The sequence below is a fragment of the Verrucomicrobiia bacterium genome (genome assembly GCA_035765895.1).
Taxonomy (GTDB): Bacteria; Verrucomicrobiota; Verrucomicrobiia; order Limisphaerales; family DSYF01; genus DSYF01.
The window spans coordinates 1-105564 of record DASTWL010000091.1; the positions used below are offsets into that span (position 1 = coordinate 1).

Annotated in this window: 85 protein-coding genes, 2 tRNA genes and 2 pseudogenes; 39 read left to right on the forward strand and 50 right to left on the reverse strand. The window is 63.3% G+C overall.

Going from position 1 to position 105564, the window contains the following annotated elements; all coding sequences use genetic code 11:
* From VFV96_17920 to VFV96_17935, 4 genes are all read right to left on the reverse strand, one after another.
* On the reverse strand, window positions 1-502 hold a 502-nt coding region (locus VFV96_17920; protein HEU5072284.1), incomplete at its 3' end, for a hypothetical protein.
* A 42-nt stretch (window positions 503-544) separates the two neighbouring features.
* Entirely contained in the window at window positions 545-2803 is a 2259-nt protein-coding gene (locus tag VFV96_17925; GenBank protein ID HEU5072285.1) for a glycosyltransferase, read from the reverse strand.
* A 299-nt stretch (window positions 2804-3102) separates the two neighbouring features.
* Entirely contained in the window at window positions 3103-5388 is a 2286-nt protein-coding gene (locus VFV96_17930; GenBank protein ID HEU5072286.1) for a Wzz/FepE/Etk N-terminal domain-containing protein, read from the reverse strand.
* A gap of 42 nt (window positions 5389-5430) precedes the next feature.
* Complete coding sequence (locus VFV96_17935; GenBank protein ID HEU5072287.1) at window positions 5431-6564, reverse strand: GNAT family N-acetyltransferase; 1134 nt, start codon at window positions 6562-6564, stop codon at window positions 5431-5433.
* Between the two features lie 215 nt (window positions 6565-6779).
* On the opposite strand from VFV96_17935, the gene VFV96_17940 reads away from it, so the two are divergent.
* A complete protein-coding gene (locus VFV96_17940) occupies window positions 6780-8060 on the forward strand; it encodes an outer membrane beta-barrel protein (protein ID HEU5072288.1) in 1281 nt (426 codons plus the stop codon).
* A 21-nt stretch (window positions 8061-8081) separates the two neighbouring features.
* Here VFV96_17940 and VFV96_17945 read toward each other — a convergent pair whose 3' ends face one another.
* The 5 genes from VFV96_17945 to VFV96_17965 all read right to left on the reverse strand — a co-directional run bounded on the left by VFV96_17945 (window position 8082) and on the right by VFV96_17965 (window position 12312).
* Window positions 8082-8816, reverse strand: coding sequence for a polysaccharide biosynthesis/export family protein (locus tag VFV96_17945; GenBank protein HEU5072289.1), 735 nt, complete (start codon window positions 8814-8816; stop codon window positions 8082-8084).
* A gap of 366 nt (window positions 8817-9182) precedes the next feature.
* A complete protein-coding gene (locus VFV96_17950) occupies window positions 9183-9698 on the reverse strand; it encodes an acyltransferase (protein HEU5072290.1) in 516 nt (171 codons plus the stop codon).
* Window positions 9695-10813 carry a Gfo/Idh/MocA family oxidoreductase gene (locus tag VFV96_17955; GenBank protein HEU5072291.1) on the reverse strand — a complete coding sequence of 373 codons (1119 nt, stop codon included), beginning with the start codon at window positions 10811-10813 and terminating at the stop codon, window positions 9695-9697. The genes VFV96_17950 and VFV96_17955 overlap by 4 nt, the downstream gene beginning before the upstream one ends.
* Before the next feature lie 2 nt (window positions 10814-10815).
* Window positions 10816-11625, reverse strand: coding sequence for a sugar transferase (locus tag VFV96_17960; protein ID HEU5072292.1), 810 nt, complete (start codon window positions 11623-11625; stop codon window positions 10816-10818).
* A 219-nt stretch (window positions 11626-11844) separates the two neighbouring features.
* Window positions 11845-12312, reverse strand: a complete 468-nt coding sequence (locus VFV96_17965) for a transcription termination/antitermination NusG family protein (protein HEU5072293.1) — start codon at window positions 12310-12312, stop codon at window positions 11845-11847.
* A gap of 361 nt (window positions 12313-12673) precedes the next feature.
* On the opposite strand from VFV96_17965, the gene VFV96_17970 reads away from it, so the two are divergent.
* Entirely contained in the window at window positions 12674-13354 is a 681-nt protein-coding gene (locus tag VFV96_17970) for a response regulator transcription factor (GenBank protein HEU5072294.1), read from the forward strand.
* On the opposite strand, the gene nagB (VFV96_17975) is transcribed toward VFV96_17970, so the two are convergent.
* Window positions 13326-14135 (reverse strand): glucosamine-6-phosphate deaminase, encoded by an 810-nt coding sequence (nagB, locus tag VFV96_17975; protein ID HEU5072295.1) that lies wholly within the window; start codon window positions 14133-14135, stop codon window positions 13326-13328. The two genes, VFV96_17970 and nagB (VFV96_17975), sit on opposite strands and share 29 nt — an antisense overlap.
* A gap of 231 nt (window positions 14136-14366) precedes the next feature.
* Between nagB (VFV96_17975) and VFV96_17980 the strand changes: the two genes are divergently transcribed.
* The 10 genes from VFV96_17980 to VFV96_18025 all read left to right on the forward strand — a co-directional run bounded on the left by VFV96_17980 (window position 14367) and on the right by VFV96_18025 (window position 27329).
* A complete protein-coding gene (locus VFV96_17980) occupies window positions 14367-15233 on the forward strand; it encodes a PIG-L family deacetylase (GenBank protein ID HEU5072296.1) in 867 nt (288 codons plus the stop codon).
* Between the two features lie 66 nt (window positions 15234-15299).
* A complete protein-coding gene (locus VFV96_17985) occupies window positions 15300-16301 on the forward strand; it encodes a LacI family DNA-binding transcriptional regulator (GenBank protein ID HEU5072297.1) in 1002 nt (333 codons plus the stop codon).
* A gap of 229 nt (window positions 16302-16530) precedes the next feature.
* Window positions 16531-18330 (forward strand): MFS transporter, encoded by a 1800-nt coding sequence (locus VFV96_17990; GenBank protein ID HEU5072298.1) that lies wholly within the window; start codon window positions 16531-16533, stop codon window positions 18328-18330.
* Between the two features lie 212 nt (window positions 18331-18542).
* Entirely contained in the window at window positions 18543-19982 is a 1440-nt protein-coding gene (locus VFV96_17995; GenBank protein HEU5072299.1) for a Gfo/Idh/MocA family oxidoreductase, read from the forward strand.
* Window positions 19983-19989: 7 nt separating this feature from the next.
* On the forward strand, window positions 19990-21966 hold the full coding sequence (locus VFV96_18000) for a beta-N-acetylhexosaminidase (GenBank protein ID HEU5072300.1): 1977 nt from the start codon (window positions 19990-19992) through the stop codon (window positions 21964-21966).
* 8 nt (window positions 21967-21974) lie between these two features.
* Window positions 21975-23363, forward strand: coding sequence for an ROK family protein (locus tag VFV96_18005; GenBank protein ID HEU5072301.1), 1389 nt, complete (start codon window positions 21975-21977; stop codon window positions 23361-23363).
* 22 nt (window positions 23364-23385) lie between these two features.
* Window positions 23386-24120 carry a hypothetical protein gene (locus VFV96_18010; protein HEU5072302.1) on the forward strand — a complete coding sequence of 245 codons (735 nt, stop codon included), beginning with the start codon at window positions 23386-23388 and terminating at the stop codon, window positions 24118-24120.
* Entirely contained in the window at window positions 24117-25208 is a 1092-nt protein-coding gene (locus VFV96_18015) for an aminoglycoside phosphotransferase family protein (GenBank protein HEU5072303.1), read from the forward strand. The genes VFV96_18010 and VFV96_18015 overlap by 4 nt, the downstream gene beginning before the upstream one ends.
* Window positions 25205-26128 carry an NAD-dependent epimerase/dehydratase family protein gene (locus VFV96_18020; protein ID HEU5072304.1) on the forward strand — a complete coding sequence of 308 codons (924 nt, stop codon included), beginning with the start codon at window positions 25205-25207 and terminating at the stop codon, window positions 26126-26128. The genes VFV96_18015 and VFV96_18020 overlap by 4 nt, the downstream gene beginning before the upstream one ends.
* A 160-nt stretch (window positions 26129-26288) precedes the next feature.
* Complete coding sequence (locus tag VFV96_18025) at window positions 26289-27329, forward strand: dipeptide epimerase (GenBank protein ID HEU5072305.1); 1041 nt, start codon at window positions 26289-26291, stop codon at window positions 27327-27329.
* 1 nt (window position 27330) lies between these two features.
* Here VFV96_18025 and VFV96_18030 read toward each other — a convergent pair whose 3' ends face one another.
* Complete coding sequence (locus VFV96_18030; protein HEU5072306.1) at window positions 27331-28311, reverse strand: LD-carboxypeptidase; 981 nt, start codon at window positions 28309-28311, stop codon at window positions 27331-27333.
* Between the two features lie 13 nt (window positions 28312-28324).
* Window positions 28325-29746 (reverse strand): serine hydrolase, encoded by a 1422-nt coding sequence (locus VFV96_18035; GenBank protein HEU5072307.1) that lies wholly within the window; start codon window positions 29744-29746, stop codon window positions 28325-28327.
* A 105-nt stretch (window positions 29747-29851) separates the two neighbouring features.
* Here VFV96_18035 and VFV96_18040 point away from each other — a divergent pair, with 105 nt between their 5' ends.
* Window positions 29852-31162, forward strand: coding sequence for a heparan-alpha-glucosaminide N-acetyltransferase domain-containing protein (locus VFV96_18040; GenBank protein HEU5072308.1), 1311 nt, complete (start codon window positions 29852-29854; stop codon window positions 31160-31162).
* Window positions 31163-31177: 15 nt separating this feature from the next.
* Here VFV96_18040 and VFV96_18045 read toward each other — a convergent pair whose 3' ends face one another.
* Window positions 31178-32275 (reverse strand): pyridoxal phosphate-dependent aminotransferase family protein, encoded by a 1098-nt coding sequence (locus VFV96_18045; GenBank protein ID HEU5072309.1) that lies wholly within the window; start codon window positions 32273-32275, stop codon window positions 31178-31180.
* A gap of 117 nt (window positions 32276-32392) precedes the next feature.
* Between VFV96_18045 and dacB the strand changes: the two genes are divergently transcribed.
* From dacB to VFV96_18060, 3 genes are all read left to right on the forward strand, one after another.
* Window positions 32393-34762, forward strand: coding sequence for a D-alanyl-D-alanine carboxypeptidase/D-alanyl-D-alanine-endopeptidase (gene dacB / locus VFV96_18050; protein HEU5072310.1), 2370 nt, complete (start codon window positions 32393-32395; stop codon window positions 34760-34762).
* A gap of 62 nt (window positions 34763-34824) precedes the next feature.
* Complete coding sequence (locus VFV96_18055; GenBank protein ID HEU5072311.1) at window positions 34825-36075, forward strand: DUF1343 domain-containing protein; 1251 nt, start codon at window positions 34825-34827, stop codon at window positions 36073-36075.
* On the forward strand, window positions 36072-37301 hold the full coding sequence (locus tag VFV96_18060) for a serine hydrolase domain-containing protein (protein HEU5072312.1): 1230 nt from the start codon (window positions 36072-36074) through the stop codon (window positions 37299-37301). Before VFV96_18055 ends, VFV96_18060 begins: the two co-directional genes overlap by 4 nt.
* Window positions 37302-37324: 23 nt before the next feature.
* Here VFV96_18060 and VFV96_18065 read toward each other — a convergent pair whose 3' ends face one another.
* A complete protein-coding gene (locus VFV96_18065; protein HEU5072313.1) occupies window positions 37325-38887 on the reverse strand; it encodes a hypothetical protein in 1563 nt (520 codons plus the stop codon).
* 150 nt (window positions 38888-39037) lie between these two features.
* Here VFV96_18065 and VFV96_18070 point away from each other — a divergent pair, with 150 nt between their 5' ends.
* The 5 genes from VFV96_18070 to VFV96_18090 all read left to right on the forward strand — a co-directional run bounded on the left by VFV96_18070 (window position 39038) and on the right by VFV96_18090 (window position 48246).
* Window positions 39038-40378, forward strand: coding sequence for an aminotransferase class III-fold pyridoxal phosphate-dependent enzyme (locus VFV96_18070; protein ID HEU5072314.1), 1341 nt, complete (start codon window positions 39038-39040; stop codon window positions 40376-40378).
* A 314-nt stretch (window positions 40379-40692) separates the two neighbouring features.
* Window positions 40693-43902, forward strand: a complete 3210-nt coding sequence (locus VFV96_18075; protein ID HEU5072315.1) for a Calx-beta domain-containing protein — start codon at window positions 40693-40695, stop codon at window positions 43900-43902.
* Between the two features lie 51 nt (window positions 43903-43953).
* On the forward strand, window positions 43954-44808 hold the full coding sequence (locus VFV96_18080) for a prepilin-type N-terminal cleavage/methylation domain-containing protein (protein ID HEU5072316.1): 855 nt from the start codon (window positions 43954-43956) through the stop codon (window positions 44806-44808).
* Window positions 44809-44896: 88 nt separating this feature from the next.
* A complete protein-coding gene (locus tag VFV96_18085; protein HEU5072317.1) occupies window positions 44897-47185 on the forward strand; it encodes a GH25 family lysozyme in 2289 nt (762 codons plus the stop codon).
* Window positions 47182-48246: a C39 family peptidase gene (locus tag VFV96_18090; GenBank protein ID HEU5072318.1), complete on the forward strand. Its 1065-nt coding sequence runs from the start codon at window positions 47182-47184 to the stop codon at window positions 48244-48246. Before VFV96_18085 ends, VFV96_18090 begins: the two co-directional genes overlap by 4 nt.
* 34 nt (window positions 48247-48280) lie before the next feature.
* On the opposite strand, the gene VFV96_18095 is transcribed toward VFV96_18090, so the two are convergent.
* From VFV96_18095 to VFV96_18120, 6 genes and pseudogenes are all read right to left on the reverse strand, one after another.
* Window positions 48281-50089 (reverse strand): FAD-dependent oxidoreductase, encoded by a 1809-nt coding sequence (locus VFV96_18095; GenBank protein HEU5072319.1) that lies wholly within the window; start codon window positions 50087-50089, stop codon window positions 48281-48283.
* A 17-nt stretch (window positions 50090-50106) separates the two neighbouring features.
* Window positions 50107-51000: pseudogene (locus VFV96_18100) on the reverse strand (FAD-dependent oxidoreductase).
* A gap of 38 nt (window positions 51001-51038) precedes the next feature.
* On the reverse strand, window positions 51039-52757 hold the full coding sequence (locus VFV96_18105) for an FAD-dependent oxidoreductase (protein HEU5072320.1): 1719 nt from the start codon (window positions 52755-52757) through the stop codon (window positions 51039-51041).
* A gap of 124 nt (window positions 52758-52881) precedes the next feature.
* Complete coding sequence (locus tag VFV96_18110) at window positions 52882-53745, reverse strand: sugar phosphate isomerase/epimerase (GenBank protein ID HEU5072321.1); 864 nt, start codon at window positions 53743-53745, stop codon at window positions 52882-52884.
* Between the two features lie 32 nt (window positions 53746-53777).
* The gene (locus VFV96_18115) at window positions 53778-55100 is read right to left on the reverse strand and encodes a Gfo/Idh/MocA family oxidoreductase (protein HEU5072322.1); all 1323 of its coding nucleotides are present in this window, start codon (window positions 55098-55100) and stop codon (window positions 53778-53780) included.
* Window positions 55101-55195: 95 nt separating this feature from the next.
* Window positions 55196-55990: a prepilin-type cleavage/methylation domain-containing protein gene (locus VFV96_18120; protein ID HEU5072323.1), complete on the reverse strand. Its 795-nt coding sequence runs from the start codon at window positions 55988-55990 to the stop codon at window positions 55196-55198.
* A 283-nt stretch (window positions 55991-56273) separates the two neighbouring features.
* Between VFV96_18120 and VFV96_18125 the strand changes: the two genes are divergently transcribed.
* A complete protein-coding gene (locus tag VFV96_18125) occupies window positions 56274-57314 on the forward strand; it encodes a family 20 glycosylhydrolase (GenBank protein ID HEU5072324.1) in 1041 nt (346 codons plus the stop codon).
* Window positions 57315-57332: 18 nt separating this feature from the next.
* Here the strand turns inward: VFV96_18125 and VFV96_18130 are convergent, their stop codons facing one another.
* The 9 genes from VFV96_18130 to nagB (VFV96_18170) all read right to left on the reverse strand — a co-directional run bounded on the left by VFV96_18130 (window position 57333) and on the right by nagB (VFV96_18170) (window position 69267).
* A complete protein-coding gene (locus VFV96_18130; GenBank protein HEU5072325.1) occupies window positions 57333-58058 on the reverse strand; it encodes a prepilin-type N-terminal cleavage/methylation domain-containing protein in 726 nt (241 codons plus the stop codon).
* A 27-nt stretch (window positions 58059-58085) separates the two neighbouring features.
* Window positions 58086-61040 carry a family 10 glycosylhydrolase gene (locus VFV96_18135; GenBank protein HEU5072326.1) on the reverse strand — a complete coding sequence of 985 codons (2955 nt, stop codon included), beginning with the start codon at window positions 61038-61040 and terminating at the stop codon, window positions 58086-58088.
* Window positions 61041-61057: 17 nt separating this feature from the next.
* Complete coding sequence (locus tag VFV96_18140) at window positions 61058-63484, reverse strand: hypothetical protein (GenBank protein ID HEU5072327.1); 2427 nt, start codon at window positions 63482-63484, stop codon at window positions 61058-61060.
* Between the two features lie 388 nt (window positions 63485-63872).
* Complete coding sequence (locus tag VFV96_18145) at window positions 63873-64922, reverse strand: Gfo/Idh/MocA family oxidoreductase (GenBank protein ID HEU5072328.1); 1050 nt, start codon at window positions 64920-64922, stop codon at window positions 63873-63875.
* 8 nt (window positions 64923-64930) lie between these two features.
* On the reverse strand, window positions 64931-65767 hold the full coding sequence (locus tag VFV96_18150) for a sugar phosphate isomerase/epimerase family protein (protein ID HEU5072329.1): 837 nt from the start codon (window positions 65765-65767) through the stop codon (window positions 64931-64933).
* 128 nt (window positions 65768-65895) lie between these two features.
* Window positions 65896-66207, reverse strand: a complete 312-nt coding sequence (locus VFV96_18155; GenBank protein HEU5072330.1) for a fructose PTS transporter subunit IIB — start codon at window positions 66205-66207, stop codon at window positions 65896-65898.
* A gap of 196 nt (window positions 66208-66403) precedes the next feature.
* On the reverse strand, window positions 66404-67456 hold the full coding sequence (locus VFV96_18160; GenBank protein ID HEU5072331.1) for a peptidoglycan recognition family protein: 1053 nt from the start codon (window positions 67454-67456) through the stop codon (window positions 66404-66406).
* Between the two features lie 4 nt (window positions 67457-67460).
* Window positions 67461-68528 (reverse strand): alpha/beta hydrolase-fold protein, encoded by a 1068-nt coding sequence (locus tag VFV96_18165; protein ID HEU5072332.1) that lies wholly within the window; start codon window positions 68526-68528, stop codon window positions 67461-67463.
* Window positions 68497-69267, reverse strand: a complete 771-nt coding sequence (gene nagB, locus VFV96_18170; GenBank protein ID HEU5072333.1) for a glucosamine-6-phosphate deaminase — start codon at window positions 69265-69267, stop codon at window positions 68497-68499. The genes VFV96_18165 and nagB (VFV96_18170) overlap by 32 nt, the downstream gene beginning before the upstream one ends.
* A gap of 193 nt (window positions 69268-69460) precedes the next feature.
* On the opposite strand from nagB (VFV96_18170), the gene VFV96_18175 reads away from it, so the two are divergent.
* Complete coding sequence (locus VFV96_18175; protein ID HEU5072334.1) at window positions 69461-70321, forward strand: helix-turn-helix transcriptional regulator; 861 nt, start codon at window positions 69461-69463, stop codon at window positions 70319-70321.
* 49 nt (window positions 70322-70370) lie between these two features.
* On the opposite strand, the gene VFV96_18180 is transcribed toward VFV96_18175, so the two are convergent.
* Window positions 70371-70456 (reverse strand) — tRNA-Tyr (locus VFV96_18180).
* 71 nt (window positions 70457-70527) lie between these two features.
* Here VFV96_18180 and ffh point away from each other — a divergent pair.
* Window positions 70528-71874 carry a signal recognition particle protein gene (ffh, locus tag VFV96_18185; GenBank protein ID HEU5072335.1) on the forward strand — a complete coding sequence of 449 codons (1347 nt, stop codon included), beginning with the start codon at window positions 70528-70530 and terminating at the stop codon, window positions 71872-71874.
* A 4-nt stretch (window positions 71875-71878) separates the two neighbouring features.
* Window positions 71879-73456, forward strand: a complete 1578-nt coding sequence (locus tag VFV96_18190) for a D-aminoacylase (protein ID HEU5072336.1) — start codon at window positions 71879-71881, stop codon at window positions 73454-73456.
* A gap of 18 nt (window positions 73457-73474) precedes the next feature.
* On the opposite strand, the gene VFV96_18195 is transcribed toward VFV96_18190, so the two are convergent.
* Window positions 73475-74029 (reverse strand): gamma carbonic anhydrase family protein, encoded by a 555-nt coding sequence (locus VFV96_18195; GenBank protein ID HEU5072337.1) that lies wholly within the window; start codon window positions 74027-74029, stop codon window positions 73475-73477.
* Window positions 74030-74123: 94 nt separating this feature from the next.
* Window positions 74124-74510 carry a hypothetical protein gene (locus VFV96_18200; GenBank protein HEU5072338.1) on the reverse strand — a complete coding sequence of 129 codons (387 nt, stop codon included), beginning with the start codon at window positions 74508-74510 and terminating at the stop codon, window positions 74124-74126.
* A 98-nt stretch (window positions 74511-74608) separates the two neighbouring features.
* Here VFV96_18200 and VFV96_18205 point away from each other — a divergent pair, with 98 nt between their 5' ends.
* The 9 genes from VFV96_18205 to VFV96_18245 all read left to right on the forward strand — a co-directional run bounded on the left by VFV96_18205 (window position 74609) and on the right by VFV96_18245 (window position 81711).
* Window positions 74609-75550 carry an MBL fold metallo-hydrolase gene (locus tag VFV96_18205; GenBank protein ID HEU5072339.1) on the forward strand — a complete coding sequence of 314 codons (942 nt, stop codon included), beginning with the start codon at window positions 74609-74611 and terminating at the stop codon, window positions 75548-75550.
* A gap of 259 nt (window positions 75551-75809) precedes the next feature.
* Window positions 75810-76265, forward strand: coding sequence for a transcriptional regulator NrdR (nrdR, locus tag VFV96_18210; protein ID HEU5072340.1), 456 nt, complete (start codon window positions 75810-75812; stop codon window positions 76263-76265).
* Window positions 76262-76819 (forward strand): hypothetical protein, encoded by a 558-nt coding sequence (locus VFV96_18215; protein HEU5072341.1) that lies wholly within the window; start codon window positions 76262-76264, stop codon window positions 76817-76819. Before nrdR ends, VFV96_18215 begins: the two co-directional genes overlap by 4 nt.
* A gap of 55 nt (window positions 76820-76874) precedes the next feature.
* Entirely contained in the window at window positions 76875-77219 is a 345-nt protein-coding gene (locus VFV96_18220) for a histidine triad nucleotide-binding protein (protein ID HEU5072342.1), read from the forward strand.
* 57 nt (window positions 77220-77276) lie between these two features.
* Window positions 77277-78426, forward strand: a protein-coding gene (gene prfB / locus VFV96_18225) for a peptide chain release factor 2 (protein ID HEU5072343.1) whose coding sequence is annotated in 2 segments (ribosomal slippage) — window positions 77277-77345 and window positions 77347-78426 — 1149 coding nt in all. Because the reading frame shifts where the segments join, the coding sequence is not laid out codon by codon here.
* Between the two features lie 30 nt (window positions 78427-78456).
* Window positions 78457-78843 carry a GxxExxY protein gene (locus tag VFV96_18230; protein ID HEU5072344.1) on the forward strand — a complete coding sequence of 129 codons (387 nt, stop codon included), beginning with the start codon at window positions 78457-78459 and terminating at the stop codon, window positions 78841-78843.
* A 21-nt stretch (window positions 78844-78864) separates the two neighbouring features.
* Window positions 78865-79716 carry an indole-3-glycerol phosphate synthase TrpC gene (gene trpC, locus VFV96_18235; GenBank protein HEU5072345.1) on the forward strand — a complete coding sequence of 284 codons (852 nt, stop codon included), beginning with the start codon at window positions 78865-78867 and terminating at the stop codon, window positions 79714-79716.
* A 288-nt stretch (window positions 79717-80004) separates the two neighbouring features.
* Window positions 80005-81195, forward strand: coding sequence for a Gfo/Idh/MocA family oxidoreductase (locus VFV96_18240; GenBank protein HEU5072346.1), 1191 nt, complete (start codon window positions 80005-80007; stop codon window positions 81193-81195).
* Window positions 81196-81243: 48 nt separating this feature from the next.
* Complete coding sequence (locus VFV96_18245) at window positions 81244-81711, forward strand: zinc ribbon domain-containing protein (protein ID HEU5072347.1); 468 nt, start codon at window positions 81244-81246, stop codon at window positions 81709-81711.
* On the opposite strand, the gene VFV96_18250 is transcribed toward VFV96_18245, so the two are convergent.
* Window positions 81708-82145, reverse strand: coding sequence for a nucleoside deaminase (locus tag VFV96_18250; protein ID HEU5072348.1), 438 nt, complete (start codon window positions 82143-82145; stop codon window positions 81708-81710). The two genes, VFV96_18245 and VFV96_18250, sit on opposite strands and share 4 nt — an antisense overlap.
* Before the next feature lie 230 nt (window positions 82146-82375).
* Here VFV96_18250 and VFV96_18255 point away from each other — a divergent pair, with 230 nt between their 5' ends.
* On the forward strand, window positions 82376-83890 hold the full coding sequence (locus VFV96_18255; GenBank protein HEU5072349.1) for an AAA family ATPase: 1515 nt from the start codon (window positions 82376-82378) through the stop codon (window positions 83888-83890).
* Window positions 83891-83905: 15 nt separating this feature from the next.
* On the opposite strand, the gene VFV96_18260 is transcribed toward VFV96_18255, so the two are convergent.
* Together VFV96_18260 and leuB are read right to left on the reverse strand one after the other, a co-directional pair.
* On the reverse strand, window positions 83906-84505 hold the full coding sequence (locus VFV96_18260; protein ID HEU5072350.1) for a MarR family winged helix-turn-helix transcriptional regulator: 600 nt from the start codon (window positions 84503-84505) through the stop codon (window positions 83906-83908).
* Between the two features lie 160 nt (window positions 84506-84665).
* Complete coding sequence (leuB, locus tag VFV96_18265; protein HEU5072351.1) at window positions 84666-85769, reverse strand: 3-isopropylmalate dehydrogenase; 1104 nt, start codon at window positions 85767-85769, stop codon at window positions 84666-84668.
* 176 nt (window positions 85770-85945) lie between these two features.
* On the opposite strand from leuB, the gene VFV96_18270 reads away from it, so the two are divergent.
* Window positions 85946-86461, forward strand: coding sequence for an NUDIX domain-containing protein (locus VFV96_18270; protein HEU5072352.1), 516 nt, complete (start codon window positions 85946-85948; stop codon window positions 86459-86461).
* Between the two features lie 32 nt (window positions 86462-86493).
* Here the strand turns inward: VFV96_18270 and VFV96_18275 are convergent, their stop codons facing one another.
* The gene (locus VFV96_18275; GenBank protein ID HEU5072353.1) at window positions 86494-88224 is read right to left on the reverse strand and encodes a GAF domain-containing protein; all 1731 of its coding nucleotides are present in this window, start codon (window positions 88222-88224) and stop codon (window positions 86494-86496) included.
* Window positions 88225-88230: 6 nt separating this feature from the next.
* The gene (locus VFV96_18280; protein ID HEU5072354.1) at window positions 88231-89355 is read right to left on the reverse strand and encodes an LptF/LptG family permease; all 1125 of its coding nucleotides are present in this window, start codon (window positions 89353-89355) and stop codon (window positions 88231-88233) included.
* Between the two features lie 251 nt (window positions 89356-89606).
* Here VFV96_18280 and VFV96_18285 point away from each other — a divergent pair, with 251 nt between their 5' ends.
* Entirely contained in the window at window positions 89607-90224 is a 618-nt protein-coding gene (locus tag VFV96_18285; GenBank protein HEU5072355.1) for a hypothetical protein, read from the forward strand.
* Between the two features lie 121 nt (window positions 90225-90345).
* Here the strand turns inward: VFV96_18285 and sufC are convergent, their stop codons facing one another.
* From sufC to guaA, 9 genes and pseudogenes are all read right to left on the reverse strand, one after another.
* Window positions 90346-91119 (reverse strand): Fe-S cluster assembly ATPase SufC, encoded by a 774-nt coding sequence (gene sufC, locus VFV96_18290; GenBank protein ID HEU5072356.1) that lies wholly within the window; start codon window positions 91117-91119, stop codon window positions 90346-90348.
* A 76-nt stretch (window positions 91120-91195) separates the two neighbouring features.
* Window positions 91196-91570, reverse strand: coding sequence for a GxxExxY protein (locus VFV96_18295; GenBank protein HEU5072357.1), 375 nt, complete (start codon window positions 91568-91570; stop codon window positions 91196-91198).
* Window positions 91571-91608: 38 nt separating this feature from the next.
* Window positions 91609-93057: pseudogene (gene sufB / locus VFV96_18300) on the reverse strand (Fe-S cluster assembly protein SufB).
* Between the two features lie 25 nt (window positions 93058-93082).
* Window positions 93083-93535, reverse strand: coding sequence for a transcriptional repressor (locus tag VFV96_18305; protein HEU5072358.1), 453 nt, complete (start codon window positions 93533-93535; stop codon window positions 93083-93085).
* A 103-nt stretch (window positions 93536-93638) separates the two neighbouring features.
* Complete coding sequence (locus VFV96_18310) at window positions 93639-94205, reverse strand: methyltransferase domain-containing protein (GenBank protein ID HEU5072359.1); 567 nt, start codon at window positions 94203-94205, stop codon at window positions 93639-93641.
* A gap of 11 nt (window positions 94206-94216) precedes the next feature.
* A complete protein-coding gene (locus VFV96_18315; protein HEU5072360.1) occupies window positions 94217-95161 on the reverse strand; it encodes an aspartate carbamoyltransferase catalytic subunit in 945 nt (314 codons plus the stop codon).
* A 64-nt stretch (window positions 95162-95225) separates the two neighbouring features.
* Window positions 95226-95759 (reverse strand): bifunctional pyr operon transcriptional regulator/uracil phosphoribosyltransferase PyrR, encoded by a 534-nt coding sequence (gene pyrR / locus VFV96_18320; GenBank protein ID HEU5072361.1) that lies wholly within the window; start codon window positions 95757-95759, stop codon window positions 95226-95228.
* Window positions 95760-95846: 87 nt separating this feature from the next.
* On the reverse strand, window positions 95847-96092 hold the full coding sequence (locus VFV96_18325; protein HEU5072362.1) for a DUF4032 domain-containing protein: 246 nt from the start codon (window positions 96090-96092) through the stop codon (window positions 95847-95849).
* 122 nt (window positions 96093-96214) lie between these two features.
* Window positions 96215-97756 carry a glutamine-hydrolyzing GMP synthase gene (gene guaA / locus VFV96_18330; protein HEU5072363.1) on the reverse strand — a complete coding sequence of 514 codons (1542 nt, stop codon included), beginning with the start codon at window positions 97754-97756 and terminating at the stop codon, window positions 96215-96217.
* Between the two features lie 363 nt (window positions 97757-98119).
* Between guaA and tig the strand changes: the two genes are divergently transcribed.
* Entirely contained in the window at window positions 98120-99448 is a 1329-nt protein-coding gene (tig, locus tag VFV96_18335) for a trigger factor (GenBank protein HEU5072364.1), read from the forward strand.
* Window positions 99449-99514: 66 nt separating this feature from the next.
* On the opposite strand, the gene mutL is transcribed toward tig, so the two are convergent.
* Together mutL and VFV96_18345 are read right to left on the reverse strand one after the other, a co-directional pair.
* Window positions 99515-101467 (reverse strand): DNA mismatch repair endonuclease MutL, encoded by a 1953-nt coding sequence (gene mutL, locus VFV96_18340; protein ID HEU5072365.1) that lies wholly within the window; start codon window positions 101465-101467, stop codon window positions 99515-99517.
* A 31-nt stretch (window positions 101468-101498) separates the two neighbouring features.
* On the reverse strand, window positions 101499-102599 hold the full coding sequence (locus VFV96_18345) for an ATP-binding protein (GenBank protein HEU5072366.1): 1101 nt from the start codon (window positions 102597-102599) through the stop codon (window positions 101499-101501).
* 113 nt (window positions 102600-102712) lie between these two features.
* Here VFV96_18345 and VFV96_18350 point away from each other — a divergent pair.
* Window positions 102713-102787: transfer RNA gene (locus tag VFV96_18350), tRNA-His, on the forward strand.
* 809 nt (window positions 102788-103596) lie between these two features.
* Here VFV96_18350 and VFV96_18355 read toward each other — a convergent pair.
* Entirely contained in the window at window positions 103597-104502 is a 906-nt protein-coding gene (locus tag VFV96_18355) for a carbohydrate kinase (GenBank protein HEU5072367.1), read from the reverse strand.
* Between the two features lie 9 nt (window positions 104503-104511).
* On the reverse strand, window positions 104512-105564 hold a 1053-nt coding region (locus VFV96_18360), incomplete at its 5' end, for a sugar porter family MFS transporter (GenBank protein HEU5072368.1).

Consider the following 105564-nt stretch of genomic DNA (forward strand, 5'->3'; position numbering starts at 1 on the left):
CACCGGCCGCTTCCATCAACCAGCGCCAGCGGGGTCCGAACGGCGCGGCCGGCTGGTCCGGCTCGACGTGGTTGATCTCCGCCGCGCGCAGCAGGGCGAACCCAAGGACGAGGGCCATCCCCAGCGACATGAGCCAGTGGACGCGCCAAAAGGCACCGTGACGCACCGCCGCCCACGTCATCACCCCGACGGCAACCAGCAGCAACACCGCGACGAACAATTTCTGGAGCAACCGCCGCTCGCCATACCAGCCTTCGGCCGACAACCCCGCGCGCCCCACCGTGATCAGCAGCGTTTGCAGATCGAGCTGTTTGTTGAGCCCAAACAAGCCCAGCACCCCGGCCAGCATCCGCCAGACGCCCGCGTCAGCGCCGGCGTTCCGCCGGCTCACGCGGGCCGCGCGGAGGCAAAGCCCCATCGCCACGAAATAGCCCACGGTGATGAGCCACGCCTGCGGCGTGGGATCACCGGCAGATTTCAGCCACTGGAGGAAAGGAGTCATGGGCAAAGGCGCGAGCCGCCTGCGCCGGCTTGACGGCGCCATTCACGGCGCCACCGAGGGTTCGGCCGGCAGGGGTTGCGGCGGAGTGGCCAGCGGACGGTCCCCGACCGACGACGGTGCGGCCCCGGCCCCGGCCGGAAAGCCAACCTGGCGGTCGCCCGCGATGAGCGCATCCACCAGGCCGAGGTAGCTGCCCTGACGTCGCGCCCAACTGTTTTGGTCCGCGTATTTCAAGGCATTCTCGATCAACTGGCGGCGCAGCGGTTCCTCCTGAAGCACCTGAAGACACGCCGCGGCCAGCGCGTCCGCGTTGCCGGACTCAAAAAACCGCACCACGGAGTCATTGAAATAAAACCGGTCGATCTTGGTGCTCGAAACCACCACGGGCACGCCCGAGGACATGAACTCCATGATCTTGGTGCTGTATGCCTCGTTGCCGAAACTGTCCGCCCGTTTGGGGACCACGCCCAGGTCCGCGTCAGCCATGATGCCCGCGATCTGTTGCACGCGCAGCGGTTCAAAGAACCGGACGCTCCCGTCCAGTCCCAGTTCCCGGGCCAGCGCCACCAACTGCGGCTTCATGTTGCCGTCGCCGTAAATGTGGAATTCCGCCTGCGGCAGTGACGCGCGAATGCGACGGAAGGCGCGGATGGCGATGTCCACGCCTTGATGCCATTGCAGGCCGCCGGGAAACAGAATGACGATCCGGCCATCCTGACGGGCGCGGGCGCGGGGCGCAAACAAGCCGGCGTCCACATGGTTGATGAAGGCGTTGCACTTGCCGCGGGTGCCGGTCCGCGCGGTGTAACGGTCGAGCCACAGGTCATTCGCCACGATGACGTGGGTGGCAAAGGCCGCGGAGAGCCGCTCCATGAGCCGGAGCATCGGCCCGACCAGCGCCCATTTGCCCGCCTTGAACTTGCTGCCAAAAAATTCCGGCACCAGATCGTGGATGTCGAGGAGGACGGGGGTTCCCACCAGGCGGGGCAGGAAGGCGGTGAAGACGAGAAAATCCGGAATGTTGTGGATGTGAAACGCATCGTAACGCTCACCCCGCAGCCACTGGCGATGAATCCGCCACGCGCATTTCGCGCCAAACCGGAGAATGGGCAGGAGCAGCGAGAGCGGCGTTTGTTCCGTCTTGCCATGGCGCGCCTGCACCCGCAATACGCGCACGCCATGGATGGTTTCAGCCACCGGCGTCGCCTCGCTGCGGCGCAGGGCCAGCACCTCCACCTGGTCACCCCGCGCGGCCAGCGCCTCGGCGTAACGGGTGACCCGCCCGTCGCTCTCGTAAAAAGAGTGGGTGACCATGCACACGCGCCGGGACGGATGCGGCGGCGCGAGCCGCAGCGGCGCCGCGAAGGCCGCCACCTCGCGCGGCAGGGCGGTCCAGGCTGCGTCGCGGTATTGGTCGCGGACATGCCGCAACAAGGCCGCGTAGTGTTCCACGGGAAAGGTGCGGGACGAGGAACGCTGGCCGTCAAACTGCACGTAATCGGGGTGGACGTTGACCATGGCCATGCCGCCGTGGCGCGCCACCCAATCCAGTTTTTGCCGCCAGATGGCCGGGCCCTTTTCCCGAAACAACAGAAATAGTGTGGAGTCCTGCGGCAAGGTGTAGGGCAGCTCGACGTAACCCGGCCGGTGACGGGCCGCCGCTTCCCGTTCCTCCGCCATCCCGCCGGCCAGCGCGGGATTGGCCACCCAGAACGGAAAGATGGTGCCCTGCCCCTGCGGCTGCGGCTCGAACGGATCCGTGTCGAAGGTGGAAGCATCATACAGCACTTCCAAATCATGCAGCCAGTTCAACCGGTGCAGCATGAAGCCCGCCCGGAAACCGGCGGCGTTCCATTCGCGCAGGTAGGTGTTGATGCGCCGCGCCTGGGTGGCGAATGCCGCGCGACTTTGAAACAACTTGCCGTCGTGCCGCAGATCATGCACGCCCACTTCGAATCCGTTGGCCACCAGCCAGGCCCGCAGTTCGGCCGGCACGGCATACTCGCCCTCGGGAACAAAGTTGAAGCTGGAGCGAAACCCCAGGCTCAGCTCCAGCTCGGCCAGCTGGCGGACCTTGCGCAGCCCTGCCACCCCCTCGACATCATGCGACAGGACGAAGGCAAATTGTTTTCCGGCCGGCCAGCCCGGCCAGCCTTCGGGGGGGCGTTCCGAACCCGGCTTGACCGGCCACACGCCGGTCGTGCGCCGGCGTTTGGGCACGGCCAGCCAGCGGCGCACACCCATGCGCATGGACCAGGGAAGCAGCGGCTTCAGCGAGTAATAGAGGCGGTTGCGAACCATGAGCCGACGTCAGAAAACCCGGTGAGGTGATTCAACGGACAGACTTCGTCCCCCTCCGTTCGCGATGGCGAAAGGCGTGGGCGACCCCATGCGTTGAAGGTGTTTCATCGAAATTCCGCATTGCGAGCCCGGTCGCATGCGGACCGGCTGTTGAGCGCCAGGTGCGGCCGTTCCCCGCACTTCTGAATGGCGCCGGGCGGCTGCACTGTTTCGCGGAAGGAAGCCTGGCCGAACCCGAAAAGGCCTGCGTTTTCTGCCCACCCGCCGGACCAACCCACATTGACCTGCCGGCGGTTGGTTCAAAGTTCCTGCGCCAGCTTGGGCGGAACGTAGGCGCGATGCTTGTTCAAAATGGCCGCCATGTTGGGCCGGGACTCGTTCAGCAAATCATGCGCCCGCTTGAGGATGCCCTGGCCGGTCTTTTCGGATTCCACCACCAGCAGCACCATGTCCATGTAGCCTGCCAGCCGCGCGGTGAAGCTGGTTTGCGTGACCGGCGGCATGTCGAAGATGATGTAATCGTAGTCGCTGGCCTTCATCTTCGGCACCAGGTGCATGAAACGCTTGGGCAACACGCTCGGCAATTGCTGGTTCCTGGGTTCGTGCACACTGACGAGATACAAATTGTCCTGCACCATGGCCGGGTCGCGGGTGGCGCTCTCCAGCGCATCCGAGAGGATGCCGCCGGGCTTGCCCTGGAAAAATGGATGCGCCGCCCCGTGCTCGAGGTTCATGTCCACGAGGAGCACGTTGCCATCGCCCGTTTCAGAAAGGGCCGCCGCCAGACCGGCCGCCATTGAGGTGACACCCGCGCCGTGCGCACAACTGGTGATGGCCACCATCTTCGGCTTGTGCCGCATGTTGCGGACCTCGAAAAAGGTGATCAACCGGTCGCGCAAGCCTTCGTAGTAGGGCCGCAGCTTGTGGGCCGGATCCCACGGGCCGACGGCCGCAGGCGACGGGTCACCGTTGGGACCGGGAGGTTTCACGGCCTCGGCATGCCCCGCCGCCGCGCCCTCACGGCCAAGGAATTTTTTCACCGAGCCACCGTTGCCCCACCCCAGGTCGGGCACCGAAACAAACAACGGAACCGGCAGCTGCCGTTCCACGTCCGCCACGCGATTGATGGTCGGGTTGAGCACCCGGTCGGAAACAAAGCCCCAGGCGAAACCGCCCACGCACCCAAAGACGAGGATCATCAGCAGCGGCTTCATGAGCTTCCGGCCGTCCGGCAGGGGCGGCGTCGGGGATTGCACGATGCTGATGTTGGTGAATTTGTCGGCCCCGAGTGATTCATCCGTGCGGGCCTGCTGCAACCGGATGGTGTAATAGCGGTAATTGGCCTCGTCCACGTCGCGGGCGCGTTCCAACTGCGCGATGGCCGGCTCGGCATCGGCCACCTTGGCGGCGCTGGCGCGGACCCGTTCGAGCTGCGCGCGCAGCACGTCAATCCGCGCCTGCAGCGTGTTCACCCGCAGCACTTCAGTGCCCAGATTCACCGTTTGGTTGGTGCCGGCCGCAACGGGCGGCGCCAGGGCGACCAGCGACGGATGGTCCGCCTCCAGTTTCGCCTTCGCGGCCTCGGCGGTGGCGATCTCATCCTTCACACTGCGCACCAGAAAATACTGGTCGGTGTAGCGGGCGCGCAGGTCGAAGAGCTGGTTGCGCAACGACTCCAGGCGGGTCGCATTGCGGCGATACTGTTCCAGCACATCGGGTGGCACACTGGCCGTGGCCGCCACGTTGGTCACCACCGGGCGGTTGGTCGGCAGCGCCTGCTGCAAGGCATCCAGCGCCGCGCGGCGTTCGGCCAGTTCGGCCTCGGCGGCCAGCAGCTCGCCCTGGATGCGCGTGGTTTCCTGGATGTAGGCGCGTTTGCTGTCGTCCACGGAAATGATCTGCGCGTCGCCCTTGAGCTTCTTCAGATCCTCCTCCGTCTGGGCCAGCCGCGTGCGCAACTGATCGGCCTGCCGCAGGAAGAAATCGTCCATCGCCCCGCCGCCCTGATGGATCTCGACGCTGCGTTTGAGATACGTATCCACCAGCGTGCTGAGCACCGGCTGGACGACCGCGGGATCCGGATGACGGAACCGGACGGTAAGCACGCTGCTGCGCATCGGCGCTTCGACCGTCAGGCCGGCATCAATCATATTGGCGGCCCGGATGATGTCCTGCCCGTCCCCCTTGGCGCCGCCGGCGCGGGCGAGGATTTTTTCCGGCCCCACTTTCTCGGCCACCTGCTTGGCCAGGTCGAGGCTGGTGAGAATTTGAATCTCCGAGTTGATGATGCTGTCACCGCGTTCGTCCGGCGACTTGACCACGGGACTGGCGGGGCCGGCATTGGGCTGGGTGACGGCGGTGGAGGGCGACTCCAATATGTAGCGAATCAAAATCTTGGTTTCCGACGCGTAGAAATGCGGCATCCACAGGTAAAGTCCGGCCGCCACGCCCCAGCTGGCGAGCAAGACCAGGATGATCTTCCATTTGTGGCGGAACAAAATGTAATAGACGTCGCCCAGGTTGAAACTCGGGGCCGCTCCGGGCGGTGGCGGCGCGGACGCGGTTCGTTGCGGGGAATGATTCATGTATGACCTTCGTTTTGCCTGTCGCTCACGAGCAGGCGGTATTCAAGACGAATGTGGATATATCATGCGGCCCAACCAGCGCAGCAGCGGCAGCGGCACGCAGCGGAAAACCGGGGTGACCCAGCTTTCCGCATGATCGACGGCCGGCACGAACCGGTTGCGCGTGAAATGGAAGCGGAAATAATCAATGCGTTCTTCGCGGGCGCCGAATTCCAGCTTGAACCGCCGCAGCCCCGACGCCGAGGGCGAGGTCCGGCCAAGATGCAACGTCGCGTGCCCGTTCTGCGCGTGCCATTTGATGGCCTCCCACATGAGCAGGTTGTTCGGCCGCAGCGCCTGGAAACGACGGTCGAAGGCGCCAAACTTGTAAATGGCCCGCCCGCGGTGCTGAAAGAACACGGCCGCCGCCACCACCACGCCGGATGCCTGCCGCGCCGAGAAAATGCAGCCCCGCCCCGTCGCGAACACGTGCCGGACGATGCTTTCAAAAAAGGAAAACGGCTGCGGCGGCACCCCGTGCCGCCGGCGGGTCAGGCAGTGCAGCGCGTAAAAGGCGCGCATCGCCTCCAGCGTGGCGCTCCGTTCAATTTTCAGACCGGCCCGTTCCGCCTTCCGCACGCCCCGCCGGATGGAATGGTGCAGGGCCGCATACAGCCTTTCCGGCCCCCGGCTCAGGTCCAGCGCATGGCCGTAGTAGGTGACCGAAGCCCGGGTTCCGGGGCGAACCCCTTCACCGCGGGTCTCCAAATATTTCCAACCCCGCTGGCGTCCCAACGCGACCGCCGCCTCGTGCAGGCGTCCCGCTCCATGCGTCACGCCCGCGCTCAACGCCGGACAATTATCCGTAAAGGGCAACGACACCCCCCGCCGCCCGGTCCACCGGCTGTCAACCTCCATGACGGGCAGCAGCTCCAGCATTCCGCCGGCTCCGCGGCGGCAAAAATAAAAGGGTTTGTGCCCGTAGGTTTCATGCAGAACCCGCGCCCAGGCCGCCGTGTGAAAAAACGATGCCTGCGGGTGGTTCGCCAACAATGCGTCCCACGCCGCCGGATCCTGCAACGGATCCAGCACCACCGGCTCATCCGGCATCCCGCCCGCAACAGCGCCGCCCGGCGAGCCCGTCAGGCGGGCCTGTTCAGGCACGAGTGCCATCATCAAGGAGAGCGGGAAGGCCATGATCATTCAACCCGCAACCGGGTGCCGCCACCGGCGAACCGGCGCCCGGAACGTCGGCGGCCGGCCGGCTGGTCCGGCACCGTGACATTTGCATGGTTCGCCAAAGAACGATTTCCTCGCATTCGACCCGCCGGCGGCTGCGTGGCGGCCAGCCCGGTTAAGATTGACAACGGCGCCAGCCTGCGCCTACTCATGCCTACCCAGCGAGGAATAGCTTGAAAACCAAACGATTGTTACCCGCGACCGGCTGGCAACTGGCCCCTGTTTTGGCCGGCCTCTTCACCGTTGTTCACCCCGGGCTGGCCCAGGACGCCCTTCGCACCGCCGTGGCCCAGGACCAGGCCTACGAGACGCGCACCGCGCCCGAATTCATGTCCGCCGCACAAGGACTGCACGCCGGACCGGTTAACTTTCAAGTCGGCGCCACCTACGAACTGGAATGGAACGACAACGTTTCGCTCCGCCCGACGGATGGCGACGATGACTTCATTCATCGGCCCAGCCTGAATGTCCAGGCCCTCTGGCCGATCACCGACGCCACCCGCCTCACGTTCGGCGCCGGCTTCGGTTACGAAGCCTACATGAACCATTCCGACCTGGGCGGCTTCACCCTCACGCCAACGTCGGTTTTTGCGTGGGACATCAAGGTGAAGGATTTTCTTTTCAGCCTCTCCGACAACTTCAGCTACTCGCGCGAAGTGGTGAGCCAGGCCACGATCGGCAGCGGCGTGGCGCAGTTCCCGCGCCTCGAAAACACCGCCGGACTCCGGGTGCGCTGGACGCCGTCGCGTTACGTGGTGGAGGCGGGTTACTCGCATTACAACTTTTTCTCCGAATCGGGAGGCACGACCAATTTTGACTACCTCGATCGCAACTCCGAACAATTCCTGGGCCGGGCCGGCATCCGGTTTGCCGAAGCCACCACCGCAGGCGTCGAGGTTAGCGCGAGCCTGACGGATTATCAGTCAGACGTGCAGCGGGACAACTCGAGCTACAGCGTGGGACCGTTTGTCGCCTGGCAGATCACGAAGGCCATTCAACTGAGTGCGCGTGGCGGTGCCAATTTCAATGCTTTCGACCCGAACCCCACGCATCCGACCAGCGAGAACCTGTCCTCCTACTATTTTGGATTCGACGCGCAACAGCGTTTGACCGACTACATCCGGCACGGGCTTTCCGTCCAACGCGACATCCAGCAAGGCTTCAACGCGGGCAGTGATTACATCCAGCAACTGACGGCCAGTTACTTTTTGAGCTGGAACTTTTACCGCACCGCGAGCGTGGACACCGACTTTTCCTACGGCAAGAGCGACGAGTTTCAGGGCGGCACGGGGACCAGTTACGACCTTTACGGGTTCGGCGTCGGTTTGACCTTTGAACCTCTGGACCATGTCCGGACGAGCGTGCGGTATCATCTGACCACCCGCGATTCCCAGCTGGCGAACAGCGGCTACACGCAAAACACGGTCACACTGGACCTGTCGTATCAATTCTAAACCGGCCACCGGCCGCGGTGTTTAGAAATTGAACGTCTTCACCGGCACATAAACGATGTCGAACGGTTGCAGCTGGAACGGCTGGGTGTCGCCTTCCTGCAACGCGGATTTCAAATTCACGCGGTAATGTTTCTGCTGGCCGTTCTCGATGCGCAACACGGAGACATTGCTCGGCTTGGCCCGCGTCAGATCGAATCCGCCCGCTTCCATGATGGCCTCCATCGCCGTAAGGGGCCGGTCCATCGAAATGCGGCCCGGCTTCAAGACCGCCCCCGACACGTAAACGCAGGCCACGGAGGAGACGAGCGTGACCCGCAACTCGCTGTTCTTGACCAGCCGGCCGTAGTCTTGCTGCAAATCGGCCTGCAAGGCAGACAGCGTTTTGCCGGCCGCCGGCCGGCTGCCCAGGAGCGGCAGCACCACGGACCCGTCGAGTTGAATTTTTGCGGTGGCGTTCAAATTGGTCTCCACATCGAAGGCCACCTGAATGACGTCGCCTTCGACCAGTTGCGTGGCGGGTGAAACCGGCACGGGCGGCACGGCGCCGAGCGCGGCGTTGGTCGGCGCAACGCTGGGCCCGGGCACGCTGGTCCAGCCCGGTTCAACCTGCTTGCACCCGGCCACCCAGCCGAGGCAGAGCAGCAACAACACACCGGCAAACCGGCGGACCATCCATTTCCGATCAGTGTCAGGTGTTGTAACAGTCGCACCCGAAGGACGCGCCGCGGTTGGAACCAGATTTGTATGAGCGTTCATGGGCATTGAGTTTTGGTTGCGTAAACGGCGTGGGCGTGGCGTCGGGTGGCAGCGAGGCGGTGGAAAAATCCGGGCAGACTTCGTCCCCGTCAATTCGCACGGGGTGCGATTGATTGGCACAAGATCCAACTCTGCATGTATTCAGCGCGAGCAACCCTCAACCACGAGCTGATCTGCTGCTCGGCGGCAAACCAGCCTAAGACGGGCGGGCGACGGCGGAGCCGCGGGAAACGATGACCTTGGGCGTGGGGCGCAAACCGGCATGCCCCGCGGACGACGGCAGGGACGCGGACGTCGCCCGGCGCATCCGGGCCCGCACCAAGACCAGGAGCGATGCTCCCTTGCTCTGCTGTTTGGCTGTGCGAATCATGACACACAGGCCGCTTCGGCCGCAGCTTCCACCCGGCGGAGCACCCGGGCCGGGTTCCCAGCAACGATGGTGCCAGCAGGCACATCGCGGGTGACCACGCTGCCGGCGCCCACAATGGCCCCCTCGCCAATCGTGACCCCGCACAAGATGGTGGCGCCGGACCCGATGGACGCGCCCCGCTGCACCCGCGTGGGCACACAGGCCCAGTCCGCCTCGCTTTGCAGCTTCCCGTCGCCGTTGGTGGCGCGCGGGAACAAGTCGTTCACGAAGGTGACACCGTGACCGATGAAGACTTCATCTTCAAGCGTAACCCCTTCGCAAACAAAGCTATGGCTTGAAATCTTGCAGCGCTGTCCAATTTTCGCGCCTTTTTGAATCTCGACGAACGTGCCGATGCGCGTTTCGTCTCCAATCTCGCAGCCATAGAGGTTCACGAACGCGAACAGGCGGACATTGCGGCCCAGCTTCACGTCCGGGGCCACTCGTATCGTGGCGGCATCGTTGGGATTCATGCGGTCACCAGATTTTTGGCCGCCGGTTCCGCCACGGGTTCATCGCCATTGCCGTTGCCCTGCCCGTTCAAGCCGTGGGCAATGGCCCGGCGCGGCTGCACGAGTGAAACAGCCGTTCCGTTCTGGCGCAGGGACTGGTCCGCCCCTTCCAGAATGCGCACCACCTCCATGCCCTCCGGTCCGCCGGTGATCGGCTGGATGCCTTCGCGGATGCACTCCACAAAATGGCGCATCTCCATCTTCAAGGGCTCGTCCTGCTTGATGTAAGGCACGTAAACGTCGCCGTGATGATACGAATAGGTGAATTCAGCGAACGTGTCGTAATGGGGCGGCGTCTCGACGCGGACATCGTAAATCCGGAGCTTCTCCAGCGGTTCCGTGTCGTCGTAAACAATCATCCGCCGCGAGCCCACCACCGTCATCTGCCGGACCTTCTTCGGGTCCAGCCAGCTGTTGCGCACCATGGCGCAGCACTGGTGTTTGAAGGTGAGATACATGGCCGACACATCCTCGATGCCGGGCGCCAGGTGGCAGCTGCCCTGGCAGGAAACCGCCAGCGGCGGCTGTTCGAGCAGGTGCAGGATAATGGACAAATCGTGCGGCGCCAGATCCCACGCCACGTTGATGTCCTTCTGGAACAGGCCGAGGTTCAGGCGCTGCGTGGAGATGTAACGAATCTTGCCGATGTCGCCCGAGTCGATGATTTCCTTCATGCGGTTCACCGCCGGCGAGAACATGAACGTGTGACCGACCATGAGCACCAGACCGCGGCTTTCGGACAACGCGATGAGCTCCTCGCATTCAGCCACGGTGCGGGCCATCGGTTTCTCGATGAACACGTGCTTGCCGGCCTGGAGACAGGCCTTGGCCATGGCGTGGTGAAACCGCACGGGCGTTGCGATCAGAACCGCGTCAACGTTGGGGTTGGCGAGCAACTCCTCGAAGCGCGTCGTGATCGCGGCTGCGGGATGGAGCCGCTTCATGTGGCGCAACCTCTGTTCCGAGGCATCGCACAGCACGGCCAGTTCACAGTCGGCCGTCTGCGAGATATTACGGGCCAGGTTCGGCCCCCAATAACCACATCCGGCAACACCAACTCTGATTTTTTTGTTCATGACTATTCTCCGCTTTGCGTTGAGACCGCAGTGGCTACTCCGGTCGGGATTTTTGACGCGGACTTCGGTGGGTTGCCCGCTCGTTTGGCGGCCCGCTTGGCGGCCCGCAGATCGCACACCTGCTGCACAATTGCCAGCGGCGTGCGTAAAAGTATCAACAGATCCAGCCCCGGGCTCATGCGCCGCGCGTATTCGATGTCCAGCTGGACCATCTGGGTGAACGTGGTGCGGTTCTTGCCGCTGACCTGCCACAGGCCGGTCAATCCGGGGGGCGCCGTGCAGCGCTGCCGCTGCCAGGGCTCATACATTTCGTATTCGTAGGGAATGCAGGGGCGTGGACCGACCAGGCTCATTTCGCCGCGCAGGATGTTGATGATTTGCGGCAATTCATCGAGCCCGCTCACCCGGATCCACGAGCCGCCGCGAATGAGCCGCCCGTCGCGTCCGGCATCCAGCTTGACCATCGGGGCCTGCGAACGAATCAAGGCCTTGACGTGGTCCTGATGCGACCCCTGTTCGGCGTTCACTTGCATGGTGCGAAACTTGAAGCAGGTGAAGGTGCGGCCGTTTTGACCGACGCGGGGCTGGCGGAAGAAAATCGGACCGCGCGACCCGAGGCGGACCACCAACGCCACGAGCAGCGCCAGCGGCAGCCAGACCGGGAGGGCAACCAGCAACACCAAGGCATCCAGCGTCCGCTTCCAGAGCGGCAGCCCCTGCCGCACCGCCGCCGCCGCGGCGCGCTCCGCCACCAGCGTCCCGGACGGGGAGGCAACCACTGTGGGTTCGTAATTTGTGTTCCCTGCGCTCATGTTGTGAATCGCACCCCGTTGCGCGGCGGACACTGGTGGGCCGGCCGCGCTGCCCGGGCGTCACGCCGTTCGTGACGCTCACAACAATGGACAAAGAGCCGTGAACTGCCTAGCCACACAAAAGTGGCAGGCCGCGGCTGACCGACGCCTCCGGAAGAAACCGCACGCAGGGAACAATTTTTACGGGGGCAGCCCGGGGGAAATCCGTGGAGCGAACGCTCAAGTGGGCTCCAAAATCTCCGCCCCCACGCGGACGGCGGCGGCCTGACTGATGAACTCCAATCGCAGCAGCACCGTATCCAGCCCGTAGCGCTTTTCGACCCAGCCCTCCACGCCGCGCAGGGGGCCGGACTTGATCCGCACCCGCATCCCTTCGCCGATGCTGGGCGCCAGGCGGACTTCCAGCCCGGCGGCGAGGGCCTGCAAGATTTCGTGCAACTGCCGTTCGAGGGTTTCCTGATCGTGCACCTCAAGCAGATTGGCCACGTAATCGTTCTGCCGCAGGAAATCCTTGCAGCGCGGCGGCACGTGCAGGAAGACGTAGCCGGGAAACAGCGGCTTCTGGAAGACAACCGTTTTGCCCCGGTATTTGTGGGCCGAGGGATGGCAGGGCAGCGTTGCGCTCAATCCTTCCCGCCCGCACGCGTCCACCAGCTTCTTTTCGCAGCGCGGCTTGGTGTGGGCCACAAACCAGCGCGGCGACGCGGATGGCGCATCGCCGGGGGTAACGGCACTGTGTTCAGGCTGGGTCACGGGTGATCGGGCAAGGGCGCCGGAAAGGTCGAGAATCACCGGCCCGCTTCCCGGAAGCTGCCCGGGAGGATTTTGATTGTATGTCCTTCATTTGTCCACCTTTGTCCCCCAAGAGCGGGCATAATCCACTTGCCCGGCTGACGCCTTTGCCCGAATGTTCAGCGGGCATACCTCGTCAAGGACGGAGCCGCGCCGGCGCACGGCGGGCAGTTGGTCCCGACGAGCCAGCGCAGGCCGAAGGCGGTCAACCGGCCGGGCGGACAACTCAACCATATCACTTGTGCAAGCGGAGAATTTGAAACAACCGAATTCCGAAATCGGTGTGGCGATTGTCGATGATGAGCCGGTCGTCCGGATTGGTTTGGAGGGTCTCCTGAAGCGCTCGCCCGGGTTTCGCTGTGGCGGGGTCTATTCCGATGCCGAATCGGCGCTGACAAATCTCCCCAAAAATCCGCCGGATGTGCTGCTGATGGACATTCAGCTTCCCGGCATGGATGGCATTTCCGCCATCCGCTCGCTGCGCGGGAAGCTGCCGGACACGGAAATCATCATGCTCACCTCGATGGAGGACCACGACCGGATTTTCGCGTCCTTCGCCGCCGGCGCCTCGGGTTACCTGCTCAAGCACACCGCACCCAACAAAATTCTGGAGGCCATCCGCGAGGTGCATGGCGGTGGTTCGCCGATGAGTGCGCCCATCGCCCGGCGCCTGGTGAAGTTCTTTGACGGTGACGGCCCGGCTCCCGCCCCGCCCACACCCGCCGTGCAGAATGTGGAAAACAACCCCAACCTGACGAACCGCGAACAGGAAGTGCTCAGCCTCATGGCCGAGGGCCTGTTGTATAAGGAAGCGGCTGATCGTCTCGGGTTGAGCGTGGACACGATCCGCGCGCACTTGCGAAACATCTACAAGAAGCTCCGTGTGCGCAATCGCACCGAAGCGATCCTCAAACTGTCCGAAGCGAAACCGGAGTGACTCCGCGCGACGGCGCAGTTCCTTCCGCCGGCATCCGCCGGTGCCGGTCGGGTTCGCGGAGCCGGCCCGCGACCGTTTCGTCCAACACCACGGTGCAATCGTGATGCAATTGCAGAGCCGTGGCCGTGACCCGGCTGGTGAGCGGCCCTTCGATCGCCTGCGCCACGATGTGGGCCTTTTCCGCGCCGGTGGCCAGCAGCACGCACCGCCGGCAATCCAGAATGGTGCCCACACCCATCGTGATGGCGCGACATGGCACTTCATCGGGCGGGGTGAACAACGGGCCGTTCTGCTCCCGCGTCACCGGTGACAGCGCCTCGACGCGCGTCCGCGACCGCAGTGCTGAGAGCGGTTCGTTGAACCCCAGATGGCCGTTCCGACCAATGCCGAGCAATTGCAGATCGATGCCGCCGCACTGCTGGATGAGCTGCTCGTAGCGCGCACATTCCGCCTCCAGATCGCGCGCCATGCCATCCGGCAGATGGGTGTTCCGCATGTCAATGTTCACCTGCTGGAACAGGTGATGATTCATGTAATGCCGGTAGGAGTTCCGGTGTGCGCCGGGCAGTCCCACGTATTCGTCGAGATTGAACGTCCGGCAGCCGGAGAAATCGAGACCCGCCTCCCGGTGCAATGCCACGAGCCGGGCGTAAACCGCCTCCATCGTGCGGCCCGTGGCCAGGCCCAAAACCAGTCGCGGGTTCGCCCGCAACGCTTCAGCGATGATTTGCGCCACCCAGTTGGTGGCCGCCGACACCGTCGGTTGAATGATGACGTCCATGAGATGTGCAACAGCCGGGCCGCGTCCGCACCCGGTCACTCATCCGACCACGGGCCCGATTTAAACGCCGCCACATCCGAACAACGTAACGAAAATTCGCCCACCCCAAAATCCCCCAAAAAGGGGGGATGGATTGTGTGGTGCGCGCGCGGCCTCTCTGGCAAAGTGCCGGCAAGCTGACAGACCAGTCCTGAAGACGTTGCCGGGCGCTGGCCGGCAGCCTAAACCAACATGGCCATGAATCCTTATCACGACTTCGTCAACTCCTTCGCCCGCCTCGTCACCGACGGCAAAAGGCTGCCCCTGGGTGGCATCGCGCCGCATCACCGGCCCGCGCCTCCCGCCAGCGCCCCTGCAGCCCTGATCTTTTCGCCCCATCCCGACGACGAATGCATCATCGGCGGACTCGCCCTGCGCCTGATGCGCGAAGCGGGATTGCGCGTCATCAACGTGGCCGTCACGCAGGGCAGCAACAAGGAACGCCAGCAGCCGCGCCTCGTGGAATTGCGCAACGCCTGCGGCTGGCTGGGCTTTGAGCTCGAGCAGACCGCGCCCAACGGCCTCGAAAAAATCAACCCCAAGACCCGCACTGGCGACCCGCAGCATTGGGCCGCCGCCGTCAAGGTCATCGCCGCCTCACTCGCGAAGCACCAGCCCCGCGTCATTTTCTTCCCGCATGAACTGGACTGGAACAGCACCCACATCGGCACGCATCTGCTGGTGATGGACGCGCTGAAAACCCTGCCGGCGAGCTTCACGTGCTTCCTGGTCGAGACCGAGTTCTGGGGCCAGATGGCATCGCCCAATCTCATGGTGGAATCCAGCGCGGAAGACGTGGGCGACCTGCTCGCGGCGCTTTCGTTTCACGTTGAGGAAGTGCGGCGCAACCCATATCACCTGCGGATGCCCGCGTGGCTGCAGGACAATGTCCGCCGCGGCGCGGAACTGGTCGGTGGCCAGGGTGGTGCCGCGCCCAATTTCATGTTTGCCACGCTCTATCACCTGCGGCGTTGGCGCCACGGCGCGGTGCAGGACGTGTATCCGGGCGGACGGCACCTGGGCGAAAAGGAGTCGCCTGCCGCCCTGTTTCAGGACTGACCGAGCCCGGCGGCAAGCGTCGTCTTGCGGCGGGCGACGGGTTTCCAGTATCAAGAGCGTCGTAAGATGGTCACACAGGAACAAATCGCGCGGAAACTGGGGATTTCCCGCCAGCTCGTGACCTTTGCCCTCGCCGGCTATCCGCAGGTGGCGGCCAAATCGCGCCAGCGCATCCTGGAGGCGGCCCGGGAGATGGGCTATCGCCCCAACCCGCACGCCCGCGCCCTCAAACGCGAACGCACCGGCATCGTGGCCCTCTGGGTGCCGGACCAAATTTCCACCCATTACACGCACGTCGCCCGGGAACTGAACCGCCTCGTCAAGCAGGGCCAGCACGAATTGATCATCAGCGAAGTGCGCTCCGCCGAGGCCGAGGCGGTGTTGTCCCACGTGCCGGTGGATGGAATTTTCGCCGTGGACGCGGCCGCGCTGGTGAAGGCGCACCTGCGTTCCCCGGGCACGCGTTCCATTCCCGTCATCAGCATCGGGGCCGATGTGTGCGAGCAGACCGATCACGTGCGCGTGGATTTGCGCGCCGGCACGGAGGAACTCATGGCCCACCTGCTTGAATCGGGTTATCGACGCATCGCCCACGCCACGTTCATCCGCCAGGAGCGCGCCCGCCCGGGCCGGCGCTATGGCTACGCCCAGGCCATGCGCAAGGCCGGCCGGCCCACCGAGTTCATTTACTATCCTCTATCCGAGCAGCAACGTCCCATCACCCGCCAGCTCATCCGCGATTACGTCGCGGCCCATGGACATCCCGAAGCCATTTTTTGCCATTCGGATGATGCTGCGCTGGGGATTTACCGCGGCTTGTGCGACCTCGGGCTGCGGGTGCCGGCGGACGTGGCGCTCGCGGCGTGCGACGGCATTCAGGACACGGAATACCTGGAATGTCCGCTGACGACCCTGGTGCAGCCCGTGGCCGAAATGTGCGAACAGGCCTGGCAATTTTTGGTGCGGCGCCTCGCGCAGCCGAAGGCCCCCCGCCAGCAGGTGGTGCTCAAGCCCACGCTGGCCATCCGGGCATCGTCCCGACGCACTGATTTTCCCCCGCCGTCGTGACCGGATGAGCGCGGTGCGCCCCGGCCGGCGGCCGCGAATTGAATCATACTTATCTCGTGATAATTAAGATTGGCAATCCAATTGTGCCGCGCTAAAGTCGCCCGCAACCTGCGCCATTCATGAATCCGCCGACCCAGTCCACGCTGGTCTGCCTCCCGGCCCGCCAAAGCCGGCTGATGGGCGGCGGCCTTCCTTCGGCGGCGGCCAGAATATTCCGGAGCATCCTCCCATGAGCAACCATCCCAACCCTGCCGGGGGCAACCCCAAAACCGGCTACAACCGTTTCCTGCTGCTGGTCGCCGGCCTCGGTGGACTGCTTTACGGCGTGGACGTCGGCATCATCGCCGGCGCGCTGCCGTATCTGGAGGCGACGTCCGGTCTGAGCGCCAACCAGCTTTCGGTCATCGTGGCGGCGGTGCTGCTGGGCAGCGTGATCTCAACGCTGTTCGCCGGCCTGCTCGCGGATTTGCTGGGCCGCAAGAAATTGATGGCCGTAAGCGGCATCCTGTTTGTCGCGAGCATTCCGATGATTGCTCTCGCGCACGGCTACGGCGCGTTGGTGTTTGGCCGCTTGCTGCAAGGCATCAGCGCCGGGCTCATTGGCGTGGTGGTTCCGTTGTATCTGGCGGAATGCCTCGGCGCCGCCCAACGCGGCAAGGGCACGGGCATGTTTCAATGGCTGCTGACCCTGGGCATCGTCGTCGCGGCGGTCATCGGCTACTGGTTCAGCCTGCGTGTGGCGACCATCGAGAAGCTGAACGATCCGGCGAAGCTTTTTGCGTTCAAGGACACCGCGTGGCGCAGCATTTTCTGGGTGTCGCTGCCGCCCGGACTGCTCTTCGTGCTGGGCAGCCTGTTCGTCGCAGAATCGCCGCGCTGGCTGTTCCGTCGCGGGCGCACCGACGCCGCGCGCGCCGCGTTGCTGCGCTCGCGCACCAACGCGCAGGCGGAGATGGAACTGAAAGAAATGGAAGAAGCCGCCGCCGCGGAAAAGGCGAAGTCAGATTCCGCCGGCCAAAAGGTCAAGGAATCGCTGCTGCACCGGAAATACGTCCTGCCGTTCGTGCTGGCGTGCATCATTCTCGCCTGCAACCAGGCCACCGGCGTCAACTCCATCATCGGCTACAACGCCACCATCCTGATTCAGGCCGGGCTGAGCGATGCGCACGCACACCTGGGCTACGTCATCCTCACGCTGGTCAACTTTCTCGTCACCATGATCGGCGTGGCGCTGGTGGACAAGAAGGGCCGCAAGTTCCTCCTGTCGCTCGGCAGCGCCGGCATCATCGCCTCGTTGATCTGCGCCGGCCTGGTGTTTCAACGCACCGAAAAACAGCGCGTGGACGTGAAGGACCAGGTGCAGGCAATGGTCACCACCAACCAGACGGCGACCATCGAATTCAACGCGGGAACGGCCGCCGCCTTGCTGGGCGGCCACGCCGGCTCCGAACCCGCCACGCTGGTGGTGATTTATTCCTATGGCGATTTCCACGCCGCCTCGAAGGTCGTGCGTTCAGACGACGTCGCGGCCAAGCTCGAAATCGACCGCGCCAGCTGCCTGCCGCCAAACCAGGTGGCCGCGTTCTTCCAGAATCCGTTTGCCGACCTGGAAAAATCCAAGACCGCGCCGCTGACCATCGACAACGCGCTGATTACGCCCGTGCCGCCGGAAAGCACGGGCTGGCTGACCGCGGTGTGCATTTTCTGCTTCATGGCGTTTTTCGCCGTCGGGCCGGGCGTGTGCGTGTGGCTGGCGCTCTCCGAATTAATGCCCACGCGCATCCGCTCCAACGGCATGAGCGTCGCGCTGCTCATCAACCAGGCGGTCTCGACGACCATCGCGGCCATCTTCCTCCCCAGCGTGGGCAAGCACGGTTACGCGACGATGTTCTTCATCTTCGCCGGCTGCACGGTGGTTTACTTCATCACCGCCACCTTCTTCCTGCCGGAAACCAAGGGCAAGACATTGGAGGAAATCGAGGAACATTTTGAAGGCCGGCAGCGCAAGCCGGCCGATGCCACCGCTTGAACTGATTATCTCGTGCTAAATATCACTTGATCGAGGTGGACCTTGCGCTAGGCTGAGCGCTGTAATACCAAAAAATCGATTTCCATTTCCGTATCCGTATGCAACTGCGTTCAAGGGCCGGCAGAGGCGGGGCGGCGTTTGTGCGCCCCGCCAGACACTTGTCCTTTGGCTGATCGCAACCCGCTACGGCAACACCTGATTCAATCTGCACCATGAACAACGCCAGCACCTCCCGTCGGGATTTTCTCAAGCAGTCCGCCCTCGCCGGCGTGGCCGCGTCGCTGACCGGCCTGGCCAGCGGTTGCGCCAGCCCTGGCCCGGACGGCAACTCGAACACAAGCGCCCACAACGACGATTATCCGCCACGCCCGGCGGGCCAGAAGCCGGTGCATGATTTGACCACCAAGCCGCGGGAACGCATTCGCGTGGCGCACATCGGGCTGCATCGCGGCATGACGCACGTGCACAACTGCCTCAAGCTCGATTACGTGGACGTGGTGGCCGTTTGCGACCTGATCGACGACCGGGCCCAGGCTGCGGCCAAGGCCTGCACCGACGCCGGCCGGCCGCGGCCAGCCATTTACAGCGGCACCGAACACATCTGGGAAATGATGGTGGACCGCAATGATCTCGACGCCGTTTACATTGCGACGCCGTGGGCCTGGCACGTGCCGATGGCGTTGCGCACGATGGAGCAGGGCAAACACGCCTTCATCGAGGTCGCGGCAGCGGTGACGATCGAGGACTGCTGGCGGCTGGTGAACACCAGCGAACGGGTGCAAAAGCACTGTGTGATGCTGGAGAACTGCTGCTACGGTGAGAATGAATTGTTCGTGCTGAACATGGCGCGCGAAGGTGTGTTTGGCGACCTGGTGCATGCCGAATGCGCCTACCTCCACGATCTGCGGTCCATGCTCTTCAGCCTGGGCACGGAAGGCGACTGGCGGCGCGATTATCACTGGCAATACAACGGCAATTTGTATCCGACGCACGGCCTCGGCCCGGTGGCGCAATATCTCGGCGTGGGCCGTGGCGACCAGTTCAAGTTCCTCGTCTCCATGAGTTCGCCCGAACGCTCGCTGACCCAGTATCGCAACGAGCACCAGCCCAACGGCGGCCGGCACAAGAACGAGAAATACCTCTGCGGCGACATGAACACCTCGCTCATCAAGACAGAGCAGGGGCGCAGCATCATGGTGCAGCACGACGTGGTGCTGCCCCGTCCCTACAGCCGCATCAACGCCCTGTGCGGCACCGATGCGACGTTCTTCGACTACCCGGCCCGGCTGGCCATCGACAAGCCCAAGCAATACGGGCTGGCCGCCGGCGGTTCCGAAGAGTGGCTCGACGATGCGGACCTCGCGAAAATGCGGGCGCAATTCACGCACCCGCTCTGGCGCAAACTGCAGGAAAGCGCCAAGGGCGGCGGACACGGCGGCATGGATTTCGTCATGAACTGGCGGTTGATCGATTGTCTCCGCACCGGCCGGACGCCCGACAGCGTCGTTTACGATGCGGCCGCCTGGAGCAGCATCATCGAACTTTCGGTCCGGTCGGTGGCCGGCGGCAGCGTGCCGGTGGACATTCCCGATTTCACCCGCGGCCTGTGGCGCGACCTGAAACCGCTGGGCATCGCCGGCAAAAACATTTGATGACATTATGAAACACCTGAAACTTGGCCTCGGCCTCACCGTGATCTCGGTCCTGTCGGCCACGGCCGCCAATTCCCCCGCCCCGGCATTGATCCCGGCGCCCGCACACCTCGAAACGCATGGCGGCACCTTTCAAATTGATAAATCCACGGTCATCCTGGCCGATGCGCCGTCCCGCGACACCGCCATCATGCTGGCCGCAATGCTGCGGACCGCGACGGGCTATCCGCTGCCGGTGCGGACGACGGACAACGCAACGCCCGCAACCCATTCCATCCTTCTGACCACCGAGGGCGCGGACGCACAGCTCGGCCGCGAAGGCTACGCGCTCGACGTCACCGCACAGGCGGCGGTCATCCGAGCAACGGATCAGGCCGGCCTGTTCTATGGCGCACAAACGCTGCGGCAGTTGCTGCCGCCGGAGGTGTTTGCCACCCACCGCGTGAGCGGCGTGGCCTGGACGATGCCGGGCGTGACGATCACCGACCAGCCGCGCTTCCCGTGGCGCGGGTTGATGCTCGACGTCAGCCGGCATTTCTTCACCAAGCCGGAAATCAAGCGGCTGCTCGACGAAATGGCGCTGCACAAGATCAACACCTTTCACTGGCATCTCGTGGATGACCAGGGCTGGCGCATCGAAATCAAAAAGTATCCCCGCCTGACGCAGGAGGCGGCGTGGCGCGCGGACGTCGGCTTCGGCTTCCCGCACGACGCGACCACGGCCTACGGTCCGGATGGGCGTTACGGTGGATTCTACACGCAGGATGACATCCGCGAGATCGTGGCCTACGCCGCCGCCCGGCACATCACCATCGTGCCCGAGATTGAAATGCCCGGCCACTCGACCGCCGCGCTGTCGGTCTTTCCGGAACTCAGTTGCGCCGGCGAGGCGTCCGGCGTGCCGACAAACGGAGGGGTGATGCACGGCATTTATTGCGCCGGCAACGACGCGAGCTTCACCTTCCTCCAGAACGTGCTGACCGAGGTGTTCCAGTTGTTCCCCGGCCAATACATCCACATCGGCGGCGACGAGGTGCCGAAGGACAACTGGAAGAAATGCCCGCGCTGCCAGGCGCGCATCAAGGCCGAAGGACTCAAGAACGAGCACGAGCTGCAAAGCTGGTTCATCCGGCGCATGGAAAAATTCATCACCGCGCACGGCAAGAATCTCATCGGCTGGAGTGAAATCCGTGAGGGCGGCCTCGCGCAGAACGCCGCCGTGATGGACTGGATTGGCGGCGGGCTCGAAGCGGCGCGTGAAGGCCACGACGTGGTCATGACGCCGACAAGCTTCTGCTACTTCGATTATTACCAGTCCCGCGATCACGGCGCGGAGCCCCGGGCGATCGGCGGCTACCTGCCGTTGAGCAAGGTTTACAGTTTTGAGCCGGTGCCCGCCGGATTGGATGCCGCCCAGGTCCACCACATCCTCGGTGGCCAGGGCAACATCTGGACCGAATACATTCCCAACTTCAAGCAGGTCGAATACATGGCGTTCCCGCGGCTGTGCGCGATGGCCGAAGTCACCTGGTCGCCGAAGGCGGCCCGCAACTGGACGGACTTCACGAACCGGCTCGCCACGGATGAACAGCGCCTCGACCAGCTTGGCGTGAACTACCGCCGCGACACCTCCGTGGCTTTGGGTGAATGGACGCCGGCGCAAATCAAAACGGAAAGCTCGACGCTCAGCTGGGACGTGACCCCGCACGTCACCGCCGCGGGACAGTATCGCGTGACGTTGAATTACACGACGGGCCAGCACGGCATCGACATCACGACAGTTAAGTTGCTGGCGAACGGCCAGGAGGTCGCGCACGACACGCACGCCGGATTTGCCGGCGGACAGCCGCGCAGCCCGGTGTATGTGCTCGACCTCCCGGTCCGCAACGCGGACGCGCACTACACGCTGCAGGCCACGGTCAAAGGCAGCGGCGGCACCGATTCGCTGGGCGCCGTGTCGTGGGTGTTCAAACCGGCCAAATGATTTCCACCATGAACGTGAAACCGAAGATCATCCCGCCGCTCGACCCGCAGTTTCAGCCGGCGGTTTTGTTCAACCAGCAATACGTCCGCACCGCCCACCAATCCGGGCGCGCCGTGCCGCTTGTGCTCGGCGTCGAACGCGAGAATGGCCACGTGTCCCGTTATGCCACCGTCGTGCTGCCCGAGCCGGACGCCGACACGGTCCTTTATCTTGACCGGCTGGTGAAATTTCTGCTCTGGGCGCGGGGCGGCTGGCGGGTCTGGTTCGGCGGCCCGCGGGCGCTGGGCGAAAAAGTGGCGCAGGTTTATTCCCGCACCGGTGCGCGGGCGTTTGACGTGGACCTGATGAGCCGCGTTTACGAACGCCCGTTCGAAGTGGTGCTCACCGAGGCCGCCGCCGTGCCGGCGGAAAAGGAAATGCACTCGACCATTGGCGGTCATCTCGACGGCTGCCGCATCGGGTTCGACCTCGGCGCGAGCGACTACAAGGTGGCCGCGGTAAAGGAAGGCGAGGTGGTTTACAGCGACGAATTCCCGTGGAACCCCAAGGACCAGGCCGACCCGCAATACCATTACGAGCACCTCCAGAGCGGCCTGAAAAAGGCCGCCGCGCATCTGCCGCGCGTGGATGCCATCGGCGGCAGCTCGGCCGGCGTGATTGTGGACAACAAGATCATGGTGGCGTCGCTGCTGCGGGCCCTCCCACCCGAAAAGTTCGCGCAGGCCAAGAACACCTTCCTGCGCATTCGCGAGGAATGGGGCGTGCCGCTCGAAGTCGCCAACGACGGTGACGTCACCGCGCTCGCGGGCGCAATGTCGCTCAAGGAAAACGGCATGCTCGGCGTGGCGATGGGCTCCAGCGAAGCAGCCGGCTATTTGAACCAGGCGGGCGGCATGACCGGCTGGCTCAGCGAACTGGCCTTCGCTCCCGTGGATTACAACCCCCAGGCCGCGTGCGACGAGTGGTCCGGTGACTACGGCGTGGGTGTGATGTATTTCTCCCAGCAAGCCGTCGGCAAACTGCTGCCGGCCGCCGGCATTGAACTGCCCAAGGAAATGGGCCTGCCCGAGCGCTTGAAGGAAGTTCAGGCGCTCATGGCCAAGGGCGATCCGTGCGCCGCGAAGATTTACGAAACGATCGGCGTGTATCTCGGCTACGCGATTCCCCACTACGCGGATTTTTACGCATTCAATCACATGCTGATTCTGGGGCGCGTCACCACCGGCAAGGGCGGCGACATTGTCCTCGCCCGGGCGCGCGAAGTGTTGGGCCAGGAATTCCCCGAACTGGCCGCCCGGGTGCAACTGCATGTGCCGGACGAAAAGAGCCGCCGCGTCGGCCAGGCCGTGGCGGCCGCCAGCCTGCCCGCACTGCGCCAGCCGTCCGCACCCGTTTGAAACTGAACCGCCTTCCTTCACCGTGACGTTTCAAGGGCACAACGCAACGCTCATCCCGCCGCGGGTTCCAGCGGTCGGCGGGCCGCTGCCGCTGCCCTGCCCCGCCCTGCCGCCGTTCGCCTCCGACGATTTGACGGCGGTGCGGCACGCCTTCCGCGACGCGCCTGCGTGCCGGCTGCGGCAGGCATGGCGGCCGCAGGCGGAGGCGGACTTTGCGCCCGGCGTGGTCTGGACCGGCTGGCGCGCGGACCGTCTGCTCGTGCTGGCGGAGTTGACCGATGCGGACATTGTCAGCCCGGCGAACACCACCAGCGAACGATTGTGGGAGCAAGGCGACACGTTCGAGATTTTTTTGCAGGCGGCCGGCCGGCCGGCGTATGTGGAACTGCACATTGCGCCGAACCATCGCCGGCTGCAATTGCGTTACGATGAATCCGTCACGGTGGACACCGTGCGCATCAGTGGGTCGCTCGCCGCCGCCCGGCAGGACGTGGCGTTCGACGCGGCGGTCTGGTCCGAACCCGCCGCCCGGCGCTGGTTCGTCCACGCGGCGATTCCCGCCCCGCTCGTCACGGACCGGCCAGGCTCCCTCGCCGGAACGTGCTGGCGGTTTTCCTTCGGCCGCTACGATTACACGCGCGGCCGGTCCGAACCGGTCATCTCCTCGACGTCCCCGCACGCCGCGCCCGATTTTCACCGATGCCACGAATGGGGCACGCTCCAGTTTCACGATTCGCCCACTGCACCAAGCCAATGAATTCTCCATCCTACGATCTCCGCGCCGTGGCCGGACAGTTTACGATTCACGGGGAATATGTTTCGGCCGCCCCCTACGGCAGCGGCCACATCAACGACACGTTTTGCGCGGTGTTCCAGCAGGCCGGCGTGCCGGTGCGCTACATCCTCCAGCGAATCAACCACCACATCTTCAAGCGGCCGGCGGCCCTGATGGAAAACGTGCAACGCGTCACCGCGCACCTGGCCCGCAAGGTCGCCGGCGAACCGGACGCCAGCCGCCGGGTGCTGACGCTCATCCCGGCGCGCGACGGCCGGGCGTGGCACGTGGATGCCGCCGGCAACCACTGGCGCGCGTATCTCTTCATCGAACGCGCCCGCACCTACGACGCCGTGGAAAGCGCCGAACAGGCGTTCAAGGCCGCGCGCGCGTTTGGCGAATTCCAGCGGCAACTGGCCGATTTGCCCGCCCCGCGGCTGCACGACACGATTCCGGACTTCCATCACACGCCCAAACGCTTTGCCGCGCTGGAAAAGGCGATCGCCGCGGACGTGGCGGGGCGCGCGCAACTGGCCCGGGCGGAAATTAATTTCGCCCTCGCCCACCAGCCGATGACCCGCGTGCTGCTCGACGCGAACCTGCCGGAACGCGTCACCCACAACGACACCAAGTTCAACAACGTCATGCTGGACGAAGCCACCGGCGAGGGCATTTGCGTCATTGACCTCGACACGGTGATGCCCGGGCTGGCGCTTTATGATTTCGGCGACATGGTCCGCACCACGACGAGCCCGGCCAAAGAGGATGAGCGCGACCTGACGAAAGTGGCGATGCAGTTCCCGATGTTCGAGGCGCTCGTGCGCGGCTACCTCGCCGCCGCAGGCGGTTTCCTGACACCGGCTGAAAAACAACTGCTCGCCTGCGCGGGCAAGTTGATCACCTTTGAAATCGGCATCCGTTTCCTGACCGATTACCTGGCCGGCGACGTGTATTTCAAGGTGCACCGCGACGGGCACAATCTGGACCGTTGCCGGACGCAGTTCAAACTGGTCGAATCCATCGCGCAGCAGGAAGATGCAATGAACAAATTGGTGGAGAAATTGGGATGAGAATTCTGGTCACCGGCGGCGCCGGCTTCATCGGCAGCCACATCGTCGAACATTTTCAAGGCCACGCCGAGGTGCGCGTGCTGGACAACCTGCGCTCCGGCTTCAAACACAACCTGGCCGGGCTGCCGCATGAATTCATCGAGGCTTCCATTCTCGACCGCGGCGCCGTGCGCCGCGCCATGGCCGGCGTCGATTACGTGTTCCACCTGGCCGCCATGATCAGCGTGCCCGAGTCGATGCAGCAGCCGATTGAGTGCAGCGAAATCAACACGCACGGCACGCTGATTGTGCTCGAGGAAGCGGCGCGCGCCGGCGTGAAGAAGCTCGCCCTCAGCAGCTCGGCGGCCATCTACGGCGACAACCCGGTCGTGCCGAAGGTGGAAACGATGTTTCCCGAACCGAAAAGTCCCTACGCCATCACCAAGCTCGACGGCGAATACTACTGCCGCATGTTCGCGGCCGAGGGCCGGCTGGCAACCGTGTGCCTGCGCTACTTCAACGTCTTCGGGCCGCGGCAGGATCCCAAAAGCCAGTATGCGGCGGCCGTGCCCATTTTCATTCATCGCGCCCTGCGCCACGAGCCGATCACGATTTATGGTGACGGCGGGCAGACGCGGGACTTCATCTACGTGAAGGACATCGCCAAGGCGAACGCCTTCCTCGCCACCGAATCGCCGGCCACCGGCGTGTTCAACGTGGCCTACGGCGGGCGCATCACGATCAAGGAACTGGCCCAAACCCTCTGCCAGCTGACGGGTTCGCGCTCGGAAATCAGGCACGCACCCGAGCGGGCCGGCGACGTGAAGCATTCCCAGGCTGCCATCGACAGATTGCGCTCCACGGGCTTCGTTCCCGGCGGCAGCCTCGCAAGCGGGCTCGAAACCACGGTGGAATTCTTCCGGCAAAAACTGACCGCCTGAACGCGCGCGCGCGGGTGGCCCATCCCGAAAACGGAAGTTCAAAGTTGTAGCAATTCTTCAGGTTTTGTAACAGCCGCCGCGTTCGCCTGCCGTGCGATTTTTTGCGGCCGCGCGCAGAAAAGCGTTGCCAACTCTGGCGGACCGCCGGTTTGATGGAACCATGAAGCTTAAGCTGCATGCCTGCGAACTGAAGCTCGTGAATCCGTGGCGCATCGCCAGCTCGATGGGTTCCGGCGCCCACATCGTGGTTCTCTTCGAGCTGACCGACCGCGACGGCGTGACTGGCCTGGGCGAAGCTGCGCCCGCCAGCACGTATCAGGAAACCGCCGCCGGCGTGATGGAGTTTTGTCAGGGCCTCGACGCGGGCCGCCTCAGCTTCGCCGACATTCCCGGCTCGATGGCCTGGGTGAATTCCCTGCCCGGCATGCCGTCCGCGGCGCGGTGCGGCTTGAACCTCGCGCTGCTGGACGGCGCCGCGAAACGTGCCGGCCAGCCGGTCCATGATTTTCTCAAACTGGGCTTCCGCGAGAACCATCACCTCACGTCGTTCAGCATCGGCATTGACTCGCCGGAGGTGGTCGCCAAAAAGGTGGCCGACGCGGCGGCCTTTCCGGTGCTCAAGCTCAAGGTGGGCGATCCGCGCGACCGCGAAAACTTCGCGGCCCTGCGTTCCGTGGCGCCGCGCAAGCCGGTGCGCGTGGATGCCAACGAGGGCTGGAAGACGAAGGAGCAGGCGTTGACGATGCTGGAAACGCTGGCGCAGGACGGGCACGTGCAATTCGTCGAACAGCCGATGCCGCGCAATGCCGCGCCCGAGGATCTGATCTGGCTGAAGGAACGTTCCCCCCTGCCGCTCTACGCCGATGAATCGTGCCACAACATGCGCGACATTCCGCACTGCGCGGAATGTTTCCACGGCGTGAATGTGAAGCTGGTGAAAACGGGCGGGATCAGCATGGCCTACGAAACCCTGCAGGCGGCGCGCCAGACCGGATTGCAAACCATGATCGGCTGCATGATTGAGACCAGTGTGCTCATCAGCGCCGCCGCGCACCTCGCCGAACTGGCTGATCACCTCGACATCGACGGGAATCTCCTCATCAACAACGACCCGTTCCGGGGCGCCACGGCCGTCAACGGTGTGATTTCCTTCGCCGATGCGCCGGCCAAAACCGGCCTGTGCGTGGCGCCGCGCGCCTGATTCAACGGACGGCCGCCTCGGTCACGATCAAGTCGCCCCGCACGGCATCCAGGCGTGCCCGGGCGCCGCTGGGCAGCGTGGCATTGTAGGGCTGATGGCCGAAGGGCAGTTCCGTCACCACGGGCACGCCGAGCGGCGTGAGGCGTTCCCGCACCACGTCGGCCGAGGACTGACGGTATTCGATCTTCTTGGCGGCCCGCGGATCTTCGCAATCGCGGTTCACGCCCACGGCCACGCCGGCAACCTGCTGCAACACGCCGGCGTTGAGCAGATGCGTCAGCAGGCGATCCAGCCGATACGGTTCTTCGTTGATGTCTTCGAGAAACAGGAGCCGGTTCTTGAACACGGGCTGCCAGGGCGTGCCCACCGTGGTCACCAGGATCGACAGGTTGCCGCCCACCAGCCGGCCCTCCGCCACGCCGCGCCGCAAAATCGTGATGTCGCCACGGTTGGGATAGCCTTCGGCGATGCTGCCCGCCGCCGCCGGCTGGCAGATGGCGCGCAAAAACGCGTCGTTGGAAAAGGCCGGATAGTCTGCGCTGCCGAGTCCCTCGTTCAACATCGGCGAGTGAAACGTGACCAGGCCGGCCTTTTCGTTGATCGCACAATGCAGCGTGGTGAGATCGCTGTAACCGGCGAACACCTTGGGGTTTTTCCGGAGCACGGCATAATCAAGCCGCCCCACGATGCGCGCCGCGCCGTAACCGCCACGCAGGCAGATGAGGCCCTTGACCTTGCGGTCGCGAAACATCGCCATCATATCCGCCGCCCGGTCGCGATCGCTCCCGGCGAGAAACCCGTGCCGGGCGCGCGCATGGCGTCCGAGCTTCGCCTTGAAACCCATCCGCTCCACCTGGTTGACCGCGCGGTCCACGGCCTTCGGATTGGGCGGCGGGCTGCAGGGTGCGATGATGCCCACCACATCGCCGGGTTGCAGGCGTTCGGGCTTCACGAGAGTTCTCACGGCGCGTGTCTGGCTCATGTAACGAAGGGCATTACTGTTTATCCGGCTCCGGCGCAAGCGTGGCCTGCGGCGACGCGGCCGACAATCGCTTCACCGCCTCATCAATCGCCTTCCCCAACGCCGGAATGCGCTGGGTGTAGCTCACCGGACTGACCGGATCGGCATACGGACCGCGCGTGCGGCCGGCAAACGCCTCGTCCGTGTAGCGGTAACCGAGATTGCTCAGGAATGCGATGATGTAGTGGCGGAACGGCTGCCCCGGCAACGAGCGCACGATGCCGGCATCCGAGCCGTAATTATAGGTCAGGCCCGTCTTGTGCGCGAACCTCACCTCGGCCTGCGCGTTGCTCGCGCGCACGTCCACGCCAAAGTTGATGCCGTCCACGTTCACAATGCCGTTGCTGGAATTGATCCAGCGCGGGGCGATTTGGGACGGGATGCCCGGGCGCACGTGCGGGGCGCCGGCGAGATTGGCGGTGGACAGCGCCTCGTTCAGGCCCTGTTCACCGAGCAGGTGTTTCAAAAAGGCCCGCGACGCGTCGGAAAGAAACCGGGCCGTGACCGGCCGGCCGTCGGGCCGCCGCCACAACTCGCCCGGCGCGCCGTCAATCAGCCAGAGCAGCCGCGCCGTGTCGAACGCCGTCATGTGAATGCGGTCGGTCTGCCAGCCGTAACCGTCGGACGCACGGGTGCCGTTGATCTGGAGCGTGCCCAGGCCCAGCTCGCGGAATTCGCGGTTGAGCACTTCGATGTGGTCGTGCCGGTGCAGCATTTGCAGCAGCGCGTGGGTGGCGTGGTTGTCGGAAACCGTAATCATCGGCTCCAGCCACGCGCGGACGGCACGGGTTTCGTCCGCCGCGCCGGGGGCCGAATACGTGTAGGGCGTGTCCAACGTGAGCACGCCCGCATCCACCATGCGCATCACGTGAAAGGCCACCATCAGTTTGAACAACGACGCGGGATACGGCGCCATAAATTCATACGGCGCGTGGGCGCGGCCCGGCACGATGTCATCCGCCTCCGTCAACGGCGGCCGGTTCGTCCAACCCTTCTCGTGGAGCGGCGACCAGGAGGCCGGCGCGAAGGTGCCGCCGTTCCACCGGTCAATGTCCCAACGCCGGAAGCGCACGCTGTCCGCGCCGCTGTTCACGTCCACCGGCACCACCAGGCCGTTCGGATAATCACGCGACAGCAACACATCCGCACCGGCCACGAGCTGCCCTTCGGCGTCCAGTTGCAGCACCGCCACGTCCACGTTCGGCACGTGCGCAATGGGCCGTGGAAAGCCGGGCGGCACGGATTTGTCCTCGTTGCCCGGGCCGAAATCGATCACGCCATCGAACTTCGCCGCCCGCACCGCCGCGAGCACGGCGTCGGCCAGCGGCGCGGCGGGCAGCGGGGAGAACGGGGTGGAAAGCATGAGCACACACATCCAGAAACGGCGTTGCAACATAAACGACACGGTGGGCCTTTCACCGGCGAGTGTAGCGGCGAATTGACGGTTGCCAAGCCTCGCTGGCCTTGACCTGGACCCGCCTTTCGCGCCACGTTGCGCGGCATGAATCCCGCCCCCGTCGCCGCCGCGCCCGAACCCCAGCGCCTCATGTCGCTCGACATGCTGCGCGGTTTCGACATGTTCTGGATTCTCGGCGCCGACGCGTTCGTCTATGCGCTCAACCGGCTGAGCCAGACCGCGCCGACGCGCTTTCTGGCCACGCAACTCGACCACGCCGAATGGGAGGGCTTTCACTTCTACGACCTCATCTTCCCGCTGTTCGTGTTCATCATGGGCGTCTCGACGGTGTATTCGCTCACCAAAATCATCGCCCGCGAGGGCCGGGCGGCGGCCGTGAAGCGCGTGGTCCTTCGCGGTGTGCTGCTGTTCGTCATCGGCATTCTTTACTCGGGCGGCTTCACCAATCCGTGGCCCGACCTGCGCCTGATGGGCGTGCTGAACCGCATTGCGCTCTGTTACCTCGCCGGCGGCCTGCTGTTCTGCTGGTGCCGGCCGCGCGTGCTGGTCGGTCTGGCCGTGGCGCTTCTGCTCGGCTACTGGGCGCTGCTGCGGTGCGTGCCGATCCGTGACATTCAACTCGAGAAAACGCACCTCGCCGAACGGGCCGGGCAGGCGGGCGACACCGCACTGGCCGCGGAATTTCGCGCCGCGGGCGGGAGTTCCTCGGTCAATCCTTCGGCCATTCCCAACAGCCCGGTCTGGGCCGCGACCGAAAAAATGTTCGCCGCCACGACCAATCGCGTGACCGGCCGTTACGACATGGGCCTGAACGTTGCGAATCATTTCGACTTCGAATACCTGCCCGCGCGCAAATACGACCTGTTCTGGGATCCGGAGGGCCTCTTGAGCACGCTGCCCGCCATCGTCACGGGCCTGCTGGGCATCTTTGCCGGCCTGTTCATCCGCCATCCCGGTTTTAACGACCAGCAGAAAGTGCGCGGCCTGCTGATCGCCGGTGCGGTGAGCGTCGTGCTCGGCTTCCTGTGGGGCACGCAGTTTCCCGTCATCAAAAAAATCTGGACCTCCTCCTACGTGCTGGTGGCCGGTGGTTACAGCGCGCTGCTGCTGGGCACGTTTTACTGGATCGTGGACGTGAAAAAGTGGCAGGCGTGGGGCCGGCCGTTTCTGTGGATCGGCATGAACCCCATCACGCTCTACCTCGCGAGCAACCTGATGGGCGGCGGCGGTTTTCTGAAGCTGGCCAACCGCTTCGCCGGCGGGAGCGTGCGGCAGTTCCTGAACGCCCACGTGGCCACCGGCTGCGGCGATCTGGTCGTGTGCGTGATTGGAATTTCCCTGTTCGTGTGGTTCGCGCGCTTCCTTTACCACCGGAAAATTTTCCTGCGCTTGTAAACGCGCCGGCGCCGGTCAACGCACGGCTGCGTCCGCCAGCACCTGCACCAGCAAGTCCAGCTGCGCCCGCGTGTGCTCGCTCGAAATGACGAAGCGGAAAAACCCCGCGGGCGAGCCGGCGTATTTCAGAAACGGCGGATAGATGCCCGCCGCCAGCAACTGCCGGCGCACGGAGTTCCTTTGCGCCACGGAACGCGGATGCAGCACAAGGATGGGTCCGGGCGCGGCGGGAATCGTCCAGCCGGCGGCGCGCAAGGCCGCCTTCACATATTCCGCGTTGCGCCGCAGGCGTGCCCGGCGGCGGCCGTCGCGGCGCAGAATTTTCACCGCCTGCAACGCGGCATTGGCCAGCGGCGGCGGCAGTGGCGTGCAGCCGATGAACGCCCGGCTGCGGGCGAGAATTTTTTCCCGCAGCGCCCGCGCACCCAGCACGGCGCCGCCGTAGGAACCAAAGGCCTTGCTCAGGGTCACGCACTGGATGATGCGCCGCCGCGGGACGCCCGCGTGCTCCGGCGCGCCGCGGCCGTGGGCGCCCAGCACACCCGCGCCGTGGGCGTCGTCCACGAGCAGTTGCGCGGTGCGCGGGAGCACGGCGAGATACGCAGCCAACGGCGCGGCCGAACCGTCGTGGGAAAACAATCCGTCCGTCAGCACGATGATCCGCGCCCGCCGGCCGCAGCGCGCCGCGACCCGGGCGAGGTCGGCCGGGTCGGCGTGTTTGAACGGCCGCACCGGGCAACCAAAATGCAGGGCCGCATCGCGCAGCGCCGGATGAGCCCGGGCATCCAGCAGCACGTGCGTGAATTCGCCTGCCAACGCCTGCGCCACGACGGTGCTGGTGGCGTAACCGCCCGGCAGCAGCAGCGCCTCCGGCGCGCCGAAAAATTTTGCGAGTTCGGTTTCGAGCCGGGCGTAGATGCGGTGATGGCCGGTGGTGAGCCGCGAGGCGGAGACGTTCAAACCGAACCGGTGCAGCCCGGCCGCCGCCGCGCGCAACACCGCGTGATGGCGCGTGAGCCGGAAATAATCGCAGCCCGAGAAGCCCAGCCAGGTGCGGCCCCGCCAGCGGATGAGATTGCCGTCCAGTTGTTGCAACGGTTCCAGCCGGTTCATGCTCCGGATATAATGGAAGCCACGCCCGACCGCACGCGCGAAAGCACGAGGGACCCGGAACGCGCGGTTGCGCCCGCGCGGCGTGCGGACTACTGTGCCCGCAACTTGCGCTGCGTCATGAGACTTTTGTTCCTGTCCCCCCCGGCCCGGCTGGCGTTCACGCTGCTCGTTTTGTTTTTCCGCACCGTTCCCGCGTTCGCGCAGTCCACCAACGGCGCGCACTCGCTGGAGGAACTGGGCGCACAGATCGAGGCGCACGTGACCGCGCCGCGGTTCAACGCCGCGCTCTGGGGCGTGCAGGTCGATTCGCTCGACACGGGCCGCACGGTGTTTGCGCATCACGCCGACCGGCTGATGAGCCCGGCCTCGAACAGCAAACTCTACATGGCGGCGCTGGCACTGGATCGTCTTGGCGGCGATTACCGCTTCGTCACGCCGCTCTACGCCACGGCCAAACCGAACCGCGCCGGCCGCGTGCACGGCGATGTCATCCTGTTCGGCCAGGGCGACCCAAGCTGGAACCTGCCCGTCGGGGCGACAAATTTTTACGACCTGTTTGAACCGTTCGTCGCCGTGTTGACGAACGCCGGCGTGCGCCGCATCAGCGGCGACATCGTGGCGGACGCGACGTTTTTTCACGGCCCGCCCAACGGCGGCAGCTGGACCGTGGAGGATCTCGAAAACACGGAGGGCGCCGAGGTTTCGGCCATCACGCTGGCGGAAAACTGCGCGCAGCTGCGCATCACCCCGGCCGCCCGGGAAGGCGAGCCATGCCGGGTGGAATGGTTGCAGCCGCACACCGGCCTCACGCTGGACAACCGCACCACCACCAGCGCGACGAACGGCGTCCGGCACCTCGAAACCCACCGCAGCTACGGAGAAACCGTGGTGCGCGTGTTCGGCGCGCTGCCGCTCGGCAGCGAAGCCGACATTGAGGATGCGCCCGTGCCCCGGCCGGCGGACTGGTTTGCCGCCGGTTTCAAGGCCGCCCTCGCGCGGCACGGCATCCGCGTGGACGGCCGGGCGCGCAGCGTGCGCTGGCCCGAGGCTTCAGTCGTCCGGCCCACGTGCGTCAAGCTGGGGGAAGTCACTTCGCCGCCGTTGCGCGATTTGGTCCGCGCCTGTTTGAAGCCGTCGCAAAATCTGTTTGCCGACCTGCTGTTCGATCACGTGGGTGAATTGACCCGCACGCCGGCCACGCCGGCATGGCGCACTTCCGAAGGTCTGGCGCTCGACGCGCTGGAGGCGTTTTTGCGCACGAACAACCTGCCGGCCGGCGATCTGCATTTCGACGAGGGCTCCGGGCTGTCGCGCAACAATCTGACGAGCGCACGGCTGACACTGGCGTTGGTGGAGTTGATGGCACACCACCGCAGTGCCAACGACTTTGCCAATGCCCTGCCCATTGCCGGCGTGGACGGCACGTTGCGCCGCCGCATGAAAGGCACGCCGGCCGAGGGGAACGTGCGCGCCAAGACGGGCACGTTGCGCTGGGCCAATTCCCTGTCCGGCTATGTGACCTCCGCCGCCGGCGAGCGGCTGGCGTTCAGCCTGATGCTCAATCGCTACGTGCCAATGCCGGACCACAGCGGCCGCCTCGAACTCGATGCGATTGCCGAAATGCTGGCCCGCCTCGCCAGTCGCTCGGACACCACACTGGAATCACTTTACGCACCGGCGGGCCGGCTGATCCTCGCGTCGTTCGGCAGCGCGCCGTTTCCGCATCCCGCGCGAGCGGCCGGCCACACGTATCATGACGCATTCTATCCGGCCGCGACGCACTACGCCGACAGCACGGTGGCGTTGTTCGTGCCACGCGGGTTCCGCGAAACGCCGGCGGTGGACTTTGTGATGTTCGTCCACGGCTGGAATAATTCTGTGGCGGGCGCGCTGGGGAAATATCAACTGGTCGAGCAGTTCGCCGCCAGCGGCAAGAACGCCGTGCTGGTCGTGCCGGAAGGCCCGCACAACGCGCCGGATTCGTTTGGCGGCAAGTTTGAAGACCCCGGCGGCGGCCGGCGGTTCTTCGGGGAGGCGCTCGCCAAGTTGCAGGCGCGCGGCGTGCTGACCAACGCGGCGCCCGTTTTGGGCCGCGTGATTCTGGCGGGCCACAGCGGCGGCTACCATGCCCTGGCGGGATTGCTCGACCGTGGCGGCATTGCGGCCAACGTGCAGGAGGTCTGGCTCTTCGACGCGCTTTACGGCGGGACGGACACCTTTCAATCCTGGCAACAAAAGCAACATGGACGCTGGTTGAATCTTTACACCGACCACGGCGGCACGAAGGACGAGTCGTTGCGCGAGCAGGCGGCGCTGGCGCAGCAGTCCGTTCCCGTGCTGACCGGCGAAGACAACGCAATTTCGTCCGCCGCGTTTCAGACCAACTCGGTGGCGTTTCTGCACACCGACCTGGCGCATGATGCCGTGGTCAATCAACGCAAGGCTTTTGAATTGTTTCTGAAAACGAGTCGTCTGGAGAACCAATGAACCCGCACCGTTTGCTTTCTTTTCTCGGCCTCGCCAGCATGTTGTTGGCCGGCTGTCACACCATGCCCAACACCCACTCTTCCGCGGCCCGGACGCCGGTCAAACTCGGCGTCGAAGTTTTGTTTGCCAAACATCTGGACCTGTTGAAGGGCAAACGCGTCGGCCTGATCACCAATCCCACCGGCGTGGACGGCCACCTCAACAGCATCGTCGAGGCGTTCCGCGCCCGGACGGACTTCAAGCTGGTGGCGCTCTATGGTCCCGAGCACGGCGTGCGCGGCAACGCCCAGGCCGGCGAATACGTGCCGTTTTATTACGACGAGCAGCTGCAACTGCCCGTGTTCAGCCTTTACGGCCAGTCGCACAAGCCGCCGCCGGACATGCTGACGAACATCGACGAATACATGCGCACATTCGACACGCAGCACACCGGCAAGCAGGTCGAGTCCGGCATGCTGTCGGCGGTGGACGTGATGGTGTTCGACCTGCAGGACGTCGGCACGCGCGTTTACACCTACATCGCCACGATGGCCTACGCGATGCAGGCCTGCGCCGAGTGCGGCATCCCGTTCGTGGTGCTCGACCGGCCCAATCCCATCAATGGCGTCGCGATGGAAGGACCGATTCTCGAACATCCCAGTCACAGTTCGTTCATCGGGCTGTATCCCATTCCCCTGCGGCACGGCATGACGGTGGGCGAACTGGCACGGCTGTTCAACGACCAGTTCCTGGCCAAAAAGGCGCGGCTCACCGTGGTGTCCATGGAACACTGGCAACGCGACGAATGGTTTGATGAAACCTCGCTGCCGTGGGTGCTGCCGTCGCCCAACCTGCCCACGCTCGACGCGACGACGGTTTATCCGGGGCAGGTGCTGCTGGAAGGCACCAACCTTTCCGAAGGCCGCGGAACGACCAAGCCGTTTGAATTTTTCGGCGCGCCGTGGATTGACGGCTACGCCCTGGCCCGCGAACTGAACGCGCTGAACCTGCCGGGCGTGAAATACCGCGAAGTCTGGTTCACGCCGACGTTTTCCAAGTTCAAGGGCGAACGCTGCGGCGGCTGCCAGTTGCACGTGACGGATCGCACGGCGTTCCAGCCCATCCGCACCGTGCTGGCCGAGCTGGAAGTCATCCGCAGGCTCTACGGCGACAAACTGGAACTGCACGATTCCTATTTCGACAAGGTGATGGGCACGGCGCGCGTGCGCGAAGCGTTGTTGCGCGGCGAACCCGTTGAAAAGATCGTGGCGGACTTCGAACCCGGCCTGGCGGCATTCGCCCGGCTGCGTGAACCCTACCTGCTCTACCCATGAAACCGCACCTTCGCGCCCGGCCGGGCTTTTGTTCGACGATGCGCTGCCTCGCCGCGCTGGCCGTCGTTTTGACCACCTTCGGCTGCGCCACTTCGAAACCGCGGGCCGGGGTGTTCCGCCCCGAAAAACTGGCCGCGATGGATGCCGCTATCGAACAGGCCATCGCCGAACACAAATGCCCCGGCGGCGTGCTGTGGCTGGAACACGAGGGGCACACGTATCACCGGGCGTATGGCCAGCGCGCCCTCGTGCCGGCGCGCGAGCCGATGACGGAGGACACCATTTTCGACGCGGCCTCGCTGACCAAGGTTGTGGCGTGCACACCAGCCGTGATGTTGCTGGTGGAACGCGGCCAGGTGGACCTTGACGCGCCGGCACAGCGGTATCTCCCGGAGTTCACCGGCGGTGGCAAGGAACAGGTCACCGTGCGCGAGCTGCTCACGCACACGTCCGGCCTGCGCCCCGACATCGAAACCAAATCAGACTGGCACGGCCAGGCCGAGGCCATTCGCAAGGCCTGCGTGGATGAAAAACTCGCCGCGCCGCCCGGCACCGTGTGCAAATACAGCGACATCAATTTTTTCCTGCTCGGCGAAATCGTCCAGCGCGTCAGCCACACGCCGCTGGAAGTGTTTGTGCAGCGGGAAATTTTCGGACCGTTGCAGATGCGCGACACCGGCTACCTGCCGTCGCCCGCCAGGCTGGGCCGCATCGCGCCCACGGAAGTCGAGAACGGCCGGCCGCCGTGGCGCGGTGTGGTGCATGATCCGACAGCGCGCAAAATGGGCGGCGTCGCCGGGCATGCCGGGCTGTTCACGACGGCGGCGGATCTGGCACGCTACGCGCGGATGCTGCTGCACGGGGGCGAACTCGACGGCGTGCGCATCCTCAAACCGGGCACCGTCCGGCTGATGACCAGCGTCCAAACGCCGCCCGGCCTCAGCGACAAACGCGGCCTTGGCTGGGACATCGACACGGCTTACAGCGGCCCGCGCGGCGCGATTTTTCCGGTCGGCAGCTACGGCCACACCGGCTGGACGGGCGGATCGTTGTGGATTGATCCGTTTTCCCGAACATTCGTGATCTTCCTGTGCAACCGGAATCATCCGAGCGGCGGCAACGTGATTCCCCTGCGGCGCGAACTGGGAACCCTGGCCGCGGAAGCCATCACAGACTTCGACTTCACCACGCTGACGCGCCACGGCGAACCGGCCGGGGCGAAGTAGGCCGGATGAGCGGACGGCCCAAGTCAGCCAGCCCGGCTGGCTGCTGAAGCGGCGGCCGTTTCCGGCCAGAGCCGGCGGGTAATTGCGGCGGTGGCCAGTGTGACGATGGTGCCGATCAGCGTGAACCACGGCCAAAAAATTTCGACGCCCACCGTGCGCTGCCACCAGTCGTGCAGCGCGGGCACATTCGCCGGCCAGTAAATCACGTTCATCACGGCGAGCGACGCCAGCATGCCCGCCATCGCGGCCCGCGGCCCCACGCGGCGCCAGAACAGCGCCAGCAACAGGCCGCCCAGCAACGCGCCGCTGGCCAGTCCGCGTAATGAGAAGGCAACGTTCAACACGAACTGCACCTGCCGCGTCACCCACGCCACGCCGACCAGCGCCACGGCCCAGCCCAGGCTCGAGTATTTGCTGAAGCGCAGGAAATACGCCTCGGTCCGGTCGCGCAAAACCTGACGCACAAAATCCATGGTCGAAACCGAGGCCAGCGCCGAGATGCTGGAGCTGATGGACGACATGGCGGCCGCGAGAATCGCCACGATCAGGAACCCGCGCATCACGTGCGGGACCTCGGTCATCATGAAAATGGGAAAGATGAAGTCATTGGCCGCAATGCCGGGCCGGCTTTCCGGCAGGGGAATTTGAAACGGATGCGTCTGATAAAAGACCCAGAGCATCACGCCCACCAGCAGAAAGATGACGAACAGCGGAAAAATCAGCACCGCGCTGAAGAGGAGCGCCTTTCTCCCCTCGGCCACGCTCGGACACGACAACACGCGTTGCACGATGAGCTGGTCCGCACCGTGCGACGACATGACCAGCGCCGTGCCGCCGAGAAGGCCCATCCAGAGATTGAACGGCGCGGCCAGCGTGAAGTTGCAGTTCAACCACGCGAGCTTGCCCGCGGCGGCCGCGTGCGACAGCGCGGCGGACCAGCCGCCGTCCAGCAGGGTCGGCACGTAAACCAGCGCAAACACGCCGCCGCCCACGAACAACAGCATCTGCACCGCATCCGTCCACACCACCGCCTTCACCCCGCCCACGTAGGTGTAAGTGACCGACAGCCCCACGAAGAGCAGGATCGCGCCCAGGATCGGGTCCACCAGGCCGCCCAGACCGCAGACTTTTTCGCCCAGCATCAAACGCACGGGAATGCACGCCACATACACGCGCACACCGGCGGACAGCGTTTCGATCAGCAGAAAAAACGCGCCCGCCAGCCGGCGCGGGCCGCGGCCGAGATGTTGTTCGAGCAGCTGGTAGGGGGAGTAAATTTCCCCGCGCATGTAGTGCGGCACCATCACGACCGCAAGAATGACGCGGGCGATGACATAGCCGAAAATCATTTGCAGAAACAGCAGGTTGCCGCCGTAGGCGATGGCCGGCACGCCGATGATGGTGAGCGCGCTGGTCTCCGTGGCCACGATGGAGGCGCCGATGCCCCACCACGGGAGGTTGCGGCTGCCGAGGAAATAATCGCGCGTGTTGTGCTGGTCTTTGCCAAAGGCGACGCCCAGCGCAATGATGCCGCCGAGATACCCCACGATCACCGACCAATCCGCGAGATTGAAATAACTGTTCATGGCTGGGGAGCGCCTTGTAACGGAATCGGGATTTGCTTGGCGAGGCAATTCGCCGCCGGCGCCGGCTTGACATTCGGTCGCGCGACGGTGAAAGCTGGCCTCCAATCCAAATCAATTTTCGCCACCCGCCAAGTCAACCCCCGCCGCCGCATGAGCCAGCCGCCCGCCGAATCCGCCTTCCCCGGCCCCGTCAGCGCGGCGATGATTGCGGAGTTGCAGCGTTACGTCGTAGCGGACGTGCATCCGTTCGTGATCGACCTCGCGCGGTGCGAGGGCATGTGGCTGATGACCGTGGACGGCCAGCGCCTGTTCGACTGGTCGGGCTATTACGCCTCCAAACTGATCGGGCACAACCACCCCGGCCTGCAGGAGCCGGATTACCGGCAACGCCTCGCGCTCGCCGCGAACAACAAGGTCGCCAACCCGGACTTTCTCACGCCGGAATGTCTCACCTACTACCGGACGCTGCACCGGCTCGCGCCGCGCTGCATGCGCAACCCACACCTGGAGGTTTACGCCGTCAATTCGGGCGCGGAAGCCGTCGAGAACATGATGAAATACTTCATCAACCTCTATCACCAACGGCGCGGCGGCCGGCGGCAGGAGGGCGAGAAGTCGCGGTTTCTCTACTTCGAGAAGGCATTCCACGGCCGGACGGTGTTCGCCTTGAACGTCACGCAGACCGGCGATCCCGTGGCAACGAAGGATTTTCACGGGCTGATTCCCGGCAACATTCAGGTGCCCTTCCCGGCCGTGAACAACTCCGAATCCGCGACGCAAAACCGCGCCCGGACGCACGACGCATTGCACACCATCGAACGGCTGCTCCGCCAATATGCGGGCGAAATCGTCGGCGTCGTGGTGGAACCCATCCAGGGCGCGGGCGGCCATCGCGCGGCCGAGCCGGAATTCTTTCGCGGCCTCAGCGAGCTGACGCATCAACACGGCGTGTTTCTCGGCTTTGACGAAGTGCAGACCGCGGGCGGCCCGACTGGCGATCTGTTCATGGTCGATCAACTCGACCTGCCGCATCCCCCGCAGGCCGTGGCCACGGCCAAAAAATTTGGCAACGGCGCCGTTTACATGCTTTACCCGATGGCAGACCACGGCGTGCTGGATTCAACCTGGGGCGGCGCGCTGGTGGACATGGTGCGGTTCGTGCAGGAGATGAGCATTGTCGAACGCGAAGGGTTGATTCCGGCGGCCCAACAGAACGGCGCGCGGCTGGCGGACGGCTTGCGCCGGCTGGCCGCGGCATTTCCGCAGCTCGTCGCGAACGTCCGCGGGCTGGGGCTGTATCAAGGTTTCTCGCTCGCCACGCCCGCGCTGCGCGACCAACTGGCGGACGACGCCTTGCAAAAGGAAAACCTGCTGCTGTTGCCCGCCGGCGCAAACAGCATCCGCACCCGGCCCAATCTGAGCGTGACCGCGGCGGACGTGGATTTGTTTCTGGAAATGCTCGCGCGCCGTCTCCAGGGGCTGCCGGGGTAAACATTTTCCATCCGTTACAAAACCGCAATAATTGTTACAACTTTCAGGTTTCAGTGCGGGTGATACGTGTCATTATTCGGCTGGATGGCAGCCAAAGGGCCAGCCAGCGGAACGTCATGAAGTCGTCCCTTGAACTTCAGCAATTCAACGCGACCCACGGTGCCGGAACCCGGAGGCATCTCCGGCACGGCCCGCGCGACGATTGCCCCGTTATCCCCGTTTCCCGGCTTCGCCTCTCCCCACCTCGCCTGCCTGGACGTTGAGCCTTTCCAAACAACGCAAACCCGGAATCCAAACAACGAACCCAGAACGCCATGAACAACCCGACTATCCAACGAAAACCCGTCTGTCCGGTCTTGCTGCCGCTGGCCGCGGCGGCACTGCTGCTGCCCGCCGCGCTGCAGGCCACACCGTATGCCTCCCAGCTCGCCAATGATGCCGGCACGGTTTCGTTCCGGCTGAATGAATCGGCCGATTCCGTGCTGGTGGTTTACACGAATTTGAGCGCCACCTTGGTGACCAACGACCTGGGAGCACTTCCTGCTGGACCGGTGACGAACGCCTTGGGTGTGCCGGGAACGTTTTCGGTGGTCGTGTCCAAGCAAGCCGGGGCCGGATATGCGTCCGGAACGGCGCTGCAAATCAGCAGCGACGCCAACAACACCATGCGGTTCAACAGCCCGCGCGGCGTGGCTGTAAATCAAAATCCGGCCAGCCCCTACTTTGGGCGCATTTACGTGGCCAATTCCGCGGCCGGATCCGCGGGCACCCGCACCTCAGTGGGCGATGGCATTTATGTGATCAACCCCGATTTTACCGATGCAGTCGGGCAGGGCAACGATCCGCGCACCGGCGGCATCACCACGTTCGACAGTGCCGACGGCACCGACAGCACACTGTCCCCGTGGCGGCTGGAAGTCGGCCAGGACGACCAGCTTTACATCGCGGATTACAGCTCCACGAACGGGACCATCTACGTGACCGATCCTGACGTGACCACCGGCACGAACATCCTCGCCGGCCTGGGTGCACCGGGTTCCGCCACCGCCTCCCCCAACCACGGTCGCATTGGCAGTTCAGTCATTGCCACCGGATCGCTGGGAACCGGCGATTTGACGCTCTACGCCATCGACACCGACACCACCACGACCAGTGACAACAGTCCCAATCACATCATGCGCTGGAACATTGGCTCGGGACCAGTGCCCGTGGACTTGACAGTGACGAATGTGGACAACCGCACCCTTTTGATTGACTCCGGCATCACGATGGACCTGGCCAAGGGACCGGACGGAAAATTCTACACATTGCAAAATCGCAGTGACGGATTCGAAGGCGGCATCTTTGTGGTGGATCCCTCTGTGGACGGCGGCCTGTTTGATCCGACTCCCGACGGCCTGTGGGACGAAGTCTATGATTCGCACGCCGACAGCGTCGGGGTTTACGGTCAAACGGTTGACATTCTTCGTCAATCGCGGGCGGTGGCCATCTCTCCGGACGGCCGATACATGGCTGTCGTGCGCGACTCGAGCGACACTTGGATTATTCCCCTGGTGGATGGCATCCCCAATCTGGCGGAACGCAAACTGGTCCCCACTGGCTCGGTGAATCTGGGGCGTGACGTTGCTTTTGATGCCGCAGGCAACCTCTACGTCGCCACGAGCGGCCACGCAGCGGTGCGCGTATTCTCGCCCGGCTACAAAACGATCGCCATCACGGGTTCTGCCGGCACATTCATCTACACCAACATTATCCCGGATACCACGGTGACCATCACGGGCAACATCACCAATGCCGCTGAACCGAACGTGAACGGCGAAATCGCATTCACCCGCACGGGCGGTGACACCACCCAGCCGTTGACCGTCAACTTCACCATCTCCGGCACCGCCAAACTGGGGGTGGATTACAGCACCAACAATCTCGCGACCTCGACCAACGCCAGCATCACCTTCCCGGCCAATGTTTCCTACCTGACCGTCCCCATCGTGGTGATCGACGACAACATCGGCGAGCCGACCGAAACCGCCATCTTTACCCTCGTTGGCACCACCAACTACATTGTCGGCGACAGCTCCAGCACCACGGTGTTCATCGACGACGATGGCGACCTCCCCAGTGTGAGCGTGGCCAGCGTGGGTCTGGGGTCAAACGAATTGCTGCCGGGCCGGCCGGCCAAGTTCAAGGTTTCCATCCCCGTGGCCAACGGCGTGGACATCTCCGTGAACATCGGGCTGAGCGGCACGGCCGTGAGCGGCGTGGATTACACCAATCCCGCCACCTTCTCCGTTCTGTTGCCGGCGGGCGCGACCACCACCAACTTCACGGTGACGCCCATCGACAATTCCACCATTGCGCCCGACAAGCTGATCATCGCCAGCGTGCTTGCCGGTTCCGGCTACACCAATGGCGGCGGCAGCATCAGCGCGACCAACACCCTGCGCAACGACGACCTGCCCTCCACTGGCGCTCCGTTGTTCTCGGACGACTTTGACACCGACACGTCGGGCAGCTGGACAGTGAAGACCTCCAACGGCGACAGCGACGCGGCCTTTGCCTTCGACTACAGCACGCTGGGCGTGCCCGCCGCCCCCCACAGCACAGGCACCACCAAGGGGCTGCGTTTGCGCGCCCACCTGGGCGCAGTGTCCTCGGCATCGGGCGTCGGGGCATCGCCCACCGGCCTGAACCTCCCCGGTGATTACCGGCTGCGTTTCGACCTGTGGATGAATTACAACGGCCCGATGCCCGGCGGTGGTTCCGGCAGCAGCGAATACTTCACGACAGGCCTTGGCGTGGACCCGAACCGGACCAATGTGGTTCTGGCCGCTTCCACCACGCTGCCGGGATCCACGGTCTTCTTCTCCGTGGACGGCGACGGCGGATTTGCCGAGGGAACCGGCGACTTCATCGCCCACACCAACGGCGTTCGCATCGCCGCCAGCGGCACGAACATTTATCCGGCTGGCGCGCGTGACAACTTCAATGCCTACTACGCTGAGTTCGGTGAACTCCCGGCCCCCGCGGAACAGCTCGCGCTGTATTCCAGCCAGACCGGGCTGGGCCAGATTGGTTCACTCTCGTTCTCCTGGCATGATGTGGTGATGACGAAGCAGGGCACGAATTATACGTGGACGGTCGATGGCTTGCGGATCGCCAACCTGGGCTATGTGAACGCAACGATTGGCAACAACTTCTCGCTCGGCTACCAGGACGTCAACACGAGCCTGGCCAATCCGTTGGACATGAACTTCGCCCTCGTGGACAACCTGCGCGTGGAACCGCTGGCCGCCCCGGCTCCGGTCATCACCGCAGTGTCGCTCATCGATGGCGGCGCCAATGTGCAAATTGACTTCACGGGCAGCACCTCCGACGTTGACACGGCGTTCGGGGTGCAGAGCGGCGCCGTGGTCACCGGCGTGACCAATGACGTCGCCGCCACCATCACCACCGTCAATCCGGGCCAGTTCCGGGCGGTGCTGCCGACCTCCGGTCCCATCCAGTTCTATCGCATCAAACGTTAATCAAACAGCGCGGCCCGGCCCCACAAAAGGGGCCGGGCCGCCGACCCCAATATGACTGTTCCAACCCTGTTCCGCCGTCGCGCCGCTCCCGCAAGAGGCTTCACTCTGATCGAGCTGCTGGTCGTCATCGCCATCATCGCCATTCTGGCCGCCATGCTCCTGCCGGCCTTGAGCAAGGCCAAAGTCAAAGCCGAGGGCATACGTTGTGTTTCCAATCTCAAGCAAATGCAATTGGGTTGGTTGCTTTACGCCGACGACAATAGTGAAAAAATGGTCGGCAATGCCCCTTCAGGGCTGCCAGCGGGCTTGGCAACGACTTATCCTTGGGTTAATACCGCCACGCTTGGGTGGGCAGGGGAAACCGCCAACACGAACTACGACATATTGAAGGTCGGTTTGTTATCGCCTTACATCAATGCAGGAGTTGCAATCTACCATTGTCCGAGCGACAAGGTTCCGTCCGACAACGGCCTTCGAGTGCGTAGTGTATCCATGAATGGACAAATGGGTATCTATTCGACTGGCGCACCATTTTTTTATTCTCCCCCGAATTATGGTTCGGGATATTTGACCTTTAAAAAGGTGACCGATTTGGGCAACGGATTTCCTGCGTCCGATGCGTTTGTATTCGCGGATGAGCATATCTACACAATCAATGACGCCTACATGCAAGTGTTCGGCCCGAGCAGCGGAAGTGTTTATGATTTCCCGGCCGACTATCACGGCGGAAGCGGTTGTTTTTCCTTTGCTGATGGACACGCGGAATTGCACAAGTGGAAAACGCCAGACTTCAATTTGCCCGTGGTGAAAGGATCTCGCGGTTCAGCAACCGGCACGGCCGTATCTGGCGGGGCCAACAATGTGGACCTGGTCTGGCTGTTATCACACGCTTCCATAAAGAAGTAGGTGAGCAGGCTTGGTTTTTGGAGTCACGACGCAAACCTCCGTTTTGAGGGTCAAAGGATCATTTTTATCGGGTGCGCTGATCATTTCTTTGGGTGTATCTTCCACCTTCGCCCAGCGCCCCCTGGGCATCGACGTTTCCAGCTATCAGGGTTCCAGCATTGACTGGGTGAGCGTCAAAACGTCGGGGGTTTCCTTTGCGTGGTGCAAGGCCACCGAGGGCGTCACCTTCGTTGACTCCACGTTCACCATCAACATGGCGAACGCCCGGGCCGCCGGGGTGCTGATTGGCGCGTATCATTTCGCCCGGCCGGATTTGCATCTCGGCCCGGCCGGCGCCGCGCAGGAGGCCACGAATTGCTGGAACGTCGTCAGCAACTACCTCAAGGGCGGCAACGCCTACCTCATGCCGGTGCTGGACATCGAGCAAAACCTGTCCGGCGCCACGCCCGCCTACACGAAGGCCACCCTGTCGCAGTGGGTGAACGCCTGGTGTTCGAACATCCTTCAGCGCGCAGCGGCGAACGGGGTGACGGTGACGCCGGTGGTTTACACCTACGTCTCCTACGCCTCCACCTGGCTGGATGGTTCCGTAACGCAGTGGCCGTTGTGGATGGCGCAATACCCGGCCAGCCCGAATCCGCAGACCGGCGCGCCGAGCAGCATCGCCCCGTGGAGTTCGTGGCGCGCGTGGCAATACAGTTCCACCGGCACCGTTCCGGGCGTGCCCGGCAATTGCGATCTGGATGTGTTCAACGGCACGATGGGAAGCCTCGCCGCGCTGGTCATCGGCGGCATCGCCCCGCCCGCCATCACGTCCGAACCGTCGGATCGTTTTGCCGATCCGGGCGGCACGCTCGCCTTGAGCGTCACGGCCGAAGGTGTCGCGCCGCTCCACTACCAGTGGCGCGCCCACGGCACGAACCTGCCCGGCGCGACGAATCGCGTGCTGACGCTCACCCCTCTGCAGCCGGCCGATGCCGGCCTGTATGCGGTCGTCGTCACCAACGCCGGCGGCAGCGTCACCAGCCGCCTCGCGCAGGTGACCATCAATCCGCCCTACGCGCCGGTGTTTGCCGATGATTTCGACGTGAACTCGGCGGCCAACTGGCGGCTGAACCGCGCTTCGACGGACAATCGCGCCACGTTCGCCTACAATTACGCGCCGCTCGGCATCCCTGCCGCCCCGCACGCCACCAACGGCAGCACGAAGGGCCTGCGCCTGGAGGCCAACCTCACGGCGGGCAACCCGGACGCACTGAGCCTCTCGCCCGTTGGACAGGCCTTTCCGCCGGTGTGCCGGCTGCGCTTCGATGTGTGGCTGAACGTCAACGGCCCGTTGCCGAACGGCGGCGCCGGCTCCACGCAGGCCATCACCGCGGGCGTGGGCACTTCGGGCGACCACGTCCAGTGGAATGCCGCCGCGTCCGGCGCCGACGGCGTGTGGTTCGCCGTGGATGGCGAAGGCGGCGTGGCCGACACCTCGACCGGCGTGGGAGATTTTCTGGCCGGCACCGGCACCAACACGCTGGGAGTGGCGAGCGGCGTTTATGCCGCCGGCACCGGCAGCACCGCCCGCGGCAATTTTGACGCGTATTACGGAAATGTCTTCCCCGGCGGCCAAACCGCGCCCGGCTGGCAGCAGACGAATTACCCGCAGCAAAGCGGCGCGCTCAGCGTGGGGACGATCGGATTTGCCTGGCGCGAGCTGATTGTCAGTCGCCATGGCGCAACGGTGGACTGGTTCATCGACGGCCTGCGGATGGCCAGCGTGACCAACGCGGCCCTGACGGCCAGCAACGTCTTCGTTGGTTACTGGGACCCGTTTGCCTCGCTCTCGGACAACACGAACCTCAGCTTTGGCCTGGTGGACAATCTGCGCGTCGAAGTGCCCGCGGTGGCGCCGCAATTCGTCACCCAGCCCGCGAACCAATGGGCGCAACCCGGCAGCAGCGCCACCTTCATCGCCAGCGCCACAGGTTTGCCGGCTCCCGCCTACCAATGGCGGCTGAACGGCACCAATCTCGCCGGCGCCACCGCCGCCACGCTGGTCGTGACCCATCTGACGGCTGCAAGCATCGGCAATTACTCGGTCGTCGTCAGCAACCTGGCGGGCGGGCAGGCGAGCACCAACGCTGCGCTCGCGCTCCAGGCCAGCACCCCGCCGCAACTGGAAGTGGCCGAAGCACCCGCGACCGACACGTTGCCGCTCCTCGCCGCCGCGGAAGTGGGTGTCACTTACACGTTGGAAACCTCCACCAATCTGATCACGTGGGAGACCGTGACCAACGTCGTGGCGACGGGCCCGACGCTTTCGTTCACGCCGCCGTTCGCCCCAAGCGATGCACAACGATTTTACCGCCTCCGTTCCGGACCATGAAACATCGCCTGATTACCCTGCTCGGCTTGTGCCCGCTTTTGCTGGGCGCGGCCGAATCGCCGCGCCAGTTTGTCGGCTGGACGCACTTTGAAGCCTTCGAACGCGGCACCAACGCCGCCGGAGAAGTGACGTGGCTGTCTCCCCGCACGACCTGCCGGCCCGCGGATGAATTCGTCAGTTCGTGGAACGCCAGTCTCCCCAGCAACGGCTGGCTGAACGTCGAGCTGCGGGCATTTCACAATGACACGCCCACCAGGTTTTACGCCCTTGGCCATTGGTCGTTGAATCCGGCACAGCACCCGCGCGAAAGCATCCCCGGCCAGCAGGACGCGGACGGCGACGTGGACACGGACACGCTGCAGCTCCGGGCACCGGCGAACGCCTTCCAGTTCCGGCTCACCTTCGGCGCAACCACCAACGTAGCGCCGTTGAAACTGCTGGCGGTGTCGCTTATCAACACCCGGCTGACGGTCAAGCCGCGGGCGTCGTTGCGTTCCGTATGGGGCCAATACCTCACGGTCCCCGAACGGTCGCAGCATGATTACGCCGAAGGCGGCGGCTGGTGCAGTCCCACCACGGTCACGATGTTGCTGGGGTTCTGGGCGGCGAAACTGCACCGGTCCGACCTGTTGTTCACCGTGCCGGACGTGGCCCACGCCATTTACGACGCCACGTGGAAGGGCACGGGCAACTGGTCGTTCAACATGGCGTTCGCCGGCGAACCCGCCGGCCTGCGCGCCTGCGTGACGCGGTTCGACGACGTGCGTGAGCTGGAGGAATGGATCGCCCACGGCTACCCCGTCGGCGTTTCCATCTGCTACGACCGCCTGCGCGATGTCGGCCCCGGCCCGAACGGACATCTCATGGTGGTGGCGGGCTTCACGAAGACTGGCGACGTGGTGTTCAACGACCCGGCGGGGCGGAAGGATGTTCGCCGGGTGTTTTCACGCGAACGATTCCTCTACGCGTGGAACTATTCCAAGAACACGGTGTATCTCGTCTATCCGGAAGGCGCGGTCCTGCCGCCCGATCGATTCGGCCACTGGAGCTTGAACCCGTGACCGCGCCGCGCGAAAAGCCGACGAACACCAACCGTCATTCCCGTTGCGCCACGCCGCGCAGAAAACCGCGCGCGGAGGTTGTTGCCGGCCCCAGGCGCGCCGTGATCCACTGCACCGTGCCGGCCTCGTTCGTTCCCAGCGGTTCGATGTAGTTCGTGCCGCTGAACCACTGCTGCAAATCTGGCGACCATTCGAGTTGGAAGCTGACATCCGTTGCCGTCTTGGCACGCGGGCAGGTGACCTGCAAGGAGCTGTTGGTGAGAGTGAGACGCAGCGGGTTGGAGCCGGCCGCCTTGGGCGAGGAACCCAGCGCGTATTCCAACAGATTGGGCAGGCCATCGTGGTCCGGATCGGCGTCGTCGCCACCGACGGCGGGATCGCTGGTTTCACCGGCGGTAAAATTGGCAAAACGCCAGGCGTCCACCGGCCGGTCATGAATCACTACGGTGGCATTCGACAGCGAGGTGAGCGTGGAGCCCGCCGCCGGCACGAGTGAGAGCGCAACGGTTTCATCCCCTTCCACCAGCGTGTCCACCAGCGGCGTGATGAAAAGATTGGTGGCCCCGGCCCCGGCCGCCAGCGTGACACTCCCCGGCAGCGGCAGATAATCCAGGCCCGCCGCGGCCGAACCGCCGACGGCATAATTCACGGTAAGCGCGGCGCTCGTGTCGCCGCTGCGCACGATGGCCAAACGACCCGGATCATCGCCGAATTCGCCGGCGTTCGAGTCGCTGGCCATGAGGTCCACTGCCGGCAGGGCATTCGTGGGCGCCGCCGCGCCCAGCCCGAGGAAGCGAATGCCGTCCGCAATGCAATAGCTGCCCGCGGCGGTGTTGTCGTTGCGGATGATCACCTTCCCGCTCGTGCCGGCGTTGAAGTTGGTGGTGAGCAGCTTAAACCAGCCGCCGCTGGAAACGCGCTGGTTGACCAGAATGCGGTTCGTGCCGGCGGCATGGATGATGTCGTAGGGCGTGTTCGTGGCGCGGTTGGAGGCTTCGACCCACCAGGCATAAACCTCATAAACTCCGTTCGTCGGCAACGTCGGCGTGTAGCTGATCCACTTCGTGCCCTTGCCCGCCGCGCCGTCGTGCCAGTAGTCGCCGTTCCAACCGCCGGCGTTCGCGCCCGCCGTCCAACCGCCGGAATTCACCGTGCCGGGACCGCCCTGGTCCAGGATGATGCCATTCGTGGACGAGGCCGCGCTGCTCCAGGTCAACAACTGCCCGTCGGCCCGCAATTGCGCGGCAAGGCGGGCGTAGTCGAGCTGCTGCACCGGCACATGATCGTCAATCGCCAGCGCCGCCGCCACGCCTGCGGCATGGCTGGTCATCATGAACACCGGTTCCATGCGGCACGAGGCAAAGGCCACGTGGCTGGCGGAGAGCGCAAACGTGCAGAACACGTTCTGGCACTCGTTGCTGCGCGGGACGATGGCGCGGTAGCTGATGGGATAAGGAAACGGCGGCGTGCCGCCGATGCTGCCTTCCCAGCGGGAGAAGCCACTGGCCGCCACACGTTGCACGCCGTGCGAATCAATGTTGTAACGCGCCAGACAGATGCCGTCAGGCGCCGTGAGGCGCGCCTCGCAGTTGGACTGGGTCATCACGTAGTCGCCGAACATGCGGCGCGCCTCGCGCACGTAAATCTGCCAGGGCCAGCCGCCGTTGTCCGTGAATTCATCCGCCGCCAGGCCCCACGACTGCATCTCCGCGTTGAGATTGAAGGGGATGTTGGTGCTCGTGGCGAAGAAGTAGAGCAATCCGCGCACGTAATTCTCGTGCGCGGCCCGCAACGTCTCCCGGCCCGCGTAGGTGTTTGTGGCCCACGTGTAATTGTAGCCCACGTAGTCGGGGAGATTTCGCCGTTTGCATTGACGTCGGTTTTGCCGTTGGGAATAAGGGTCTGGAGGTCGAGCAACTGGTTGAGCGACACCGCGCCATCCGCCGCGACGCGCGCCGCCACGTAGCGCCGGACGAGCTCGTAATCCGCCTCGGCGTAGCCCGGCGGCGGCGCGATTGGAATTTTGTTCGTGGGATTTTGCGTCAGGCACAGGCGGTAATTGTAAGCCTGCAACCGGCGATCGCCCTGGCCGAAGCCCGCCGCGACGTTTGTGTTCACGAGCGGCAGGAGTCCGCTCGCCGGATTGCCCGGCACCACATACGGGTCGTAATTGTAAGTGCCGCCCGGCGGGCGCACGCCGGCCAGTGATTCGTTATACACGTTGGTGCCCTCGCGGCCCCAGGTGAACGTCACCCCCGCCGCCGCCATCAGGTCGCCTTCGTAGGTCGTATCAATGAATTCCTGCGCGCGAAAAATGGTCCCGTCGGCCATCGTGATCTGCGTGAGCCGGTTGCTCGTGAGCGTCGCCCCGGCCAGCGATTCGTCCCAGTAAACCGGAACCCCCGCCTCGCCGAGCATCTGGTTGAAGACGTTCTCCGCGACATGCGGTTCGAACCAGATGACGAGATTGGTCGAGCCGTAGGCCGCGCCGACGCGCTGATAAAACTCCCGCGCAATCCCGCCGAGGTAACGTGTGTCATTGCCCGGGCCAATGTCCGTCACCCCCAGCCCGCTGGCGCTCATGCCGCCGACGTGATGGTTGAGCGACACGAGCACGACGGATTTTCCGAGGCGCGCCGCCGCCACAGCCGCGGCCACCCCGCCGGACGTGCCGCCGTAAACGCAGACGTCACTTTCCACCACCGGCGCTGCCGCCGCCGCGACGGCCCACGCTGCGCCCAGCACCAGCGACATCAGGAACCGCAGCCGGTTCCTGCGCTGGACAAGGCGGTTCAAATCGCCCCCGCCTCGGCCGGCCACTCCAGCCGCACGCCGTCCTCGCGCAGCAACTTTTGAAAGTCACCGCGCAAGGCGGCCTGGCGCCAGACTTCGCGGGGCATCTTCCGGCGCGCAACGCAGAAGGCTGCCAACGCGCCGGCCGCTTCGCCAACATTCCATTCGATGGGATGCAGCCGGAAACAGCCATTGGTCAGGTGCGTGACGCCGAGATTTTTGCAGGCGGGCAGCAGGTTTTCGACCCGGCGCGGCAGCAGGCTGCCCAGCGGAATCTGGAACGGCAACGTGCTGCCGAAATGGCCATGGTCACCGGTCGTCGTGATGTGCAGGTCCATCCAGTAACTGCCGATGCCGACGGAATCAGGAAACGGGGTGGCGTGCACTTCCGTTTTGCTCAGGCCTGTTTCCTTCATGCGCGCCTCGGTGGTGACGTGCTGTTCGAGCACGGTGAACTCGGCCTTGATGCGCCGGCCTTCGCGGATGTAGGGATACTTGGCCAGGCCGTCCTCGGTGCCCACGATGTCGGGGCGCAGACGCAGGCCCTTCCAGCCCGTGCCGCCGTCCGGGCGCGGCGCCTCGGTTTGCAGCCAGTAGATGAGCGACCGGCTGAGCTGCCTGGCCGCAGCCAGTTGTTGCGCCGCCGCTTCCGGGCTGACATCCGTGATCAAGCCAAACGCGTAGTCATTCTGCGGCCAGTTCACGATGGTCATGTCGCCGCGATAAAAACCGGGCTTGAACAAATCGCGGTCGGCAATGCGGCGATAGGTCCAGAAGCCCTTGCGTTGTTCGGGATCAAAGCCGAATTTGCGCGTGTCCGCCGCCTCGAAACTGACGAGATGATACGGCGTGCCGTCCTTGTCCTTCAGCGTGAAGTCCCGCCAGTGCGCGTAATCCGCCGGCCGGTCAATCGTGTGATCCTCGCCCGCCACGTAATCGAGCACAAAACAATACGTGAACCCCTGAAGATTGTCGGGCTCAGCCTTCGCCTTGGCGTGCGGCTCGCCGGTTTCCGCCTGCGCCTCGGCGCCGAGCGCATACTCCGTCCCGGTCAGGGGCAGCAAATCGCCCTGCTCCGTGGCGTCGGCAAAATACGGCGCGCGCAACACCCGTTCCTGCCCGGACACCGCGCTGACCACGCGAATCGCCCGCACGTAATCGCCGTCCACTTCGGCGGCCACGGCACGGTGGCGGAGGAGGATTTGCACCTGGCCGTTGCCCAGATACGGCGCGAGCATTTCGTAAAGGACGGCCAGCCCGACGCGGGGTTCGCAGCCAATGCGCGACACCCAGCAGTTGCCGGGATTCAGAAATTTTTCCGCCCGGGCCTTGTCCGTCAGCGGGTAATTGCGGCGATAGTATTCACGCATGCCGGTGCGCAGTGCCTGATAACTGCGCGTGCCGCCGAACGTTTCAATCCACTTGTTCTCGTCCGGCGGAACCACCTGCTGCGTGAGCTGGCCGCCAATCCAATCGGTTTCCTCGGTCATGATGACCCGCAGGCCGTTGCGCGCGGCCGCCAGGGCCGCGGCGCAACCGCCAAAGCCGCCGCCGATGATGACCAGGTCCGCCGCCATTTCCGCAACGCGACGCGCCGGGCGGGCAACGCGCGGCGGGGCGGTCTCCTCCGCGCGCAGCACCGGTGCGACGACCAGCGCCACGGGTGCCGCGAGCCCGAGGGTTTTGAGAAAGTCGCGCCGGACAAGTTTGTTTGCCATAGCTTTTGTTCGGTCTGGTTCGCTTGGGAATGTCTGCCCACGAAGGGCGGCCGGGGGCCGGGCATTAGGCCGCGCCAGGCGAATGGAGCCAGGGCATCCGGCGGAGCCTCAGAACATCACGGATTCAGGCCTTGCCCATGGTGCGCAAGGCGTCGAGCGTGCGACGCACCGTGTCGAGCGGCGCGCGGCTGCTTTCATGTTCGACGACATACCATTGCGTGCCGCCCTTGGTTTCGCACCAGGCGAAAACGGCGGGCCAGTTGATTTTGTCCTCGCCGATGATGGCTTCGGGTCCGCCCCCGTTGGGCTTGAGGTGGATGGACAGGCAGCGACCGGGGTAACGGTGCAGGACGGCGACGGGATCCGCCCCGCCGTCGCAGCAGTTGCTGGTGTCGAGCTGCATCACCACGTCGCGGTTCGTGTTGCCGAAGAAAATGTCCCACGCGGGCTCGCCTTCGACCGGCTTGAAGTCATTCGCGTGCGCGTGATAGCCGATGTGCATGCCGAGCGGCTTGAGCCGGGCCGCGAGTTCGTTGAACTGCCGCACGTGGGCGAGCCATTCCTGCCGCGTCCGGCCGCTCATGTTCGGCACGATGAGGAACCGGTTGCCGAGGATCTGGTTGAACTCGATGGTGGCCTCGAGTTTGTCCGGTAGAATCGTGTCATAAGGCGTGTGCGTGCCGCACGCCACGAGCCCGTGGTCGTCGAGCATCTTGCGGATTTCCGGCGCCGAATAATTCCAGTAGCCTGCGAACTCCACGCCCCGGTAACCCATCTGCCCCGCCGCGGCGAGGGTGCCGGGAAAGTCCGCCTTGCAGGCCTCGCGCACGGAGTAAAGCTGCAAGCCCACGGGGATTTTTGCGGACCGCCGCGCCGGGGCTGCGCAACCGGCCAGCCCCGCGCCCAGCGCGAGGCCGGCGGTGCCCGCGGCCGTGCGGGCGATAAATTCACGGCGGTTCAAATGCGACGGCAAGTTGTCTTCGTTCATGGCGTGTCAGGGGACGAGGTTAATTGGAATGTTCAGGCGTGCCGCAGGTAGGGCAACTGCCACGGTTTGCGATACTGCACGCTGACCAGGTGTTCGGCCGCGTGATCACCCACCACTTTTTCCGCGGTGGCATCCCACACGACCTTGTGGCCGGTGCGATACGCGATGTTGCCCAGATGCGCCAGCGTGGAAACGCGATGGCCGAGCTCGAGATTCAACACGGGTTGCTGGCGGGACTTCACGCAATCGAGAAAATTCCGCACGTGCAGCGGATGCGGGTCGCCGCTGCCGGGATGTTTGGCCGACTCAAGCTTCTCGCTCTTGCGCTCGGCAATCAGCTCCCAGCCCTGGTCATTCAGGATGATGGTGCCTTCCTTGCCCACCCACTCGATGCCCCAGGAACGCCCGTTCAGGCCGTTGTTCAAACCGGCGCGATGCTCCCACACCATCTGGCAGGTCGGGAATTCATAGACGGTGACCTGCGAATCCGGCGTTTCCGAATCATCGTCGAACACAAATTTGCCGCCGGCGGAAAACACCCCCTTGGGCGCGTCATCGTTCATGCCCATCTGCATCATGTTGATGAGGTGCACGCCCCAGTCGGTCATGAGGCCGCCCGCGTAATCCCAGAACCAGCGGAAGTTGAAGTGAAACCGGTTCGGATTGAAGGGGCGTTTGGGCGCCGGACCGAGCCAGAAGTCGTAATCCACGCCGGCGGGCGGCGGACAGTCCGGCTTGTGCCCGATGGACGGCAGCCAGTCGAGGTAGGCCCAGCCGCGCACGAGGCTGACGTTGCCGAGCTGGCCCGAACGCGCCATGGCGGCCGCCTCGATGATGTGCTTGCAACTGCGCCACTGCGAACCCATCTGCACGATGCGATTGTGGCGCCGGGAGGCTTCGAGCATCGCGCGGCCCTCGGCAATGGTCTTGGCGAGGGGCTTTTCCACATAGACATCCTTGCCGGCCTGGCACGCCAGCACCATGGGCAGCGCGTGCCAGTGATCCGGCGTGGCGACGAGCACGGCGTCCACGTCCTTGCGGTCCAGCACCCGCCGGAAATCCTTCACCGTTTCGGGCGCCTTGCGGTTGGCCTTGGCGCACAACTCACGGCCCTTGGCCAGTCGCTCGTCATCCAGGTCGCAAATCACCACGCACTCGACCTCGGAGTTCGAGAGGAAGTCCCGCAAATCCACCTGCCCCATGCCACCGCAGCCGATGACGCCGAGGTGGATTTTCTCGCTCGCGGCGGGTTCATCCGCGCGGGCGGAACGAATGAAAGGAAACGTGGCGCCCGTGGCAGCCACGGTGGCCAGGGCGGTTTGGCCGAGGAATCTTCTGCGGGTGATTTCAGACATATAGTTTTCTCTCCACTGGTTGACTGCACCAAAACCAACTTCTGTGAGGCCGGGAATTTGCCTCGCGTTTGTGAACCCCCGCGCCAGACGGCGGGTTAGTTTGTCGGGGGCGCGAGGGTCATCAGGTAAGCGTAGTCCTTGTCCTGTGCCGCGCCGCCGGAAGGGGCATTGAAGGCCGGGCCGGTGGAGCCGCCGCCGTTATCGGCGATCTGATTGGCGGCCGGAAGCCAGCGAGACTGCCACCGGTGCGCCTCGGCGTGCCCGTCGGCAAATCCGATCGTGCCGCTGTTATTGTGCCGGTTGCTCGGCACGTTCCAGTAGATTGTCGAGTCCTGCACAAACACCCCGATCACGTTGTTGTCGATGCTGTTGGCCGCCTCCTCAAAGAACATGGCCGCGCGGACGGGCGTGGGGTTGAGCATGGCGGAGAATTTCTTGTAGCTGGCCTTTGCGTAGGGATTACTGTAGTCGCCTGAGTCGGCCCAGTTCATTCCGGTGGAAATGGAATAACTGCGGTAACGGGGCACCTTCGTAAAGGCACCAATCAAAGTTTTATCTCCCGGGCATCGATAAATGGCCGTCGATTTGTTGTATTGGAACAGGACGCCGTTCTGGGCCGCCAGGTCCGTTGTATCCATGCGCGCATTGCCCGAATACCCGGCCCCGGCGCTGACCCACGCTTTGGGACCGCAGGCAGCGTTGCCCTGCGACTCGTTGTTCACGACCTGATCTTCGTTGTCTCCGGCATACATCACCGCGCACAACATCAACTGCTTCATATTGCTGACACAGTTGATCGTGTAAGCCTTTTCTTTGGCCTTTGACAGCGCCGGCAACAACATCGCCGCCAGGATGGCAATGATGGCGATGACGACGAGAAGTTCGATCAACGTAAAAGCTTTTCGGGGGCGTTCAGGGTTCGGAATGTGCATGGGTCGGGGGAGACAGTGTCCGGGAATGCGGGACCTGATCGCAATAGATTGACGCGGGGTTCTCATGGTTGCGTTCGGTCTGGGTTGTTTGATTTACGGACGCATCATTCCACACGCCACTTCTGCTTAAAGGGAAAAGTTGTAGCTTTTATTTCGATTTTGTAACAGTCCATCTGAGGTCGTTTCTCATGGACGCCCGGTAAATGCAGAAGGCATCCTGAAGTTCGTTGCAAAATTCACCATGCGGCTCCTTTTCCATCAACCCTTTGGACGCGCCACCCTCTGCGGGCTGGCCGCGCTGGTCGTGCTCCTGCCCGGACTGACCGCCGGCGCCCCCGCAGGCACGCCGTGGCGCGGCGTCCACTTCTGGCTGGACAGCAATGCGCACGCGCAGGAGCTGTTGCACGCCTTGCCAGCGCTGGCGACGAACGGCGTGAACCGCCTGGTGCTGGAGGTCAATTACAGCTACGAATTCAAGGCCCATCCCGAGCTGCGCCAGCCCCACTACATCCGGCAGGCGACCGCCCGGCAGCTCAGCCAGGCCGCGGCCACACTCGGCATCGAGCTCATCCCGGAGTTGAACTGCCTGGGGCACCAGTCCTTCGGCCGCCGGGTGGAGCCGCTGCTGCGCGTGCATCCGGAATTCAACGAAACTCCCGGGCTCACGCCCACCAATCACGGTGTTTACTGCCTGAGCTGGTGCCCGCGCGCTCCGGGACTCGACGCCATTGTGTTTTCGCTGCTGGATGATCTGGCGGACGGCTTTCAAGCCCGGGCCCTGCACGTGGGCCTGGATGAAGTTTATCTGATCGGCGCCGCCGAATGCCCGCGTTGCCGCGGCCGGGATCCGGCCCGGCTTTTTGCGGACCAGGTGCAACGGCTCCACGACCACCTCGTCCGCGACCGCAAGCTGACCATGCTCATGTGGGCGGATCGCGTCATTGGCCCGAAGTATCAAGGCTGGTCGGAGTATGACCGCGCGGAGAATGATCTGAGCCCGGCGATTGATTGGATTCCGAAGGACATCATCCAATGTGACTGGCATTACGCCCAGCGGGCAACGTATCCCTCAATTCCGTTCCTGGCCGGCAAGGGATTCCGGGTCTGGCCGGCCGGCCTTCAGCCCGTGGCAGCCGCCCAGGCGCTGAGCGGCTACGCGCGGAGCCTCAATGAACCGCAGGTGCTCGGTTATCTCGCCACGACGTGGAATGAAACGAGCATCACCAACGCCGCCAACTGGCCGCCCATTCGCGAGGTCTTGCCGGCGTGGCGGACGCAATGAAACCGGACCGCGCCGGCCTCACAAATCGTTCCGTTTGCGAATCCCGGCGGCATGGCCATCGAGGTAAAGCCGGTTCCAATAGGAATCGCCATGAACGGGCTTGGCCGGCAGCCCATAGCTCGGCAGATAGGCCACCGTCTGGTCCAGATCCATTGACATCCACGCATCGGAGGGCCGGGGAATGGCGCTCAATTTCGACGGCGCCACGGCCTGCGCAATCGGCGCCGCGCTCGAATTCCAGCGGCCAAACGGATACAGCAGGACATCCGTCGGCGAGTTGGTGATGGCCTGGTTGATGGCGTAGCTGAAAATGTTCGTGCCGCGGGTGGCCTGGGCGAAGGAGGCGCATATCGCGACTTCGCCGGTGCTGTATTGACCCGAGTTCGGCGCCGGCTGCGGAATGGACAGATACGGCGCCAGATACCCCACGAGTTCGACCGGGCCCTTCTCGATGGAACCGCCAATGTTCCGGTCGGTGACGTAAAATCGCTTGCTGATGACCAGTCCGCACGGGCCGGGCAGACGGTCATCGTGGTCGCCCAGATACATCTGCGTGGCGAGGCCGATTTGCTTCAGGTTGTTGATGCACTTGATGCGGTAGGCCTTCTCCTTGGCCGCCGCCAGCGCGGGCAGCAGCAGGGCGGCCAGGATGGCGATGATGGCAATGACGACCAGCAGTTCAATCAGCGTGAACGCCAGCCGGCGCGCACGAATGTTGGCCGAAAGAGGCAGCAGGGCTTTCATGACAGGTTTGGTTGAAATTAACATGGGTCATTGACGGACGCGATAGAAGCCCCGGCCGCTGTTCGTCGCTGCCGCGTCGATGAATTCCAGCGCGCCGTTCGTGTTGAATAAATTCGTGCGCTCCTCCCAGAACGGCAGGCTCGGGGCGAAATCCAGCCACACCAACCGCCCCGCCTCGCCCACGATGGCCAGCTGCATCCGGCCGTCCGGCAGGCGGGTGATGGCCCGGATTTGCGGCGGGGCGGGCGGCAGAATCCGCAGCGCCAGCAGGCCGTTGTTGGAATCAAGCGCATAGACGCAATCGCCGTTGAAATCCACGGCGCCGGTGGCATTCGCGTTAGCGTTGTCGGTGGCGAACGGTTGCGTGGCCAGCAGCACCGGCACGTTGTTGGACAATTCGTAAAGTTGAAAGGTGTCCGGCGTGTCGACGGCCACCCCACCGACCAGTCCGGCCGCCGGCTCGACGCCAATGGCCGTCACGGTGCCGGCCACCGCCGGGCTGCCGGTCGTTTGCACGACGGTTCCCGTGCCGGCCGCGAGGTCAAAGGCGATTTGACGCAGGGGCTGGCCGCTGGCCTTGCCCCAAAAGGTATCGCCTGCGCCAAAGGCGATGCCCAGACCGAACATGCCGTTGGTGCCACCGCTGACGGTCAGCGGATGCGGGACAAACGTGGTTCCGTCCGCTGTCGTGAACAACCCGGCGTTGGTGCCGTTGCGCGAGCCGATCAGAATCTGGGTGTTGGTTCCCGCCCCGCGCACCGCGAACGTGTCGCCCCAGCGTTCGACCAAAGCCGGCACCGGGTTTCCCGAAAACGCCACCGTGGGCGCCGTCCCGGGCGCGTCATCCGCCCAACGGTAAAGGCGAAACGCCGTGGTCGAGCCGTCCAGCGTCAGGTTCCCGACATACACGGCGCCGTCATCCGCCGCCCCGATCATGTTCACCGCAAACGTGCCGCCCGCGATGAGTCCAACACCGTTGTCGAGCACGTGCAGATCCACACCGTTGGCGGCGTCCAAAACGTGCACGGTGTTTGACCCCGTCCGGCTCACGAGCAACAGCCGGCCGCTGACCGGATTGCCGGCGAGGCCGCGCTGGCTGCTGTCGGTCGAGCTCAAATAAGGTCGCGCCCCAGGCGCCACCGTCCACAACGGCAGCAGGCGGGCCGCAGGCGGCGGCACGAGCACCACCAAGGTGGCCACCTGGCTGGTCACCGCGCCGAATGGATTGGAGACGGCCACGGAGTAATCACCCGCGTCCTCCCCGCTCACCGCCGCCAGGCTGAAGCTGCTGTTCGTGGCGCCGGGCAGGGTGTTGTCCGCCTTGCGCCACTGGTAACTGAGCGGCGCCGGACCGGAAGCGGACACGCTGAACGTGGCGGGCGTGCCGGCGTAATTCGTCCGGCTCTCGGGCTGACCGACAATCGCCGGCAAATTTTGCAATGTCAGTTCCAGGTCGCGAGTAGCCACGACGCCGGCGGTGACCGTAACCTGATTGGAAGCCGGGGCATAACCGGAAAACGCCGCCTGCACCGTGTAAGTTCCCGGCGGCAAATCCACGAAGCCATAAAAGCCCGTGGCGTCGTTCGTCTGCACGCGTGTCACCGGTCCGGTCACGGTAACCACCGCGCCGTCGAGGCCGTTGGTCAGATTGTCGTTGTAAATGGTGCCTTTCAGATGACCGGTCGTGGGCGCGGTTTTCCACGGCATGACCGGGATCGTCGCGGTTTGCGCGTAGAGCGGCGGGGTCACCGGATCGTAGGCTGACGGATTGACAAGCGCGTCGAGAAAGGCGGCGCGCGCGACGCCGTCCTTGTTGGTGACGCGATACGAATAGCCCGCGCTGCCGCTGGCCGAATGGCCCGCCGACGAGGCGGTCCGCGTGAAGCGCAGTTGCGCAATCGCATCAACCGCGGCGTTCAGGTAGAGGCCCGGGCCGATCAACGCCTGGCGGTTGTATTGGTTGTCCTTGGTGAAGTTGTTCCAGTTCGTCCATGCCTGCGTGTAGGCGCCGGCCTGGTCGAAATACGTCATCGGGACGTTGAGATCCAAAATTCCCTCCTCCAGCCAGCCACGCCAATCCTGCAACACGGTGTTCCACGCGGCGGATGAGGCATACCACGTGGCGACGCTGGTGGGGCCCGGCGACCACGTGATCGTGTCGGCGGAAATCTTCAGTCCGGGCTTCAACGCGATGGCGTTCAAATAGATTTTGCGCAGCAGGCCGGTGACCTGGTCGCGGCGAAACTGCTGCCACACCGGATCGGCGGGCGCCGGTTGCCCGGTGCGGCCAAAGCGCTGGTTGAAACGCGCCACGGTGACGGGATTGTAGCCTTCGTCCAGGCTGGAATAGCGGATGTAATCGAAGTTCAACCCGTCCACGTCGTAGTTGCTGACGATGTCCATGCAGACGTTGAACGTGTGACGCTGCACTTCTGGATGTCCCGGATCGAACGTGTATTCGTTTCCAATCAGCGTGTTGCCATTTACATCGCGCAACAGCCAGTCGGGATGCAGATTCAACGGATGCGTCGGATCGGCCGGCAGGTTCGTGCCCTGCCAGATGTGGTAGGTGACGATCCACGCATGCACTTCGAGACGCTGGCCGAAATTCGGGTTGTGACACTTGGCAATCAAATCCGCCAGCGGGTCAAAACTGGCGGGCGTCACACTCGCATTCTTGGGTTCAAAGTGACTGTTGTAAAACGCGTCGCCCCGCCGGCGCACCTGCGCGAACACCGTGTTCAGATGGCCCCGGCGAAAGTCGTTGGTCAGCGTGTTGACCTCGGTCGCCGAGCGAAATCCAGCGCCCCAGGCATCGACCCACAACGCCCGGTATTCGTTCGTTTGCGCACGCAGACCCGGCGCAGCAAAATGCACCGCGAGACCGAGCGCGGCCGCGAACAGCCTTGCTCCACCAGCCCGGACGGCGCCCGAAGCGCTGCGGCCTGGCGGCCGCAGCGCTTCGGGTTGCACTTGGTTCATCCGCCGACGCACACCGTTTACCGGCGGAGGCGGAAGAAGATCTGGCTGGCGCCGGAGTTCGTATAAGGACTCGTGGCGCCCAGCACGTCATTGTAGGGACCGGTAACGGCCGTCGCAGATTGCAGCACGCCCGGACCGTTCCACGACACCACGCCGCCCTGCACCGTGGAATCAATGAACAGCCGCGGGCCATACGACAGCGCAATCAGACCGTTGTTGGAGTCGAGCGCGAAGATGCGGCCGCGGGCCGTATCCACGGCGACCGCGCCGGTGCCATTGGCATTCGCGTTGTTGGAGCCGAAGACCTCGCGGTCCACCTGCACCGCCACCGGTTCGCCGGCGCTCACGTCCCACAGCGAAAGGTTCTGCGGCGTTTCGCCATAACCCACGGTGACCACCAGCCCGTTGGCGCTGTCCACGCCGAGCGGCGCCTGGGTGGTGGGCAGGTTGGTGTAAGTCGCCACGACCTGCGCCGTCCAGGTGTTCGTGTCAAACGCCACCTGACGCAGGTTGAAGCCGGACGATTTCGCCCAGAAGGTGTTGCCGGCGCCAAAGGCCAGGCCCAGGCCCGCAAAGCCGTTGGCCTGCGCGTCGGGAGGCAGGTTTTCCACCGCGATGACGTTGGGCGAGAAGTAATAGCCATCCGCGGTTGTGAACAACACCAGATTGGTGCCCGTGCGGACCGAACAAAGGATTTCCGTGTCCACGCCCGCACCGCGCACGGCCATCGTGTCGCCCAGCCGGCCGATACCGGGGTTCCCCAAGTAAGCCTGGGTCACGAAGGAGAGCGGATCGGCATTCTGCCACCGATAGATGGTGAAGGAATCCGAGGTGCCGTTCAGCAGCAGGTTGCCGACATACACGGCGCCGTCGTCTGCCACGCCGCACATGTTGATCGGCAGAATTCCGGGCGGCGGCGGATTGGGCGGATACAGGAAGCTGACGTCCAGCACGCCGACATCGGCGCCGGTATCCGCGTCCAGCAGGTAAACGGCGTTTGAGGGTGAACGGCTCACCACCACCACCACGTTGGAAACCGCGTCGTAGGCAATGCCCCGCTGCGTGTCACCGGTGGTCAGGTAATCCCGGCTCCCGGGCGCGAGCGTCCAGAGATTTGACGCCACATTCGAGTAATTGCCCGGCAGGATGTTCAATGCGGCCACGCCGCTGGTGGCGGAACCGTAGGCGTTGGTGACGATGACGAAGTAGTTGCCGGCGTTACTGGTCTGCAAGGCCGGAATCGCGTAGCTGTTGGTCGTGGCCCCGCCGATGACGTTGGTGGTGCCGTTGTCGAAATACCACTGGTAGGACAACGGATCGGTGCCGCTGGCCACGACGCTCAGATTGACCGGATAACCGGCCACGTAAGTTCCCCCCCCGGAGGCGCTGCCCACGGTAGGCGGCGTATTCGTGACAATGCCGGTGAGTTGAAAGACCGACAGGCCGTTGTTGGGTTCGCCGAACACCCAGCGATCATTGTTCATGTCCACCAGTCCAAGGGCGTTGCCATTCGCGGAATACGGCGTGGGCAGCGGCTGATCGAGCACCACAAGGGCGGAATTGGCCGGCAGCAGCTGCAGGATTTTGGCGCGATGCGTCAGGTTGTTGGTGGCGGAACTGGTTGACGTGGTCACGGTCGCAATCAGTTTGAGGCCGTTGGTTTCGTAATACTTCAGGCCGTTGTTTGCCGACTGGTCCATGTCAAACGCGCGGGCGATGCTTGACGTCTGCGCCACAGGATCATAAGCCACCCGATAAACGCTCTTGCCGTTTGCGGCCTTGACGTAGAGCGCGTCATTGGTCGCTTCAAAAGTCACTCCGCCGCCCACAACGTTCGCGTTGGTCACATAAATGGACGTCGGCGTGAAATTGGTGGCCATGGCATCGGTGGCCTTGAACAGGACGAAATTAGTGGTGATGGCCGTGCCGGAGCCGTTGCCCACCAGCACAATCTCGGTGCCGGCGCCGCTGCCGCGCAAATCCATGTAGTCGCCCAGCCGGGCCGGGAACGACGTGCCGGCACCGCTGTCATACACCACCAACGGCGGTGTGCTGAAATCTGTGTCCGACTCCCAACGGTAGATCAACAAACGCGAGGCTGCTGAGCCCGACAGGTTGCAGGCGTAAACATGCCCGTCATCCGAGACCCGCGTGCCGATCAAGGCCAGGGTGCCGCCCGAAACGGTTGGCGCCGCGCCCGAGCCCAGCTTGTTGTAACCGTTGGCGCCATCAAGCGTGGAGACGTGATTCGAACCGCCCGCGCGGCTGGCGTAAACGACATTGGCCGTCACGGGACTGATGGCGACGCCGCGCACCGAGTCGCCGGACGCCGGCAGATCGGGATAGGAATTATTTGTAATGCTCCAGACGCTCGTGAATTCCGGTGTCTGTGCGCGTGCCGCGATGGTCACTAGAGCGAGCGCCAATACGGTTAGACCGCTCATGATCGCTGGCGCCCGGCGGCACCAACACCGGCGAATATTGAGGGTGATATGTGTCTTCATGGTCGGATTGATCCTGAGTTGATTGGTTCTGTGGATTGGGGTTTGTGATGGTCCAAGTTTTTAATTCGGGGTCAGCTTCCAATGTAATGGGCGGCTTCCGGTGTCGAAGCACAAAATTGTATCACTTCTTGCAGATACGTAACAGCGCAACACCGGCGACAGCGAAAGCCGGCGCGCCAACAAATGGAGAATTTGCATCGTGCCGGAACCCGCGCCGCAACCACGTCCGGCGCGCCAAGATCGATTGAGAAAATCAAACGCCCCGCGCCTCAACCGCCTCACCAGCGGCACAGAATATTTGACTGCAATAATTTGCTGCGGCTGAAGACTAAAACATCACGAGGTTGTCCGTGCGGATGGATCGCTCTTCCGCCTCGCAGATTTCCAGGGCCGTGACGCCATCCTGCGCGGTGACCAGGCTGGGCGCTGTGTGGTGCGCGACGCATTCCACGAAGTAGGCGATTTCGTTTTCGTAACCGTCGCCCGGCTCGCATGGAAGTCCCCGCGGCGCCCGCCCGGCCTCCGTCAGCACCAACGCATTGGCGCCGCGGGCGAGGTTGTAGTCCAGCGTCGCCCGCTCACACAACAGGGTGAATTCCATGTTGAATCCGCTCGCCAGCAACCAGCTGCCCTCGGCATGAACCGCCGGCCCCCCGGGATAGTTATAGTGCGTGACCACGTGATTGATGGCGCCGGCCGCATCCCGGACACCGGACGAAAACACGCTCGCCGGCCGGCCGAACAGGAAATTGACGAAGTCGGTGTCGTGAATGTGCAAATCGAACAAGGCACCCCCGAGATCGCTGCCGCCATCCTTGTAGGTGCCGTTCCGTCCCCAGGCGGGCATTTCCGAAACGCGCCGGAACCGTGCCGCGAGGACGCGCCCGTAAGTGGCGTTCGCCACGATCTGCTTCAGCTCCCGCCAGCCCGGCCAGAAGCGCATGCACATCGCGGGCATCAAAAACCCGGCAGCCTCGCGGGTCGCGGCCAACAGTTCCCGGGCATCCCCGGCCGTGCGGGCCAGGGGCTTTTCGCAAAGCACGTGCTTGCCCGCGCGCAACGCCGCCACGGCCTGCCCGCAATGCAGCGGCGTTGGCGTGCAAATGTCCACCAGATCAATTTGCGGATCCTGCAACAACGCATCGAAGTCACGATACACTTTAACTCCGTCGCCCAGGACGATGTCGCCGGCCTGCTGGATGTTGCCGCTCACGCCGGACAGCACCCCGTTGACGGGCGCGCGATTGGCATCGCAGACCGCGGCCACACGGGCCAGGGGATGTTTGAGATGCCCCCGCAAATGAGTGACGCCCATGAAACCGAGACCGACCACGGCCACCTGCACCGGGGCCGGATGCCCGCACGCCATTGCCACCATAGGTTTGTTCAGTTGAAGGTTTTTTCCACCACGGCGCGCGCCGTCCGGATGTCCTGCACGCGTTGCGAGCCCTGTTCGCGTTCGATGGCCAGATAGACGTTGAAGATGACCTGCTTGAACGTGGCGAAGAAGGCGCGCCAGTCCACCTCGCCGGCCCCCATGGGAACTTCTTCGCCCCACGTGCCGGGAACCTGCGTGCGCCGCGCGTCCTTGAGGTGCACCTGCCGGATCCACGGCGCGAGGATGCGCAGCGCCTGCACGGGATCGCCCTTGTCGTAGAGAATCATGTTGGCCGGATCGAAGTTCACGCCGATGTTCGGGTGATTGAGTTTGTGGAGCAGTTCGGCCAGTTCCGGGGCGGTTTCCTGACCCGTCTCCAAGCCGACGAGAATATTGTGGACCATGAAGATGTCGGCCATGACGTCCAGCCGTTGCATCATCTTCGCGAAGGCCGGATCGGACTCGTCCGAAGGCAGAAAGCCGGCGTGAAAGGTCACCAGCTTGAGGCCCATTTTACTGGCGATGGCGGCACAGGCCTGAAAGTTCTTCCGGTTCTGCTCCCAAGTCACGTCGGGTGCAATGCCGCCCGTCAGGCGGATGGACTCGAGCGTGGAGTAATCCTCGCCAATGCAGCCGACCATGCCCGAAACAACCTCGATGTTGTTTTCGCGCAGGATGCGGCCCGTGTCGCCCCACACCTTGGGTGCGCTGCGCAAGGGATCCAGGGCCAGTTGCACCCGCCGCACGCCGGTGGCGCGCACCTTCTGAACCAGGTCGTCAGGGTTTTCCGGCTGCAAGGACCAGGTGCAGACGGCAAGGCGTTCAATAAAGGATCCAGCACTCATCCAGCTTGATTGGCAAATGGGTTTAATGCATGGGGCGGAGTCGCGTGACTCCATGGGTGATTGTGCCGCGAAGCGACGGCTTCAACCACCGGAAAGTAACGGGGCGCGAGGGGTTCCGGGAACATGCGTCACGCGGCCTGACACTGCAGCCGGACAAAAATCGTTTCGGGGCTTTTGAGGGCAAGCTGCACCGGCACCTGGGTGACGCGCGGCGCCTTCAGGAAGCGGCCGCCATGCTCAACGGGAATGTCGGAGGCAATGATGACCCCGTCGGCATTGTCCACTTCCGCCTGGGAAAGCTGGTTCTCAATGCCCACGGCGCCTTGGGTCTCCACTTTGATGACATGCCCGAGCTTGCGCGCGGCCTTTTCGAGTTGCGCCGCGGCCAAGTAGGCCTGCGCAATTCCCGTGGGACATGCTGTAACGGCGACAAATCTCATATCACGACTTCCCAGTGGCAAAAAAACCGGCCATGCCACTCCCGCACCCGGGTTTCGGTATCCCGCGCCCGCAGGCCCAAGGCCCGCAAATGCGTGGAGCTTTCCGAACCAGTGCGCCTGAGCGTAGCCACCCTCCGCCGGGCGCGATATGGTAAAGATGTGGCTTTTTTTACAGTTTTGTAACATGGCGACGCGCTCACCGCGTAAACGCCGCCCCGGCCCGGGTGGTCCGACGGCGGGTGGACTCCCCGAGAATTCTTTCCGCGCCCCCGATAACCTCCTGCCAGTTGAAGGCCGGACCCGGATCTTCCTTGTTGGTTTGGATGTGGTAGTGCCCCAACACGCCGTGGAAGGATTTCCATTGGTCATGGGTCAGGGCATGTGGAATCAACTGCCCGTTCGCGTCCACGGGATACTGGCAACGGATTTTAGGGAAAACCCGACAAAGCGCTGCGATCAAATGCTTTAACGCTTCGTATTGTTGTGGCGTGAAATCGTATTGCACCAGGTCCCGGCCTTGGATGTTGCCAACCACCGGTTCCGGGTGTGCCGGATGCCCGTGAAAGTTGGGGGTGAGAATACCGCCATCCCCAAACCGCTCGGGAAGGGTGATGTCCGTGGTGCCGTCGGGATTGTGGCGATACCAGTCCGCCAGCGGATTGGGTTTCCCCACCGGATAGGCGCCGATGTTCGCAATCTCCACGCCGATCGACCGGTCGTTGGCAATGGTGGCGTGCCACGCGCGCTCCTTCAGGTCCAGCGTCTGATAAATCGTCCCATCGAGGTCGAGCATGAAGTGCACGCTCAGATCCCGCTCATCCTGCAAGACGCGAAAACACGTCCGGCTCGTGCCGCACACATCGTAGTGCAACACGAACTGGTCCACGACCTTTTGGAGCAGCGGCAAATCCCAGCCCCCGCCCCGGACCTGTTCGCGTTGCGCGGGCGTCAGGCCGACGCGGCGCGTGCCATAACGATTGGGCGTCTGCAAATTCTTGTTCGTGGCGGAGGACGTTTTCCAATCCGCCTGGTCCAGCGGACCGAACCGCCGCTCCACACGATACGCGTCGTAGCCGCCGGGATCCATCCACAACACGACGCGGGTGCCCGTGTGAAACAGCTGGCCCGCGACCACAATCTCATCCCCTTGACGCGGCAACGGCGTGCCGGCACGGGGATAAGCGGTGCGACAACCGGTGACGATGCCCAGCAGCAAGCCCAGCAACAGTATTTGGTTGAGGTAACGCATAAGGTTATTTCGGCATGGCCGGCAGGGGCCGTTCAAACACCCAGGCCACCCCGCGCGCCAGACGCTCCGGAACATGATCGGCATGATGACCGGGCGGCTCGAAAAACACGCAGGGAATGCTGGTCGGGCGAAGGGTTTCGTAAATTTTCCGCGCCCCAATGTTGGCGGCGTATTCATCCTGCGCCGCGCCTTCCAGATAAACGCGCTGGCGGGCTGCAAAGGCCCGGCGGTTCCGGCGGACCAAAGTAAGCGGATCGTTGTCGAGCCAGCGCTGCCAGACGTGTGGGGTAAAATTTCCCTGCGCATCGTAGAGCCACTCGAACCGGCCCGGGGCCTTCGTTCCAACCGGCGCATAAGCCGCGCACAGGGCGACGGCGTAACCCAAATCACCGCGCGGCGGCGGCGCATCGTCATTTTCAATCTGTTCCATTTCCGTCGGCGACGCCGCCTTCACCGCGGCGGCCTGCGTGACCGGATAATGCGAGGTGGGAAAATCCGAGTCCGGACTCAAAGCAATTACCGCGTCAAACAACTTGTGCTGCGCCATTCCCAGACGCAGCGCTCCAAAACCGCCGCTGGAATGGCCCGCAATGATGCGCCGCACGCCCGCGCGCGGCACCGGAAAGCGCGCCTCCACCTGTTTGACGACTTCCCGGCAAAGATAGTCGGCGTAGTTTCCCTGCGCCGGCGAATTCAGATACTGACTCCCGCCCCAGCGCGTGCGCGCGTCCACGACCGCCAGCACGACCGGCATTGTTTGGTCGGCGGTCCGTTGAACCCATTGAAGCCACAACGGCGCATGGTTCGTAAAATTGCCCGCCGCGCCACCAAACCCCGGCAGGTAATACACAACCGGCAGGCGGGCGCCGTTGGTGGCCTGCGCCGGCAAAAAAACGGCGGCGATGCGATCCGCCGGATCGTGCAGCGGATTGTTCTGCAAAATCCGGCTGTGAATGGGGATGACGACCAGCCGCGGCTCGGCGGCGGACAGTGACAACGCCGCGCCCAGGACCACGCCGAGCACGGCACTGCGCCACCCTTCAATACGTCTGCCAGGCCGGTTTGTTCGCATACACCCACTGGTAGTAATCCGCGCGCTTGAGCCGGCGGGCCGCGGGCCGGTCCAGACAGACCTTGGTGCTCGCGTGCATTTGCAGCATGGAAGCGGGGTTGCTGGCCGTAACCGGCCCCTCCACCGCCGCGGCCACGGCCCGCGCCTTTTGCGCACCGAAGGCCAGCAGCACGATGTCCCGTGCCTCCATGATGGTGCCAATGCCCATCGTGATGACGTGGTGCGGCACCTGGGCCTCACTGCCGAAAAACCGGGCGTTGTCGCGGCGCGTCTGCGGCGTCAGCGTCTTGATGCGGGTGCGCGAGGCGAGCGAGGACGACGGCTCGTTGAAGCCAATGTGACCGTCGGTGCCAATCCCGAGCAGTTGCAGGTCAATGCCGCCCGCCGCACGGATTTGCGCCTCATACCGCGCGCAGAACCGTGGAATGTCGCGGGTGTTGCCGTCGGGAATGTGCACATTGCGCCGGGCAATGTTCACGTGCTGAAACAGGTTCTCCCACATGAAGTGGTGATACGACTGGGGATGCGCACGCGGCAGGCCCACATATTCGTCGAGATTGAAGGTGCGCACCCGGCGCCAATCCAGCCGCAGCGCGATCAACTCGCGATACAGGCGCAGCGGCGTGCTGCCCGTGGCCAGTCCCAGCACGGCGTCGGGCTTCTCGCGCAACAGGCGGGCAATGATGCGCGCGGCAACCTGGGTGGTTGCGTCCGGATCGGGTTGAATGATGATTTCCATCAGCGTTTTGAAAATGAAGGGGAATCATCCGGCCGCTCCCCGGCTGCGGCGGACGGGCATTGGCCGCCATGAACACGGCGGGGCCGGATGATGAACACAATGTTAGACACGCAAAGTTTGTCTTACGGTCACCGCCCAAAATTCAAAAGAATAAAGATGTGGCTTTTATTGGGATTTTGTAACACTCGCGGGCATGGATGCCGCCATACGTCCAGCTTGGTGGCCGGGTCGGGCTTTGCGCCAGCACCCGGTTCGCGAAGTTTTCGTTTGCGGCCAGCAGTTGAATCCACCGCTCTACAGCCAGGTGGTCAACTTTCCCCGCCTCGAAGTGCCGCTCCGCGGGGTGTATGAAAACCAGATCGAGGAGGGCAACCAGATCATCCGCGTGCAGGTGGCCCCCGGCCGGGCGCTGTTTGCGGCGCCGAACTGCTGGAACCTGCCGGAATGGCGGCCGGGGTTGCAGTTGCTCTGCCTTTTCTTCGGCCGCACCCAGCTCGGCATCAGCCTCGTCTCCTGCTCGCGCCAGCGCCGGCTCAGCACGCAAAAAATCACCGTGCCGCGCCCGCTCAACGGCCCCGTTCCCCACCTGCTCAACGCGTTGATTGAAATGCAGACGGACGGACGGCGGTCGCCGGCCACGGCGGACGTCAGCCGGGCATTGATCCTCAGCGTGGAGGAGCTGCTGCAACAACCCGCCGCGCAGCCCGCCAGCCGGGCGCTGGCGCTGCTCAACGAAATCCACGTTTATTTGCAGAGCCACTATCAATACGACATCAGCCGCGATTCCGTGGCCCGGCAGTTCAACATTTCCCCCAATCACCTGTCCCGGCTGTTTCAAACCCACGGCCAGATGACCTTCAGCAGCTACCTGACCTACGTGCGGATCGATCGCGCCAAGCACCTCCTGCGGAAATACAACCTGAAGCTGGACGATGTGGCGGCGCGCTGCGGCTTTCACAGCGCCCCGTATTTCTGCAACGTCTTCAAGCACCACACGAAGTTCACGCCCATGGACTACCGGTTGAACGCCCTGCGTTCGTCGGAACGAAAGTAAGCGGGCAAAGTGAATACAGAGTCCGAAGATTCGGCTTGGTGAAAGGAAGTGGTGGTAGGTTCTGGATTCGAACCAGAGAAGGCGTAAGCCAGCAGATTTACAGTCTGCCCCCGTTGGCCACTTGGGTAACCTACCACGAAGGGGCGCAGATTAAGCCAAACCGCCCCGGTCTTGTCAACCCGCGCGGCCGGCCCTAGTTTGGCCGGATGTTCGATTCGCTCAGCGGCAAACTCCAGAACGCCTTCCGCAACCTGCGCGGGCTCGGCAAAATTTCCGAGGCCAACGTCGGCGACGCGTTGCGCGAGGTGCGCATGGCCCTGCTCGACGCCGACGTGAATTTCAAGGTCGCCCGCGACTTCATCGAGCGCGTGAAGACCAAGTCGCTCGGCGCCGAGGTCGTCCAGAGTGTTCAGCCCGGCCAGCAGATCGTGAAGTTCATCCACGACGAACTTGTGGACCTGCTTGGCTCGACCAACGCCGGGCTCAATCTCACCGGGAACCCCGCATGCCTCATGATGGTCGGTTTGCACGGTGCGGGCAAAACCACCTCCAGCGGCAAGCTCGCGAAGCTGCTGCTCAAGCAGGGCCGGCTGCCGTTGCTCGTCGCGGCGGATGTGTATCGTCCGGCGGCCATGGATCAGATCGCCACACTCGGCCAGCAGCTCGGCATCCCAACATTTGTGAAGAAGGGCGAAACCGACGTGCTCAAGATCGCGAAAGAAGCGCTCGCTGTCGCCAAGGACACGAACCGCAACACGCTCATCTTCGACACCGCGGGCCGTTTGCAAATCGACGAGCCGCTCGTGCAGGAACTCGTCCGGCTGCGCGACCTCATCAAGCCGCAGGAAATTCTCCTCGTGCTCGACGCCGCGACCGGCCAGGAAGCCGTGAACGTCGCCACGCATTTCGACCAGGCGCTCAACATCACCGGCGCCATCCTCACCAAGCTCGACGGCGATGCGCGCGGCGGCGCGGCCCTGAGCCTGAAGGCCGTCACCGGCAAGCCCATCAAGTTCGCCGGCGTCGGCGAAAAGCTCGACGAGTTCGAGCCGTTTCATCCCGAGCGCATGGCCTCGCGCATCCTCGGCATGGGCGACGTGGTCAGCCTCGTGGAAAAAGCCGCCGAGGCTGTAGATCTCGATGAAGCGAAGCGCATGGAAGAAAAGATGCGCAAAGGCGAATTCTCGCTGGAAGATTTCCTCGACCAGTTGCGCCAGATGAAAAAGCTCGGGCCGCTGGAAAACATTGTGAAGATGCTGCCGGGCGGCGCCGAGGTCGCGAAGACCCAGGATCTCTCGAAGCAGGAAAAGAACTTCCGGCACATGGAGGCGATGATTTGCGCGATGACACTGAAGGAACGCCGCAATCCCGCGCTCCTCAACGCCAGCCGCCGCAAGCGCATCGCCGCCGGCAGCGGCACGACCGTGGCCGCGTTGAACACGATGCTCAACCAGTTCTTCGGCATGCAACAAATGATGAAGAAGATGGGCAAGATGCAGAAGATGATGGCCCGCATGGGCGGCGGCCTGCCCGGAATGTTCGGGCGCCGCTGAAGTTATGCGCCGGCCCTGGCCATTGCTTGCCCTGCTGTGCGGAACGCTGGCCGCTCAGGCGCCCGCCGCGGACCTTGACCTCATCATCCGCCACGGCCGTGTGGTCGATGGCACGGGCAATCCGGCCTTCTTTGCCGACGTCGGCATCGCCGGGGGCAAAATCGTTGCCGTTGGCAACCTCACCAACCAGGCCGCACGCGAACTTGATGCCCGTGGCATGGTGGTCGCGCCCGGCTTCATTGATCTGCACACGCACGCGGATGATGTCGCCCGGCAATCCCGGGCCGAAAATTTTCTGCGCATGGGCGTCACCACGGTGGTCGTCGGCAACTGCGGCGACTCCACGCTCGAAGTGGGAAAATTCTTTCACGACGTCGAAACGACGCAGGTTTCGCCGAACGTCGCCACGCTCATCGGCCACAACTCCGTCCGCGAAGCCGCGATGGGCGGCTCGTTCGACCGCGAACCGACCGGGCAGGAGTTGACCCGGATGCGCGACCTGGTGGACCGCGCGATGGAGGACGGCGCGCAAGGGTTGTCCACCGGTTTGATTTACCTGCCGGGAACATTTGCCAGGACGGAGGAAATCATCGAACTCGCCAGGGTTGTAGCGCGACATGGCGGCCTTTACGCCACGCACATGCGCAACGAAAGCGACCGCATCTTCGACGCCTTGTCCGAAGCGGTGCGCGTGGGGCGCGAGGCGGGGCTGCCCGTGCATGTTTCGCACCTGAAGCTGGGCAGCGAACGCGCCTGGGGCCAGGCCGACCGGGTGCTGGCGTTCCTGGAAGCAGCCCGCCGTTCGGGCCTCGACGTGACGTGGGATCAATATGCCTACACGGCTTCAAGCACCACCATCGGTCAATTGGTTCCCGACAGTGCCCGCGAGGGTGGCCGCCAGGCGTTCGCGGCGCGCCTCGCCGACCCCGCCCGCAAAGCGGCCATCGTCGAACAAATGAAACGCCGCCTCGCCGCGCGCGGCGCCACCAATTACGCCTATGCCGTCATTGCCGCCTACGCGCACGACCCGAGGCTGAACGGGCAGAACATCATGCAGGCCGCCCGGCGGCTGCGCGGTTCGGATTCCTTGGACGACCAAATCGAGACCATTCTGGAAATCCAAAAGCACGGGAGCGCCAGCGGCGTGTTTCACGGGATGAACGAAGGCGATTTGCAGACGTTCATGCGCCATCCCATCACCGCGGTGGCCTGCGACAGCGGCATTCGTGAATTTGGCAAGGGCGTGCCGCACCCGCGCGGTTACGGCAACAACGCCCGCGTGCTGGGTCATTACGTCCGTGAGCTGGGCGTGCTGCGGCTGGAAGATGCCATTCGGAAAATGACCAGTCTGCCGGCCAATGATTTTCACTTCGCCGGACGTGGCGTGCTCAAACCGGGCAACTGGGCGGACGTTGTCGTCTTTGATCCGGCCACGGTCACCGACAACGACACGTATGACGATCCGCATCACTATGCCACGGGCTTTGCGTTCGTGTTGGTGAACGGTGAGGTGGTGGTGGACCATGACCGGCACACCGGAGCGCGGCCGGGCATGGCCCTGCGGCATCAATCCGCGCCGTAAGCGCAGAGCCGCGCCGGCTCACGTCGGTAACGGCGCACCCACGTTGAGGTGATGCTTCAGACAATAAGCCGCGTTGGCCACGTATTTCTCGGCCCACCATTTCACGTGCGCCCGTTCCGCCGGCGTCAACGCGCGCACCACTTTCGCCGGCGCGCCCAAGACCATTGAGCCGGGCGGAATTTTTGTGCCTTGCGTCACCAGGGCGCGGGCCCCAACGATGGACTGGGCGCCAACCTCAGCACCGTCCAGAATCACGGCGCCCATGCCGATGAGGCATTCATCCTGCACGGTGCAGGCGTGCACGACCGCTGAATGGCCGATGGTCACCCAGTTGCCGACCACGCAGGCAAACTCGTCGGCGACATGCAGCACGGCATTGTCCTGCACGTTCGAGTGGTGTCCCACCGCGATCCGGTTGATGTCACCGCGCAACACCGCGCCATACCAGACGCTGGCAAAGTCGCCGAGCGCCACATCGCCCAGCACCACGGCGGTTTTGGCCAGATACACGCCCGTGCCCAGCGTGGGTGGCCGGCGCAAAAAAGTTTCGAACTGTTTTTCCAGTTCACTCATGCCCGGCGTTGTAACGGTTTCCGCGGCATTGAAAACAAAAAACCCGCGAGCCACGAGCTCGCGGGTTTGTTCCCACCCAACCCAACCAACCAAATCAATGATGCCAGTGCCCCCGGCCGTAGGCGTGGCCCCAGAATCCGCAGCGGGCCGGCGCATAAAGCACCGGGCGCGGCGGGCACACGGGCACGGTTTGATAGACAACCACGGGGGCCGGCGCGTAAACCACAGGCGGTGCCGCATACACCACTGGTGCGGGAGCCGGCGGCGGCGTGCTGCTGTAAGTGACGCTGTAAACAGGCGTGGCATAGCTGACGCTGGCATACGCCGGCGGCGCTTCGACGGCTTTGGAGATGACCACGGCGGCCGCCACTCCGGTGAGCACCTTGCCCACGGTCGCCCACTCGCGGTCACCCGCCTGGGCGCTTTGCAGACCCAATGCCACCAGTCCCACTGCGGTCGTTGTCAGCATCCACTTTTTCATATTCAGCCTTTCACTTTACGTTATGACCGACAGAAAAAGAGACGGCGCGGTTTGCGAAATATTCAGAGCCAGAGTATGAATGTGATTATCAAGGGAATATGACGAAGCCGGCCGCCACCAATCCGCCCGCTCCCACTCCGCGACCGCGCCGGCGTTTGCCCCGCTCCTTCAAGGAACTGACCCCCTCCCGTCATTTTGCGCCGCGCAAATTCTTCCATGAACTCGTCCTCAAGGCACTGCTGACGCCGCGGCACGGCGAGCATAAGCCGCCGCGCTTTCCGAAGCTGCGCCGCGGCCAGGTGGCCATCACATGGATTGGCCACGCCTCGTTTCTCATTCAATTCACCGACCTGAATGTTCTCGTCGATCCGAACTTTGCGAACTGGCTCTTCCTCTTGAAGCGCATCAAACGCGCCGGTCTGCGCCTGCGCGATCTGCCGCCGATTGACCTGGTGCTGCTGACTCACGCGCATTTCGATCACTTCCATAAGCCCACCCTGCGCCGGTTGCCGCATCCGAAAATCGGTGTGATGCCGTGGGGCGTGGGCGACCTGGCGCACGATCTGGGTTTCGAGCGCATCATCGAACTGGAGTGGTGGGAAAGCTTCCGCCGCCATGACTGGCGCGTCACCCTGACGCCAAGCAAGCACTGGGGCGCGCGCACCTTGCATGACGCCCACCGCGGCTACGGCGGCTTTGTGCTCGAACATCAAGGCCGGAAAATTTATCACGCCGGCGACAGCGCCTATTTCGACGGCTTCACGGAAATCGGCCGGCGCCTTTCCCCCGAAATCGCCCTGCTGCCCATCGGCGCCTATCATCCGGAATCGTTCCGCCATGTTCACATGGGGCCGGATGAAGCCATCAAGGCGTTTTGCGACCTCCACGCGCGCCGGCTGGTCCCGATGCACTACGGCACCTTTCGCCTGGCGTTCGAGGAGATGGACGAACCGCCGCGCTGGCTCCAGCAACTCGCCCAAGAACACGGCCTGACCAAAAAAGTCGCCGTGTTGCAGGAAGGGGTTCCCATCGTGTTCTGAACAACTTCGGCCCGCGGCGGTTGCGCTTTCTGCGCCTCGCGGCGCTCCGTCGCCAACCGCCCGCTGTGTTTCTGATCTGAATGGAGCGCGATTATGTTGCAGACCAGTCGCAGCACTCTCAATCCGCTGCGGCTGACGCGTCGGGCACAGCCGCGCTCCCGCGAAGCCAAATTGAGACACTATCAACCCGTCGCAAACCTTGACGACACAAACTATTGTGTGATAGAAAGTGTCAAACCACCATTTGGTGTGTTTTTCTATGCGATGCCCCAAATGCGGTTGTGTGGATGACAAAGTCGTGGATTCTCGCGCGGCGCGGGAAGGCGCCACCATTCGCCGCCGCCGCGAATGCACGGGCTGTGGGCATCGTTTCACCACCTACGAGGAAATCGAGCACGCCGGTTGGATGGTGCTGAAGCGCGACGGGAGGCACGAAGAGTTTTCGCGCGACAAGCTGCTCAACGGCATCAAGAAGGCCTGCCAGAAGCGGCCTGTTTCCCCCAAGGTCATGGAAGATTTGGCGGAAAAAATCGTCGAGACGGCCACCACCAAGTTTGAACGGGAAATCCCCTCGGACTTTCTGGGCAAGATGGTGATGGAAGGTTTGAGTGAAATTGACGAAGTGGCCTACGTGCGGTTCGCCAGCGTGTATCGCCGCTTCCAGGAAGCCACCGACTTCGTGCACGAGGTCAAAAAACTGGAGGCCCAGCAATGATCGCACTTGCGGAAGACTGCATTCTCCTGCGGCGCAGCAACGGCGAAAGCGAGCCCATGCAGGCGGGCACCATCGCCGTGGAGGTTGTGACGGAAGGCGAATCGCCCTTCGACGAAGCGTTCGTCAAGGAGGCCTCCGCAGCGGTGCTTCATTATTTCAAGAATGAGGAGGGCCGTGAATCGGTGACGCTGGGCGAATTTGCCGAGGCACTGGAAAAGGTTTTGAAGGGCTTCCAGTTCAAGGCCGAACCCCTCTCCGCAACCGACGAGGCACAACTCGTCGTGGAAACCGATCTGCAGGCGCTCGCAGCCGACGCGGACGGCGCCTTTGAACTGACGTTTTTCCCGCGCCTGCGAAATGAGATGCGTGCCCGGCTGCAACAATCACCGCGCGTGCTGCGCTTTCGCGGCCTGCGCAACTGCGTCATGCGGCTCACCGGCGCCCGGCGCTGGAGCGCGCGTTGCCAGAATCTGCAGGAGCAGATCGTTCAGTTCCTGCGCGAATGCCTGAGCACCGAACCGCATCCCGACGCCTGCGCCCTCGTGGTCGAGTAACCCGGTGGGGCGGACGCGTCGGGCGGGGCAAACCAAGCAACGGCCATCAGCAGCAATGAGCAAAACCATCTTCGAGCGCATTTGCGCCCGGGAAATCCCGGCGGCCATCGTTTACGAGGATGAACACATCGTCGCGTTCCGGGACATCAAGCCCGCAGCGCCCACGCACGTGCTCATCATCCCGCGCAAACCCATTGCCAAACTGGAGGACGCCACGTCTGCGGATCACGCCATGCTGGGTCACCTGCTGCTCAAGGCGCCTGTCATCGCCGCCCAGGTCGGCCTGACGGAAGGCGGCTACCGCCTCGTTTTGAACAACGGCCGCGACTCCGGCCAGGAAGTGCCGCACCTGCATTTTCACCTGCTCGGGGGGCGTCCTTTGCACTGGCCGCCCGGCTGAATCCCGCGCATTTCCACGTTTGCGCCGGGAACCCCGTTTGACTACGTTGCGCGCCTTATGTTTGAAATGATCGTTGCCCGCATTGAAACGGTGGACCAGAAACTGAAGCACCTGCGGAGGTTTCTTTGACGTCGCCAAATTGAACCAACGGCTCGCCGAACTTGAGGCGCAGATGGCCGGCGAAACGTTCTGGAACAATCAGGACGCCGCCCAAAAGGTCATTACCGAGGCCAACGACATTCGCGGCAAAATCGACCCGCTCGCCCGCTTTGCCAAACAGTTCGAAGACCTGCAGGTCATGCTCGAACTCGCCCAGGCCGAACCGCCCGAGGCGCAGTTTAAATTGCAGGCCGAGATTGAGACGGACACCAACAAGTTTCTCGCGGACCTCGATGCGTTCGAGTTGCGCACGTTCCTGAACGGCCAGCACGACAAGAACAACTGCATCTTCACCATCAACGCCGGCGCCGGCGGCACCGAGGCGCAGGACTGGGCCGAAATGCTCTCCCGCATGTATGGCCGCTGGTTCGACCTGCGCGGGTGGAAATGGGAAATCACCGACGCACTGGCCGGCGATTCCGCCGGGCTGAAGAGCGTGACCTTCCGCGTCGAGGGCGAATACGCCTATGGTTTCGCCAAGGCCGAACGCGGCGTGCATCGCCTCGTCCGCATCTCGCCGTTTGACGCCAACAAGCGCCGCCACACGAGCTTCTCCAGCGTAGATGTCATCGCAGAAATCAGCGACCTCAACGAGAGCGACATCGTCATTCCCAAAAGCGAAATCCAGCGCGACACCTACCGTTCCGGTGGCAAAGGCGGCCAGAACGTAAACAAGGTGGAAACAGCCGTCCGCCTCACGCACATCCCGACGGGCCTCGTTGCCGCCTCACAGGCGCAACGCAGCCAGGCGCAAAACGAAGCGACGGCGATGGCCATGTTGATCTCCAAGCTCTACGCGATGAAGCTCGACCAGGCCAAGAGCGAGATGGAGCGCTTCTACGGCGACAAGGGCAGCATCTCGTGGGGCAACCAGATTCGCAGCTACGTGTTCCAGCCCTACCGCATGGTGAAGGACTTGCGCACTGGGGAGCAGACGAGCGATGTTCAGGGCGTGATGGACGGCAATTTGGATCCGTTCGTGAACGCCTGGCTGCGCGCCGGTTGTCCGCTGAAGCGGATGCAAGGCCTCAAGGACGAGGAAGAGTGATTTGCCACAGAGATACAGAGCACACAGAGAATGAGCCTGGAATTTCCAGAGGAACGCGACCCGCTCACCGAGAAGATCATTGGTTGCGCCATCGAAGTTCACCGAACGCTTGGTCCCGGATTATTGGAATCAACCTACGAATCGGCGCTCAGCATTGAATTTGAAATGGCCGGACTGAAGCATCAACGCCAGCTCGTGATCCCGGTAACCTACAAGAATCGGCCGGCAGGCGAATACCGGTTGGACTTGGTGGTGGAAAATTCTGTAATCGTGGAAATCAAAAGCGTGGATCGATGCGATCCTGTATTCGAAGCACAATTGCTGACCTACTTGAAAATCACCGGCCTAAAGCGCGGGTTGCTGTTGAATTTCAACGCGCGCCTGCTCAAAGATGGCATCAAGCGATTGGTGCTCTAACTCTGTGCTCTCTGTGTCTCTGTGGCCAACATTCTAGATACAATCGTTGAACAGAAGCAGCGCGAAGTCGCCGAATTGCCCGCGCGGATCATCGCCGCCGGCGACATTCGCGATGCGATGCTCGAACACGGTGAGCGCCGCGACTTCCTCGGCGCGCTGCGCCAGCCGCGCCGCGGCAAGGTTGCGCTGATCGCCGAGGTCAAAAAGGCGTCGCCTTCGGCCGGCGTGATCAGCAAGGACTTCGATCCCGTTCGCATCGCCATCGAATACGAGCGGGCCGGCGCGACCTGCCTCTCCGTGCTGACGGACGAAAAGTTTTTCCAGGGCGACCTCGAATACCTCCGCGACATCCGCGCCGCCGTGAAGCTGCCGTTGCTGCGGAAGGATTTCATCATTGATGAGCGCCAGATCCTCGAGGCCGCCGAATGGGGCGCGGACGCCATCCTGCTCATCGTCTCCATCCTCGATGACGCGCGACTCAAGAAATTCCACGAATTGGCCACTGAGGCCGGACTCTCCGCGCTCGTCGAAGTGCATGACGAGGCCGAACTGGTCCGCGCCCAGGCCATCAACGCACCGCTCATCGGCGTCAACAATCGCAACTTGAAATCATTCACGGTGGACCTGGCGAATACCGAGCACATCGCGGCGAAGATCGAAGCCCGAAGATTGAAGCTGGCCGCCTCCGCCACGCCATCCGCCATCCTCAATTCCCCATCCTCGCCCCTGCTGGTGGCCGAAAGCGGCATTCATACCCGCAATGACGTTGAGCGTCTGGCCCGCTGTGGCGCCGGCGCGATTCTTGTGGGCGAATCCCTCGTCCGCCAAGGCATCGAAGAAATCGGCGCGAAGGTGGACGAGCTCCTGGGGTGAGTGACAAGTAGGTTTGCCCAGCAGGGTGTCCGTTAGGCGCTGCTTCGTGCCTCCCCTCCTGTCCATCGGCCGGCGCAACAGGAGCGCCGACCTCTGGTCGGCTTTGCGCGGTTTGCAACGAGTCGCGCTTCTTGTCATCCTCGCGCTTCATCGGCCAGTGCGTCTTAAGCCAACTTCAAGCCGGCGTTTCGGAGGCGGATGTTTTGCTACGCGCGCGGAAGTTTCGAGTTGAACCTCCTTCGCCGAGTCCTACTCTCATTGCACGTTCACTCAACACGCATTACTCCCATGTCACAACGACCTCTCAACGTAGGGCTCATCGGCGGCGGCGGCAGCGCGTTCATCGTTCATCCGCAGGCACGCGCGGTTCACTTCGACGGCACGCGGCGCGTGGTCGCAGCGGCGCTTTCTTCCAATCCGAAGAAGGCGCTCGAAGCCGCGGCGAACTGGGCCTATCCGGTTCGCGGTTACGAATCCTACGATGCCATGTTTGCGGATCAGAAGCATCTGCCCGCCGAGCAGCGCCTCGATTACGTGGTCATCGTCACGCCGAATCATGTCCACTTTGATCCCGCTGCGAAGGCGTTGAAGGCGGGCATCGCCGTGTTCTGCGAGAAGCCGCTCACCCTGAATGCGGCCGAAGCGGCGGCGCTGGTGAAATTGCAGCGCAAGACCGGCGTGCCGTTTGGTGTGGCGCACACTTACGTCGGTCACTGGACGAGCCGCCTTTCGCGCTTCATCGTGCGCAGCGGCCTGCTCGGCGAGGTGCGTTGGGTGGACAGTTCCTACATCCAAGGCTGGCTCGCAACCAAACTGGAAGACTCCGGCCAGACACAGGCGGCGTGGCGCGTGAACCCCAAGCTCGCCGGGGCGTCCGGCTGTGGCGGCGACATCGGGACACACGCGTTGATGCAACTTCGCTACGTCACCGGCCTGGAAGTGACCCGGCTCTCGGCGCAGCTCGAGACTTTTGTCCAGGGCCGCCAGCTCGATGATCATTTCACCGTGTATTGCCACCTGAGCAACGGCGGCAAGGCGCTGGTGCGTGCATCACAAATTTGCATCGGCCACAAAAACGACCTCGGCATCGAAGTCGCCGGCACGAAAGGCACGCTGCGCTGGCGGCAGGAGGAACCCGAATGCGTCACGATCCACCTGCCCGGTCAACCGGACCGCGTGTATTGGCGCGGCGCGGTTTCGCCCGGCGACGGCTTCCTGCCGAAAAGCACGCCGGCTGATTTGATGGCCGAGCCGACCGCTCCGTCTGGTCATAACGAAGGTTTCCACGACGCCTTTGCGCGCCTGCATCGCTGTTTTGAAGTGGATGTGCGGCAATGGCAGGCCGGCAAGGCCGTAAAGTCCGACGGCGCCCATTACGCGAACATCGAAGACGGCTGGACCGGCATGGCGTTCATTGAGACGGCCGTGAAGTCGTCGGCGAAGCAGGGCGCGTGGTTGAAGATGCCCAAACAGGTTTAACCGGCGTGCCCGTGGTTGATTTCGTCGCCGGATGAGGGAGAGTTGTCTGTGACCTCGCCGGAATTACAAGTGGGCATCACAGTCGTCATCGGGTTGCTGCTCTGGCTGGGAGTGCAGGCATTCAAGGCCTGGCTGACCAGGCCCGCCGCACCGGATCCTTGGGGTCCGGACGTGGCCAAGGCAATGGAGCAGCCTGACGCCACGCCGATCTGTCCCCATTGCCAGTCTCCGCATGCGGCGCAAAGCTGGTTCTGTCCGGAATGTGGCCGCGTAGTGGGTGATTACAACAACCTCAACCCCTATCTGTATCTCTTCTCATTGGGCGAGGTGCTGCGCGAAGGCACCACAGGTCACGTGCGGAAATCGTGGCTGACGGTGGCTGGTTTTCTCCTGCTGTCGCTGATCGAGTATCTCGTGCTGGCGCCGATCTACTGGTTCTTTTTCTTCCGGAATCTGTCGCAGGAGCCGGACGTGGGAGCGGCCAGTGGCGAACCGCCCGTGATCACGCGTGACTAAACCCCGATATCCTCATTCCACAGTTCCGGCCGCGCGGCGATGAAATCGCGCATCAATTGGATACACTCCGCATCCTGGAGAATCTCCACGCTCACACCTTGCGAGCGCACATATTCCTCCGGCCCCTGGAATGTCACGTTCTCGCCGACGACGATGTGCGGAATCTTGTAGAGCAAAGCCGCCCCGCTGCACATCGGGCACGGCGAGAGCGTTGAATAGAGCGTGCAGCGCGCATAAACCGTCGCGGGCAGCCGGCCGGCGTTTTCGAGGCAGTTCATCTCGGCATGGTGAATTACGCTGCCGTGCTGCACGCGCTGATTGTGGCCGCGCCCGATGATTTTGCCGTCGCACACGAGCACCGAGCCGATGGGAATGCCGCCCGCGGCCAGGCCTTTGCGGGCCTCTTCGATTGCGGCTTGCATAAAGGGATCCATCGTTTGCCTCCTGGTTGCGGGCGGTCATGACACCTCCCGAATTTCTCCTCGACCGGCGAAACGCGTTGATTTCGCCCTGTTCCTTGCCGCCCACAGGAAGCCAAATTGCCGCTGACGAAGCAAGCCATCGGGCAGCTCGGCCCCGGATTCACGCCCGCTGCCGGCTCCGTCCGACTTTTTCCTTGAACCTGTCGCGCTTTACGGGACGCTTGCCGCATCATCGAATGCACGTGCCATCCGCCAAAACAGCCCCCGCCGCTCCCATGTCGGAGGCGCCCCTGAATGATTTGACCCTGATGATCCGCTCGCAGACGCCGCTGATCGCGGTGGAAAGCAACGAGGAATCGACCATTGTGAATCTGGCGCGCCGCATTGGGCAGCGCTTTCAGATGAAGGCATTTCGTTGGACGGTGACCGAAGGCTTGCAGGCCTTCGAGCCCTGCGACCAGCCCCTGAAGTCCGTGACCAAATCGCTCGAAGTGCTCACGCACATCAAAAGTGAGGCGCAATACTCGCTCTTCGTGCTGCTCGATTTTCATCCGTATTTGCAGGACGCCGTGCATGTGCGGCATCTGAAGGACATCGCCCTCAGCTACACCCGCCACCAATCCACGGTCGTGCTGGTGGGTTGTGCCCTGCAGGTGCCCGTCGAACTGCAACCGTTCACCGCCAAGTTTGAACTGCCGCTGCCGACGGAGGATGAATTGCGCGGCATCGTGGTGGATGTGGCGGCGGAATGGGGCGCGGCCCACGGCGAGCGCAACGTGCAAACCACCAACAAGGTGCTCGACCAGCTCGTGCGCAATCTGACCGGACTGACCGCCACCGACGCGCGCCGCATCGCCTTCAAGGCCATCAACGACGACGGCATTATTTCCGAGTCCGACCTTCCCGAAGTGGCCCGCGCCAAATATGAACTGCTGGGCCGCGATGGCGTTCTGTCCTTTGAATACGAGACCTCGCGGTTCTCGGAGGTCGGCGGCATGCGGCGGCTCCGGCAATGGGTGGAAGTGCGGCGCGACTTCTTCCTCGGCAACACGTCCGTGGAACTGGATCCCCCGCGCGGCCTCCTGCTGCTGGGCGTGCAAGGATGCGGCAAGAGCCTGGCGGCGAAAGCCGTCGCCGGCATCTTCGGCGTTCCGCTGCTGCGCCTCGATTTTGGCGTGCTCTACAACAAGTATTACGGCGAAACGGAGCGCAATCTTCGCAAAGCCCTCGAAACCGCCGAGCTGATGTCACCATGCGTGTTGTGGATGGATGAAATTGAAAAGGGCGTGGCGGTGCAGAGTGATGACGACGGCCTTTCGCGCCGGGTTTTGGGCACGTTCCTCACATGGATGGCGGAGCATCGGAAGCCCGTCTTCATCGTGGCCACCGCCAATGACATCGCGCAGTTGCCGCCGGAACTCGTGCGCAAGGGCCGCTTCGATGAAATCTTCTTCGTGGACCTGCCGCCCGCCGGAAACCGCCGGGAAATTTTTGACATCCATTTTCGCAAGCGCGCCCTCGCTACAACCGCCTTCAATCTGGATCAACTGGTGGCGGCGACCGAGGGGTTCTCTGGCGCCGAAATTGAGCAGGCCATCGTATCCGCCATGTATGCCGCCCACGCGGCGAGCCGGCCGCTCAACGCAGACGATCTCATGAACGAAATCCAGCACACGCGGCCGTTGTCGGTGGTGATGGCGGAACGCGTGGCCGCCACGCGCGAGTGGGCCGCCGAGCGAACGGTGCCGTGCGACTGACGATCCCACGGCCGCTCACAACAGACTGACGGGCAGTTCCTCCACCGGCTCCGGCGCGGCCTTCGTGGCCGTGGTGGTTGCGGTCGGCACAACTTCGTGACGGTAACCTTGGGGTTCGCGCTTCGCCTTGCGCCGCTTGCGTTCTCCGCCGAGCAACAAGCGCAACTTTCGCAACGTCTCCGCCGCCGCCTTTACTTCCGTTTCCGAGGTGTGCGGCAGCAAGGTCGCCACCAGGCCGGCCTCGCGCTGGTTGGCCGCGTTCAACAACTCGCGGCCCGCCGGCGTCAAACCGACCAGGTCTGACCGCTTGTGCCCCGGATTGGCTACGAACTCGACGTAACCAGCTTCGGCCAGGCGATTCACGAGCACCTGGATGTTCTGCCGGGAGGTGCTGCGAATGTGCGCCAGCACGGGAACGGTTTGCGAACCATTCAACTGAAGGCTTTGCAGCAGAATCCGCCCGCTTGCCGAAAGTGGTTCGCCGCGATGCGTGTGCCGCGCCTGATGCTTCAGGTAATTGGCCAGATCGACTGCCTCCTCGAACAAGAACTCCAGTTCGTCACGAATGGAATCATCGTCAGCAGCAGTTTTGTTGTCGGATTGCGCATCGCTCATGCGTCGAGTTGAGCAATATGACAATGCATTGTCAATCTGACGGAACTGAACGGGCATCCGGCCTAGCCGACCGAACTCGTGAGAAGATTAAGATCCGTCCAGTAAAAGACGCCCCACAGGATAGGTGGGACGCCTGTCCCGCTTCCAACCAGGTCCGCGACTAAATCGCCGCCGCAATTGCGTCGCCCATCTCGCGGGTGCCGACCTTCTTCGCGCCGGTTTCACTGGCGCTGAAGATGTCGCCCGTGCGGTTGCCCGCCGCGATGGCTTTGCCGACCGCCGCTTCGACGGCCGCCGCCGCTTCGTTCAACCCGAAGCTGTGCCGCAGCATCAGCGCCGTGGACAGGATTTGTGCAATGGGATTCGCCAGGTTCTTGCCCGCGATGTCCGGCGCAGTGCCGCCGGCGGGTTCGTAGAAGCCAAAGGTCTTTTCGCCGCTCGTCGCGCCAAGGCTCGCGCTGGGAAGCATGCCGAGCGAACCGGCCAGCGCCGCCGCCTCATCGCTGAGAATGTCGCCAAACATGTTTTCGCAGAGCATCACGTCGAACTGCGTCGGGCGCAGCATGAGCTGCATCGCGCCGTTGTCCACGAACATGTGTTCCAGCGCCACGTCCGGATATTCCTTGCCGATGCGCGTCACCACGTCGCGCCAGAGCACGCCGTTTTCCAGCACGTTCGCCTTGTCGATGCTCGTCACTTTCTTGCGCCGCAACCGCGCCGCACGAAATGCCACATGCGCGATGCGTTCGATCTCGGGCGTCGTGTAAACCATCGTGTCGATGGCGCGGTGTCCGCCGTCAATCGCTTCGGTCTTCTTCGGCTGGCCGAAATACATGCCGCCCGTCAGCTCGCGCACCACGAGGATGTCAATGCCGTCGCCCTGCCGCTCGGGACGCAGCGGGCACGCGTGGGCCAGCGCCTTGGGCAATTGCACCGGCCGCAGGTTCGCGAACAGGCCGAATTCCTTGCGGATGCGCAATAGCGCCGCGCGCTCGGGGCGCTCTTCCTTGGGAATTGTCGGGTCGCGGTCCGGCAGGCCGACCGAGCCAAAGAGGATCGAGTCCGACTGCTTGCACAGCGCGAGCGTGGCGTCAGGCAGCGCCTTGCCGGCGGCATCAATGCCCGCCCAGCCGACGGGCGCCTCGGTGAGGTTCAGCGTGAAACCGAATTTCTTTTCCGTGGCGCGGAGCACCTTGATGGCCTCGCGCATGACTTCCGGTCCGATGCCGTCGCCGGCGAGCGCTGCGATATTGAATGTCTTCATGCGATTTTGAGCTGTCTGAATCTCAATTTGGAATTCAGGAAAGCCGGATCAGATGGGGGCCGGTCTGGCTTTGCTGATTCCCAAATCCTAATCAGGGACGCGCAGCTTAGGTAACGCGGCCAGAGTGGCAAAGGATTTTTCGTGCCCGTCGTCAACCCGCCTGCTTCACTGCGCACATGGCGCTGCCCTACAAGATTTCAACGCTGCTTTACTGCTTCAATGACCGCGATGAAATCCTGCTGCTCGAACGCGCGCAGGAGCCGAATCACGGCTTGTGGAGTCCGCCCGGCGGCAAGCTGCACACGGACGACGGCGAATCCCCTTACGCCTGTGCCTGCCGGGAAGCGCACGAGGAAATGGGGTTGTCACTGGCCCCGTCGGATCTGCATCTCACCGGGCTCATCAGCGAGCACGGTTACCAGGGCAACGCACACTGGTTGATGTTCCTGTTCGAGGTGAAGCGGCGGCTCCAGGTGCTGCCGCCGCCCATGAAGGAGGGGCGATTTGGTTTTTTCCCGCGCGCCGCACTGGCCGGTTTGCGTCTGCCGCAGACGGACGCGGAGAGCATCTGGCCGCTGTTCTGGCGGCATCGCGGCGGCTTCTTTGCCGCGCACTGCCATTGTCATGCCGACGGCCGCAACGCGTGGACGGTGGAGCAGAGTGTCGGCGACGCGAACTCCGGGGACTGTTGAGCAGCACGCCGCGCCGCCAACGCCAGCCTCGTTCAATCGACGGGCAATTTAACCACGATGGTCGTTCCCGCCCCGGGCACGGAGAGAATGCTGATCTGGCCGCGGTGCGTTTCAATGATGCGCCCGACAATGGCGAGGCCAAGACCGGTTCCCTTGCGCTTGGTGGTTTTCAGCAGGGATTTGAAGGCGCCGCGCCGCTCCTCGGCCGTCATGCCGTGGCCGGTATCGCGAAATTGAATCTGCACCCAGCGTCCGCTGCCGCCGTCTTGATCCGCGGGCGCCTCGCTCGTTGAAATGGTCAGCTGCCCGCCGTTGGGCATGGCTTCGAGCGCGTTGAGCGAGAGGTTCAGAAAGACCTGCTCCAGTTGCGTCGCGTCGGCGGAAACCAGTGGCAAGTCGGGCTGCAATTCGCGCACGCATTCGACGCCCTGGTTCTTCAGCTTGTGCCGCATCAGCAGGTGCAGTTCCTCGAGCAAACGGTTCAAATCCACCGGGGCAAGCTGCGGCTCCGTCGTGCGCGACAGCGCGAGCACCTGTTCCACGATGCGGTTCAGCAGGTCAATTTTCTCGCTGATGATGCGGGCATCCGTCGCGCGCGGGTCCGCCTCGGGAAATTTCAAATCCAGCGAGTGATAGAGCATCTTCATCACGGTCAGCGGATTGCGGATTTCATGGGCGACCTCCGCCGCCAGCAGGCCGAGGGCGGACAGCTTTTCGTTCTGCCGCAGGTGCTCCTCCACATCCACAACGCGTTCGTAAAGGCGGGCCTTTTCGATGGCGATGGCGGAAAGTTCGGCAAAAATGGACAGGATCCGCACTTCCTCGTTGGAAAAATTGTAAGGGGATCCGGTGTAAACGTTGAGTGCGCCAATGGCGCGGCCGGAGAACAGCAGCGGCACGCTCAACAGCGAAACCAGCCCCTCGCGCCGGGCAATGTCCACGTTTTGATACTGGCCGGCGGCCTGGACATTCTCGAGCTGCAGGGGTTTACGGCGACGGACCACCACGCCGACAAAACTTTCCTCCACCGTCAACCGCGACTTGGTGATGTAGGCCTCGCCCGCGCCGTAGCTGGCCCGCAAATCGAGCCAGGCGCGGCTCTCATCGAGCAGCATCAACGAGCACATCTTGGCCCGCATCAGTTCGCAGGCGTCACGCGTGATGGCATTCAGGGCGTCGTCCAGGTTGATGGCCGAATTGATGGTCCGGCTGACGTTGGTGAGCGATTCAAAGAGGCGCGCCTTCTGCCGCAACTGTTCGTAAAGCCAGGTGTTGCGGATGACTTCCGCCGCCTGCCGCGCCAGTTCCTGCAACAGTTCCTGATCACGATCATTGAAGGCCTCCGCCGCGTGGGAATCGACATTCAGCACGCCGCGCACTTCGCCGTTCACCTCCAGCGGCACGGCCAGCTCGGACTGGATTTGCGGCAGCAGACTCACGTAACGGCGGTCGCTGGCCACATCCCCCGTCCGCACGGGCTGGCCCGACTTCGCCACCCAGCCCGTGATGCCCTCGCCGACCCGCAGCTTGAGTTTGAGCGCCGGCGCGGGCAGGCCGATGGACGCCTGGATTTCCAGCAGGCCGGTATTCGGATTGATCAACGATACGGAGCCGCTCGACGCCCGCATCGCCTTGACCGCCTCGCTCACGATCAGTTGCAACGCCGCCTCGGGTTCGAGGGTGGAGTGGATGGTCTGGCTGATCTGATACAGCAGCGTGAGGCGTTCGTATTGAGCCTTGAGGGTGGCGAGTTCGGAGTTCATGGCGGTTCACCGAACGCGGCTGATCAGGAACAACGCGGCCCCGCCAAAGACCAGATTGGGCAGCCACGCGGCCAGCCAGGGCGGCAGGAATCCGCCGCTGCCGAACGCGAGCGCCAGTTGTTGCAGCACAAAGTAGGCGAAGCAGATGAAAATGCTGCTGGCTACGCCCGCGAAAATGTTTCGGCGGCCTGAGGCCGCGCCGAACGGCAGGGCGATCAACACCACGACGGCGCACGTCCAGGGCGCGGCAATCCGGCCGTGCAGCTTGGTGTAAAGCCAGGCGCGATCCGCCGGCAGCAGCGTGGGATGCAGCCGCAGATAATCCAGCAGGTCAACCAGCGGAATGTCGGCCCGCTTCGCCCGCCGGATGCTCAGGCCGTTGCTGATCTTCACTTCGCTCCGAATCTGTTCGGGCGGCTCCTTTAATTCAGCCACGGCGAGATAATTCGTTTTCAAGAACGGGACCAGGGTCGGGTCCGTCGGCGAAGTCTGGCGCAATTCGCTGACGTTGGAGAAGGCCCAGCCGCCATTCGTGTAACGGCCCTGTTCGGCGTAGAGCACCGCCCACGTCCCGTCCGGCAACGGCCAGGTCACGTTGAGCCGGGTCATTTCACCACTCTTCAGGTTGTAGGTGCCGATCTGCCACCGGTGACGTTCCCGGGCGTTGTAAAAACCCAGGTTGCGCACCAGCTCGGCTTCGCCGGATTGCCCGGCCGGCCGAATGCGGCGCGTCAGCAGGTCGTCCGCCAGCGCGGTGGTCCGCGGCACAACCAGCTCATTCAACGCGAACAGGACCAGGCTGAAGGTCAAACCCACGCCAAGGTAAGGCGCGGCCAGCCGCCACAGGCTGACCCCCGCCGCGCGGATCGCGGTGATTTCGTTGTGGCGGGCGTGGTGCGTCAGCGCGTAGAGCAGGGCGAGCAGCAAGGCGACGGGCAGCACGATGACGAGAATTTCCGGCGTGCTGGCGAGATAATATTCCGCAATGTCCGGGCCGTGCATCTTGGCCTTCTGAAATTCCGCCAGTTGCGCGAAGAGATCGAAGGCGACCCAGAAGGTCAAAATGCCGCCCAGGCAAAAAACCAGGGGCAGGAGCAATTCGCGCAGAAGATAGCGGTCCAGCAGACGCATCGCCGGGAAGCTAACGGTGCTCCCCCTCGGGCTCAAGCCTTCCGCCGGGGCGGCGGGGAGCATATCGGCGGTCGGAGCACCGGTCTCCGACCGGCTTTGGGTGGCCAAACTTGGTTCCGCGTTCTTCCCGTAACGAGCCACGCCGGAGGCTCCCACGGTTTAAGCCGACCGGAGGTCGGCGCTCCGGGCGGCGGATGGGGCCGGCCAAACCACTCTCGACAGTGCTGAACAACCGGAATAGTGTCGCGGGTGTGAAGCATGATAGCCCTCAATGGGTGCAGTTCATCTCATGTTGGTCATTCCTGCGTCAAAGCATCTTCGCCGGTTTCGTCACAGTGCTTGGACTGCTGCTGTTCGTAGGCTGTGGCACTACCACCATAAACGGCAACTCGAAGCCAGCGATTTCTGTTACCATCCCGTATGGCTCGCATGATTCGCTCCGGCCCTTCCGCCCTTACAGCAGACACGGAAATAATTTTTTTGTTCTGCTGACCAACGTAAGCAAGAAACCAGTTCGGGTATGGCAGGAGTGGTGTAGTTGGGGTTACTACTCACTAAAGTTTGAAGCGTTCGGGGAGGACGGAAAGAGACATTTAATTAAAAGGAAACCTACAAGCTTTTACGCCAATTTTCCCGATTGTGTTGAGCTTCCCCCGGGAGAATCAGTTGTGTGGCGTGTTGAACTTGATCCTTCGGAGTGGGTGGATTTGTCATGGCTGGCAACGAACAAAGTAGAGCATGTCAAACTACGGGCAATTTACAGCGTGGATACTGATGAAGAAAGCAAGCGATATGATGTGTGGGTTGGATGCTCGTCATCTCGTATGTATGATTTTATTTTGAGCCAGCCAAGCATCCCCGTCAAATAAGTGAACCAAGCATTCCAGCCTTTTACCACGGTGTCAGGGTTTGTTCTGCATTCTCTTCTGCAACTCTAAAACAAAAACCGGCGTCACCTGACGCCGGTTTGCGCAAAGTCTGTCCGTCTGCTTAGGCCGTGATGGCGGCTTCCTTCAGCAGCCAGTCGTAGCCCTTCTCTTCCAGTTCGAGCGCGAGCTCCTTGCCGCCGGTGCGAATGATGCGGCCGTCCGCCAGCACATGGACGAAGTCCGGAACGATGTAATTGAGCAGCCGCTGGTAATGCGTGATGAGCAGTTGCGAGCGTTCCTTGGACCGCAGCTTGTTGACGCCGTCGGCCACAATGCGCAGGGCGTCGATGTCGAGGCCGGAGTCCGTCTCGTCCAAAATGGCCAGCACGGGTTCCAGCACGGCCATCTGGAAAATTTCATTCCGCTTCTTTTCGCCACCGGAAAAACCTTCATTCACGGAACGCTTGAGCAGGTCGTCGCGCAGCTCGAGCAGCTTCATCTTTTCTTTGACCAGGGTCAGAAACTCCATCGCGTCCAGTTCGGGCTGGCCGTGGTGTTTGCGGATTTCATTCAGCGCGGCCTTCAAAAAGTAGGTGCTGTTCACGCCGGGGATTTCAACCGGATATTGGAAGGCCAGAAACACGCCTTCGCGGGCGCGTTCTTCAGGATCGAGGTCGAGGAGGTCCTGGCCCTTGAAGCAGACTTCGCCGCCGGTAATGTCATAACCTTCGCGCCCGGCCAGCACGCTCGCGAGCGTGCTCTTGCCGGAGCCGTTGGGGCCCATCACCGCGTGCACTTCACCGGGATAGATGGTCAGGTTGATGCCTTTGAGGATTTGCTTGCCCTCAACGCCGGCGCTGAGGTTTTTGATTTCCAGAATCGGTTGCTTGCTCATGTTTGAAATCTCTTCCAGCCACGGATTGAACACGGATGAAACACGGATTCAACTTGATCAGTGCTTCATCTGCGCTTCAAAACACCATTCGCTTAAACTCTACTTTCGTGCGGCCAAAGTTGATCAACAGACCAACCTTGACGCCGGTTGCTTTTAATTCGTTCAACAACTGCGGCTCGTCTTCCGCATTGTAATTCTTTGCCGTCTTCAACTCGACGAGGACAACGTCGTTCACCCAAAGGTCGACGCGAAAGTCACCGACGATCGCGTCTCGATTTTTTACCTTGATCGAACTCTCAATCTCACATCTAAGACCCGCCCGATGCAGTTCCACCTGCATCGCCTTCTGATAAACACTTTCAAGAAATCCGTAACCAAGCTCCCCATAAACGGCAAACGCCGCCCCGATGATTTTTTCGGTGACATCCGCATGTTCCAGCTTGGTTTCCACGTCTGTGTTTCATCCGTGTTCAATCCGTGGCCAAAATATCACCCCACGCTGCCTTCGAGGCTCACGCCGAGGAGCTTCTGCGCTTCAAAGGCGAATCCCATCTGGAGTTACTTGAACACTTCCTTGCAGAATCCGTTCACGATCATGTTCACGGCGTCCTGCGTCGCGATGCCGCGGGCGTTGCAATAGAAGATCTGGTCCTCGCCGATCTTGGACGTGGTGGCCTCGTGCTCGACGCTGGCGGAGGTGTTCTTGACCTCGATGTAGGGGAACGTGTGGGCGCCGCATTTCGCGCCGATCAACATGGAATCGCACTGCGAGAAGTTGCGGGCGTTGGCCGCGCTCTTGCGGATTTCCACGAGGCCGCGATAGCTGTTCTGCCCGCGGCCCGCCGAAATGCCCTTGGACACGATGGTGCTGCTGGTGTTCTTGCCGATGTGAATCATCTTCGTGCCGGTGTCGGCCTGCTGGTAGTTGTTCACCACCGCGACGGAGTAGAATTCGCCCTTGGAATTGTCGCCCAGCAGAATGCAACTGGGGTATTTCCAGGTGATGGCCGAGCCGGTCTCCACCTGCGTCCAGCAAATCTTGGAATTGCGGCCCTTGCAGAGGCCGCGCTTGGTCACAAAATTGTAAATGCCGCCCTTGCCCTGCTCATCCCCGGGATACCAGTTCTGCACGGTGGAGTATTTGATCTCGGCATTTTCCAGCGCCACCAGTTCAACGACGGCGGCGTGGAGCTGGTTTTCATCGCGCATGGGCGCGGTGCAGCCCTCGAGGTAGCTGACGTGCGCGCCCTCGTCGGCCACAATCAACGTGCGCTCGAACTGGCCGGTGTTGGAGGCGTTGATGCGGAAATACGTCGAAAGCTCCATCGGGCAACGCACCCCCTTCGGGATGTAGCAGAACGAGCCATCGCTGAAGACCGCCGAGTTCAACACAGCATAGAAGTTGTCGGTGTAGGGCACCACCGAACCGATGTATTTCTTCACCAGCTCCGGGTGCTCCTTGATGGCCTCGCTCATCGAGCAAAAAATGATGCCCTTTTCGGCGAGTTGCTCCTTGAACGTGGTGCCCACCGAAACGCTGTCAAACACGGCGTCCACAGCCACGCCGGCCAGCCGCGCGCGTTCCCGCAGCGGGATGCCGAGCTTTTCGTAGGTTTCCAACAGCTTCGGGTCCACCTCGTCCAGGCTCTTGGGTGCATTGGCCTTTTGCTTCGGTGCGGAGTAATAGCTGATGGCCTGGAAATCAATCGGCGGATGCGTGACCTTCGGCCACTTCGGCTCCTGCATCGTCAGCCAGTGGCGATAGGCCTTGAGCCGCCAGTCGGTCATCCATTCCGGCTCGCCTTTCTTCCGGGAAATCAGGCGGATGATGTCCTCGTTCAATCCGGCGGGCGCGGACTCGGTTTCAATGTCCGTGACGAAGCCGTATTTGTATTCCTGCTTTACGAGGGATTCAATGGTTTCGGTGGCTGTGCTCATCAGTGCAAAATCAGATTGGGTTTGGTTACACCTTCTTCGCCTTCGGTGCCGGACGGCAGTCGGGACAGGAACCGTGCGCCGCAATTTCGTAATGGTCAACCGTGAAACCCTTTGGGGCCGGCAGGGCGGCGCAGGGACTGGCGGGCAGGTCCACGTCAAACACGCCGCCGCACCGGTCGCAATAAAAATGCCAGTGCTCGTGCATGTTCGGGCAGAAGCGCGCCGCGCCGCGCTCCATTTTCACCTGCCGCACCACGCCCGTTTTCACCAGCGCATCAAGGCAGTTGTAAACAGTCGCCATGGAAATCTCCGGCATCGCCTGCTTGGCGCGCAGGAAGACCTCCTCCGCGGTCGGGTGATCCCGCTTCTTGAGCAGCACGTCGTAAACGCGCTGCCGTTGCTGCGTCGCACGAAAGCCCGTGGCCGCCAGTTGCTGGCGGAGCTGACGTTGGGCGGCGGTTGACGCAAGTGGTTTCACCGGTCCACCAAGCTAGCGGGGAACTGGGGCAAGTCAATATTTAGAATTATTCTAAATTGATGCGCCCGGGCGGCGGACGGACGCCCTCGGCCGCCCGGAACCTTCAGGCCCGGGGACGGGCCCGATAGACGCTGACCTTGGCTGGCGGCAGGTTCTGCCAGACGATCTGCGAATCCACCGCGTGAAAGGCTCGGGTGGGCGCGTGGCCGTTGATGAGCTGGTAGCTGTATTGAACCCAGGGCGCATCCGGCAGCAGCGCGGCGTGAATCAGCTCGGAAAGCTGCCGCACCTGGTCGTCGGAAAACACCTTGAGCGGCAGGCTGGAAAATACGCCGCCGAATTTTTGGCCGGGCAGAATCTGGTGCAACTGCAGGGCATCACCACAAACGATGCGGGCCCTGGGAAATTTTTCCTGCAGAAAACCGGCCAGGCGCGGCGACTTTTCCACAGCAATCAACCGCTCTTCCGGCAGCCCGGCGGCAAGCAGCTTCTCCGTGACGATGCCGGTGCCCGGGCCCAGTTCGAGGATGCACTCGTTTTGCGAAGCCGGCAGCCAGCTGGCCATGGCCTCCGCCAGCGCGGGCGAACTCGGCCAGACGGTGCCCATCTGCCGGGGATATTTGGCCAGTTCCGCCAGGAACAGTTTCAGGGAATTTTGTTTGGCAGGCATGAGAGGGAAAGTCAGTTGGCGGAAATTTCCTGCGGCCCCTTGCCGCCGTTGATGAGAAAGAGGACGGCCATCCGCACGGCCAGTCCGTTGGTGACCTGCTCGAGAATCACCGAGCGCTCGCCATCCGCGATGTCGCTGTCAATTTCCACGCCGCGGTTGATGGGCCCGGGGTGCATGATCAACACGTCCGGCTTGGTCAGCTTGAGCCGCTGTTTGTTCAAGCCAAACAGGCGCGTGTATTCATTGATGCTGGGGAACATGGTTTTGCGCTGCCGCTCGTGCTGGATGCGCAGCAGGTTGATGACGTCCGCCTCGCGGATGGCGTCCTCCATGTCGTAAGTGACGCGGCAGCCCATCTGCTCGAATGTCTTCGGCACCAAGGTGGCCGGCCCGCACAGCGTCACGCGGGCGCCGAGCTTGAGCAACGCCCAGATGTCCGAGCGGGCCACGCGGCTGTAAAGAATGTCGCCCAGGATCGTGACGTTCAGGCCGGCTAGCGACCCCTTTTTTTCGCGAATGGTGAAGACGTCGAGCAGCGCCTGTGTGGGATGTTCATGCGCGCCGTCGCCGGCGTTGATGACATGGGCGTTCAGCACCCGCGACAGGAACTCGGCCGCGCCACTGGCGCTGTGACGAATCACAATGAAATCAATGTTCAGCGCCTCCAGGTTCTTGGCCGTGTCCTTCAGGGTCTCGCCTTTTTTCAGCGACGAGGCCTCGGCGGTGAAATTGATGATGTCGGCGGAGAGCCGTTGCTCGGACAGTTCAAAGCTGGTCCGCGTGCGGGTGGAGGGCTCCACGAAGAGATTGACGACCGTTTTGCCGCGCAGGGCCGGCACTTTCTTGATGGCCCGCTCGCCGACGGCTTTGAACGCGCGCGCCGTGTCCAGGATGGTCGTGATCTCCTCTTCCGACAGGGACGCGATGTCCAAAAGGTGTTTGCGCTGCCAGGCCATGAATTCTCAAGAGGTCGCTAACTCCGGCGCATCCTGCCCATAACCGCCGCCGCTTGCCAGAAAATCATTTCCGCTCCAGCGAAATCCGGTCCGTGCCGGTCAGTTCCTTGAGCTCCACCCGCACCCAGTCCGCCGGGCTGGTGGAGACATTTTTGCCGACAAAATCCGCCCGAATCGGCAATTCCCGATTGCCGCGGTCCACAAGCACGGCGAGCTGAATCCGGCTGGGCCGGCCAAAGTCGTTCAGCGCATCCATTGCCGCCCGGATCGTGCGGCCGCTGAACAACACATCGTCCACCAGCACCACCGTCCGCCCATTGATGTCGCACGGGATTTCCGTGGGATGCAGTTGTGGAGCCGCGCGCTGATCCAAGTCGTCCCGGTGCATGGAAATATCCAACGCACCCGTGGGAACCGGGTGTCCCCAAATGCCTTCCAACAGGATCGCCAACCGGCGGGCCAGCGGCACCCCGGTGTCCTGAATGCCGACCAGCACGACATCGCCGCTGACTTCGTTGCGCTCGGCAATTTCATGCGCCACGCGCGTCAGCGTCCGTTGAATCGTTGGACCGTCAAGGAGTTTGGCTGGTTCCGGCATATAAACGACAAACCGCCCGGCAGACGGGGCGGATACAGCTGTTGAATCAACAATGTCCTCAACGCGGCTCCCAGTTCCGCGCCGAGGTCAAGACTTCACTGAACGGTTTTCGGGCGCTTGGGCGGAGCGTTCTTTGCGCCATTTTGCGCGGTGCTTCACGATCCAGTCGGTCAGAGCCTGCTCAAATCCGATGTCCCGGCCCGCCTTTTCGGATTCCAACCACTTGTGGCGAAGAATCTCCTCACGCTCGGCCAGAAACTCCCGATACAGGGAAGATCGCTTCAGCAAATCTTCTCCCGTGTCTGGACGCTTAGCGTTCTCGGACATATACATAGCAAAAGCGTGGTTGGCGGTTCAAATGTAACGCCCTCCGGCCCGATGACAACCGGAAATTAATGGCATGAATATGCGACACCGGCGCCGGCTGGCAACACCTGCCACCGTTCCAACACAACTCACTCCCATTCAATGGTTCCCGGCGGTTTGCTGGTGATGTCCAACACACACCGATTAACCCCTTTGACTTCGTTGATGATGCGCGTGGCCAGGCGTTCCAAAAGGTCGTAAGGCAACTTGACCCAGTCGGCCGTCATGCCATCCTGCGACTCAACGGCCCGCACCGCGATGGTGTATTCATACGTTCGCTCGTCACCCATGACCCCCACGCTCCGGCAGGGCAACAAAACAGCAAAGCTCTGCCAGATTTTGTAATAAAGCCCGCTGGTCTTCATTTCTTCAACCACGATGGCATCCGACTCGCGCAGAATCCGCAGCTTGTCGCGGCTGATTTCACCCAAACACCGCACGGCCAACCCCGGTCCGGGGAACGGCTGACGCCAGACAATCTCCTTGGGCAGGCCGAGTTCCAAGCCCAGCACGCGCACTTCATCCTTGAACAGGCAGCGTAACGGTTCGACGAGCTTGAATTTCATGCCCTTGGGCAGGCCGCCGACATTGTGATGGCTCTTAATCATGGCCGCCGGATTGCCGGCGATGGGCACCGATTCAATGACATCCGGATACAGCGTGCCCTGCGCCAAAAACTTCGCCTTGCCGGCGCGCTTCGTGGCCGCCTGGAAGACGTCAATAAATGTCTTGCCGATGACTTTGCGTTTCCGTTCCGGTGCGGTCACGCCCTTCAGCTTTTTCAGGAACAGCGCCGTAGCGTCTTCGTATTGCAGCTTGATCTTGAAATTGCGGCCGAACACTTCACGCACCACGTCCGCCTCCCGCGCGCGCAGCAGACCGTTGTTCACGAAAATGCACGTAAGCTGGTCGCCAATCGCCTTGTGCAACAGCGCCGCCGCCACGCTTGAATCGACGCCGCCGCTCAACCCCAGGATCACCCGCTCATTGCCCACCTGCGCCCGGATCTCCTCCACGGCCTGTTCGATGTAGTTCCGCATCGTCCAATTCTTGCCGCAGCCGCAGATGCGGTGGACAAAATTGCCGACGATTTCCCTGCCCCGCGGCGTATGGACCACTTCCGGATGGAACTGGATGCCAAAAAATTTCTTCCCGCTGTGCTCAATGGCCGCGTAATCGGAGTTTTCCGTGGTGGCCACGACGGTGAAATGCTTCGGCAGGCGCGTCAGCTTGTCACCATGGGAATTCCAGACCTGCAAGGCCGCGGGCAGGCCCTCGAACAAGGCGCAATTCGGATCCAGCACCGTCAAAGTGCCCTTGCCATATTCGCGCTTCGGTCCTTTTTCCACCTTGCCGCCGAGAAAATGCGCCAGCAGTTGCACCCCGTAGCAGATCCCCAGCACGGGCAGGTTCAGCTTGAAAATGCCCGGGTCGGGCAACGGCGCGTTGGGGGCATACACCGACGAGGGACCGCCCGAGAGGATCAACCCCTTGGGCGCCAGTGCGGCAATTTCCCTGACCGGGGTGTCAAAGGGCAGAATGGTGGAATACACGTTGCACTCGCGAATCCGCCGCGCGATGACTTGCGTGTATTGCGAACCAAAATCGAGGATGACGATTTGTTCGATCATGAAGGGGTCGAAGTGTGGCCGGCCGCCCCGTGATGGCGAGCAAAAAACAGCGACCCGAAGCACAACCACCTCCGGTCACCTGCCGCGCTCTGGTCGGCCCCGCCGGCACCCGCAACGACGCCCCAACGGCAAGGAAGCCTGCCACCGTCCAAATCAGGCAGTGCTCCGCTGGCTTGGTCACTCTGGCATCGCCAGTTATGCCGCCCGCCCGTCCCCCCAAAGCAGTCCAGCCGGCCGGTCGGGAGGTCCGTGGGCACCCTTTTGCCGCGCTTGCACAACCGCCCTGCATCTCCTACTCTGCGCGGCTCGTTGTCGGGCGCACGGCGCGTCGCCGCGGGCCGCAACGCATTTGAAAGGTTCGCTGTGAACGTCACCGTTGAAAATCAGGCCTCGTGCCGCAAGCTGCTCCGCTTTGAAGTGGACGCTGCCGCCGTGGACGCCATGTTCGCGTCCGTCACCAAGGAGTTTCAGAAGCAGGCCGCCCTGCCCGGGTTTCGCCCCGGCAAGGCGCCCGTTCCGATGGTCCTCAAAAAATACGAGGTGGACATCGCGGAGGAGGTGAAGCGCAAGCTGATCTCGGAAAACTACCGCAAGGCGCTCGACGAACAGAAGCTCGACGTGCTCGGCTACCCCGACATCAAGGATTCCGAATTTGGCCGCGGCAAGCCCCTGAAGTTCGAGGCCACCGTGGAAACGGCACCCGACATCGAACTGCCCGAATACAAGGGCCTGCCGGCCAAACGCGAGGCCCAGAAGGTCACCGACGAGGACGTCGATAAGGCCCTGAACGTCCTGCGCGAACAACGCGTGGACTACAAGACCGCCGACCGCGCGCTCGCCACGGGCGACATCGCCGTGGTGAATTACACCGGCGCCTGCGACGGCAAACCCATCACGGAACTCGCCCCCACCGCCAAGGGCCTGACCGAGCAGAAAGGGTTCTGGATCTCCACCGACGGACAGGCGTTCATTCCCGGCTTTGCCGAACAACTCCTCGGCGCCAAGGCCGGTGACAAGCGCACGGTGAACGTGGATTTCCCCGCCGACTTCGTGACCGCCCAACTGCAGGGCAGAAAGGGTGTCTATGACGTCGAACTCGTCGAAGTGAAGGAAAAGGTGCTGCCTGAATTAAACGATGAATTCGCCAAGTCCTTCGGCGCCGAAAGCCTCGAAAAACTGCGCGAAGGCGTGCGCAAGGACCTCGAAAACGAGCTGACCTACAAGCTTGATCGCAGCATCCGCAACCAGATCATCCGGGCGTTGATGGACAAGGTGAACTTTGACCTGCCGGAAAGTGCCGTGGCGCAGGAAACCAAGAACGTGGTCTATGACATCGTCCGTGAGAACCAGAAACGCGGCGTCGGCCGCGAACTGATCGAGAAGGAGAAGGACCAGATTTACGCCGCCGCCGCGCAGGGCGCCAAGGAACGTGTGAAGAGCGCCTTCCTGTTCCGCAAGATCGCGGAAAAGGAGGACATCAAGGTGTCGCAAGAGGAAGTGCTCCGGCGCATCCACACCCTGGCCGGCGTCTATCAGGTCGAGCCGAAGAAGTTTTTGCAGGACCTGCAGAAGCGCAATGGCGTGATTGAAATCTACGACCAGATCGCCAATGAAAAGGTGGCGGAATTCCTGCAACAGCACGCGCAAATCGAGGAAGTGCCAGCGGGCTCGCTGAGCCCGGCGCAGGCCTGAGCGCCGCGTGATTGATTCTCAAAATACAAACGCCGCCGGGCCGCCGGCGGCGTTTTGCTTTTTCATTCACTGCGTCCGCCCGAATTTCTTCTCCAGTTCGCGCCAGCTCATTTCGATCAGCGTGGGCCGGCCGTGCGGACAGGTGTAGGGCATCGCACACCGGCGCAAATCTTCCACCAGGTTTTCCAGTTCACGACCCGCCAGCGGATCGTTGGCCTTCACCGCGTGACGGCAGACCGTTTTGGCCACGACCTGTTCGCCCAGCCGCGCGGAGTTCACGTCTTCGCCCGCCGCCTTCAACTCGTCCACCAGCTCCAGCGCAAAACGCCGCGCGTCGCTCACCTTCACAAACGGCGGCAGTGCATCGAGCAGAAACGTGCGCTCGCCAAACTCGCTCAAGCTTACGCCCAGCCGCGTCAACGTTTCCATTTGCTGCCGCAGGAACGTCGCGTCGCGGACGGAGAGTTCCAGCGTCTCGGGCAGCAACAGGCGTTGCAAAGGCGCCTGGCCGCCCTGCTCCACGCGCGTCAGCATCTGTTCATACAAAATCCGCTCGTGCGCCGCGTGCTGGTCGAGCAGCACCAGGCCGCGGTCCGATTCCAGCACCACGTAAAGCCGCCCGATGACGCCCACCATCCGCAACGGCACTTGCAGCAACGGCACCGCTCCGGTCCCCAACGGCGCAGCCACAGGCGCAACCGGCGTAGCCGCGGGCATCTGGACGGGCGCGGGAACCGGCCGGGCCGGCGGCGCGAAGCCCATGGGCAGCGCAGGCTGCTCGCGATGTTGCGGCACGGGCGCGGGCGCGGGCGCCGGGGACAATTCAAACTTGGGCAGCGACGGCTCAATTGCGGCCGGCACCGGCGGAGACGCTGAAAGGGCCGCGGATTTGGCCGGTCCAGAAACGGCCCCGCCAGCCGGCACCGTTGCGGTGTGAAAATTCAGCAGCGTCTGCCGCACCGCGTTCATCACCACGCGGCGCACTTCGAACTCGCGATGAAACTTCACTTCGCGCTTCGCCGGATGGATGTTCACGTCCACCAGCGCGGGGTCAATTTCCACGAACAGGCAGCACAACGGGAAGCGGCCTTTCATCAGCGCGGTGTGATACCCTTCCATCAGCGCGTAATTCAGCTCGCGGTTCTCGACGGGCCGGCGGTTGACGAACACATGCTGGTCTTCGCGGGTGGAGCGCGAAACGCCGGGTGCGCCGATGAAACCCCAGACGCGCATTGGCGATTTTCGGGTTTGCCCCGCTGTTTCCGGGCCGGCTTCGTCCGGCGCGCCCTCGCTCCAGTTCAATTCGCCCGTGGCGTCCACCGCCAGCAGCCGCTCCTCGCCGCCGAGCACGGCGCGCAGCCGTTCACGGAGCGCGTCCAACCGGGCCGCCGCATCGCTGCCGGATTTGACGGCAGGGAGCTGCCACACCACGCGCGTGTCCTTGATGAACGTGAAGGCAATGGCCGGATGGGCCAGCGCCGCGAGCGTCACATAATGTTGAATGTGCGCCGATTCCGTTTCCTCGGTGCGCAAAAACTTGCGGCGCGCGGGCACGTTGAAGAACAACTGCCGCACCTCGATGGTGGTGCCGGGCGCACAGCCAGCAGCTTTGACCTCGGTGATCTTCCCGCCGTTGACGACAATCTGCGTGCCCTCGGGTGAGGCATTGTCGCGTTCGCGGGTGGTCAGTGTGAAGCGGCTGACGCTGGCAATGCTGGGCAGTGCTTCACCGCGAAAACCCATCGTGGCAATGGCGGACAAATCATCGGCGCTGCGAATCTTGCTCGTCGCGTGGCGTTCGAGCGACAGCAGCGCGTCATCGCGGCTCATGCCCACGCCGTCGTCGGTGATGCGGATGAGGCTGCGGCCGCCCGCCTGGATTTCCACCGTGATGCGCACGGCCTGCGCATCGAGCGCGTTCTCGACGAGTTCCTTGACCACGCTGGCGGGACGTTCCACCACTTCGCCGGCGGCGATCTGGTTGGCGACGTGGTCGGGAAGGAGATGGATGCGGTTCATGGCGGCGCGCGGACGGCGGGGACGGGTCGGTTCAGCCGGGGCGCGGCAGCGAGAAGATGAAAATGGCGCCGCGCCCGGGCCGGTGCTCGGTCCAGATACGCCCGTGGTGATCTTCGATGATGCGCTTGCAGATGGAGAGGCCGAGGCCGGTGCCGGATTTTTTGCCGAACGTGGCGAACGGCTCGAAAAGCTTCGTGGCAATCTCCGGGGCGATGCCCGGACCGGTGTCCTCCACTTCGGCAATAATGCGCGTTTCCTTCAAATAAAAGCGCAGCATGATGATGCCGCCGCTGGGCATGGCCTGCGCGGCGTTGTGGAGCAGGTTGTGAAACACACGCCGCAACCGTGGCGGGTTGAGCGCCATTGGCACGGCGGGCGGTTCGCTGTCAAAATGAATGGCGATGCCGCTTTGTTCGAGTTCGACACGCAGCTCCCCAACCACGTCCTGCGCGAACGCGGCAAAATCCGTCTGCCCCAGAATCACCGCGCTGCCGGAGCCCTGCGTGAATTCAAGAATCTCGCCGACCATTTCGCTGATGCGGTCGAGCTGGCGGCGCACCCGCGCCACGGCCTGGGCGCGGGCCTCAGAAGCCAGATTGTCATTGGCAAGCGTCTCCGCGGTAAGGCCGATGATGTTCAGCGGGTTCTTCAGGTCGTGCACAATCGAACGGGCAAAGCGGCCCAGCAGCGTCAGGCGTTCGGCCTGGGAGATTTCATGGACGTGGCGCGCATTGAACTCGCGCAAGCGATGGCTGATCTCGCGCATCAGGTTGACCGCGATGTCGGGCGTGTGGTGCACGAACGTGAGCATTTCGCCCGCCGGGATGCGATACAGCACCACCGGCTCGGCCGCAACGGCGGACGCGGAACGCGGCTTGAATTCGATCACCGCCATTTCGCCAAAAAAGTCGCCCGGCCCCAGCTTGGTGATGATCTGCCGTTTTTCGGCGCTGACTTCGGCGGAAATTTCCACCGTGCCGGCGCGGATGACATAGACCGCATCCCCCGGATCACCTTCATGGAAGATTTCGTGCCCGGCCGGAAAGGATTCCACGCGGCACAGCCCCCGCAACGTGTTCAGCTCGGTGGCCGTCAGGCCGTCGAACAGCTTGCAGGCGCTCAGTGAAACCATGAGGCCACTTTAAGAGAATCAGGAGGCAGGTAAAGGGAAAGCATGGGAGATTGCGGTGGGGCGCGCCGCAGCTTGACGCTCCACCTCGGGAAACCTAGTATGCGCGTCGGATGGTGGCCGTAGTTCAATGGTAGAGCCCCAGATTGTGGTTCTGGTTGTTGCGGGTTCGAGTCCCGTCGGCCACCCCATCCTTCCCCCTGACTCCCCGAAATCCGGTGCCGCTTTTCGTTGACGCAAGCCCACCGCCCGTCACGAAATCCAACCCGTCTCCTTTCGCAGCCACCTGACCGGAACGGCACCGTAACAGTCGATTCCGCCACGAATACGAGACGGAGTTGACGTGAATGGCGCGAAGTGTCGCCAATTCAGGCCGGTGAAATTTGCGCAAGCGCCTTTTGTTTTCGAAGCGTAACTCACTCTCGCAGCCCGAGGCCGATGTTCAAGCGGCAACGACTGCACACAAAGGATTCCAGCTCCGGCGCGGACCACGACAAGCCGCACCGGGGACACTGTGAAAATCTCCGCACCAGCAGCAATCCGCTGAAGCCCGCCAGAAAGCAAGCCAGCCCGAAATGCCAGCGCGTGGTGACACCAACGAAAACCGCCACCAGCACCAACGCTCGCATCAGAAACCAACCGGACCAACCGCCAACAAATCGGGCCACCCGGAATGCGCTCCTGATCTTGGGGCACTCGTCCGGATCGGGATTTATCAGGCGTTCCATGGGTGTCTAACCTTCAAGATGTCAGCGCGGTTTTGCCGTTGGCTGCTCATCACTCACGCGTCGCAATTTCCTCAACCAAATCAGATTTAAGATGCTCAAGACAGCTAACACGAGCAAAGTCCACACTGCGACACCAAATAGGACCCTGCAAATCTCGGTGGCATTGCTGCCGACTTGCGCCAGCACAGAAGCTCTGCCCTTCAGCGCCCGTTCCCATCCGTCCAGCCCCAAACCCGGCCGACACGGCGCGCCGTTCACCAATTCCGTAGGCGTCAACCCGTTGTTTTGGCGTGTGCCCCGAACGCGGACCGCAAGGACGGCGGGAGCAGGGGCGTGGCTCCGGGGCACGCACAGACATGGCATGCCACATCAGCGGCATGCCGGTGGATGTCCGCCAGCGGCAGTTGATGCAAAAGCCCCATCACCAGCGCGGCCGCGAAGGCGTCTCCGGCGCCAACCGTGTCGACCACCGCGAACCGGCGACCCGGCAGCTCCGACCATTGGCCGGGGCGATACAGCAAACTGCCCCGTTCGGCCCGGGTGAGCGCGACCAGCTGCAAATCAAAACGGGCCGCGAGCTGTTCGATTCGTTGTCGTGAGTCTCCGGTCAAGTCGAACCGCGGCGACAGGACCGCCAGTTCGTGGTCATTCAATTTCAAAACATTGGCGGCCTCCAGCGAGCGCTCAATGGTTCCGCGCTCGCACGCGTCCTGGCGCAGATTGATGTCAAACACGCGCCACGCGGCCGCCGGGGCCGCCGTCACCAACCGTTGAATTACCGCCGCGGCCGCCCGGGTGCGCTGTGCGAGCGTTCCGAAACACAGGGCGTCCGCGCCGCGCGCCGCGGCAAGCGCCTCTTCGGTGAACGCCAGCGCATCCCACGCGACGTTGTCGTGAATGGTGAATCGCGGCGTGCCATCCGCATCGAGGGCCACGCCGGCAGTGCCCGTTGGCAACTGATCATCCACCTGCACGGTCGCGGTCTCGATCTCCATCTCGCGGAACCGCTCCAGCACGCGCCGGCCCGGCGCATCCCGGCCAACGCGCGTGATGACCTGCACGTCCGCGCCGAGCTGGCGGGCGTGACAGGCAAAGTTCGCCGGCGCCCCGCCCAACTGAAGTCCCGACGGCAGCACATCCCACAGCACCTCACCGAGACCGATGACCTTGAAGCTCATAAAATCCGTTCAGGGCACGCGGGCGGCGGCGGCGGGCGGCGCATCCGCTGCCAACTCCAGGCCGAGCCGGCGTTGCATCTCCTCCAGCGGCACGCCCTTGGTTTCCGGCACCATGAACTGCACCCACAACAACTGCAGCACCATCATGCCGCAGAAGAAGACGAACACGCCGCCGGGCGCGACGGACTCCACCACCTTCGGGAAAAACGTGGTGAGCAGCGCGGCAAACGTCCAATGCGTGAAACTGCCCAGCGCCTGCCCCTCGGCGCGGTGGCGGTTGGGGAAGATTTCAGAAATGAAGACCCAGATCACCGTGCCCTGCCCGACCGCATGCGCCGCGATGAAGGCAAAAATGCACGCGGGCACGATGCTGTAATGCTGCGTGAAAAAGGCCCACGCCGTCAGGCCCAGCGACAGGATGTAGCCAAAGGAACCAATGAACAGCAGCGTGCGGCGGCCCAGCCGGTCAATCAGCCACAGCCCCACAAAGGTGAACAGCAGGTTGGTGACGCCGATGCCCACGGACTGGAGCAGTGCGGCCTTTTCGCCCAGGCCGGTCAGTTCGAAGATGCGGGGCGCGAAGTAGAGAATCGCGTTGATGCCGGAAAGCTGGTTGAAAAAGGCGACGAGGAAGGCCAGCAAAATCGGGCGGCGCAACCGCCGGCTCCAGAACTGGCCACCGGCGCTTTTTTCGCGGCGGCTGGCGGTGAGAATGGCCTCCGCCTGCGCCGTCCGTTCGGCCTCGGATTGCTCGGGCGCAATCAGCTTCAGCACGGCGAGGCCCGCGACGCGATCGCCCTTGCGGCCAATCAGCCAGCGCGGACTTTCGGGCAACCCCAGACACATGACGGCGTAAATTAGCGACGGAAACGCCGCCACGCCGAGCATCCAGCGCCAGGCCGCGGCGCCGCCGATTTTGTCGAGCACGGCATTGGACACGAACGCGATCACGATGCCGAAGACAATGTTGAACTGGAACATGCCCGCCAGCCGGCCGCGGTAAGCCGGCGGCGCGATTTCCGAGATGTAGAGCGGCGACACCACGGTGGAAATGCCGATGCC

Bases quoted from the DNA above. Each gene is read 5' to 3' on its own strand.
- VFV96_17925 (HEU5072285.1), bottom strand. From the start codon at position 2,803: ATGGTTCGCAACCGCCTCTATTACTCGCTGAAGCCGCTGCTTCCCTGG.
- VFV96_17930 (HEU5072286.1), bottom strand. From the start codon at position 5,388: ATGAATCATTCCCCGCAACGAACCGCGTCCGCGCCGCCACCGCCCGGA.
- VFV96_17935 (HEU5072287.1), bottom strand. From the start codon at position 6,564: ATGGCCTTCCCGCTCTCCTTGATGATGGCACTCGTGCCTGAACAGGCC.
- VFV96_17945 (HEU5072289.1), bottom strand. From the start codon at position 8,816: ATGAACGCTCATACAAATCTGGTTCCAACCGCGGCGCGTCCTTCGGGT.
- VFV96_17950 (HEU5072290.1), bottom strand. From the start codon at position 9,698: ATGAATCCCAACGATGCCGCCACGATACGAGTGGCCCCGGACGTGAAG.
- VFV96_17955 (HEU5072291.1), bottom strand. From the start codon at position 10,813: ATGAACAAAAAAATCAGAGTTGGTGTTGCCGGATGTGGTTATTGGGGG.
- VFV96_17960 (HEU5072292.1), bottom strand. From the start codon at position 11,625: ATGAGCGCAGGGAACACAAATTACGAACCCACAGTGGTTGCCTCCCCG.
- nagB (HEU5072295.1), bottom strand. From the start codon at position 14,135: ATGGACGTCATCATTCAACCGACGGTGTCGGCGGCCACCAACTGGGTG.
- VFV96_17980 (HEU5072296.1), top strand. From the start codon at position 14,367: ATGGCCATGAATCCTTATCACGACTTCGTCAACTCCTTCGCCCGCCTC.
- VFV96_17985 (HEU5072297.1), top strand. From the start codon at position 15,300: ATGGTCACACAGGAACAAATCGCGCGGAAACTGGGGATTTCCCGCCAG.
- VFV96_17990 (HEU5072298.1), top strand. From the start codon at position 16,531: ATGAGCAACCATCCCAACCCTGCCGGGGGCAACCCCAAAACCGGCTAC.
- VFV96_17995 (HEU5072299.1), top strand. From the start codon at position 18,543: ATGAACAACGCCAGCACCTCCCGTCGGGATTTTCTCAAGCAGTCCGCC.
- VFV96_18000 (HEU5072300.1), top strand. From the start codon at position 19,990: ATGAAACACCTGAAACTTGGCCTCGGCCTCACCGTGATCTCGGTCCTG.
- VFV96_18005 (HEU5072301.1), top strand. From the start codon at position 21,975: ATGAACGTGAAACCGAAGATCATCCCGCCGCTCGACCCGCAGTTTCAG.
- VFV96_18015 (HEU5072303.1), top strand. From the start codon at position 24,117: ATGAATTCTCCATCCTACGATCTCCGCGCCGTGGCCGGACAGTTTACG.
- VFV96_18020 (HEU5072304.1), top strand. From the start codon at position 25,205: ATGAGAATTCTGGTCACCGGCGGCGCCGGCTTCATCGGCAGCCACATC.
- VFV96_18025 (HEU5072305.1), top strand. From the start codon at position 26,289: ATGAAGCTTAAGCTGCATGCCTGCGAACTGAAGCTCGTGAATCCGTGG.
- VFV96_18030 (HEU5072306.1), bottom strand. From the start codon at position 28,311: ATGAGCCAGACACGCGCCGTGAGAACTCTCGTGAAGCCCGAACGCCTG.
- VFV96_18035 (HEU5072307.1), bottom strand. From the start codon at position 29,746: ATGTTGCAACGCCGTTTCTGGATGTGTGTGCTCATGCTTTCCACCCCG.
- VFV96_18040 (HEU5072308.1), top strand. From the start codon at position 29,852: ATGAATCCCGCCCCCGTCGCCGCCGCGCCCGAACCCCAGCGCCTCATG.
- VFV96_18045 (HEU5072309.1), bottom strand. From the start codon at position 32,275: ATGAACCGGCTGGAACCGTTGCAACAACTGGACGGCAATCTCATCCGC.
- dacB (HEU5072310.1), top strand. From the start codon at position 32,393: ATGAGACTTTTGTTCCTGTCCCCCCCGGCCCGGCTGGCGTTCACGCTG.
- VFV96_18055 (HEU5072311.1), top strand. From the start codon at position 34,825: ATGCCCAACACCCACTCTTCCGCGGCCCGGACGCCGGTCAAACTCGGC.
- VFV96_18060 (HEU5072312.1), top strand. From the start codon at position 36,072: ATGAAACCGCACCTTCGCGCCCGGCCGGGCTTTTGTTCGACGATGCGC.
- VFV96_18065 (HEU5072313.1), bottom strand. From the start codon at position 38,887: ATGAACAGTTATTTCAATCTCGCGGATTGGTCGGTGATCGTGGGGTAT.
- VFV96_18070 (HEU5072314.1), top strand. From the start codon at position 39,038: ATGAGCCAGCCGCCCGCCGAATCCGCCTTCCCCGGCCCCGTCAGCGCG.
- VFV96_18075 (HEU5072315.1), top strand. From the start codon at position 40,693: ATGAACAACCCGACTATCCAACGAAAACCCGTCTGTCCGGTCTTGCTG.
- VFV96_18080 (HEU5072316.1), top strand. From the start codon at position 43,954: ATGACTGTTCCAACCCTGTTCCGCCGTCGCGCCGCTCCCGCAAGAGGC.
- VFV96_18090 (HEU5072318.1), top strand. From the start codon at position 47,182: ATGAAACATCGCCTGATTACCCTGCTCGGCTTGTGCCCGCTTTTGCTG.
- VFV96_18105 (HEU5072320.1), bottom strand. From the start codon at position 52,757: ATGGCAAACAAACTTGTCCGGCGCGACTTTCTCAAAACCCTCGGGCTC.
- VFV96_18110 (HEU5072321.1), bottom strand. From the start codon at position 53,745: ATGAACGAAGACAACTTGCCGTCGCATTTGAACCGCCGTGAATTTATC.
- VFV96_18115 (HEU5072322.1), bottom strand. From the start codon at position 55,100: ATGTCTGAAATCACCCGCAGAAGATTCCTCGGCCAAACCGCCCTGGCC.
- VFV96_18125 (HEU5072324.1), top strand. From the start codon at position 56,274: ATGCGGCTCCTTTTCCATCAACCCTTTGGACGCGCCACCCTCTGCGGG.
- VFV96_18130 (HEU5072325.1), bottom strand. From the start codon at position 58,058: ATGAAAGCCCTGCTGCCTCTTTCGGCCAACATTCGTGCGCGCCGGCTG.
- VFV96_18135 (HEU5072326.1), bottom strand. From the start codon at position 61,040: ATGAACCAAGTGCAACCCGAAGCGCTGCGGCCGCCAGGCCGCAGCGCT.
- VFV96_18140 (HEU5072327.1), bottom strand. From the start codon at position 63,484: ATGAGCGGTCTAACCGTATTGGCGCTCGCTCTAGTGACCATCGCGGCA.
- VFV96_18145 (HEU5072328.1), bottom strand. From the start codon at position 64,922: ATGGTGGCAATGGCGTGCGGGCATCCGGCCCCGGTGCAGGTGGCCGTG.
- VFV96_18150 (HEU5072329.1), bottom strand. From the start codon at position 65,767: ATGAGTGCTGGATCCTTTATTGAACGCCTTGCCGTCTGCACCTGGTCC.
- VFV96_18155 (HEU5072330.1), bottom strand. From the start codon at position 66,207: ATGAGATTTGTCGCCGTTACAGCATGTCCCACGGGAATTGCGCAGGCC.
- VFV96_18160 (HEU5072331.1), bottom strand. From the start codon at position 67,456: ATGCGTTACCTCAACCAAATACTGTTGCTGGGCTTGCTGCTGGGCATC.
- VFV96_18165 (HEU5072332.1), bottom strand. From the start codon at position 68,528: ATGCGAACAAACCGGCCTGGCAGACGTATTGAAGGGTGGCGCAGTGCC.
- nagB (HEU5072333.1), bottom strand. From the start codon at position 69,267: ATGGAAATCATCATTCAACCCGATCCGGACGCAACCACCCAGGTTGCC.
- VFV96_18175 (HEU5072334.1), top strand. From the start codon at position 69,461: ATGGATGCCGCCATACGTCCAGCTTGGTGGCCGGGTCGGGCTTTGCGC.
- ffh (HEU5072335.1), top strand. From the start codon at position 70,528: ATGTTCGATTCGCTCAGCGGCAAACTCCAGAACGCCTTCCGCAACCTG.
- VFV96_18190 (HEU5072336.1), top strand. From the start codon at position 71,879: ATGCGCCGGCCCTGGCCATTGCTTGCCCTGCTGTGCGGAACGCTGGCC.
- VFV96_18195 (HEU5072337.1), bottom strand. From the start codon at position 74,029: ATGAGTGAACTGGAAAAACAGTTCGAAACTTTTTTGCGCCGGCCACCC.
- VFV96_18200 (HEU5072338.1), bottom strand. From the start codon at position 74,510: ATGAAAAAGTGGATGCTGACAACGACCGCAGTGGGACTGGTGGCATTG.
- VFV96_18205 (HEU5072339.1), top strand. From the start codon at position 74,609: ATGACGAAGCCGGCCGCCACCAATCCGCCCGCTCCCACTCCGCGACCG.
- nrdR (HEU5072340.1), top strand. From the start codon at position 75,810: ATGCGATGCCCCAAATGCGGTTGTGTGGATGACAAAGTCGTGGATTCT.
- VFV96_18215 (HEU5072341.1), top strand. From the start codon at position 76,262: ATGATCGCACTTGCGGAAGACTGCATTCTCCTGCGGCGCAGCAACGGC.
- VFV96_18220 (HEU5072342.1), top strand. From the start codon at position 76,875: ATGAGCAAAACCATCTTCGAGCGCATTTGCGCCCGGGAAATCCCGGCG.
- VFV96_18230 (HEU5072344.1), top strand. From the start codon at position 78,457: ATGAGCCTGGAATTTCCAGAGGAACGCGACCCGCTCACCGAGAAGATC.
- VFV96_18240 (HEU5072346.1), top strand. From the start codon at position 80,005: ATGTCACAACGACCTCTCAACGTAGGGCTCATCGGCGGCGGCGGCAGC.
- VFV96_18250 (HEU5072348.1), bottom strand. From the start codon at position 82,145: ATGGATCCCTTTATGCAAGCCGCAATCGAAGAGGCCCGCAAAGGCCTG.
- VFV96_18260 (HEU5072350.1), bottom strand. From the start codon at position 84,505: ATGAGCGATGCGCAATCCGACAACAAAACTGCTGCTGACGATGATTCC.
- leuB (HEU5072351.1), bottom strand. From the start codon at position 85,769: ATGAAGACATTCAATATCGCAGCGCTCGCCGGCGACGGCATCGGACCG.
- VFV96_18270 (HEU5072352.1), top strand. From the start codon at position 85,946: ATGGCGCTGCCCTACAAGATTTCAACGCTGCTTTACTGCTTCAATGAC.
- VFV96_18275 (HEU5072353.1), bottom strand. From the start codon at position 88,224: ATGAACTCCGAACTCGCCACCCTCAAGGCTCAATACGAACGCCTCACG.
- VFV96_18280 (HEU5072354.1), bottom strand. From the start codon at position 89,355: ATGCGTCTGCTGGACCGCTATCTTCTGCGCGAATTGCTCCTGCCCCTG.
- sufC (HEU5072356.1), bottom strand. From the start codon at position 91,119: ATGAGCAAGCAACCGATTCTGGAAATCAAAAACCTCAGCGCCGGCGTT.
- VFV96_18310 (HEU5072359.1), bottom strand. From the start codon at position 94,205: ATGCCTGCCAAACAAAATTCCCTGAAACTGTTCCTGGCGGAACTGGCC.
- VFV96_18315 (HEU5072360.1), bottom strand. From the start codon at position 95,161: ATGGCCTGGCAGCGCAAACACCTTTTGGACATCGCGTCCCTGTCGGAA.
- pyrR (HEU5072361.1), bottom strand. From the start codon at position 95,759: ATGCCGGAACCAGCCAAACTCCTTGACGGTCCAACGATTCAACGGACG.
- VFV96_18325 (HEU5072362.1), bottom strand. From the start codon at position 96,092: ATGTATATGTCCGAGAACGCTAAGCGTCCAGACACGGGAGAAGATTTG.
- guaA (HEU5072363.1), bottom strand. From the start codon at position 97,756: ATGATCGAACAAATCGTCATCCTCGATTTTGGTTCGCAATACACGCAA.
- mutL (HEU5072365.1), bottom strand. From the start codon at position 101,467: ATGAACCGCATCCATCTCCTTCCCGACCACGTCGCCAACCAGATCGCC.
- VFV96_18345 (HEU5072366.1), bottom strand. From the start codon at position 102,599: ATGGTTTCACTGAGCGCCTGCAAGCTGTTCGACGGCCTGACGGCCACC.
- VFV96_18355 (HEU5072367.1), bottom strand. From the start codon at position 104,502: ATGAGCTTCAAGGTCATCGGTCTCGGTGAGGTGCTGTGGGATGTGCTG.